Origin of the sequence: Marinifilum sp. RC60d5 (genome assembly GCF_052400665.1) — a bacterium.
Classification (GTDB): domain Bacteria; phylum Bacteroidota; class Bacteroidia; order Bacteroidales; family Marinifilaceae; genus JBQTGK01.
On sequence record NZ_JBQTGK010000002.1, the window covers coordinates 446,551 to 561,893 of the forward strand.

101 protein-coding genes and 1 pseudogene (1 of these 102 running past the window's edge) are annotated in these 115,343 nt (G+C 34.0%); 70 read left to right on the forward strand and 32 right to left on the reverse strand.

All coding sequences use genetic code 11. The features are described from left to right. Nucleotides 1-178: 178 nt before the first annotated feature. The 28 genes and pseudogenes from ACT3CE_RS05875 to ACT3CE_RS06010 all read left to right on the forward strand — a co-directional run bounded on the left by ACT3CE_RS05875 (nucleotide 179) and on the right by ACT3CE_RS06010 (nucleotide 31,382). Nucleotides 179-484 (forward strand): GIY-YIG nuclease family protein, encoded by a 306-nt coding sequence (locus tag ACT3CE_RS05875; RefSeq protein WP_444708831.1) that lies wholly within the window; start codon nucleotides 179-181, stop codon nucleotides 482-484. A 193-nt stretch (nucleotides 485-677) separates the two neighbouring features. Next, the gene (locus tag ACT3CE_RS05880) at nucleotides 678-1,880 is read left to right on the forward strand and encodes a Wzz/FepE/Etk N-terminal domain-containing protein (RefSeq protein ID WP_444708832.1); all 1,203 of its coding nucleotides are present in this window, start codon (nucleotides 678-680) and stop codon (nucleotides 1,878-1,880) included. A 185-nt stretch (nucleotides 1,881-2,065) separates the two neighbouring features. Continuing rightward, nucleotides 2,066-2,164 (forward strand): GxxExxY protein, encoded by a 99-nt coding sequence (locus tag ACT3CE_RS05885; protein ID WP_444709171.1) that lies wholly within the window; start codon nucleotides 2,066-2,068, stop codon nucleotides 2,162-2,164. An 88-nt stretch (nucleotides 2,165-2,252) separates the two neighbouring features. Continuing rightward, complete coding sequence (locus ACT3CE_RS05890; protein ID WP_444708833.1) at nucleotides 2,253-3,530, forward strand: nucleotide sugar dehydrogenase; 1,278 nt, start codon at nucleotides 2,253-2,255, stop codon at nucleotides 3,528-3,530. Nucleotides 3,531-3,557: 27 nt separating this feature from the next. Continuing rightward, nucleotides 3,558-4,601: an SDR family oxidoreductase gene (locus ACT3CE_RS05895; RefSeq protein WP_444708834.1), complete on the forward strand. Its 1,044-nt coding sequence runs from the start codon at nucleotides 3,558-3,560 to the stop codon at nucleotides 4,599-4,601. Nucleotides 4,602-4,614: 13 nt separating this feature from the next. Next, nucleotides 4,615-5,625: an ATP-grasp domain-containing protein gene (locus tag ACT3CE_RS05900; protein ID WP_444708835.1), complete on the forward strand. Its 1,011-nt coding sequence runs from the start codon at nucleotides 4,615-4,617 to the stop codon at nucleotides 5,623-5,625. 13 nt (nucleotides 5,626-5,638) lie between these two features. Next, nucleotides 5,639-6,799, forward strand: a complete 1,161-nt coding sequence (locus ACT3CE_RS05905) for a hypothetical protein (protein WP_444708836.1) — start codon at nucleotides 5,639-5,641, stop codon at nucleotides 6,797-6,799. A 2-nt stretch (nucleotides 6,800-6,801) separates the two neighbouring features. Further along, entirely contained in the window at nucleotides 6,802-8,244 is a 1,443-nt protein-coding gene (locus tag ACT3CE_RS05910) for a lipopolysaccharide biosynthesis protein (protein WP_444708837.1), read from the forward strand. A 2-nt stretch (nucleotides 8,245-8,246) separates the two neighbouring features. Further along, nucleotides 8,247-9,398, forward strand: a complete 1,152-nt coding sequence (locus ACT3CE_RS05915; RefSeq protein ID WP_444708838.1) for an ATP-grasp domain-containing protein — start codon at nucleotides 8,247-8,249, stop codon at nucleotides 9,396-9,398. Nucleotides 9,399-9,555: 157 nt separating this feature from the next. Continuing rightward, on the forward strand, nucleotides 9,556-11,004 hold the full coding sequence (locus tag ACT3CE_RS05920) for an MBOAT family O-acyltransferase (RefSeq protein ID WP_444708839.1): 1,449 nt from the start codon (nucleotides 9,556-9,558) through the stop codon (nucleotides 11,002-11,004). Between the two features lie 110 nt (nucleotides 11,005-11,114). Further along, nucleotides 11,115-12,005, forward strand: a complete 891-nt coding sequence (locus ACT3CE_RS05925; RefSeq protein WP_444708840.1) for a hypothetical protein — start codon at nucleotides 11,115-11,117, stop codon at nucleotides 12,003-12,005. 382 nt (nucleotides 12,006-12,387) lie between these two features. Beyond that, nucleotides 12,388-13,509 (forward strand): hypothetical protein, encoded by a 1,122-nt coding sequence (locus tag ACT3CE_RS05930; protein ID WP_444708841.1) that lies wholly within the window; start codon nucleotides 12,388-12,390, stop codon nucleotides 13,507-13,509. A gap of 14 nt (nucleotides 13,510-13,523) precedes the next feature. Continuing rightward, nucleotides 13,524-14,828 (forward strand): hypothetical protein, encoded by a 1,305-nt coding sequence (locus tag ACT3CE_RS05935; RefSeq protein WP_444708842.1) that lies wholly within the window; start codon nucleotides 13,524-13,526, stop codon nucleotides 14,826-14,828. Between the two features lie 4 nt (nucleotides 14,829-14,832). Next, nucleotides 14,833-15,924, forward strand: coding sequence for a glycosyltransferase (locus tag ACT3CE_RS05940; protein WP_444708843.1), 1,092 nt, complete (start codon nucleotides 14,833-14,835; stop codon nucleotides 15,922-15,924). 162 nt (nucleotides 15,925-16,086) lie between these two features. Beyond that, nucleotides 16,087-16,389, forward strand: coding sequence for a hypothetical protein (locus ACT3CE_RS05945; RefSeq protein ID WP_444708844.1), 303 nt, complete (start codon nucleotides 16,087-16,089; stop codon nucleotides 16,387-16,389). 17 nt (nucleotides 16,390-16,406) lie between these two features. After that, nucleotides 16,407-17,522 carry a glycosyltransferase family 4 protein gene (locus tag ACT3CE_RS05950; protein ID WP_444708845.1) on the forward strand — a complete coding sequence of 372 codons (1,116 nt, stop codon included), beginning with the start codon at nucleotides 16,407-16,409 and terminating at the stop codon, nucleotides 17,520-17,522. 145 nt (nucleotides 17,523-17,667) lie between these two features. Next, the gene (locus tag ACT3CE_RS05955; protein WP_444708846.1) at nucleotides 17,668-18,408 is read left to right on the forward strand and encodes a glycosyltransferase family 2 protein; all 741 of its coding nucleotides are present in this window, start codon (nucleotides 17,668-17,670) and stop codon (nucleotides 18,406-18,408) included. A 2-nt stretch (nucleotides 18,409-18,410) separates the two neighbouring features. Beyond that, nucleotides 18,411-19,373, forward strand: a complete 963-nt coding sequence (locus ACT3CE_RS05960; protein WP_444708847.1) for an NAD-dependent epimerase/dehydratase family protein — start codon at nucleotides 18,411-18,413, stop codon at nucleotides 19,371-19,373. 4 nt (nucleotides 19,374-19,377) lie between these two features. Continuing rightward, entirely contained in the window at nucleotides 19,378-20,538 is a 1,161-nt protein-coding gene (gene gmd, locus ACT3CE_RS05965) for a GDP-mannose 4,6-dehydratase (protein WP_444708848.1), read from the forward strand. 229 nt (nucleotides 20,539-20,767) lie between these two features. Further along, entirely contained in the window at nucleotides 20,768-21,916 is a 1,149-nt protein-coding gene (locus ACT3CE_RS05970; protein ID WP_444708849.1) for an adenylyltransferase/cytidyltransferase family protein, read from the forward strand. Nucleotides 21,917-22,509: 593 nt separating this feature from the next. Beyond that, complete coding sequence (locus ACT3CE_RS05975; RefSeq protein WP_444708850.1) at nucleotides 22,510-23,652, forward strand: GDP-L-fucose synthase family protein; 1,143 nt, start codon at nucleotides 22,510-22,512, stop codon at nucleotides 23,650-23,652. Nucleotides 23,653-23,938: 286 nt separating this feature from the next. Further along, the gene (locus tag ACT3CE_RS05980; RefSeq protein ID WP_444708851.1) at nucleotides 23,939-25,105 is read left to right on the forward strand and encodes a mannose-1-phosphate guanylyltransferase; all 1,167 of its coding nucleotides are present in this window, start codon (nucleotides 23,939-23,941) and stop codon (nucleotides 25,103-25,105) included. Between the two features lie 2 nt (nucleotides 25,106-25,107). Continuing rightward, the gene (locus tag ACT3CE_RS05985; RefSeq protein WP_444708852.1) at nucleotides 25,108-26,076 is read left to right on the forward strand and encodes an MraY family glycosyltransferase; all 969 of its coding nucleotides are present in this window, start codon (nucleotides 25,108-25,110) and stop codon (nucleotides 26,074-26,076) included. 54 nt (nucleotides 26,077-26,130) lie between these two features. Further along, the gene (locus ACT3CE_RS05990) at nucleotides 26,131-26,610 is read left to right on the forward strand and encodes a WbuC family cupin fold metalloprotein (protein ID WP_444708853.1); all 480 of its coding nucleotides are present in this window, start codon (nucleotides 26,131-26,133) and stop codon (nucleotides 26,608-26,610) included. 367 nt (nucleotides 26,611-26,977) lie between these two features. Further along, nucleotides 26,978-27,844, forward strand: a pseudogene (locus ACT3CE_RS05995) (mannose-1-phosphate guanylyltransferase); the annotation flags it as partial. A 33-nt stretch (nucleotides 27,845-27,877) separates the two neighbouring features. Then, the gene (locus ACT3CE_RS06000; RefSeq protein WP_444709172.1) at nucleotides 27,878-28,060 is read left to right on the forward strand and encodes a hypothetical protein; all 183 of its coding nucleotides are present in this window, start codon (nucleotides 27,878-27,880) and stop codon (nucleotides 28,058-28,060) included. Between the two features lie 910 nt (nucleotides 28,061-28,970). Continuing rightward, entirely contained in the window at nucleotides 28,971-29,708 is a 738-nt protein-coding gene (locus tag ACT3CE_RS06005) for a DUF6261 family protein (protein ID WP_444708854.1), read from the forward strand. 525 nt (nucleotides 29,709-30,233) lie between these two features. After that, on the forward strand, nucleotides 30,234-31,382 hold the full coding sequence (locus ACT3CE_RS06010) for a mannose-1-phosphate guanylyltransferase (RefSeq protein WP_444708855.1): 1,149 nt from the start codon (nucleotides 30,234-30,236) through the stop codon (nucleotides 31,380-31,382). 1,454 nt (nucleotides 31,383-32,836) lie between these two features. Here ACT3CE_RS06010 and ACT3CE_RS06015 read toward each other — a convergent pair. Next, the gene (locus ACT3CE_RS06015) at nucleotides 32,837-32,974 is read right to left on the reverse strand and encodes a hypothetical protein (RefSeq protein ID WP_444708856.1); all 138 of its coding nucleotides are present in this window, start codon (nucleotides 32,972-32,974) and stop codon (nucleotides 32,837-32,839) included. 1,963 nt (nucleotides 32,975-34,937) lie between these two features. On the opposite strand from ACT3CE_RS06015, the gene ACT3CE_RS06020 reads away from it, so the two are divergent. Further along, nucleotides 34,938-36,107 carry a hybrid sensor histidine kinase/response regulator gene (locus tag ACT3CE_RS06020; protein WP_444708857.1) on the forward strand — a complete coding sequence of 390 codons (1,170 nt, stop codon included), beginning with the start codon at nucleotides 34,938-34,940 and terminating at the stop codon, nucleotides 36,105-36,107. A 1,184-nt stretch (nucleotides 36,108-37,291) separates the two neighbouring features. Here the strand turns inward: ACT3CE_RS06020 and ACT3CE_RS06025 are convergent. Both ACT3CE_RS06025 and ACT3CE_RS06030 read right to left on the reverse strand, forming a co-directional pair. Next, on the reverse strand, nucleotides 37,292-37,891 hold the full coding sequence (locus tag ACT3CE_RS06025) for an HD domain-containing protein (RefSeq protein ID WP_444708858.1): 600 nt from the start codon (nucleotides 37,889-37,891) through the stop codon (nucleotides 37,292-37,294). A gap of 178 nt (nucleotides 37,892-38,069) precedes the next feature. Continuing rightward, nucleotides 38,070-38,732, reverse strand: coding sequence for a DUF2461 domain-containing protein (locus ACT3CE_RS06030; protein ID WP_444708859.1), 663 nt, complete (start codon nucleotides 38,730-38,732; stop codon nucleotides 38,070-38,072). A gap of 379 nt (nucleotides 38,733-39,111) precedes the next feature. Between ACT3CE_RS06030 and ACT3CE_RS06035 the strand changes: the two genes are divergently transcribed. From ACT3CE_RS06035 to ACT3CE_RS06055, 5 genes are all read left to right on the forward strand, one after another. Further along, on the forward strand, nucleotides 39,112-40,263 hold the full coding sequence (locus ACT3CE_RS06035; protein ID WP_444708860.1) for a hypothetical protein: 1,152 nt from the start codon (nucleotides 39,112-39,114) through the stop codon (nucleotides 40,261-40,263). Between the two features lie 71 nt (nucleotides 40,264-40,334). Continuing rightward, nucleotides 40,335-41,633, forward strand: coding sequence for a YaiO family outer membrane beta-barrel protein (locus tag ACT3CE_RS06040; RefSeq protein ID WP_444708861.1), 1,299 nt, complete (start codon nucleotides 40,335-40,337; stop codon nucleotides 41,631-41,633). A gap of 6 nt (nucleotides 41,634-41,639) precedes the next feature. Next, a complete protein-coding gene (locus tag ACT3CE_RS06045) occupies nucleotides 41,640-42,929 on the forward strand; it encodes a CotH kinase family protein (protein ID WP_444708862.1) in 1,290 nt (429 codons plus the stop codon). 1 nt (nucleotide 42,930) lies between these two features. Then, nucleotides 42,931-44,130 carry a HEAT repeat domain-containing protein gene (locus tag ACT3CE_RS06050; protein ID WP_444708863.1) on the forward strand — a complete coding sequence of 400 codons (1,200 nt, stop codon included), beginning with the start codon at nucleotides 42,931-42,933 and terminating at the stop codon, nucleotides 44,128-44,130. Then, the gene (locus tag ACT3CE_RS06055) at nucleotides 44,127-45,581 is read left to right on the forward strand and encodes a glycosyltransferase family 2 protein (RefSeq protein WP_444708864.1); all 1,455 of its coding nucleotides are present in this window, start codon (nucleotides 44,127-44,129) and stop codon (nucleotides 45,579-45,581) included. Before ACT3CE_RS06050 ends, ACT3CE_RS06055 begins: the two co-directional genes overlap by 4 nt. 134 nt (nucleotides 45,582-45,715) lie before the next feature. Here ACT3CE_RS06055 and ACT3CE_RS06060 read toward each other — a convergent pair whose 3' ends face one another. The 4 genes from ACT3CE_RS06060 to ACT3CE_RS06075 form a co-directional block, all read right to left on the reverse strand. Continuing rightward, complete coding sequence (locus tag ACT3CE_RS06060) at nucleotides 45,716-48,373, reverse strand: ABC transporter substrate-binding protein (RefSeq protein ID WP_444708865.1); 2,658 nt, start codon at nucleotides 48,371-48,373, stop codon at nucleotides 45,716-45,718. 136 nt (nucleotides 48,374-48,509) lie between these two features. Next, the gene (locus tag ACT3CE_RS06065) at nucleotides 48,510-49,091 is read right to left on the reverse strand and encodes a DUF3332 domain-containing protein (protein WP_444708866.1); all 582 of its coding nucleotides are present in this window, start codon (nucleotides 49,089-49,091) and stop codon (nucleotides 48,510-48,512) included. A gap of 218 nt (nucleotides 49,092-49,309) precedes the next feature. Continuing rightward, on the reverse strand, nucleotides 49,310-50,551 hold the full coding sequence (locus ACT3CE_RS06070; RefSeq protein ID WP_444708867.1) for an ammonium transporter: 1,242 nt from the start codon (nucleotides 50,549-50,551) through the stop codon (nucleotides 49,310-49,312). 42 nt (nucleotides 50,552-50,593) lie between these two features. Further along, the gene (locus ACT3CE_RS06075) at nucleotides 50,594-50,941 is read right to left on the reverse strand and encodes a P-II family nitrogen regulator (protein WP_444708868.1); all 348 of its coding nucleotides are present in this window, start codon (nucleotides 50,939-50,941) and stop codon (nucleotides 50,594-50,596) included. An 811-nt stretch (nucleotides 50,942-51,752) separates the two neighbouring features. Here ACT3CE_RS06075 and hisG point away from each other — a divergent pair. The 8 genes from hisG (at nucleotide 51,753) to hisIE (ending at nucleotide 59,254) form a co-directional block, all read left to right on the forward strand. Further along, nucleotides 51,753-52,613 carry an ATP phosphoribosyltransferase gene (hisG, locus tag ACT3CE_RS06080; RefSeq protein WP_444708869.1) on the forward strand — a complete coding sequence of 287 codons (861 nt, stop codon included), beginning with the start codon at nucleotides 51,753-51,755 and terminating at the stop codon, nucleotides 52,611-52,613. Nucleotides 52,614-52,677: 64 nt separating this feature from the next. Then, entirely contained in the window at nucleotides 52,678-53,970 is a 1,293-nt protein-coding gene (gene hisD / locus ACT3CE_RS06085; RefSeq protein ID WP_444708870.1) for a histidinol dehydrogenase, read from the forward strand. A 12-nt stretch (nucleotides 53,971-53,982) separates the two neighbouring features. Next, the gene (gene hisC, locus ACT3CE_RS06090; protein WP_444708871.1) at nucleotides 53,983-55,023 is read left to right on the forward strand and encodes a histidinol-phosphate transaminase; all 1,041 of its coding nucleotides are present in this window, start codon (nucleotides 53,983-53,985) and stop codon (nucleotides 55,021-55,023) included. Nucleotides 55,024-55,026: 3 nt separating this feature from the next. Beyond that, nucleotides 55,027-56,172, forward strand: coding sequence for a bifunctional histidinol-phosphatase/imidazoleglycerol-phosphate dehydratase HisB (gene hisB, locus ACT3CE_RS06095; protein WP_444708872.1), 1,146 nt, complete (start codon nucleotides 55,027-55,029; stop codon nucleotides 56,170-56,172). Nucleotides 56,173-56,250: 78 nt separating this feature from the next. Further along, nucleotides 56,251-56,841 (forward strand): imidazole glycerol phosphate synthase subunit HisH, encoded by a 591-nt coding sequence (gene hisH, locus ACT3CE_RS06100; protein ID WP_444708873.1) that lies wholly within the window; start codon nucleotides 56,251-56,253, stop codon nucleotides 56,839-56,841. A gap of 276 nt (nucleotides 56,842-57,117) precedes the next feature. Beyond that, nucleotides 57,118-57,849, forward strand: coding sequence for a 1-(5-phosphoribosyl)-5-[(5-phosphoribosylamino)methylideneamino]imidazole-4-carboxamide isomerase (gene hisA, locus ACT3CE_RS06105; protein ID WP_444708874.1), 732 nt, complete (start codon nucleotides 57,118-57,120; stop codon nucleotides 57,847-57,849). A 3-nt stretch (nucleotides 57,850-57,852) separates the two neighbouring features. Continuing rightward, entirely contained in the window at nucleotides 57,853-58,608 is a 756-nt protein-coding gene (gene hisF / locus ACT3CE_RS06110) for an imidazole glycerol phosphate synthase subunit HisF (RefSeq protein WP_444708875.1), read from the forward strand. Between the two features lie 25 nt (nucleotides 58,609-58,633). After that, nucleotides 58,634-59,254 carry a bifunctional phosphoribosyl-AMP cyclohydrolase/phosphoribosyl-ATP diphosphatase HisIE gene (gene hisIE / locus ACT3CE_RS06115; RefSeq protein WP_444708876.1) on the forward strand — a complete coding sequence of 207 codons (621 nt, stop codon included), beginning with the start codon at nucleotides 58,634-58,636 and terminating at the stop codon, nucleotides 59,252-59,254. A 53-nt stretch (nucleotides 59,255-59,307) separates the two neighbouring features. Here hisIE and ACT3CE_RS06120 read toward each other — a convergent pair whose 3' ends face one another. Then, complete coding sequence (locus ACT3CE_RS06120; protein WP_444708877.1) at nucleotides 59,308-59,826, reverse strand: nitroreductase family protein; 519 nt, start codon at nucleotides 59,824-59,826, stop codon at nucleotides 59,308-59,310. Between the two features lie 337 nt (nucleotides 59,827-60,163). Here ACT3CE_RS06120 and ACT3CE_RS06125 point away from each other — a divergent pair, with 337 nt between their 5' ends. Both ACT3CE_RS06125 and ACT3CE_RS06130 read left to right on the forward strand, forming a co-directional pair. After that, a complete protein-coding gene (locus tag ACT3CE_RS06125) occupies nucleotides 60,164-60,484 on the forward strand; it encodes a carbohydrate-binding family 9-like protein (RefSeq protein ID WP_444709173.1) in 321 nt (106 codons plus the stop codon). Between the two features lie 18 nt (nucleotides 60,485-60,502). Next, a complete protein-coding gene (locus ACT3CE_RS06130; RefSeq protein WP_444708878.1) occupies nucleotides 60,503-60,862 on the forward strand; it encodes a carbohydrate-binding family 9-like protein in 360 nt (119 codons plus the stop codon). Between the two features lie 102 nt (nucleotides 60,863-60,964). On the opposite strand, the gene ACT3CE_RS06135 is transcribed toward ACT3CE_RS06130, so the two are convergent. Further along, complete coding sequence (locus ACT3CE_RS06135; RefSeq protein ID WP_444708879.1) at nucleotides 60,965-61,798, reverse strand: mechanosensitive ion channel family protein; 834 nt, start codon at nucleotides 61,796-61,798, stop codon at nucleotides 60,965-60,967. A 221-nt stretch (nucleotides 61,799-62,019) separates the two neighbouring features. On the opposite strand from ACT3CE_RS06135, the gene ggt reads away from it, so the two are divergent. The 6 genes from ggt (at nucleotide 62,020) to ACT3CE_RS06165 (ending at nucleotide 69,593) form a co-directional block, all read left to right on the forward strand. Then, on the forward strand, nucleotides 62,020-63,717 hold the full coding sequence (gene ggt, locus ACT3CE_RS06140; RefSeq protein ID WP_444708880.1) for a gamma-glutamyltransferase: 1,698 nt from the start codon (nucleotides 62,020-62,022) through the stop codon (nucleotides 63,715-63,717). 385 nt (nucleotides 63,718-64,102) lie between these two features. Beyond that, a complete protein-coding gene (locus ACT3CE_RS06145) occupies nucleotides 64,103-64,579 on the forward strand; it encodes a GAF domain-containing protein (protein ID WP_444708881.1) in 477 nt (158 codons plus the stop codon). 5 nt (nucleotides 64,580-64,584) lie between these two features. Next, nucleotides 64,585-65,118: an NUDIX hydrolase gene (locus ACT3CE_RS06150; protein WP_444708882.1), complete on the forward strand. Its 534-nt coding sequence runs from the start codon at nucleotides 64,585-64,587 to the stop codon at nucleotides 65,116-65,118. Nucleotide 65,119: 1 nt separating this feature from the next. Then, complete coding sequence (locus ACT3CE_RS06155) at nucleotides 65,120-66,592, forward strand: capsule assembly Wzi family protein (protein ID WP_444708883.1); 1,473 nt, start codon at nucleotides 65,120-65,122, stop codon at nucleotides 66,590-66,592. A 24-nt stretch (nucleotides 66,593-66,616) separates the two neighbouring features. Continuing rightward, nucleotides 66,617-68,443 carry a CDP-glycerol glycerophosphotransferase family protein gene (locus ACT3CE_RS06160; protein ID WP_444708884.1) on the forward strand — a complete coding sequence of 609 codons (1,827 nt, stop codon included), beginning with the start codon at nucleotides 66,617-66,619 and terminating at the stop codon, nucleotides 68,441-68,443. Nucleotides 68,444-68,633: 190 nt separating this feature from the next. Further along, entirely contained in the window at nucleotides 68,634-69,593 is a 960-nt protein-coding gene (locus ACT3CE_RS06165; RefSeq protein WP_444708885.1) for a glycosyltransferase, read from the forward strand. A gap of 73 nt (nucleotides 69,594-69,666) precedes the next feature. Here the strand turns inward: ACT3CE_RS06165 and ACT3CE_RS06170 are convergent, their stop codons facing one another. The 3 genes from ACT3CE_RS06170 to map all read right to left on the reverse strand — a co-directional run bounded on the left by ACT3CE_RS06170 (nucleotide 69,667) and on the right by map (nucleotide 72,137). Next, nucleotides 69,667-70,470, reverse strand: coding sequence for a glycosyltransferase family 2 protein (locus ACT3CE_RS06170; RefSeq protein WP_444708886.1), 804 nt, complete (start codon nucleotides 70,468-70,470; stop codon nucleotides 69,667-69,669). Between the two features lie 65 nt (nucleotides 70,471-70,535). Next, nucleotides 70,536-71,237 (reverse strand): 2-C-methyl-D-erythritol 4-phosphate cytidylyltransferase, encoded by a 702-nt coding sequence (gene ispD / locus ACT3CE_RS06175; protein WP_444708887.1) that lies wholly within the window; start codon nucleotides 71,235-71,237, stop codon nucleotides 70,536-70,538. 120 nt (nucleotides 71,238-71,357) lie between these two features. Further along, nucleotides 71,358-72,137 (reverse strand): type I methionyl aminopeptidase, encoded by a 780-nt coding sequence (gene map / locus ACT3CE_RS06180; RefSeq protein WP_444708888.1) that lies wholly within the window; start codon nucleotides 72,135-72,137, stop codon nucleotides 71,358-71,360. Between the two features lie 252 nt (nucleotides 72,138-72,389). Between map and ACT3CE_RS06185 the strand changes: the two genes are divergently transcribed. Then, a complete protein-coding gene (locus ACT3CE_RS06185; RefSeq protein ID WP_444708889.1) occupies nucleotides 72,390-75,422 on the forward strand; it encodes a hypothetical protein in 3,033 nt (1,010 codons plus the stop codon). 178 nt (nucleotides 75,423-75,600) lie between these two features. On the opposite strand, the gene ACT3CE_RS06190 is transcribed toward ACT3CE_RS06185, so the two are convergent. Further along, on the reverse strand, nucleotides 75,601-76,479 hold the full coding sequence (locus tag ACT3CE_RS06190; RefSeq protein WP_444708890.1) for a metallophosphoesterase: 879 nt from the start codon (nucleotides 76,477-76,479) through the stop codon (nucleotides 75,601-75,603). A 648-nt stretch (nucleotides 76,480-77,127) separates the two neighbouring features. Here ACT3CE_RS06190 and ACT3CE_RS06195 point away from each other — a divergent pair. From ACT3CE_RS06195 to ACT3CE_RS06205, 3 genes are all read left to right on the forward strand, one after another. Further along, nucleotides 77,128-77,700: a nitroreductase family protein gene (locus ACT3CE_RS06195; protein WP_444708891.1), complete on the forward strand. Its 573-nt coding sequence runs from the start codon at nucleotides 77,128-77,130 to the stop codon at nucleotides 77,698-77,700. A gap of 52 nt (nucleotides 77,701-77,752) precedes the next feature. Next, the gene (locus ACT3CE_RS06200; protein WP_444708892.1) at nucleotides 77,753-78,469 is read left to right on the forward strand and encodes an SIMPL domain-containing protein; all 717 of its coding nucleotides are present in this window, start codon (nucleotides 77,753-77,755) and stop codon (nucleotides 78,467-78,469) included. A gap of 101 nt (nucleotides 78,470-78,570) precedes the next feature. Continuing rightward, nucleotides 78,571-79,518 carry an NAD(P)-dependent alcohol dehydrogenase gene (locus tag ACT3CE_RS06205; protein ID WP_444708893.1) on the forward strand — a complete coding sequence of 316 codons (948 nt, stop codon included), beginning with the start codon at nucleotides 78,571-78,573 and terminating at the stop codon, nucleotides 79,516-79,518. 89 nt (nucleotides 79,519-79,607) lie between these two features. On the opposite strand, the gene ACT3CE_RS06210 is transcribed toward ACT3CE_RS06205, so the two are convergent. Together ACT3CE_RS06210 and ACT3CE_RS06215 are read right to left on the reverse strand one after the other, a co-directional pair. Beyond that, nucleotides 79,608-80,204: a thioredoxin family protein gene (locus tag ACT3CE_RS06210; protein ID WP_444708894.1), complete on the reverse strand. Its 597-nt coding sequence runs from the start codon at nucleotides 80,202-80,204 to the stop codon at nucleotides 79,608-79,610. Between the two features lie 19 nt (nucleotides 80,205-80,223). Continuing rightward, nucleotides 80,224-80,706 carry a TlpA disulfide reductase family protein gene (locus tag ACT3CE_RS06215; protein WP_444708895.1) on the reverse strand — a complete coding sequence of 161 codons (483 nt, stop codon included), beginning with the start codon at nucleotides 80,704-80,706 and terminating at the stop codon, nucleotides 80,224-80,226. Nucleotides 80,707-81,175: 469 nt separating this feature from the next. Between ACT3CE_RS06215 and ACT3CE_RS06220 the strand changes: the two genes are divergently transcribed. After that, a complete protein-coding gene (locus ACT3CE_RS06220; protein WP_444708896.1) occupies nucleotides 81,176-82,015 on the forward strand; it encodes a prephenate dehydratase in 840 nt (279 codons plus the stop codon). Nucleotide 82,016: 1 nt separating this feature from the next. Here the strand turns inward: ACT3CE_RS06220 and ACT3CE_RS06225 are convergent, their stop codons facing one another. Together ACT3CE_RS06225 and ACT3CE_RS06230 are read right to left on the reverse strand one after the other, a co-directional pair. Beyond that, complete coding sequence (locus ACT3CE_RS06225) at nucleotides 82,017-82,280, reverse strand: 4a-hydroxytetrahydrobiopterin dehydratase (RefSeq protein WP_444708897.1); 264 nt, start codon at nucleotides 82,278-82,280, stop codon at nucleotides 82,017-82,019. A 129-nt stretch (nucleotides 82,281-82,409) separates the two neighbouring features. Then, nucleotides 82,410-83,378 carry a hypothetical protein gene (locus ACT3CE_RS06230; RefSeq protein ID WP_444708898.1) on the reverse strand — a complete coding sequence of 323 codons (969 nt, stop codon included), beginning with the start codon at nucleotides 83,376-83,378 and terminating at the stop codon, nucleotides 82,410-82,412. Nucleotides 83,379-83,709: 331 nt separating this feature from the next. Between ACT3CE_RS06230 and ACT3CE_RS06235 the strand changes: the two genes are divergently transcribed. Then, a complete protein-coding gene (locus tag ACT3CE_RS06235; RefSeq protein ID WP_444708899.1) occupies nucleotides 83,710-85,695 on the forward strand; it encodes a monovalent cation:proton antiporter family protein in 1,986 nt (661 codons plus the stop codon). Nucleotides 85,696-85,702: 7 nt separating this feature from the next. Here the strand turns inward: ACT3CE_RS06235 and ACT3CE_RS06240 are convergent, their stop codons facing one another. Together ACT3CE_RS06240 and ACT3CE_RS06245 are read right to left on the reverse strand one after the other, a co-directional pair. After that, entirely contained in the window at nucleotides 85,703-86,278 is a 576-nt protein-coding gene (locus tag ACT3CE_RS06240; protein ID WP_444708900.1) for a tetratricopeptide repeat protein, read from the reverse strand. 113 nt (nucleotides 86,279-86,391) lie between these two features. Then, entirely contained in the window at nucleotides 86,392-86,754 is a 363-nt protein-coding gene (locus ACT3CE_RS06245) for a hypothetical protein (RefSeq protein WP_444708901.1), read from the reverse strand. A gap of 182 nt (nucleotides 86,755-86,936) precedes the next feature. On the opposite strand from ACT3CE_RS06245, the gene ACT3CE_RS06250 reads away from it, so the two are divergent. The 4 genes from ACT3CE_RS06250 to ACT3CE_RS06265 all read left to right on the forward strand — a co-directional run bounded on the left by ACT3CE_RS06250 (nucleotide 86,937) and on the right by ACT3CE_RS06265 (nucleotide 90,759). Further along, nucleotides 86,937-88,205 carry a sensor histidine kinase gene (locus tag ACT3CE_RS06250; RefSeq protein WP_444708902.1) on the forward strand — a complete coding sequence of 423 codons (1,269 nt, stop codon included), beginning with the start codon at nucleotides 86,937-86,939 and terminating at the stop codon, nucleotides 88,203-88,205. A gap of 6 nt (nucleotides 88,206-88,211) precedes the next feature. Further along, nucleotides 88,212-88,910: a response regulator transcription factor gene (locus ACT3CE_RS06255; protein WP_444708903.1), complete on the forward strand. Its 699-nt coding sequence runs from the start codon at nucleotides 88,212-88,214 to the stop codon at nucleotides 88,908-88,910. Between the two features lie 74 nt (nucleotides 88,911-88,984). Further along, nucleotides 88,985-89,662, forward strand: a complete 678-nt coding sequence (locus ACT3CE_RS06260) for a YggS family pyridoxal phosphate-dependent enzyme (protein WP_444708904.1) — start codon at nucleotides 88,985-88,987, stop codon at nucleotides 89,660-89,662. A gap of 92 nt (nucleotides 89,663-89,754) precedes the next feature. Further along, entirely contained in the window at nucleotides 89,755-90,759 is a 1,005-nt protein-coding gene (locus ACT3CE_RS06265; RefSeq protein ID WP_444708905.1) for a dihydroorotate dehydrogenase-like protein, read from the forward strand. 39 nt (nucleotides 90,760-90,798) lie between these two features. Here ACT3CE_RS06265 and ACT3CE_RS06270 read toward each other — a convergent pair whose 3' ends face one another. After that, complete coding sequence (locus ACT3CE_RS06270) at nucleotides 90,799-91,320, reverse strand: hypothetical protein (RefSeq protein ID WP_444708906.1); 522 nt, start codon at nucleotides 91,318-91,320, stop codon at nucleotides 90,799-90,801. A 209-nt stretch (nucleotides 91,321-91,529) separates the two neighbouring features. Between ACT3CE_RS06270 and ACT3CE_RS06275 the strand changes: the two genes are divergently transcribed. Together ACT3CE_RS06275 and ACT3CE_RS06280 are read left to right on the forward strand one after the other, a co-directional pair. Next, nucleotides 91,530-92,381 carry a hypothetical protein gene (locus tag ACT3CE_RS06275; protein WP_444708907.1) on the forward strand — a complete coding sequence of 284 codons (852 nt, stop codon included), beginning with the start codon at nucleotides 91,530-91,532 and terminating at the stop codon, nucleotides 92,379-92,381. Nucleotides 92,382-92,408: 27 nt separating this feature from the next. Further along, nucleotides 92,409-92,843 carry a hypothetical protein gene (locus ACT3CE_RS06280; RefSeq protein ID WP_444708908.1) on the forward strand — a complete coding sequence of 145 codons (435 nt, stop codon included), beginning with the start codon at nucleotides 92,409-92,411 and terminating at the stop codon, nucleotides 92,841-92,843. Nucleotides 92,844-92,875: 32 nt separating this feature from the next. On the opposite strand, the gene uvrA is transcribed toward ACT3CE_RS06280, so the two are convergent. Beyond that, a complete protein-coding gene (gene uvrA, locus ACT3CE_RS06285) occupies nucleotides 92,876-95,659 on the reverse strand; it encodes an excinuclease ABC subunit UvrA (protein WP_444708909.1) in 2,784 nt (927 codons plus the stop codon). A 201-nt stretch (nucleotides 95,660-95,860) separates the two neighbouring features. Between uvrA and ACT3CE_RS06290 the strand changes: the two genes are divergently transcribed. The 4 genes from ACT3CE_RS06290 (at nucleotide 95,861) to ACT3CE_RS06305 (ending at nucleotide 97,960) form a co-directional block, all read left to right on the forward strand. Next, entirely contained in the window at nucleotides 95,861-96,451 is a 591-nt protein-coding gene (locus ACT3CE_RS06290; RefSeq protein WP_444708910.1) for an RNA polymerase sigma factor, read from the forward strand. Nucleotides 96,452-96,630: 179 nt separating this feature from the next. Further along, nucleotides 96,631-96,804: a hypothetical protein gene (locus ACT3CE_RS06295; RefSeq protein WP_444708911.1), complete on the forward strand. Its 174-nt coding sequence runs from the start codon at nucleotides 96,631-96,633 to the stop codon at nucleotides 96,802-96,804. Between the two features lie 102 nt (nucleotides 96,805-96,906). Then, entirely contained in the window at nucleotides 96,907-97,761 is an 855-nt protein-coding gene (locus tag ACT3CE_RS06300) for an SPFH domain-containing protein (RefSeq protein WP_444708912.1), read from the forward strand. Between the two features lie 10 nt (nucleotides 97,762-97,771). After that, nucleotides 97,772-97,960, forward strand: a complete 189-nt coding sequence (locus ACT3CE_RS06305; RefSeq protein WP_444708913.1) for an Arc family DNA-binding protein — start codon at nucleotides 97,772-97,774, stop codon at nucleotides 97,958-97,960. A gap of 10 nt (nucleotides 97,961-97,970) precedes the next feature. Here ACT3CE_RS06305 and ACT3CE_RS06310 read toward each other — a convergent pair whose 3' ends face one another. The 5 genes from ACT3CE_RS06310 to ACT3CE_RS06330 form a co-directional block, all read right to left on the reverse strand. After that, nucleotides 97,971-98,612, reverse strand: a complete 642-nt coding sequence (locus tag ACT3CE_RS06310; RefSeq protein WP_444708914.1) for a hypothetical protein — start codon at nucleotides 98,610-98,612, stop codon at nucleotides 97,971-97,973. Between the two features lie 124 nt (nucleotides 98,613-98,736). Next, a complete protein-coding gene (locus tag ACT3CE_RS06315) occupies nucleotides 98,737-99,939 on the reverse strand; it encodes a 6-phosphofructokinase (RefSeq protein WP_444708915.1) in 1,203 nt (400 codons plus the stop codon). Between the two features lie 128 nt (nucleotides 99,940-100,067). Further along, nucleotides 100,068-100,724 (reverse strand): DUF4159 domain-containing protein, encoded by a 657-nt coding sequence (locus ACT3CE_RS06320; protein WP_444708916.1) that lies wholly within the window; start codon nucleotides 100,722-100,724, stop codon nucleotides 100,068-100,070. A gap of 1 nt (nucleotide 100,725) precedes the next feature. Beyond that, a complete protein-coding gene (locus tag ACT3CE_RS06325) occupies nucleotides 100,726-101,427 on the reverse strand; it encodes a 16S rRNA (uracil(1498)-N(3))-methyltransferase (RefSeq protein ID WP_444708917.1) in 702 nt (233 codons plus the stop codon). Between the two features lie 73 nt (nucleotides 101,428-101,500). Further along, nucleotides 101,501-102,694, reverse strand: a complete 1,194-nt coding sequence (locus ACT3CE_RS06330) for a Pycsar system effector family protein (protein WP_444708918.1) — start codon at nucleotides 102,692-102,694, stop codon at nucleotides 101,501-101,503. A 169-nt stretch (nucleotides 102,695-102,863) separates the two neighbouring features. Between ACT3CE_RS06330 and ACT3CE_RS06335 the strand changes: the two genes are divergently transcribed. The 3 genes from ACT3CE_RS06335 to ACT3CE_RS06345 all read left to right on the forward strand — a co-directional run bounded on the left by ACT3CE_RS06335 (nucleotide 102,864) and on the right by ACT3CE_RS06345 (nucleotide 109,891). Then, nucleotides 102,864-103,796, forward strand: coding sequence for an SdiA-regulated domain-containing protein (locus tag ACT3CE_RS06335; protein ID WP_444708919.1), 933 nt, complete (start codon nucleotides 102,864-102,866; stop codon nucleotides 103,794-103,796). A gap of 34 nt (nucleotides 103,797-103,830) precedes the next feature. Beyond that, nucleotides 103,831-107,445 carry a BamA/TamA family outer membrane protein gene (locus tag ACT3CE_RS06340; protein ID WP_444708920.1) on the forward strand — a complete coding sequence of 1,205 codons (3,615 nt, stop codon included), beginning with the start codon at nucleotides 103,831-103,833 and terminating at the stop codon, nucleotides 107,443-107,445. A gap of 76 nt (nucleotides 107,446-107,521) precedes the next feature. Beyond that, complete coding sequence (locus ACT3CE_RS06345) at nucleotides 107,522-109,891, forward strand: DNA topoisomerase 3 (RefSeq protein ID WP_444708921.1); 2,370 nt, start codon at nucleotides 107,522-107,524, stop codon at nucleotides 109,889-109,891. 153 nt (nucleotides 109,892-110,044) lie between these two features. On the opposite strand, the gene ACT3CE_RS06350 is transcribed toward ACT3CE_RS06345, so the two are convergent. From ACT3CE_RS06350 to ACT3CE_RS06370, 5 genes are all read right to left on the reverse strand, one after another. After that, on the reverse strand, nucleotides 110,045-110,545 hold the full coding sequence (locus ACT3CE_RS06350; RefSeq protein WP_444708922.1) for a SixA phosphatase family protein: 501 nt from the start codon (nucleotides 110,543-110,545) through the stop codon (nucleotides 110,045-110,047). 16 nt (nucleotides 110,546-110,561) lie between these two features. Continuing rightward, on the reverse strand, nucleotides 110,562-112,673 hold the full coding sequence (gene ppk1 / locus ACT3CE_RS06355) for a polyphosphate kinase 1 (RefSeq protein WP_444708923.1): 2,112 nt from the start codon (nucleotides 112,671-112,673) through the stop codon (nucleotides 110,562-110,564). A 157-nt stretch (nucleotides 112,674-112,830) separates the two neighbouring features. Next, nucleotides 112,831-113,292, reverse strand: coding sequence for a hypothetical protein (locus ACT3CE_RS06360; RefSeq protein WP_444708924.1), 462 nt, complete (start codon nucleotides 113,290-113,292; stop codon nucleotides 112,831-112,833). 9 nt (nucleotides 113,293-113,301) lie between these two features. Next, nucleotides 113,302-113,751: a hypothetical protein gene (locus tag ACT3CE_RS06365; protein ID WP_444708925.1), complete on the reverse strand. Its 450-nt coding sequence runs from the start codon at nucleotides 113,749-113,751 to the stop codon at nucleotides 113,302-113,304. Nucleotides 113,752-113,773: 22 nt separating this feature from the next. Beyond that, nucleotides 113,774-114,019 carry a putative signal transducing protein gene (locus tag ACT3CE_RS06370; protein ID WP_444708926.1) on the reverse strand — a complete coding sequence of 82 codons (246 nt, stop codon included), beginning with the start codon at nucleotides 114,017-114,019 and terminating at the stop codon, nucleotides 113,774-113,776. Between the two features lie 166 nt (nucleotides 114,020-114,185). Here ACT3CE_RS06370 and ACT3CE_RS06375 point away from each other — a divergent pair, with 166 nt between their 5' ends. After that, nucleotides 114,186-114,383, forward strand: a complete 198-nt coding sequence (locus tag ACT3CE_RS06375) for a YwbE family protein (protein ID WP_444708927.1) — start codon at nucleotides 114,186-114,188, stop codon at nucleotides 114,381-114,383. A gap of 76 nt (nucleotides 114,384-114,459) precedes the next feature. Here ACT3CE_RS06375 and ACT3CE_RS06380 read toward each other — a convergent pair whose 3' ends face one another. Next, nucleotides 114,460-115,343, reverse strand: partial view of a hypothetical protein gene (locus tag ACT3CE_RS06380; protein ID WP_444708928.1) — the final stretch only. The gene runs 3,583 nt beyond the window's last position; the window shows 884 of its 4,467 coding nt (coding positions 3,584-4,467); its start codon lies beyond the right edge, outside the window; the stop codon is at nucleotides 114,460-114,462.

Consider the following 115,343-nt stretch of genomic DNA (forward strand, 5'->3'; position numbering starts at 1 on the left):
AAGGATCTCAAAATAAATACAGATGCTGTACCGAGTTTACGAGCTCACTGAAAGTAAACAAGTTCAGCATGACGAATATTATTTTAATTAAGAGTTTGAATTCAGAATTGAAGGATCTCAAAATAAATACAGATGCTGTACCGAGTTTACGAGCTCACTGAAAGTAAACAAGTTCAGCATGACGAATACTATTAAAATGAAAGGAGGATACATCTATATCATGACGAATAAAAATAGAACGACATTATATATAGGTGTGACATCCGATTTGAAACGACGGATAGCAGAGCACGATGAAGGAGTGGGATCAAAGTTTACAAGTAAATATAATTTGACAGACTTGGTTTACTTTGAAGAGTTTGATGATATTAGTGAGGCTATTGCCAGAGAAAAACAATTGAAAAATTGGAAGCGTGAATGGAAGACAAATTTAATTAAGAGCTTGAATCCAGAATTGAAGGATTTAAAAATGGAATTTAGATAAATGAAATAAGGAAAGGATTCAGAACTGATGCAGTCATCCAGAACTGACGCAGTCATCCTGAACTGACGAACGTCATCCTGAACTGACGCAGACATCCTGAACTCGTTTCAGGATCTCAGGATCTCAGGATCTCAAGGATAAATACAGATGCTGTACCGAGTTTACGAGCTCACTGAAAGTAAATAAGTTCAGAATGACCAGAAAGTTTAGCAGTCATCCCGAGGGAAGCAAAGCGACGAGGGATCTCAACAAAATAGTAAGAGAAAAGAAAATAGAAATAATGCAAGAAAACAAGAACATACAAACCCAAGCCGAAGATGAGATTGATTTGATTCAATTGGCCAAAACTTTATGGGAAGGCCGCCGCACAGTCATTAAGACCACCCTTATCTTTATGGGGCTGGGCCTATTCATTGCGATCTTCTCCGCAAAAGAATACACCGCTTCTACCACCATGGTGCCGCAATCGGCCGAGGGCGGATCCAAGTTGGGCGGTAGTCTGGGAGGACTGGCAGCCATGGCTGGTATCAACTTGGGTTCAATGGGTGGAGGCTCAGATATTCCCCCAACGCTATATCCTAAGATTGTAAACAGCATCCCTTTTCAAAAGGAGCTGATGAAAACATCTTTGAGTATTGAAGGGCAGAAGAAACAAGTAACATTTGCAGATTATTATCTGGAAATCAAAAAGCCAGGATTATTGGGAACTATCAAGAAATACACCATCGGCCTACCAGGTTTAATCCTAAAGGCTATCCGTGGTAATGGTAGTGACGCAATGCTTGCGCCTACAAGCAGCGATCTCATCTCTATTTCCCAGGATGAAAAAAAGCTAATCGAAATCTTATCAGCCCAACTCTCCATCGAATTCAATGACAAAGACGGCTACATCTCTCTATCTGCCCGTATGCCCGAAGCCAAAGCCGCAGCTCAGCTGGCACAAAAAGCACAGGTTCTCTTGCAGGAGGCCATCACCGACTTTAAAATACAGAAAGCAAAAGATCAATTGGTTTTTGTGGAAGAGCGTTATGCAGAAAAACAGAAAGAATCGGAAGCAGCTCAGGAAAAATTAGCTAACTTTCGCGACCGTAATAAAAATGTGAGTACTGCAAGAGCACAAACAGAATTAGAAAGCTTAACGGCAGAATACAATTTAGTTTACGGAGTGTATTCAGAGTTAGCCAAGCAACTGGAGACACAAAAAATTCAGGTGAAAGAAGATACGCCGGTGTTTACGGTAATTGAACCTGTATCCGTGCCCATAGAGAAATCGAAGCCCAAGCGTTCTATGATGTTGGTAATCTGGACTTTCCTGGGTGGAATTGTTGGGATAGGAATGGTGTTTGGAAAGGAGTTTCTGGGTTCGATTAAAGAACAGTGGAGTAAAGGAAAATGATTAGAACTGATGAACGTCATCCTGAACTTGTTTCAGGATCCCAGGATCTAAGGATTTAACGGATGTAAGATTTACAAATAAGTGAGCAGATGCTGAACCGAGCTTGCGAGCTCACTGAAAGTAAACAAGTTCAGCATGACGAATAATTAATTAGGTATTGAAAATAAACAGATTAACAACAAACAATCAACTATTTAAAAGTAACGAACTATCAGTTGGGATTATTAGTTAATTTTGGTGAACGTTCATTAAAATACAAACGATTCGTGAATTTAACGCACTGACCGCTCATTCGCGAAATTCGCGTAATCTGTTTCAATTTGTGTAATACAATTAGTAAAAAGAATTAAAACACATAGAATCAAGTTTAAAATGAAAGATATTAAAGTTGCCGTTATCGGATTAGGCTATGTAGGATTGCCTTTAGCAGTTGAGTTTGGTAAGAAATTTAAGACAGTTGGTTTTGATATTAATTTGGATCGAATCAAAGAGCTTGAAAATGGTCATGATCATACTTTAGAAATCTCTGATGCTTATTTGAAAGATGTAATTGATAATTCAAATGAGGATTTAGGAATTAGTTTTTCATCAGATTTGAAAGATTTGGAAGATTCAAATTTTTATGTAGTTACTGTTCCAACTCCAACGGATAAGAATAACAGACCAGTATTGACACCTTTGTATAAAGCCAGTGAAACTGTTGGTAATGTGCTAAAAAAAGGAGATGTTGTTGTTTATGAATCGACTGTTTATCCTGGAGTAACAGAAGATGAGTGTGTACCCGTTCTTGAAAAAGTATCTGGTTTAGTTTTTAATAAAGATTTTTTTGTAGGTTATTCTCCAGAACGGATTAATCCTGGAGATAAAAAACATACAGTAACTAAGATTTTAAAGGTTACTTCGGGTTCAACATCTGAAGTTGCTGATTTAGTTGATTCTGTTTATAATACCGTGATTGTTGCTGGTACTCATAAAGCTTCTTGTATAAAAGTTGCTGAGGCAGCTAAAGTGATTGAGAACTCTCAGCGGGATATTAATATTGCCTTTGTAAATGAATTAGCTAAAATTTTTGATTTATTAGATATAGATACAAGACAGGTTCTTGAAGCTGCAGGAACTAAATGGAATTTTTTGCCATTTGCTCCAGGTTTAGTTGGTGGACATTGTATTGGAGTTGATCCTTTTTATTTGGCTCAAAAAGCACAGGAAGTTGGATATAATCCTGAAATCATTTTAGCAGGAAGACGTTTGAATGATAGCATGGCTAAATATGTGGCAGAGCAGACTGTTAAGCTGATGATTAAGAAAGGTCAAAAGATTAAGGACTCAAATATCTTAATGTTAGGGATTACTTTTAAGGAAAATTGTCCGGATATACGAAATACTAAAGCTATTGATATATATAGTGAATTAAACGACTATGGTTGTCATGTTGATATCTATGATCCTTGGGCAGGTGTAGATGAAGTGAAAAAAGAATATAATGTAGAATTGACATCAGAATTGGAAAATAAATATGATGCAATTGTATTAGCAGTAGCTCATAAGGAATTTTTGAAATTAGATATGTCTGCTCTAAAAAGAGATACGTGTGTGATCTACGATGTGAAAGCTGTTCTTGATAAGGATAGTGTTGACGGTCGGCTTTAAAATGTAATTATTGAATAATAAGTTCAAATGATAGAAAATAGCAAAGTATTAGTGACTGGTGGAGCTGGCTTTATAGGTTCTAACCTGTGCGAAGCACTTCTTGGACAAAACAATAAGGTGGTTTGTCTTGATAATTTTATGACTGGTCACCGCCACAATATAGAACCCTACCTTAGTAACCCCAATTTTACTTTAGTTGAAGGGGATATTCGCAATTATGAGGATTGCCAAAAAGCAGTAGAAGGTGTGGATTATGTGTTACACCAGGCAGCCTTAGGCTCGGTGCCACGTTCTATTGTAGACCCAATGACTGCGACTGATGTCAATATTGGTGGTTTTGTTAAAATGTTATTTGCAGCTAAAGAGGCAAAAGTGAAACGTTTTGTATATGCTGCAAGTTCATCAACTTATGGTGATTCAAAAGCTCTACCTAAGGTAGAACATGAAATTGGTAATGCTCTTTCGCCTTACGCTATTACCAAGTATGTAGACGAATTGTATGCCAAAAACTTTAGTGATCTCTATGGTATCGAAACTATAGGCTTGCGCTACTTTAATGTATTTGGTCGCCGACAGGATCCCAATGGAGCTTATGCTGCAGTAATTCCCTTATTTGTTAAAAAGTTAATGGCTCATGAGTCGCCGGTAATCAATGGAGATGGTACTTTTAGCCGTGACTTTACTTATATTGAAAATGTGATTCAGGCTAACCAGCTTGCAGCTATTACGCCTACGAAAGAAATTAAGGAAAGAGCCAAAGACTATTATACAAAACACAAACAAAATGATACTTGGGTAGACACTGATAGTGTATTAGCTGAAGTTTTTAATGTTGCATTTGGTGAGCGTACCGATTTAAATGAATTAATTGATGCTTTAAGGACTAACCTTGCAGTATTCGATGCTGATATCGCAAAGGTTCAGATTATTCATGGTCCTACGCGAGCAGGTGATATACCTCACTCATTGGCTTCCATTGAAAAAGGGAAGACTTTGTTGGAATATGATCCTAAATTTTCAATAAAAGCTGGGATAAAAGAAGCCACTAAATGGTACTGGGAAAATTTATAAAGATATTATTGTTATGAAAATAGCTATACATCATAGATCCGGATCTTTTAGCGATCGTTGGATAAATTATTGTGAAGAGAAACAGATTGCTTATACAATTGTTGATGCCTATGATACTGACATTGTAGAAAAGGTGAAAGATTGTGACGCATTTATGTGGCATCACCATCATGCAGATTATCGCGATACATTATTTGCCAAGCAATTGTTGTACTCTCTTCAAATGGCAGGTAAAAAGGTTTTTCCTGATTTTAATACGGGCTGGCACTTTGACGATAAAGTTGGGCAAAAATATATGTTCGAAGCAATTGGTGCTCCATTAGTACCTTCTTTTGTGTTTTATACAAAAAGGGAGTCTTTAGAATGGATAGAACACACTTCTTTCCCTAAAGTATTTAAACTAAGAGGTGGGGCAGGTGCAGTAAATGTAAAACTTGTCCGCACAAAATTAGAAGCCATTAAACTTATCAATAGGGCATTTGGTAGGGGATTCCCACAATTTGACAAATGGAATAACTTAAAAGAAAGATGGACTAAATTCAAAGGTGGAAAAGATACTTTCTTGGCAGTCTGCAAAGGTATTGGACGATTATTTATTAATACTGAATTTGGAAAAATGCGTTCACCTGAAAAAGGCTATGTGTATTTTCAGGATTTCATACCAAACAACGGTTTTGATATACGTGTTGTTGTTGTCGGCGATAAGGCAGTTGCTTTACAAAGAAATATAAGAGAAAATGATTTTAGAGCTTCTGGTAGTGGGGACTTAGTTTTTCCTAATGAAAATATTGATAAGGATTTCATATCATTAGCATATAAACTCAATAAAAAGCTTGGTGCTCAATCAACAGCATTTGACTTTATTAAAGATTTAGATAATAATATTTATCTTGTTGAGATTAGTTATGGCTTTCCTATGCTGAATTTTTTAGATAAGGCAAGTGGTTACTGGGATGAAAATCTTAGTTGGAATGAAGGCAAGTTTATTCCACAGAATTGGATGGTGGATAATCTAATAAGATAAATAAAGAGGGGAAATGAAGTCATTTAAACACTATTTAGATGTTTTAAATTATAGGTATAATTATAGTTTAATGCTAAAAAAAGGGTGGCAAACGAATCGTAGGATTGTCGTGATTGAATCAGACGATTGGGGCAGTATTCGAATTCCATCTAAAGAAGCGAGGGACAGGCTTCAAAAGATGGAAGTGAAGTTAAATTTTGATATTGGCTATGATTATTGTGATTCTTTAGCAACTGAAACTGATTTGCTAAATTTGATGGATGTCTTAAATGGAGTGAAGGATTGTAATAACAATCCAGTTAGAGTAACTCTAAATTGTGTTATGGCGAATCCTGACTTTGATAAGATTCACAGAGATAGTTATCAAAACTATCATTATGAAATCATAACAGAAACTTTTAAGAGGTATAATAATTGTGTTAAATCTTTTGATTTGTGGAAGGAAGGGATGAGCAAGGGTTTATTTCGTCCTCAATTTCATGGACGGGAACATTTGAATGTGCAAATGTGGCTTAATTCTCTTCAAAAAGATCTAGGCAAAATGAGAATAGCATTTGGTGAAGATGTTTTTTTTCCTCAAGTTAGTTATGATGAAGATAATAGACAAAGTCATTTAAGAGCTTTTGATGTAAATAATGAAAATCAATATTCTTTTATAAAAACTAGTATCAGCGAAGGATTAGATATATTCGAATCATTGTTTGGTTTTAAATCTATTTCGATGATTGCTCCTAATTATACATGGGATAAAGAAATTGAAGAGTTTGCATTTGCGAAAGGTGTGCAATATATTCAAGGAGCTCCTTTTCAGAGATATTCATTATTAAAATCTGCTGTTACAAAGAAACAAGGTGAGTATCATTATATGGGAGAATCAAATGATTTTGGTCAAACCTATTTAGTCAGGAATTGTCTTTGGGAACCTACACAAAATAAAAAACTCAATATTGATTATTGTTTGAAGGGAATTGAAAAGGCTTTTAAACTTAAGAAGCCTGCGGTAATATGTGCTCATCGGTTGAATTTTATTGGAGCTATACAGCCTGAAAACAGAGATAATAATTTAAAGCAATTTTCTGAATTATTAAAAACAATTGTTAAGAAATGGCCTGATGTGGAGTTTATGAGTTCGGATGAACTGGGTGAGGTTATTATAAATAGCATAGAAAAATAAGAATGGCAAGTTTACGTAAAGAATCATTAAAGGGGCTTTTTTGGATGTCTTTGGGGAAGGTGGGGACAGGATTAACAAGTCTTTTGGTTACAATGGTTTTGGCTAGAATTCTGATTCCTGAAGACTTTGCTTTAATTGAATTGTTAATTATTTTCATTGCAGTTTCCAATGTTTTTATTGATAGTGGATTTAGCCAGGCAATCATTAGAGATGATAATCCTTCGCAAACGGATCTATCATCTGTCTTCTATTTAAATCTGGGCGTATCAATTGTTATTTATATTGGTTTATTTTTTACAGCACCTCTAATTGCTGATTTTTTTCATGCACCTCAATTGGTGACTTTATCGCGAGTGACATTTTTGGTAATTATATTTAATTCGTTAATTATTATTCAAAATGCAAAACTCGTTAGAGAATTCAAATTCCCAATAGTTTCAAAATGCGCTGTAATAGGTATGATAGGTGCTGGTGTGACTGCATTAATATTAGCTTTGTTAGGCTTTGGTGTATGGGCTTTAGCTGCCAATATGATTATACAACCTTTATTTAAAGCTATTGCATTATGGTATTTTGCCAAATGGAAACCATCTTTGGTTTTTAGTTTTCAACCTATAAAAAAATATTTTTCTTTTGGAGGATTTTTATTGATGCAAGGTCTACTCGATGCGATTGTAACTAATATTAGTTCAATGTTTATTGGTAAGATGTACACTAAAAAAGACCTAGGGTATTATTCCCAGGGAAGAAAATTAGATGGATATATTGTCTCCCCTTTTGTTAGTGTATTAGAGCAGGTTACATATCCCATCACTTCGAAGTTGAAAAATGATCAAGATAAGTTACGGGAAAGTTATATTGAGATTTTTCAAATTGTAATTTTCATCTTTTTACCAACATCTTTATTTGTAATATTTCATGGAGATTTAGTTGTTACATGTTTATTTGGTGATAAATGGATCGCTGCTGGGATATACTTATCCATTAGCAGTGTATTTGATATTTTTTTCCCTTTACAAAAGTTAGCGACGAATATTATAATGGTTAAAGGAAAGACAAAGATAATGTTTTATCTGGCGATTGTAAAACAGGTTGTTAGACTAATTACGGTTGTTGTATTAGCACAAGTTAGTGTATTAGCTTTAGCTGTTGGATTTACTGTCTCAGGAATATTTGGCGGTTCGCTTTATATTGGTTTTGCCTTTAAATTAATAAAGTACAATATTGTTGATTTTATAATAGATCAAAGCAAAACGATAATAATATCTTTTGCATCAATATTTATAGTTGTGTGGATCGGTACAAGTTTGGAATTCAATAAATATATCCTTCTAGTAATATGTGGATTGTTAATGATCTTTTGCTATCTGTCTTTGTCTATAGTTTTCAAAAGCAAAGGAATTAAAAGTGTTAAGAAAATAATTTTAAGTATCATGAAGAAATAGTTATGGTGAGAAATAAAGTTATTGTTTTGGGGTTTAATCATATAAATGCTCTTGGTATTGTAAGAAGTTTAGGAGAAGAGAGTATTAAACCGATTTGCGTTTTGTATGGATCTAAATCAGGAATGATTTTTAGTAGTAAATATCCTTCGATAGTAGTTCATGTTGATACTGTAGAAGAAGGTTTAAAGTTTATTCTTGATAACTTTTTAAATGAATGTCTAAAGCCAATAATAATATGTAGTAATGATGAAACAGCAAGCATTATAGATAAGAACTATTCGAAGCTCAAAAATGATTTCTATCTGCCGAACGCACAAATTGATGGTAGGATTACAGCATTAATGGATAAAATAATAATATCAGAAGTTGCAGAACAATTTGGATTTGTTTCACCTAAATCTGTCCTTATTGATAAAAATGATTCCATACCTGACGATATGGTATATCCATGTTTTACTAAGTCTATAATGACTATTAAAGGTGGAAAAAAAGATGTATTTTTATGTGGGAATAAAGTTGAATTAGCTGATGCTTTAAAAAAAGTAAGAAGCGATAAAATTCTATTGCAACAATATATTGATAAGAAAAATGAAATTTGTTTACAAGGATTATCAATTAATTCTGGAAAACAAATTTATATCCCTTTCATTGAAAAGTTTTTTCGTTTTACTAAAAACGAATTTGGAGGTTATGTTTATTTTGAGAAATTTGAAAACCAAAAAGAAGAATTTAGAAATAATGTGCATAAGTTAATTGAAGAAACGCAATATAGCGGATTATTCTCTGTTGAATTTTTAGTAGATAAAAGCAATAATCTATTTTTTACGGAAATTAATTTTAGACATGATGGTTTTAGTTACTTTACTACGACTGGAGGTGCTAACTTACCTTATATTTGGTGTAAATCACTTGTGAATAATAGCTTGGAGATTGAAGATGTATTATTAAAAGATTATTTTACCGGAATGAATGAGCTAACAGATTTTTTTCAATTTGTAAGAACAAAAAAAATATCTGTTCAAAAATGGATTAATCAGTGCATTAAAGCTGATAGTCATCTTCTTTATAATAAAAAGGATTTGGGGCCTCTTTTTCATACTTTGAAAAGTTTTATTGTTTTAGCTTTGAATAAGTATTTATTAAATCATAAATAAAGATTATATGAAACCAGTAATTGTTTTAGTAGGTACAACCATGGTAAGCATTTTATCATTGTGTAAAAGTGCTTATGAATGTGGTTTTATAGTGTATTAATATGCTATACATCATACTAATAAACCTAATTACGTACATTAAGAGAATAGAAAATAAATGCTTTTTAACTCAATAGATTTTGCAATATTTTTACCGATAGTATTTTTATTATATTGGTTTGTAACGAATAAAAACCTTAAACTTCAAAATTTTTTGGTTTTTTTTGCTAGTTATGTTTTTTATGGTTGGTGGGACTGGAGGTTTTTATCATTAATAATTTTCAGTACATTTGTTGATTATTCTGTTGGGCGAAAATTAGGAACAGAAGAAAATAAACTAAAAAGAAAAACATTATTATGGATAAGTATCTTGATTAACCTTGGTTTTCTTGGTTTTTTTAAATACTATAATTTTTTTCTTGAAAACTTTATAACAGCATTCTCATTTTTTGGGACTGAAATAAAGCCAAATTCGTTAAATATTATATTACCAGTAGGAATTAGTTTCTATACTTTCCAAACTTTGAGTTATACAATAGACGTCTATAAACAAAAACTCAAACCTACAAAAGACTTTATTGCATTTTCAGCATTTGTAAGTTTCTTTCCTCAATTAGTTGCAGGTCCAATTGAAAGAGCTACTAATTTATTACCTCAATTCCATAAAAAAAGAACTTTTGAATATGACAAAGCAGTTGATGGGCTAAGACAAATCTTGTGGGGATTTTTTAAAAAAATTGTAATTGCTGATAATTCTGCACGAGTTGCAAATGAAATATTTAGTAATTCGGCTGATTATTCAGGTAGTACGTTAGTTTTAGGGGCCCTATTTTTTACATTTCAAATTTATTGTGATTTTTCTGGATATTCAGATATAGCTATCGGAACATCAAGACTTTTTGGATTTGACTTGAAACAAAATTTTGCATTTCCATATTTTTCAAGAGATATTGCTGAATTTTGGAGACGTTGGCATATTTCGTTATCAACTTGGTTTAGAGATTATTTATACATTCCGATAGGTGGTAGTCGTGGCGGAATTTGGATGAAAATTAGAAATACATTTGTAATATTTATTGTTAGTGGATTTTGGCATGGTGCAAATTGGACATTTCTGGCTTGGGGATTTATAAATGCTTGTTATTTTCTACCAGTGATGCTTAAAAATAATAATCGTAATAATTTGGATATAGTTGCACAGGGAAAGATATTTCCTTCATTTAAAGAATTATACCAAATGGGAATTACTTTTGGATTAACTGTTTTGGCTTGGGTGTTTTTTAGAGCAGAAAATATTGGACATGCACAAAATTATTTATTAACTATTTTTTCAAAATCATTATTTACAATTCCACATTTCTCTGGAATGAGACATGCATTAGTAACTTTAATTATAATTCTTATTTTTATCATTATTGAATGGTGTGGAAGGAATGAAGAATATGCTATTGCAAGATTAGGTTTTAGGTGGAAAAGGCTATTTAGATATGCTTTCTATTATTCTATAATAATTGTGATAATATTATTTATGGGAGAAGAACAACAATTTATTTATTTTCAATTTTAGAGGTTCAAATGAAAAAATTCATATACAAAATAATGTTATTTTCTTTTCTACCATTAATTTTCATTTTATCAATTGATGGTTATCTCCGTAATATGGATAGTTTATACACTATGAAATATAATGGATTGTTAAATGCTAAAGATTCTATTCAAGTTTTATTTCTTGGAAATTCGCACGCCAATTATTCCGTTAATCCTTGTATGCTTGAGGATTTTATAGGGTATAATATAGCAAATGTTAGTCAACAGATATATTTTGATAAAAGATTAACTATCAAAGCGATAAATGAAGGAGTAAGAAATCTTAAATATGTTTTTATTAGTGTAGACTATCATTCACTTTTTACATCTTCTCAGGGGGTTAGGGATATATGGTCTTATTATGCAAATGGTATCAAATACAAAAATAAGGATTACATAAAGTCAACGGTATCTCCTTTTATTTGGGGCTATACACCTAAAGTATCTTTAAGTTTAATTAAAAAAAGAGTATTAAATACTCTTAAATATAGAAATGATTCAATTATCAATTTTAATGTCGAAAATGGAGTTAATATTACAGACCATTTATGTGGTGGTTTTATAGGACTTGAAGGTTTAAATAATTATTCATTTAATAATCTTTCTTACAAAAAAAAGGCTAGTAATTTCAAAGAAAATATAAATAAAAGTGAACGAGTTGAAGTAATTAAAGATTTAAATAGTTTTATTCTTTTTTTAAAAAATAAGAACATTGAGCCCGTTTTGTTTTCATCACCAACTTATAGAGAATACAATAAATATCTTGACAAAAAACAAATAAAACGAAATATTGAAGATATTGATAATATATGTCAAAAATATAATATTCAGTATTGGCGTTTTAACGAAGATTGTCGATTTTTAAAAAAAGATTTTTACAACCAAGATCATTTAAATAAAAAAGGTGCATCAAAATTTAGTATTATACTAAACAAGAAATTGAAAATGTATGATAAGTTACGAATGCACAATAATAAATAGAGTGTATTTTGCAGATAGTACTAAAATTGAAAATTATAGCAATAAATAAAGTAGAAAGTTTGGAGCATTTAATGCCAAACGCACCATATTTAAACCGTTATAAATTGTTTAATTTTTATATTACTAAATTTAGTAAGTCATATTTATGATATTAAAGACAAATAAATGAAAAAGAAAGTCACCAATAAGAATGATAGTTGTTTTGCCTTTTGTACTGTTAGTTGTATATCAAGTGATGTTAAAATTACCATTGAACTCTATAGTAATATTGTTATTTAGTAGTTATAGTAGGAGCTGTTGTCAATAAAGATATGTCAAGTGGGATGTTATTTGCTAGTATATCAGCAAAAATAGTTAAATACCTAGAATAATTTTAAAAAAAATGATGAAATCAGTAATTATTTTAGCAGGTACAACCATGGGAAGTGTTTTATCATTGTGCAAAAGTGCTCATAAATTGGGTGCAGAAGTATATCTGATATCTTTCAATGAGAAGTTTGCTAAATTATATAAAGCATCTAAGTTTGTAAATGAAGTATACTATGTGCAGTCTAGTGTATTGTTGACTTTTTGCAAACAATTAGTGTTGGAAAAGAATTTTTTAATTAAACCAATATTATATTCAACTACCGATCAACAATGTTTATTAATTAGCCAAAATAGAGGAGAATTTGAAAAAATATTTGATTTGTGTTTACCTTCAGATGAAATAGTAAAAGGATATAATAAAAAGGGGGATGCAGAACGTTTAGCAGAAAGACAGGGTATTCTAATACCTAAAAGTAAGCTTATTACTTGTTTGAAAGATACAGCTGACATTCTGAAAATCTTTTCATTTCCTATTGTTGTAAAACCTATTTCTTCAAATGTAAAAGTTGGTTATAAATTTAAAATTCTTGACAAAGAGTCGTTTGAATATATGTTCCACGACGAAACCATGTGTAACGGTACAGTTTTGTGTCAGGAATACATCCCTGGTGAAGATGAAGCACACAAATTTTATATCTTCTATAGAGATGAGAATGGTGACATTTTAGAGTGTATGGGAAACAAAACCATGCAAACTAATGGAATAATGACTATCGGTACTACAGAAAAAGATATCACACTATCTACTATTTGTAAGCATTTCTTAAAATCCATTGATTATGTAGGAGTTGGAGGTTTAGAGTTTAAAAAGTATGAAAATGCTTATTATTTTATTGAGATGAGTACCAGACCGGAAGGTTTTTTACCAATTGCTGATATGGCTGGAGTTTCATTATCTGAAGCTTCATACAAATGTATGAATAACTTGACTGTGGATTTTAATATTAAACAGAAAGAAAATATTCAATATTTTGTTTTATTAACTATTTTGGTAGAACGTTTGAAGAAATATAAGTTCTTATCTATGTTTAAATCGATATTTATATGTTTTTTATCCAAAAACATATATTGTGTTGAGCTTTTTATAGATTATCGTAGTTATTTGAAAAGTGTAAAATCATACAGATTTAGATAAAGGAAAGATTTTTTATGGATAGTTTCATTAACATTGTAGCCTCGTATATTGTTTATATTTTGGTAGGTGTCACTATATCACTCAATATATTTAAAAATGATGATGATAGAATAAAGGCAATGCAATTATTTTTCATCTCATTGAGTGTTTTTTCAGTTTACGTAGCTATAATTTATTGGGGCTATTTGACTAGAGGTTCTCGGTTTATTAGTTTAGATGAACAGCATTTTTTTGGTATTGCTCAGTCATTAGGAGAAAAGCCAAGCATTTCTTCTATTTATAAAGTTTGTTTTAAATATCGAATACATATTGAAAATGAAGGAGCTCATTTTTATAGAGGATTTCTTGCATATATTGCGAATAATTATCTCTGTGGTAATTCTCCTTTAATTCAATATATGAATTCGGCTTTTGTTGCATCTTTATGCTCTATATATTTATATAAAATTATTAAGCAATATATACCCACTAAAGAATCATTCAAATATGTTCTTGTTTATGTTGTTTGTTCGTATTTGATATTATCTGGCGGGAAAATAACAAGAGATGTACAAATTAATTTTTTATACATATGGGGATTATCAATTTTATTTAGTTCATTCTCAATAAGGAAGTTGATACTTCTAGTAGGTATTGTTCTTATTACCATACAATTTAGATTAGAGCATGGTTTGTTTATGGCTTTCATGCCTGTACTGTATATTTATGAAAAATCAAAGGAAAGAGAAAACTTTAAGTATGTGCGTAAATTTTTAATCGTTCTTATTTTGATTGTCGGTATATTTGTGGCTAGTGTAGTCATAGTATATATTCAAGCAATTATGTCAACTATGGAAGGATATGTTGAATTCACATCAGGACTAACAGAGCAGGGGGGACTTGCTAAATATTTATTGCGTTTACCTGTTGGTATAAAGCAATTAGTCATAGTGATATATTCACAAATTTCACCTTTCCCATCTTGGAATCAATTATTAGATTCTAATAATATTTTTGAATCAATTGATGGATTTATTGAAATGATATCTCCTTTTTTTTGGTTTATTGTTTGTTTTGGAACGGTTAAATATATTTGGGTAAAAGAATATCGAAAAAATATTCCTACCATGCTTCTTTATACAGGTATAGTATTTATTATTTTTTTATTTGCCAATACTTCGAATATGAATCCTAGAAGATTGGTTTGTATGTATCCTGTCCTTTATCTAATTTTTTCCTATGGCTATTATAATTATCCAACTTTTTTTAAAAACAATGTGATCATTTCGATATTTGCTTATTTAGGCTTATGTGTACTGTATTTATTTATTAAATATTAAAAGAATGAAAATATTATTTTTAATTGATAGTCTTGGTTCAGGTGGTGCACAGCGTCAAATGACAACTGTTGCCAGTTTACTAAATAAGATAGGCTATGAGGTTTCTTTTTTAGTATACTCTGAGGGGGATTTTTTCAAACAAAGTTTAAAAGATAATAGTATTCCTATTACAACTATTTCTTCTACTAATATAATCAAGAGAATATTTCGTATTCGTAAGTTTATTCGTTGTGGTAATTATGATGCTGTGATATCTTTTATGGATACACCTAATTTTTTAAATTGTTTTGCTGCTATTGGTGGCAAAAATTGGAATGTAATTACGAGTGAGAGAAGTTCTAAGGAATCTACTTTTAATACTAGAAAGAATAGAATTTTTAATTGGTTTCAGCGATATTCTGACTCCATAGTTTGTAACTCTGAGAATTCGCGAAAAATGTGGGTAAAATATTATCCTAAATTCAATAAAAAGTTACATGTAATTTATAATACGGTTATATTATCTAAGGTTACCTCTATATACACACCTTTGAGAAATGGTAAAATTCATATAGTTGTAGCTGCGAGTTATCAGGGCTTAAAAAATTCTATTGGTTTAATAAGTGCCCTAGCTTTATTGAATAGTGGGGAAAGAAAAAGGTTTTCTGTTGATTGGTATGGTAGAAAGAATGTTGATTCTATAGAGGGTATGGGGATTTATGATGATTCAATAGATTTAATTAAGAATAATAAATTAGGAAATATTATTTCTTTACACGGGCCTACTAACGATATTTATAATAAAATGCATGCGGCTGATTTTGTTGGATTATTTAGCACTGTTGAGGGGTTACCTAATACTATCTGTGAAAGTATGAGCTTTGGGAAACCAATTATCATGACAAGAGTATCAGATTACAATCAATTTATTGATGATTCTAATGGTGTGATTTGTGAGAAAACGACTCCTAATGCAATAGCTGTTGCATTACGAAAATTATTAAATTTAACAGCAGATGATATTTTAAAAATGGGTGAATGTTCACAAAGGAAATCTAAAGTTTTGTTTAATTCTGAAAAAATAATTGACCTTTGGGAAAATACAATCAATAAATAATATGAAACCATTTGCACAAATAATTATTCTGATAGGAAATATATATGATAGACTTCTAATGTATGTTTTTAGGAATTCCTTTCAACCAATAGATGAAAATGTTGGTATTTGGATAACATTCAAGTTTTGTTGCAACTATTAGTCATATTTACATAGGTAATAATGTTGCTTTTGCTCCAAATGTTACAATTAGAGGAGGGGGATCATCGTTATGATATAGTTGGCAAGTTTATTACTGATTATTTTGTAAAAGATAAAAGGCTCGAAGACGATAAGCCAGTTCATATTGGTGATGGTGTAACTGTGGCTGCAGGTGCAATTGTAAATATAGATGTAATACTCTATGCAATAGTTGGAGGATTGCCAGTAAAAAAAATAAAATATCGGACTGTACCAGAACAGATTATGCAACATGAACAACTAATTTATCCTAAGAGATTACATTTAGAGAAAATTGTACGGTAACAAATGATAAATAACAAATGATAAATAAAAAACTAAAAGTTTTACTTTGCACTCCACCACCTGGTGCATCTGGTGGTATCTCGCGTTGGACAGAACATATTTTGGCTTATTATAATAATTTTCAAGAAGATCAACTTGATTTGATTTTATTTCCTATGCCCCGAAAACATTTTATCGGTTATGTTTCAAAAATGAAAAGAATACGATTGGGGATTATTGATTATTTTCATATTTATGGCCAGTACAAGCAAGTTATCAAAAATGAAAAGCCTGATATTTCACACATTGTATCCAGTGGATCATTGAGTTTGCTTAAAGATTTATTATTGTTGAAAGCATCTAGACGCAAAGGCATCCGTACGATTGTGCATTTCCGTTTTGGACGTATTCCAGAATTGTGCATCAAACAAAATTGGGAATACAAGCTGTTGCGACAAGTGGTTGGCTTGGCAGATAAAATAGTGGTAATTGACAAGCAATCGTATATTGCCTTACAAAAAGGAGGCTTCACAAATGTTGTCCTATTGCCTAATCCGCTCGCACCTTTTGTAAACGAATACGTTGTCGCTCATAAAAATGCAATAAAAGAGGAACGAAAAATTATTTTTGTGGGACAGCTGTTGGAAACAAAGGGCATTTTTGAATTGGTGGAAGTATGTAAATCGATTTCTGGTATTCAGCTTAAAATGTTGGGGCATGTAAATGAAAACATGAAAGACCAAATATTTAATTGCCTTGATACTGGCGATAACAGTTGGCTTGAAATATGTGGTAATCAGCCCTACAACGTTGTTCTGCACGAAATGCTTACGGCCGGTGTATTTGTATTACCTACCTATACCGAGGGGTTTCCAAATGTAATTTTAGAAAGTATGGCCTGCGGATGCCCAATTATTACTACAAACGTTGGGGCTATTCCGGAAATGCTAGATATTAAAAATGGGGAAAACCATGGGATTTGCATTGAGCCAAAAAATAAAGAACAATTGAAAAAAGCAATCTTAAAAATGCTTAATAATCAGGATTATGCAATTAAATGTGGGCAAAATGCTCAAGAACGGGTAAATTATTTGTATTCGATGCCTATTGTGTGGAAAGAAATGTTGGATATATGGCAATCTGTAGTAGCCTAATTGTAATATTATTATTCAATAACATTATAAATAAAAAAATGTTTAAAAACAAAATTCTCCTAATTACCAGTGGTACTGGTTTTTTCGGAAACGCAATACCTAACTGTTTCCTTGTTACCATAATAAAAGAAAGGACTATTTCAGAATGAAAATATCAATTATTACAGTTACTTATAATAGTTCTGCAACTATAGAAGATTGTATTGCTTCAGTAAATAACCAAACATATTTGGATATTGAGCACATTATTATTGATGGTGCGTCAAAAGACGATACGGTTAATATAATCGAATCTTTACCCAATCGTGTAAGTAAAATTGTTTCTGAACCAGACAAAGGCATTTACGATGCCATGAACAAAGGTATTAATCTAGCGACGGGTGATATTGTAGGCATTTTAAATTCAGACGATTTATTTTATGATAATGATGTGCTTCAAAACTTAGTTGATGTGTTTGAATCTGAAGAAATTGATTGTGTATATGGAAATTTAGTGTTTTTTAATTCAGAAGGTAAGATAACTCGTAAATGGAAATCTAAGCCGTATGAACAGGGACTTTTTTCTAAGAGTTGGTCTCCTGCACACCCAACTTTTTATTGTAAAAAGGGATTGTATGATAAATATGGCTTATACAAAATTGATTATAAAATAGCAGCTGACGTAGAGTTAATGCTTCGGTTTTTAGAACTAAATAAAGTGAGATCTAGATTTACTGATAAATATATGGTTAGAATGCTTACCGGTGGTGTAAGTACACAAGGAATAAAAAGTACTATTATTATTACAAAGGAACTTAGGCGAGCCTTTAAAGAGAATCAGATACCTTTTAATTTAGTTAGATATCTTTTTTATAAGTTTTTAAAAATTAAAGAGTTTATATCTTAATTATGAAAATATTAATCACTGGAATTTCTGGTTTTGTAGGTCAAAATCTTGTTAAATATTTTTCTCCAAAAAATAATTATACACTTTTGGGTTTAGATATTGTTTTCGATAATATTGAAGGTGTCGAAAAGATTTATTCGTGGGATAATATAGGAGAAATTAAGGATATTGATGTTGTCATTCATTTGGCAGGTAAGGCTCACGATTTGAAGAATATTTGTGATGAAAAATCCTATTTCGATATTAACTATGGTTTGACGAAGAAAATATATAATTGGTATCAACATTCTTCGGCAACTCAATTTTTTATGATGAGCTCAGTTAAGGCTGTTGCTGACACTGTTAATGGTGAATTAACAGAAGAGGTTATTCCGAATCCAATTACAGCTTATGGAAAGTCAAAAATAAAAGCAGAGGACTATTTAAATTCAATTGTCTTACCTGAAAATAAGAATTTATATATTTTTAGACCAGCCATGATTCATGGTCCTGGTAATAAAGGAAATTTAAATTTACTTTATAATTTTGTATCAAAGGGGATTCCTTGGCCTTTAGCGTCTTTTGAGAATAAGCGTTCATTTGTATCAGTTGAAAATCTTTGTTTTATTTTCAAATCTTTTATTGACAATAATATTAGCTCTGGGACTTACAATATCGCTGATGAAAAATGGCTTTCAACGAACAAGCTTATTCAGATCATCTCAGAAGGGGTGGGACGTAAACCCCGCTTGTGGTATTTTCCAAAAGGCTTTGTCAATTTTTTGGCTAAATTTGGTGATGTTTTTCGTTTACCATTAAACACAGAGAGATTGAATAAATTGACTGAAAACTATATTGTTTCTACTAAGAAGTTACAACTTGTATTGTGTGCTTCTCTACCAATTGAAGCAGAAGTAGGTATTAAAAAAACAATAGATGGTTTTGTTATAAGATCTAATAAGGTTGATAAAAAATTAAAAAAATAAAATAATGTCAAAAAAAGTAGCATTAATTACGGGAGTTACCGGTCAGGACGGAGCTTACCTATCAGAATATTTATTGAAGCAAGGATATATAGTACATGGCTTGAAGCGTCGTTCTTCACTATTTAATACTGATCGTATTGATCATATCTATCAAGATCCACACGTAGAAGATAGAAATTTTATCCTTCATTATGGTGATTTAACGGATTCGATGAATATTACCCGTATCATTCAGGAAGTACAACCAGATGAGATTTACAATTTGGCTGCCATGTCGCATGTAGCTGTGAGTTTCGAAACACCTGAATATGTTGGGAATGCAGATGGTTTGGGAACCCTTCGTATTTTGGAGGCAGTTCGTTTGTTGGGCTTAACAGAAAAAACTCGTATTTATCAGGCCTCAACTTCCGAGTTGTATGGTTTGGTTCAGGAAGTTCCTCAAAAGGAAACGACACCTTTCTACCCACGCTCACCTTATGCGGTGGCTAAAATGTACGCCTACTGGATTACGGTGAATTACCGTGAGGCTTACAAAATGCATGCATCAAACGGAATTCTGTTTAATCATGAATCACCAATTCGTGGAGAAACTTTTGTAACCCGTAAGGTAACCCGTGCCATGAGCCGTATTGCTTTGGGTATGCAGGAGCAAACCTATATGGGAAATTTAAGTTCGAAACGAGATTGGGGACATGCGAAAGATTACATTCGTGCCATGCACGCCATTCTTCAGCAGGATGAGCCTTCGGATTACGTGATTGCTACGGGAATTACAACCAGTATTCGTGATTTTATTTTGTTAGCAGGTAAAGAAGTGGGTTTAAGCATTGAATTCCGAGGTGAAGGAGTAGAGGAAAAAGGACATTTGGTAGCTGTTGATGAAGCCTTGTTTACCGAAAGAGTAGGAGCACAGTATTTAGAGGCAATCAAAGCACGTGCAGCCAAAGAAGAACAAATCGTAGGAGTTGATCCTCAATATTTCCGTCCAACCGAAGTTGATTTGTTAATTGGTGATCCAACAAAATCGAATACTGTATTGGGTTGGAAACCAGAATACGATTTGGCCGGTTTGGTTGAAGACATGATGCAATCAGACATCAAATTGTTCAAGAAGGATGCTTACCTGAAAGCGGGTGGTTATCAGGTGATGAATTACTTTGAGTAATTCCTTATTGTCATTGCGAGGCTGAAGAATGAAGCCGTGGCAATCTCCCCGAATCGGGTAGTGTAATTAAAGGGAGACTCAATAATCAATAGATTAGCGCAGTCGCTTAGACTCCTTCGCAATGACAATCAAAGGCCGTCATTTCGAGGAGGAAGCATGACGACAAAGCAATCTCCCTGCAAAGAGAAATATGATAATGAATTGGGAAGCTCGAAAAAACAATTGAATAATGAAAAAAAAGGTATTTGTATCAGGCTGTTATGATATGCTTCACAGTGGTCATGTGGCCTTCTTTAAGGAGGCGGCTACTTATGGCGATTTGTATGTGGGCATTGGTTCCGATCAAACCATCAGGACGCTGAAAGGTCGGGAGACCATTAACAGTGAGCAGGAGCGCTTGTATATGGTGAAGTCGATTCGTTTTGTGACCGATGGATGGATCAATAGTGGATCGGATATGATGGATTTTGAGGAGGATGTTAGAAAATTTCGTCCCGATATTTTTCTGGTAAATGAGGATGGGAATTCCCCTTCTAAAGCCGCTTTGTGTCGGGAGCTGGGCATTGACTACATCGTACTGAATCGCATTCCTGAATCGGGATTACCTGCGCGCTCAACCACATCATTGCGAAATGATAGCAAGTGTCAGATTCCCTATCGCCTTGATTTGGCAGGAACCTGGATCGATCAGCCCTATGTTTCTAAATACCATCCAGGTTGGGCCATTACCATTTCTTTGGAGCCTATTGTGGAATACAACGAAAGAAGTGGCATGTCTACCTCTACACGGAATGCTGCAAAAAAATTATGGCCCTTTCAGTTGCCGGCCATGAAAGCTGAAAAGTTGGCCAAACTTCTTTTTCATTTTGAGAATGAACCAGGACGGGTAGAGGTTTCGGGCGCTCAGGATTCAATTGGCATTTGTATGCCAGGATTGAATCGTCATTATTACAATAAAAAGTATTGGCCAGAGAAAATCGAGTCGGTTCACGATGAGGAGACCCTGAAATGGCTGGAAGATCGTTTGTATATGGTGATGCTATGGCCCCGTAAAAACGGTTTGAATCTATTAAAGGATACACAGATCAATCCGGATACGGTATCAGAATTGGCCAATGCAGCGGCTACTTGTTGGGAATCCATATTGCAGAAGAATTTTGCAGCATTTTGTTCTCAGGTCAAGTCTTCTTTTGAAGCTCAGGTAAAAATGTTTCCACACATGCTGTCGAATGAAATTAAGGAAGTAATTGAATCCTATTCACATAAAGCAAAGGCATGGAAGTTGGCAGGAGCAGGAGGAGGTGGTTACCTCGTATTGGTATCGGAAGAAGAAATACCTGGAGCCATGAAGATTAAAATTCGCCGAAAAGAATCATAAGTTTCTATGATTTCCAATATGAGCTCGTGGTAGTTTGCCCGAATCCCGAAATGTTGGGACCAGCAAAGCTGGAGAAAGGAATAAAAGCAGGAGATGCTGAAACAAGTTCAGCATGACGAATGCTAGCGGTAGGATCCGCATCAGAGAAAAGAGCGTAAAGAAAATCTGAATGATTTCGCGTAAAGAAACCTGACTTGTTTGAGGAATGTGAGGCTCTGATTAATTAACAATTAAAAATGAATAAATAAGAATATAAAAGCCGAAACAGGGCAGCCTGACATGGACAAAGCAGGTGGGGCCCCATAGGAGCAGAAAGCGTTAAGAACAGAATTCCATGAGTGAGGAACGAGGGAATATTATTCTGTTTAGCTTTTAAACCGTGATGGGTCACCGATTGTTGCAGTCTTGAACTTTTTGCTTCGTTTTTGGTTCAAGCCAAAAATGAAGAGCCCCTCCGGCTCGAGGAGAATCTCGAAATGTCGGGACCAGTAAACTCGCGGTGTCCTCCTTCGCTGGCGATCCCGATTTATAGGGAGATCTCTCCGAAGGTCATGAAAAGTTCGCGTAGAGAGAATAAAAAAATAAAGAATGTAATGGAAAAGAATTCAAAAATATACGTTGCAGGTCATCGTGGTTTGGTAGGATCAGCCATTGTAAAGAACTTGCAAGCCAAAGGATATACCAATTTAGTTGCGCGTACCCATGCTGAGCTCGATTTACAGGATCAGCCGGCAGTACAAGCATTTTTTGATGCCGAGCAACCCGAGTACGTGGTGTTGGCAGCTGCTAAAGTAGGCGGTATCATGGCCAATAGTATCTATCGTGGGCAGTTTATCTACGAGAATTTGCAGATGCAGAACAATGTCATTCATCAGAGCTATTTACATGGTGTGAAGAAACTCTTATTTTTGGGATCGACTTGTATCTATCCGAAGATGGCTCCTCAGCCCATGTCTGAAGATTGTTTGTTGACCGATACCCTGGAGTACACCAATGAGCCTTATGCCATTGCCAAGATTGCAGGTTTAAAAATGTGTGAGGCTTATAATTTGCAGTATGGCACCAACTATATCTCGGTGATGCCAACCAATTTGTATGGACCCAACGACAATTTTAATTTGGAGACTTCCCATGTGTTGCCTGCTATGCTTCGTAAAATCCATCTGGCAAAATGCCTGGAAGAGAAGAATTGGGATGGTATTCGTGAAGACCTAAATCGTCGTCCTGTTGAGGGGGTTGATGGAAATGCAGAAGAAAAGGAAATTATAGAGCTGCTAAATAAGTACGGAGTACAGATGGTAACAGATTGCCACGAGCAGAGCTCTCGCAATGACATCCGTTTGGACTTATGGGGTTCGGGGAAACCAATGCGTGAATTCTTATGGTCGGAAGACATGGCAGATGCTTGTGTATTCCTATTGGAGAACAGAGATTTTGCAGATGTCATGGAAGAATCACATTCGTGTAATTCATCAAAATTAGCGGAATCTGCGTCGCACGAAGTGCGCAACACTCATATTAACATCGGAACCGGAAAAGAATTGAGTATTCGTCAATTGGCTGAAACCATACAGAAGGAAATTGGCTTCAAAGGAACCATCGAATTTGATACAACAAAACCTGATGGAACCATGCGTAAGCTAACGAATCCTTCAAAACTTCACGCTTTAGGCTGGAAACATAGCATTGAATTGGAAGAAGGAATTAAGTTGATGTATGGGCATTATTTGAAATAAAGTTTTAAAAGTCGAAGAGTTAAAAAGTCTAAAAAAATATTGATATGGCTGATGATAAAAAGTATGCTTTATTTAGCTGAAGACCTTAATTACATTATTAATGAAAAAGCTAAGGAGCCAAGAGAGAGAGCAAGTCATCTGTCAGCTGCGATTGCCAACTTGATGAAGTTCTTATGTAAAAAAGAGTAATTGACTTTTCGATTCTTGGACTCTACGCTTGTTTTGATATTTAGTCCATTTAAATAGTAGTGAAATTCGCTGTAATTAGCATCAAATTCGTAATTATATGAACAAAAACAACTATATAGTAATCATGGCCGGAGGGATAGGATCCCGTTTCTGGCCCATGAGCACCGAGGAGAAGCCCAAGCAGTTTCTGGATGTTCTGGGCATTGGGAAAACACTTTTACAGCAAACGGTGGCTCGTTTCAGAACGATTGCTCCTGCCGAAAACATTCTGATTGTCACCTCTGCCAAATACAAACAACTGGTAGCAGAGCAGTGTCCCGAATTGTTGGAATCGAATATTTTGCTGGAGCCCTGCATGCGAAATACTGCGCCCTGCATTGCTTATGCTTGTGCCAAGATAAAGGGCTTGTGCAAAGAGGCCAATATGGTGGTGGCTCCATCCGATCATCTGATTACAAAGGAAGAAGAGTTTATCCGGGTAATCGAAAACGGATTGGCTTTTACCGAAAAAGAAGATGTCTTGCTAACTCTGGGCATAGCGCCCCATAAAGCAGAAACGGGATATGGGTACATTCAGACAATTAATCAGGAAGAATTAAAAATTAAGAATGAGAGTGTTCATATTGGCTCGGAGGGCAATTCTTACGAGACCATGACCAATCATCCGCCGCAGGCTAAAGCAGAGGAGAAGCCTTTGCAGGTGCAGGCCTTTAAGGAGAAACCTGATTTGCAAACCGCTAAGGAGTATGTAGAGGATGGCAATTATTTTTGGAATGCCGGCATTTTTTTGTGGTCTTTAAGTAGTATTAGCAGGGCATTCGACAGGCACCTGCCTGATTTAAAGGAAATCTTCACCAAGGGAAAGCAGTATCTGAATACCGATAAGGAACAGGAATTTATCGATAGCATGTTTCCTTTTTGTCCGAGTATCTCCATCGATTATGGTATCATGGAAAAGGCAGATAACATTTTTGTGCAACCAGCAGATTTTGGCTGGTCCGATTTGGGAACCTGGGGATCACTTTGGGAAAAACGTGAGAAAAATGAAGCCGGTAATACTGTGGTAGGTGAAAAAGTGCAACTATTCGAAGCAGAGAATTGCATAGTAAACATGCCAAAAGATAAAAAAGTAGTAATTCAGGGGCTTCAGAATTACATTGTTGTAGAGGACAATGAGGTTTTATTGATCTGTAAGAAGGAAGAAGAACAGCGCATTAAAGAATTTCGGGCAGCAGTTATGAATTTATTAAAAATTAAATCTTAATAATGGTATATATTGTTACGTTAATTATTCTAATATTGATTATTCAAGGTTATTTTAAAATAGCTGATTGTTTCAATATTATTGACAAACCCAATCAAAGAAGCTCTCACACTTCCATAACACTTCGTGGGGGAGGCATTATTTTTTATTTTGGTGTTTTATCATTTTTCGTTTATTCTGGTTTTCAATATCCTTGGTTTTTTTTGGGATTAAGCTTAATTACATTAATTAGTTTTCTGGATGATATTTTGACTTTGTCTAATAAGTTACGTCTTTCATTTCACTTGTTATCCATGGGGATGTTATTTTATCAATTGGAATTGTTTGAGTTTCCATGGTATTGGATTGTTCTTGCTTTTATCTTATTCATTGGCATAACAAATGCTTATAACTTCATGGATGGAATCAATGGGATAACAGGCGCATATAGCTTAGCAGTTTTGGTTGGATTGTGGTTGATCAACAATTACTATCTGAATTTTATCAAGGACGATTTGATTTATTGTACTGGATTGAGTCTTTTGGTTTTTAATTTTTACAATTTCAGAAAAAAAGCCAAATGTTTCGCTGGAGATGTTGGATCAATTGGCATAGCATTTATTCTTCTTTTCATGATTGGGAAATTGTTATTAACAGAACCATCTCTTGTTCCGGTTCTATTATTGGGTGTTTATGGTGTAGATTCTATTCTGACCATCATACATCGCCTAATTTTGAAGGAAAATATTTTTCGGGCACATAGAAAACATTTGTACCAGATTTTAGCAAATGAGGCAAAAGTTCCTCATTTAATAGTGTCTACTATTTATGCCATCATTCAATTGGGTATGAATGGATTTGCTCTTTATCTATTGAAATCAGATTACTCTGTGATGACTGTTGGCTTATTTGTTATTAGTTTATTGCTTATTTTAGCTGTGAGCTATGTTCTCATCAAGCGAAAATATTTTCATTTGCATCAATTGGCATAAATAGTAGCTATAAAAAAATAATATAAGAAGTGGTTTTATTAAGAAGTTAGTTAGGTGAAATACATTAATTCAGATTTATTAGATCAAGTTAGCAAAAAGGCAATTGAGAATTCACGCAAGCGCATGAACTACAATTTTCATGCTAATGGAGCAGAGGTATTGCAAAGAATGTTGAATGCAATAGAGCCTGATACTTATTTACCACCACACAGACATCCTGAAAAAGTGGAGATTTTCTTATTATTAAGGGGGAAAGTAAAAACTTTATTTTTTAATGATAGTGGTGAAATTATTGAGGTAAGAGAGTTAAATCCAATTAATGGTGAATATGGAGTTGAAATTCCAGCAGGAATTTGGCATACCATTTTAGTTGAAGAATCAGGGTCAGTTATATATGAAATTAAGGAAGGTCCCTATGTTCCTAATGTTGGTGTTGAGTTTGCATCCTGGGCACCAGAGTCATCAAAAAAAGATATTTGTGAATCGTACCTTGCCAATTTGAGGAAGCGTATACTTAGTTTGTCGAAAAAATAAAACTTCGGCGTACCATTTCGTAGGAACCTTTTGTTCTTGCGAGGCCGAAGAAATATAAGAGCATAGGAAATTTAATTTGGTAGGATGCTTAAAATTTCTGGGGCTACTGTTTATTTAATCATGAAAAATAGTAAAGGCTTTGGATATAGAGATTTGGATTCCATTTCTGAAGTGTCTATTTCAACAACATCGGGAGTCTAACAGTCAAATAATCTATACAAATAATTAATATTTTGTGGATTTAACATTTAAGACTTTTCTATCTTTAAAATTTTTAGATATTTCAACTGTTTAGCCATTCGTGCAATGTGTTTTAAATAGGCGTCAAATTCGTAATTATATGAACAAAAACAACTATATAGTAATCATGGCCGGAGGGATAGGATCCCGTTTCTGGCCCATGAGTACAGAAGAGAAGCCCAAGCAGTTTCTGGATGTTTTAGGAATTGGCAAGAGTCTTTTGCAGCAAACAGTAGATAGATTTAAAACTGTAGCTCCTGCCGAAAACATTCTGATTGTCACCTCTGCCAAGTACAAGCAATTGGTATCATAACAATGTCCTGAACTGTTAGAGAGCAATATTCTGTTGGAGCCTTGCATGCGAAATACAGCACCCTGTATTGCTTATGCAGCCTACAAAATAAAAGGCTTAAATGCTGAGGCGAACATTGTAGTTGCTCCATCTGATCATTTGATTACCAATGAATCTGAATTCATTAGCATTATCGAAAATGGATTGGAATTCACAGCAAACAATGAGGCATTGCTAACATTGGGAATTCAAGCACATAGGCCTGAGACAGGATACGGCTATGTGCAGGCTTCGCCTGAGATCCTGGATCAAGTTCAGGATGACATAAATAGTGGTCGTCATGCTGAACTTGTTTCAGCATCTATTGCTAAAGTTGCAGCCTTCAAAGAAAAACCGAATTTGGAAACTGCCAAAGAATATTTGGCAGCAGGTAATTACTTCTGGAATTCAGGTATCTTTTTGTGGTCATTGCAATCTATTCTTTCTGCTTTTGAAAGTTATGTGCCGGAGGTAGCAGCAATTTTTCAAAAAGGAGAGAGTGTTTACAATACCGAAAAAGAACAAGCCTTTATTGATGAAATGTTTCCAGCATGTACCAACATCTCCATTGACTATGCCGTAATGGAAAAAGCAGATAATATTTTTGTTCAGCCTGCAGATTTCGGTTGGTCCGATTTAGGTACCTGGGGATCGCTTTGGGAAAAACGCGAACGTTGCGATCAAGGCAATACTGTGGTGGGCGAGAAGGTTCACTTGTTCGAAGCAGACAACTGCATCGTTAACATGCCCAAAGACAAGAAAGTTGTGATTCAAGGCTTACAGGACTATATTGTTGTGGAAGACAATGATGTCTTGTTGATCTGTAAAAAAGAAGAAGAGCAGCGCATTAAGGAGTTTAGAGCTGCGGTTCTCAATTAATTCACGCTTGTCATTGCGAGCTTGAGGAACGAAGCCGCGGCAATTCCTCAGCAGTCGATTGGTGGTTTAAGCATTTAAATTACTAATAAAGAAAAGCCTGAACGTCTTTACATGACTTTCAGGCTTTCTTTTTTCATTAAATGGGTAGCTTAAACCAAATGTTATGGATCGGCAAGAGTTCTTCTTTCATGAGTCAGCCGCGTGGTACTTTCTCGTCAGGTCCATAAGTAAAAACAGACAACAGTTTCCATTTTGATACCTGGGCATTTCGATTTTTTTGTGAACCATTAGGATTGCAAGCAAAAAGTCCTGGCCCAAAAATGCCTGCCAGCAACTAAAATCTTCTGTATCCCTTATTTTATAAGGCTTTTTTATAATTGAACATACTGAAACACTCTTCCCAAACTTTTTGGAGGGACTAAAACAGGGTGTTCTGCTGTCTCCAAATTTTTTGGAGAGGTAAATACAGTGTGTGTTACGATCTCTAAACTTTTTGGAGAGACCAATACAGTTTGTTATCGTGTTTCCAAATTATTTGGAGAGGCTAAAACAGTCTGTTATGTTGTCTAAAAATAATTTGAAGAGCACTATACAGTGTGTGATACCACCTCCAAATTGTTTGGAGTCTGTAATACGTAGTGTAAAAATAAGAAATTGAAAATGGCTTTCTCTATTTTGTGGGCCTGATCGATGTTTTTTACTCTTGTCATAACTAAATATTTTATGACTTCTTGTTTTACGAACAAAAAAAAAGCAGAATTGATAATCAGTACGTAAGGGCTTTTTTCGACTTGCTTTTTTATTTTCATAAAAAACATATCTAATTATTAGAATTTTCATCTTAAAAATTCTACATTTATTTTTCTGTTACAAAATGGTATCATTATTAATCATTAAAAAATAGAGAAATATGTTTACAAATATGGTTTATAGTTTACTTCGTACCAATGAATTATTGGGATACTGTAAGGAAATTAAAGTATTTCTTGCTTCGTTGGATTTAGAGGCATTGCCCATTAAAGATTCAGCAGAGAAATTAAGTGTTAAATTAGAGGCAGCTTTGGCGGCTTCGAATCGCAAGCGTGCAAGTGAGTACACCGAATGGTTGAATGAGAAAGATCAACGTCGTGATGATTCTTTTCTTGCTTTCCGTAATTTGATGAGTGCTTTTACGTATCGCAAGGACGAGAGTCTGGTTGCTGCTGCCGAAAAAATCATTCTCATTATCAAAGGTCATGGTTGGTCTTTGCAACGAGGAGGAAAAAAAGTGCAATCGGCAAAAATGGCCAGTTTAATCAAGGAATTGAGTTCGGAAGAAAACCAAGCCTTACTTACCAGCTTGTCTGCAAACGATTGGTACGCGGATATGGTGACCGATAATACGGCTTATGATGAGATGCTGGAGGAGAAAAGCAATCTCAGTAGCAATGAAACCGTGTACGATATGAGCACGGTTTACCAGGATTTACAAACAGCTTGTGAAGAATTGTTCGAAGCCGTTGAGGTTTTGAATCGAATCAGTCCGAATGAGATCTATACTCAGATTGCTACTTTCAGCAATGATTGTACGCAAAGGTATTTGGCTGCTGCACGTACCCGGAAAACCAAAAATGAGAATTCGGCAGTAGAAGAAACAGAGGCAGAATAAAAAGCTGAGGCTCCTGAAATTCTCCAGTTAACCGGCAAAAGTTTAAAATGGGAATTATGGGCCTCAGCTTACTAGCAAATGTAGCATCATTTTGTTAGTATTTATGATTCCTCGAAATTTTTAATTGAAAATACTATCATTTTTTAACAGAGTATCCTCCTTGTTACAAAAGGAGGATTTTTTTTGGCCCGGATTTGCATCTGCAAATTGCTAAAGAATGCCGGTATGAATGTCATTTCCGGAGGATTGGAAAGAAAATTGGTTTCTGAATTTAAACGGTTTTTGGATATGGCGAAAGCTTCTTCTGTTGAAGTGAGCAATATGCTTTATTTGTAAGAAGATTTGAACTATATTTGCGTAGGAAAAGCGGAGAAAAGAAGAAAAATATCTGCTAGTCGATCAGGTGTAATGAGCAATTTAATAAAGTTCTTACACATAATAGTATTCGACTTTTTGACTCCTGGACCTTTGGTCCATTTAAATAGTAGTGAAATGCGCTGTAACTAGCGTTAAATTTGTGATTATATGAACAAAAACAACTATATAGTAATCATGGCCGGAGGGATAGGATCCCGTTTCTGGCCCATGAGCACCGAGGAGAAGCCCAAGCAGTTTCTGGATGTTCTGGGCATTGGAAAAACACTTTTACAGCAAACGGTTGCTCGTTTTAGAACGATTGCTCCTGCCGAAAACATTCTGATTGTCACCTCTGCCAAATACAAACAATTGGTAGCAGAGCAGTGTCCCGAATTGTTGGAATCGAATATTTTGCTGGAGCCCTGCATGCGAAATACTGCGCCCTGCATTGCTTATGCTTGTGCCAAGATAAAGGGCTTGTGCAAAGAGGCCAATATGGTGGTGGCTCCATCCGATCATCTGATTACAAAGGAAGAAGAGTTTATCCGGGTAATCGAAAACGGATTGGCTTTTACCGAAAAAGAAGATGTCTTGCTAACCCTGGGCATAGCGCCCCATAAAGCAGAAACGGGATATGGGTACATTCAGACAATTAATCAGGAAGAATTAAAAATTAAGAATGAGAGTGTTCATATTGGCTCGGAGGGCAATTCTTACGAGACCATGACCAATCATCCGCCGCAGGCTAAAGCAGAGGAGAAGCCTTTGCAGGTGAAGGCCTTTAAGGAGAAACCTGATTTGCAAACCGCTAAGGAGTATGTAGAGGATGGCAACTATTTCTGGAATGCCGGTATTTTCTTGTGGTCTTTAAGTAGTATTAGCAGGGCATTCGACAGGCACCTACCTGATTTAAAGGAAATCTTCACCAAGGGAAAGCAGTATTTGAATACCGATAAGGAACAGGAATTTATCGATAGCATGTTTCCTTTTTGTCCGAGTATCTCCATCGATTATGGTATCATGGAAAAGGCAGATAACATTTTTGTGCAACCAGCAGATTTTGGCTGGTCCGATTTAGGAACCTGGGGATCACTTTGGGAAAAACGGGAGAAAAATGAAGCCGGTAATACTGTGGTAGGTGAAAAAGTGCAACTATTCGAAGCAGAGAATTGCATTGTAAACATGCCCAAAGATAAAAAAGTAGTAATTCAGGGGCTTCAGAATTACATTGTTGTAGAGGACAATGAGGTTTTGCTGATCTGCAAGAAGGAAGAAGAACAGCGCATTAAAGAATTTCGTGCTGCGGTGATAAAGTAAAAACCAAGTAGAAAGGAAGAAGCTCCAAGACCCAAGGATAAAGGACAAAGGTTAAAGGAAGAAGGATAAAGTAAAAAGTAGTTGCTAATTGTTGATTGCAGACCGTTGATTGCAGATTCCTACCCCAGAGGGGCAAAATATCTGTAGCCCGTGGTAGAATGAGTTAAACGAATGACACTGAAAAATTTCTGGCGGCTTTTTTTCGACATCGCCAAGGCAGGTGGGGATCCCATAGCTGAAGAAGGCGTTAAGAACAGAATTCATGAGTGAGGTACGAGCGAATATTATTCTGTTTAGCCTTTAAAGCGTGATGGGTCACCGATTGGCGCAGTCTTGATTTTTCTTCTCTTTTTATCAAGAAAAAGAGAAAGCCCCTCCGGCTAGAGGACGGGGAGAAAAGGAAGAAGGTTAAAGGAAGAAGCTCCAAGACCCAAGGTTAAAGGAATAAGTAGTTGCTAATTGTTAATTGCAGACCGTCGATTGCAGATTCCTACCCCAGAGGGGTAAAATATCAGTAGCTCGGGGAAGAATGAGTTAAACGAATGATACCCCGGGATTGAAGGATACATGTAAGATCGTCGCACAGAAATAGTCAAGTAAGGGCAGATAGTCCTTGCGACGAAATAGAAAACCAAAAAGCAAGAACCAAAATTCAAGCCCAAAAAACCAAAAATCAAAAACCAAGTTTCAAAGAACAAAGGGTAAAGTATAAAGGTTAAAGGAAGAAGGATAAAGTAGCTGCTAATCATTGGTTGTTAACCGTACACTACCCCAGAGGGGTAAAATATCTGTAGCCCGGGATTGAAGGATACATATAAGATCGTAGCACTTTTAATTAATAATGAGAAATATAATAATTTCTGGCGACTCAGGATCCGCATGATGAAAAATGGAAGTAGAATTGCAGCGATAACTTAGCAAGACCGGGAAGCAGAGAACTTGTTCGAAGATCGCGCGGCCGCGCTTAGTTATTGCAAAAATTCTGCTTGTATTTTTAATGCGCGGAAGATTTTTTGCTTACTTTTTCATCCGAAAAATGTAAGAGCCCGTCCGGCTAGAGGACAGGGAGAAAAGGATCAAGGATTAAAAAGTAAAATCCAAGCTCTAAAAATTAAAAATCTAAAAAGCAAGTTTTAAGGAAGAAGCTCCAAGACCCAAGGGTAAAGGACAAAGGTTAAAGTAAAAAGTAGCTGCTAATCATTGGTTGTTGGTTGGTACACTACCCCAGAGGGGTAAAATATCAGTAGCCCGAGGTAGAATGAGTGTAACGAATGACACTTTGGGATTGAAATTAGTGGGAATTCTTATTCAATGAAGCCGGCTTTTCAGAATGGTTTCGTAGCTAATATTACTGATCTGATTCCTTAGATTCATAAGTGTTTAGGTAATGAGGTATTTAAAAAAATAAAGCCTCAAAGATTATCTTTGAGGCTTTACTATTGTAGTTTTGGGCATTAAATACAAAAGTCCAATACAATGGCGGCATTTTCCTGATCACCCTTTTCCAGTAGCTCTTTGGCTATTTTAATCAATTGACTGTCTTCTGCACCGCCTTTGATAACATCCGCTATCTCTTTAGGTAAGTTTTCCATTGATACTAATTTTTGTAGTAGTGTATTAATTTTTTGTAAAAGTAAACAAAAAAAATTACATACTAATGTGTTAAAGCTGTCAACTTGTATTCTTAAGCCTTTAATAAGTTCTGTTTGTCTGTTAAAATGATGTATTCATGGAATAAATCTACTAATCAGTTTTTTGCAAACCTTTGCGAATGGAGAGCTTCAAGTTAAAAGGGAAAAGGATGAAGGATAAAGGATGAAGGATCAAACTCCAAGCTCCAAAAACCAAGTTTCAAAGGAAGAAGGTTAAAGGAAGAAGCTCCAAGACCCAAGGATAAAGGACAAAGGTTAAAGGAAGAAGGATCAAGGATCAAACTCCAAAACCAAAAAACCAAATAGTAAGGAAGAAGGGTAAAGGATCAAGCTCCAAAATCCAAGGATAAAGGACAAAGGTTAAAGGACAAAGTAAAAAGGAGTAAGGAAAAAGTAGTTGCTAATTGTTGATTGCAGGCTGTTGATTGTGGATTCCCTACCCCAGCGGGGCAAAATATCAGTAGCCCAGGGTAGAATGAGTGAAACGAATGACACCCTGGGATTGAAGGATACATGTAAAATCGTCGCACAGATTTGCTTGAGTAAAAGCAGATGGCTCTTGCGACGAAATAGAAAGCCAAAAACCAAGCTCCAAAAACCAAGTAGTAAGGAAGAAGGTTAAAGTAAAAAGGATAAAGTAAAAAGTAGCTGTTAATTGCTGATTGTAGATCCTTGCCCCAGAGGGGCAAAATATCAGTAGCCCGGGGTAGAATGAGTGAAACGAATGACACCCCGGGATGGAAGGGTACGTGTAAAATCGTCGCACAGATTTGTTTGAGTAAAAGCAGATGGCTCTTGCGACGAAATGGAAAGCCAAAAAACAAAAACCAAAATCCAAGCCCAAAAAACCAAAAATCAAAAACCAAGTTTCAAAGGAAGAAGCTCCAAGACCCAAGGATAAAGGACAAAGTAAAAAGGAATAAGGAAAAAGTAGTTGCTAATTGTTGATTGCAGGCTGTTGATTGCAGATTCCTACCCCAGAGGGGTAAAATATCAGTAGCCCAGGGTAGAATGAGTGAAACGAATGACACCCCGGGATGGAAGGGTACGTGTAAAATCGTCGCACAGATTTGCTTGAGTAAAAGCAGATGGCTCTTGCGACGAAATAGAAAGCCAAAAAACAAAAACCAAAATCCAAGCCCAAAAAACCAAAAATCAAAAACCAAGTTTCAAAGGAAGAAGCTCCAAGACCCAAGGATAAAGGACAAAGTAAAAAGGAATAAGGAAAAAGTCTTTGCTAATTGTTGATTGCAGATTCCTACCCCAGAGGGGTAAAATATTAGTAGCCCGGGGTAGAATGAGTGAAACGAATGACACCCCGGGATCGAAGGATGCGTGTAAAATCGTCGCACAGAAATAGTCAAGTAAGGGCAGATAGTTCTTGCGACGAAATGGAAAGCCAAAAAACAAAAACCAAAATCCAAGCCCAAAAAATCAAAAATCAAAAACCAAGTAGTAAGGAAGAAGGATAAAGTAAAAAGTAGTTGCTAATTGTTGATTGCAGGCTGTTGATTACAGATTCCTACCCCATAGGGGTAAAATATCAGTAGCCCAGGGTAGAATGAGTGAAACAAATGACACCCCGGGATTGAAGGATACGTGTAAGATCGTCGCACAGATTTGCTTGAGTAAAAGCAGATGGCTCTTGCGACGAAATAGAAAGCCAAAAACCAAAAACCAAGGATTAAGGAAAAAGGAAGACATCAACGACACAGATCGCTTGTTGTTGCTCACTACTCATTTAAAGAGAACCGTTTTTCTTTCAGGGAAATAATTTCCTCTTTTTTCTAAAACTTAGAATTTATATGTTATATTTAAGCCTTCATTATGATTTGGAATGATTTTGTTATCCCAATCATCTGAATTGTTACAAATTTAAACCTCTATAATAATTTTAGCGGCAATGAAAAAGAACCGTATCCTCATCGTTGATGATGTTCCTGATAATATTAAAGTTTTACAAGCTATACTTTCTGCTGCTTCGTATGAAACACATTATGCATTAAGTGGAAAAGATGCGATCATGCTTTGTGTAGAACATAGTTTTGATCTTATTCTTTTAGATATCATGATGCCTGAAATGGATGGATATGAGGTGTGTAAGTATCTGAAATCTAAAGATAAAACCAAGGATATTCCGGTGATTTTTCTGACTGCAAAAATTGATGAAGAGGCCATTATCAAGGGCTTTGAAACAGGAGCTCAGGATTATGTAACCAAACCATTCAATACCCAGGAATTAATTGCGCGGGTCAATACCCATCTCGATCTTAAACAAAAGAATGAAGCTCTCAAGTTTATGAACCTTCAGTTGGAGGAGCGTGTTGCTGAGAGAACAATGGAGTTGGCCGATTCGAATAAAAGTTTGGAAGAGGCCAATCATCAACTGTTAACCTTAGAGGATTCGAAAAATGATTTTCTGTCGCTTATGTCAACAGAACTGCGTGAGCCGCTAAATGGAATTGTTGGCTTTGCAGATATGCTGGAATATTCCATTAAGAATAAGACCCATCTGAGGTATGTGAAATTTATTAAGCAGGCATGTGAGAAGCTAATTGGAGTTTCAGATATTGCTTTGCTTTTGTCGGCTTTGCGTTTCGATCGTTATGAAATGAAAATACAGGGAATTCCTGCTCATGATATTGTTAAAGAGAGTGTTGATAAGTTGCGCCCCCTTATTTCCGAACGTAAAATCAAGCTAAAAATTAGTATTCCTAAAAATTTCATCATACGTGGGGATGAGCGTTTACTGGTAATTTGTATGGAGAAAATTCTTGAAAATGCCATTGGTAATGCGCCTTCTAAATCTGAAATTCTTGTGGGAGCCGAATTACAGGGTCAGAATGTAAAGATCTTTGTTCAGGATTCGGGAATTCATTTTGCTGAGGGAGAGGTGAATTATACTTTCCGCTTTTTTGAACTTAAGAAAGAGCAGGATACGCAGAATTTTAAACGTTTTACTCCAGGATTGGTCGTTGTGAAGTTGGTAATGGATTTACACAAAGCAAAAGTGGAGGTTGAGAACCGAAGCGAAGGCGGAGTGCAGGTTTCTTTTTTATTGCCTCAGTATTAGAACTTGAATAAATTTTGGTTCCAGATAAAATATAGTTAAGGTGCATTTATTGCACCTTTTTTTATTTTGGGTATCTGAAGGAAGAAGGTTAAATTATAAAGGTTAAAGTAAAAAGGATAAAGGAATAAGTCGCTGCTAATTGCTGACCGTTGATTGTAGATTCCTACCCCAGAGGGGTAAAATGTCTGTAGCCTAGGTTGGAATAAGTGAAACGAATGACACCCCGGGATTGAAGGATACATGTAAAATCGTCGCACAGATTTGTTTGAGTAAAAGCAGATGGCTCTTGCGACGAAATAGAAAGCCAAAATCCAAAATCCAAGCTCCAAAAACCAAGTAGTAAGGACAAAGGATAAAGTAAAAAGGATAAAGGAATAAGTCACTGCTAATTGCTGACCGTTGATTGTAGATTCCTGCCCCAGAGTGGCAAAATATCAGTAGCCCGGGGTAGAATGAGTGAAACGAATGACACCCTGGGATCGAAGGATACATGTAAGATCGTCGCACAGATTTGTTTGAGTGAAAGCAGATGGCTCTTGCGACGGAATAGAAAGCCAAAAAGCAAACAACAAAATCCAAGCCCAAAAAACCAAAAATCAAAAACCAAGTTTCAAAGGGAGAAGCTCCAAAACCAAAGGATAAAGGACAAAGGAAGAAGGATAAAGTAAAAAGTAGCTGCTAATCATTGGTTGTTGGCTGTTAACCGGTACACTACCCCAGCGGGGTAAAATATCAGTAGCCCGGGGTAGAATGAGTGAAACGAATGACACCCTGGGATTGAAGGATACGTGTAAAATCGTCGCACAGATTTGCTTGAGTAAAAGCAGATGGCTCTTGCGACGGAATAGAAAGCCAAAAAGCAAACAACAAAATCCAAGCCCAAAAAACCAAAAATCAAAAACCAAGTTTCAAAGGGAGAAGCTCCAAAACCAAAGGATAAAGGACAAAGGAAGAAGGATAAAGTAAAAAGTAGCGTTGTTGGCTGTTAACCGGTACACTGCCCCAGAGGGGCAAAATATCTGTAGCCCGGGATTGAAGGATACATGTAAGATCGTCGCACAGATTTGTTTGAGTAAAAGCAGATGGCTCTTGCGACGGAATAGAAAGCCAAAAAGCAAGGAAAAGATAATGTTTACTAGACACTATCCTGAAAAGTACATAAGTAAAGTCATTATGATTTTATGTTAGTTTTTGCAGCAATTTTTAAAATATTTTTTAAGGTTTTGTTCTTTTAAAAATTCAAGAATCTTTTTTCCGTAGCTGGTAAAATAGCAATGATGCTTTAGGAAATCCACATTTTGGTCGTACCAGTGACTATTGGGAATTTCCTGATCGGTTACCGATTCAATTTCTTTCTTCAGGTTCATGCATCGAAGTTCATAGTCTTCCGATCCCAAATGAAACATATCAGCATCACAAAGTACTTTTTGAATTTCATTTTTAGGATTAGGTGGGTAGTTGGTAGCTAAAATGCAATCGAAAACTTTCTTACTTCTGTCAGAGGGATATTTTATGTTCTTAAGGAATTTTTTTGCGATATCCACTCCCGCTTTTTCATGTCCAAAGTAAGTTGCCGAGTGACCCGAGTCGTGAAACCAGGCAGCAATAATTACAATCTCGCTTTCTATTTCGTTTAACTTACTATTACGAGCCAGTAGTTTACTTGCCTCAACAACTTCCTGTGTATGTTTAAGGTTATGATAATATAAGTGTTCGGGTAATTCACAAAGTAAATTACTTACAAAATTTTCTACCTGATTTATGTATTTATTATTGCTGTACATCTTATGCTTTTACTTTGGCTAAGTAAGTAATGTTTGCGATCATCAACAAAAGAATTTATTTAAAAGATGTTATCGAATGTTAATGCTTATCCTTTAACAGAATATATTAAAAACGGTATCTTATTAAAAATGTTATCCGTACTATAAAAAAATATTACTTGCGCTTCCGGCGATATGATTACAGATCGTTTACAATTTCGTTTAAAAATTGATTGAGAGGTCGAAGTGCTTTAAATGTATTTTCAATTTCGAAAGGAAATTGATCGGACGTAAGAAGATCATCATTAATGGGTTTTATCACCGCGTAATTTTTGTAGTTGAGTAAGCTTATCTCTTCAAAGTCTTTGGGGAATCCCCGTGGAGCGGTTTTTAGTTTTTCGCCATACAATTCATCGAAATGCATTTTAAATTCGGGCTTGTTAATAATACTTTTAAACTCTTTGCTGTTATGATATATTTCTGTTCTTATGGCTTTCAATACTTTGCTTTCGGGCATATAGCATCCTCCACCTAAAAAGCTTTGTTCCGGTTCAATGTGAATATAATATCCGCCAAATTTACTTTTTCGTCCCTGCTTTGCAATAAAAGCTCCAAAATTGGTTTTGTAGGGGCGTTTGTCACCAGAAAATCGTACATCTCTAAAAATTCTGAAAATACAATCTTTTGCCTGAACACCATTAATATCAGTATCGATTTGTTTAATTTGTTCGATGCTTAGATCAATAAAAAGCTGAAAATCTTTTTTTGCTCTATCATACTTCTTTTTATTGGCCTGAAACCATTCTCTATTGTTGTTCTCTCTCAATTCCAAAAGGAATTCGTAAACAGATGAATTAAGCATATTGTGTATTTAAAAAATGTGACAAGCTAAATTATTAATTTTATTCGTATTTTAAGCTTTATAGATGGTATAATGGTTTTATTTATTCTCTATTTTTTAGGCGAAGATTTATTGTTTTATTCGAAGTTGAAATTGTCCGATAATAGATAGAAAAAACAGAATTATAGTTGATTTTTCGGAAATTATTAAATGAATATATTATTTGTCAGGATGCCTTTTGGCAGAAAACAATAAATTGACTGAAATTGCCCTGTTTCAGTTAAATAAGAAAACGAGCTTTATATGGAGAAATTAAAATTATTTATCAAAAAAATAAATTTTATTTACAAGTATAAGCCTGTTATAAGTGAATAATAAGTAATTTAAAACAAAAAATCGGATGTGGAAGTTGTTAAAGTTATGTATATTTTTGTTTTTTCTGATTCCTGTGGTATCATGGGTAAGCTGGAAATTGAAAAAGGAAATTCCCATAAATGTTTTGGTGATTGATAAAACAACACCCGATGAGAGATTCTCTGAACATCTCTCTTTTTTTTGGATGATAAATCAGAATAAATGGGTAAAACGTAATGGTGAAGAGTATGATTATGCCACAGATTTTTTAGGCTTTTATCCGAAAAAGAATGGCGATTATACCATAAAAGATTTAAAAAATTCAGCTCCAAAAGATATTGCCGAAATGGCAGATACTTTAGATCTTGTATTTTTTGCAGATACTTATGGAATTTACAATTCCAATTGGAAAGATCATCCTGATTATGGAAAGGATACTATTTCTTTTGTTTATGGGGGAATGAAATCGGAAGAGCTCGAATTAATGAGGGAATTAAAGAGAAGAAAGAAAGCCATTATTGTGGAGTTTAACTTATTTGCTTCGCCAACTTCTGCTTTTGTTCGAAAACAAACAGAAGAATTGTTTGGTTTAAAATGGAGTGGTTGGGTAGGTCGACATTTTACCACTCTGGATACGCTTATAGATGCTGAAATTCCTAAGTGGGTACCCGAATTGTACCGAAAAAACTACAATAAGGAATATGATTTTAAGAGGGGAGGAATTGTACTAGTCGATAACAAAGAGCATATTATCATTCTGGAGAATGAAACTCATTTGAATGATCGGTTTCCGATTTTAAAAAGTACGCAAAATACTCAGGAAGAGTATAATGTGCCCGGGGAGATTTATTATCCGTTTTGGTTCGATATTAATACAAGTGATTCGAGAAATAAAATATTGGCAAATTTCGAGATTAATGTGAATGAAAAAGGAAAACAATTAATGGATTCGCTTAATGTGCCTTTGGAGTTTCCTGCAATATTTCATCATAATAAAGATTATGACTTTACCTATTTTGCTTGTGATTTTTCCGATAATCAAATGGGAATTTATTCTTCCTATTTCGATGGAGTTGAGAATATAAATGGAGCTTTTTATAGTGCGAATCAGGTAAAGGATAGAAAAATGTTTTTTTGGAAATACTATCGGCCATTTATGACCACATTAATGAATAGTATTCATACAAGAAGCAAGTAAATTGATATTCAGAATTAGAGAAGGGACGATTTGTTTGTCTCTATCTTGAATCTAAAATAGATCTAATAAATATGATAAGACTTTTACGCCTTTTTATAGTCACGATTTTTATTTTTTTGCAGGTAGGCTATCTGTTTGCTCAGGAGAATGTGTCTGGTGGCGAATTGAATCTGACTCAGGAATTTAAGCGTGCACAAAAATTAGCTTTTGAAGGGAACAGGGAAGAGGCCAGATTGATTTGTGCAGCAATTTTAAAGGAAAACCCTAAATATTACGACGCAAGAATCTTAACCGGTCGAACTTTGGCCTGGGATAAGAAGTACGAAGAGTCGAGAAAAGAATTGATAAGGGTACTAGAGGATGATGTTGATAACAGAGATGCAGTTTTAGCATTAATAGACCTGGAAAAATGGTCTGGAGACCTATCAAAAGCATTGTTTTATTGTGATTACGGACAGTCTTTTTATCCTCGGGAAGAGAAGTTTTTGATCCGGAAAATTAAGTTGCAACAGCAGGCGGGTCTCGAAAGTAAATCATTACAAACAATTAATGATTTGCTGGAAATAAATCCGGGAAGTGAAGAGGGAAATGAATTGTTTAAAAAACACACTTCGGCCTTTAGCAAGTATACCCTAAGTTTAAAGCATGATTTTGAGCATTTTTCGGAGCCTTATGTCCGCAGATGGCACATTACTTCCTTGCAATTAAGTAAGCGAAATTCCTGGGGGAGTTTAATGGGAAGAGTGAATTTAGGGGATTTAATTTCCGATGGTGAAGGATTCTGGTCTAAAGATGTGGCCAGGCAATTTGAAATTGATGCCTATCCCAGAACCACATCAACTGCTTATATGTATTTGAGTTATGGGTATTCTCCCGATAATTTATTTCCTCAACACAGGGCCGGAGCCGAATGGTATCAAAAATTACCCCGTAAATTTGAGGCCTCGGCAGGAATGAGGTTTATGAGGTTTAATGGGAGTAGTGGGGCTAAAAATGTGTTCATTTATACCGGATCGATAGGTAAGTATTACCGGAATTACTGGTTTTCGCTTCGGGGATATTTTACACCAAAAAATAGCGAGGTTTCAAGATCCTTTATTTTTACCACCCGAAGATATTTGAGAGATGCAAAACAATATGTGGGAATAGAGTTGGGAACAGGAACCTCTCCCGATGAAGCCCGTGGTAATGTTGCCGATTTTAGTACTTATAAATACGATAGCTGGAAAGTGAAATTTTCTTATCAGGATCAGTTGCTCGAGAAACGTCTTACTTACTTGTTGCGTGCAGGTTTCGAAAAGGAAGAATATCAGGTAAACGAGAAAAGAAATATATTCAGTTTTTCGCTTAAACTATCTTATGCTTTATAATTGCCTATGAGACTATTTTTACTTACAATACAAGTGCTTTTTTGTGTTTCTTCTGCTGTTTTTTCGCAAAGTAAAGAAGAGGCGAAGATAGGTGTGCCCGGCGATGATATTTTTTCTGCAGATACAGTACACGAGATACGAATTAATTTTTTGCAATGTTCGGTATGGGATTCTTTAGTCCAGATAAAGCAGCAGAGAGATTCTCTTCAAATAAAGAGGTATTTACAGGGAAATGTAGTCGTTAACGGGAAAACCTATTATTCCTGCGGGTTAAGATTCAAAGGGGAGTCATCTTATGATTATTATCCGGGGCTAAAAAAATCATTTAAAATTAATTTTGGGAAATTCTTAAAAAAACAGCGATGGAACGGCTTAAAAACCATTAATCTGAATAATGCTTTTAAGGATCCGACTTTTATGCGGGAAAAATTGTTTCTTGATTTTATGAGATTGGAAGGTCTCCCGGTGCCAAGATGTTCCTATGCAAATGTTTATTTAAATGATAAGTTATTGGGTTTATATGTTTTGGTAGAAGAGATCAATAAAGATTTTCTAACACGGAATTTTGGGAATAAAAAAGGTGGTTTTTTTAAGGGTGAGCCCAAAGCTTATTTAAAATACAAAGGAGATAGCATACTTAGCTATCAAGACAATTATAAAAACAAAAATAACTCCTTAGAAGGATATAGAGATCTAATTCATTTTATACGTACGATTCATGAGAAAGGCGATGTTTCCATGATTTTTAATGTGGAAGATTGCCTTAAAATTTTTGCTGTAACTTCATTGTTTGCCAATGTTGATGCTTACAATATGATGTACCGACATAATTATTATCTCTATAAGAATACCAATACTGGAAAAATAGAATGGATTCCTTATGATGCCAATTATGCATTTTGTGCTTTTAGTCCGCTTCTTAATTTAGAGGAGGCTGAAAATTTAAGTGTTTTTTACCGAATGGATAATAACGAAGCTCCTTTAATGGATTATCTGTTTGGAATAGCAAAATATAAAGAGTATTACATCGATTATCTTAAGAGATTGGTAAATCGCTCAGAGGTGGAAGCCTTTGTAGAAAATGAAGTTGACCGACTTTCCATTCTACTTCGCAAATATGTTTATTATGATACCAATAAAATGTATACCAATGCTGATTTTGAAGATAATTTAAGTAAGGTGATAGGTGATGTAAATGATCCTGGTGCTTTTATTCCCGGTTTAAAACCCTTTATTCAAAATCGGATTAAGGCAGTAAAAAAAGAGTTAAAACATAAAAAACAACAGAGAGACTAATATGTCTTTATTACTAGAAAATATTATCGATAATAATATACAGGAGTTCATAAGATATATTCCTGATACAGCCATTGCTATGCTCGATTATATGAGTGTAACAATAGATTATATAGAGGCATTCTTTAAATATGTATTCGATCGATTACCTTATAATCCGCTGAATCGAATGATTATTTATTTGATACTGACTTTTCTTTTGTTACTGGCCATTTTACTTCCGGTGATATTGCTTTCTAAATTGTATATTACTCATAAAAGGAATAGATACAATGACCTTTATATTAGGTATTCACAGTATATAATCGGTTTTTTAATTGGATCGCATACCTCAGAAGAGATTAAAGATCTTGAAGGTTTAAAGGCAAATAAAATTCACCGGAATGTGATGATTGATGTCTTAATGGCCATTGATAAGGCCGAGAATGGTGATGTGAGTAGAAGAATTAGAAAGCTTTATATGAAATTGGAGCTGGATAAAGATTCTATTAAAAAAATAAATAAAAGAGCCTGGAATAAAAAGATTGTGGGGATACGGGAGTTGAGTCACATGAGAGTAAAATCGGAAAATAAAAAGATCATTGAATTTCAGCAGAAGTCAAATGAGATTTTAAGAATTGAAACTCAAATTGGTCTCATAAAATTATTGCCATTTGTCCCTTTTGCATTTCTCGATTCTCAGGAAAAACCATTTACTGTGTGGGAGCAAATTAATGTATTCGATTTAATTCGTAAAAAAAGAATAGAAATTCCTGAGTTTGTTTTATGGCTTAACCATTGGAACGATTCGGTTGTTATGTTTTGTCTGGATATGATTCGCGTACTCAAACAAAAGGAAGCGGCCCCAAAAGTTATGGAATTGCTAAATCATGACAATGATTTGGTGAAAGGAAAAGTCATTAAAACATTGGTAGATCTGGAAAATAGGGAGGCCGTTGATAAGTTGAAGGAAATATTTATTCTCGAAGAGTTGCCAAATCAGATTAATATTATTCGCTCCATCGGACAATTGGGTATGGAAACAGAACTCGATTTTTTGGAGGAAAAGTTAAGTAGCAAAGAGTTTAAAATTAAAATGCAGGCCTGTAAATCTATGGTTATGATAGGGGATGCAGGAATTAACAGGTTAAAAGAATTGTGTAATGATGCTGAGGAAGAGTTGAAAGCGATTGTAAAGCATGTATTAGATCCTAGAATATGAATTATGATGAATTAATAAGGTTTATAAGTTATTTTCTGGATAAGATATTCATATCTTATGCATTTCTTTTGATATTTAGTTATACCACACTAAGTATAGTATCGGCTATTGCTTTAAATCATTATTTAAAGAAAAATAGTTTTGTAGATTATAGTGTAATTCTTGATTCTCCTCTGGCTCCATCTGTTTCGGTTCTTGTTCCTGCTTTTAACGAGGCGCGAACGATTGTAGATAATATTGAGTCGATTTACACCATTCATTACAATAACTTTGATGTTATTGTGATTAACGATGGAAGTACTGATACTACCTTTGAAGAGCTAAGAGAGGCTTTTAAACTCGAGAAAGTGAATTTTGCCATTAATATGGAGGTGAAAACCGCCGAAGTAAGGGGCGTTTATAAATCTACAATTGATACCTATTCCAATTTAATTGTTGTTGATAAAGAAAATGGTGGAAAAGCAGATGCCTTAAATGCTGGTATTAATATTTCTGATAAGGATTTGTTTATGGCCATTGATGCCGATTCGATTCTGGAGCCCGATGCGGTATTGAAATTGGTGAAACCATTTTTAGAGCGTACCGACAGAAGGGTGATTGCTGCAGGAGGAGTGGTGCGAATTGTGAACTCTTGTATTGTTGAGAATGGAAGGATACTTGAGGTTAGAGTTCCAGATAATATATTGGCAAGAATGCAGGTGTTAGAGTATACGCGTTCTTTTTTAATGGGGCGAATGGCATGGGCTAAACTTGATGGACTCATTATCATTTCGGGAGCCATGGGCATGTTCGATCGTAATGTGGTGGTTCAGAGTGGTGGCTATGCACACTCCATTGGTGAGGATATGGAGTTGGTGGTGAGGATTCGTCGTTACATGTCAGAACAAAGAGAAAAGTATAAGATTGAGTATATTCCCGATCCTTTGTGCTGGACCGAGGCGCCGGTTGATTTATCTACTTTTGGGCGGCAGCGAAGCAGATGGACACGGGGAACCATAGAAACGCTTACCGATCACTCAAAAATATTTCTTTCCTCGCGTTACGGATCTATGGGAATGCTGGGATATCCATTTTGGTTTTTATTTGAATGGTTGGCGCCCATTGTCGAGTTAATAGGAATTATTTATGCTATAATTCTTTATGTGACAGGAAATTTAAGTATTCATTTTATTCTGATTACCTTTCTTTTTGTATATACTTTTGCCTTGTTTTTTTCAACTTGTGCCATTCTTTACGAAGAGCTTACTTTTCACAGGTATGAGCGGAAAACTGATGTTTTCAGATTGTGGATTGCTGCAGTATTAGAACCTTTTTTACTGCATCCGATTTCTTTGTTCTTTTCTATAAAAGGGAACATTCAATATGCCATGGGAAATAGAAAATGGGGACGTATGGAGAGAAAAGGGTTTAGTCATAAAGGCAAAAAAAAATCTGACTCAGCTAAAGAGTAATTGCCTTTTGCTTTTTTGAAAATCCTGCAAATAAAGATTCAAAAAATTTAAGCATAAATAGATTTATAATACGATACCTACAGTCTATTGATTACCGATAAATTATCGTAAGATCAATTGATAAGCTTATTTATTTATTGGGGTGTATTTTTTTGTTTACTTAATGAGTGTGGAATTATGAATATGAATTTTGAGCCTGCCCCTTTTTCAGATTTTAAGTACATTTCACCATTTAGTAATTCAACAATGCCTTTGGATATTGGAAGACCAAGGCCAGCACCTCCAAATTGACGGGTGTAAACATCTTCGATCTGTCCAAATCGTTGAAAAATAAGATCCTGTTTTTCTTTGGGAATACCAATTCCACTGTCTTCCACAGAAAATTCAAGCAGTGAGTTGTTTAAATCAACGCTTACCTTTATAAAACCTTCTTTTGTGAATTTGAGGGCATTATTTATTAGGTTGATTAATACCTGTTTAATTTTTCCCAAATCAGAATGGATTTCATCAAATTGTTTTGGAACCTTATTAGTAAAGGAAATTTTAAGGTGAGTCTTTTTGTATTTTAATTTCTCCTGATTAAAAAAGATCTCTAAATCGGCAAAGAGTTTGGATATGGAGAATGGATTAATAATCAACTTTAATAGTTTGACCTCTAAATAGGAAATCTCAATTATATTATTGATAATTTCTAAAAGTTGTTTGCCATTCTGATCCAATATATCGATGTATTTGTTTTTCTTTTCAGGACTCAGATTCTCTTTCCCCAAAAGTTGACTAAAACCTAAAATACCATTCATAGGAGTTCTTATTTCGTGACTCATATTTGCTAAGAATGCCGATTTTAATCTGTCGCTTTCTTCGGCTTTTTTGAGTGCTATTTTAAGCTTGTGTTCAACTTTCTTAATGTGTGATATGTCTAAAACAAAACCTAGAAATTCATTGTTCTTGATCTTTACTGCACTAATATAGGCTGGAATTTTCCTTCCTTTAAGTGATTGAATGTATACTTCCCCCTGTGCTTTTCCATTTATCATTAGTCTATAGAGCAAGTTTTTGTTCTTCTTAATTTGTTTGGGAGGGAAGAAATCTTTAATAGAATAGTCCGATTTTAAAGGTGTTTCCAGGTCCAGAAGTTTAGCAAAAGCAGGATTTGAAAAGGTAATTTTTGTGTTTTCGTTAAAAATAAGCATCCCGCTTGGCGACTCATTAATATAAGTTCTTAGCTTATATTCGCTCGAGGCCAGGGCTTTTTCAGTAGCAAGCCTTTGTGTAATATCGTTCATCAGCCATATTTCTTTGTTGTCGAAACAGTAGCCGTGGAATTCTACATTTAATTTTTTACCGCTCTTAGTAAGTATGGTTGTAATGCCTGGAATTCTGAAACTGTTTTTTTTACAGGATTGATAAAATTCTAAATTTTCTTTTTCCTTTTTTGGGTATAAGATACGAAACCAACTTTCAAGGTCTGGAAGCTCTTTGTTGGTATATTCTGTAATTTCAAAGGCCTTTTTATTTGTAAATAGCCTGTTCCCTTCTATCAGAATTGCTCCCGATGGCAGGTTTTCAATCATTTCTCTAAATCGTTTTTCTGATTTTTTCAGAGCTTCTTCAGTGGATTTTCTCTCAATAATTTCTTTTTCCAGTTCCTTGTTTTTTAGGTTTAAGTTCAAGGTTTGTTTTGCTACTTCGATTTTAAGTTTTTTTGTAAAGAAGAAAAGATATAAAGTATAAAAAGCAATAATACTTGCAAGTAACATACTTGCTAAAAGTGTCCATTTTAACCAAAGAGGTGCTTTTGTTTTTTCGGTTTTGTAAATGAAATTTTCAAGATTGTAATTGGGTGATATCATACCCATTTCTGCACAAATCTTCGCAATATGATCTAACCTTCCAGGGTTAATATGTCCTATTTCGATATATTCATTCAGGATTAGTTTTTTTATTTCCTGGGCTTCAAATTCGAGGTGCTTTTTGCTTTTATCTACCTTATAAGTTGTTATTATGATATCAATAATTTCATCGGTATTGTTTAGTGCATATTCCCATCCTTTTTTGCTGGCTCTTAAAAAGGCATCTACTCTTTTCGGATGATTGTTTACTTCTTTTTTGGAAGTAAAAATTCCATCTCCATAAAAATCAATACCATAGGTTTGAGGATGTATAATGGAATAGGCGATATTTTGTTCGTTTAACAAATAGGGTTCGTTGGTAGAATAGGCATTTAGGACATCGGTTTTTTTGTTGATCAGATCATTGATGTCATAACTGCTATTTAGTCTTGTAAAGTCATTAGAGTGAATGCCTTCCTTAAAAAAGATTGCCAGTAGCTCGGGATCTCGAAACTCGTCGAGAAGCATAATTCGTTTGTTAATAAGATCGTGTGCCGAATGAATATTTGATTCTTTCAGACTTAAAAATATGGAAGGAGAACGTTGAAATATTGCAGATAAAAGTACAATGGGTTTGTTGTTTACGTAGGCTAGTAGAATATCATTTGAAGAAATGCCATAGTCTGCCTTTCCCATTAGTACCTGATTGATAGTATTTATAGTGTCGCCTTCGAGTAGCTCTACCTCCAGTCCTTCCTCCTTAAAAAAACCTTTATGAATGGCAGCATAGTATCCGGCAAATTGAAATTGATGTGTGTATTTTAATTGGAGTTTAATTTTTTCATATTCTACTGCCTTGTTTGCTTGTTTGCTATAGCAATTATAGGATATCAATGTAAAAGCAAAAAATATAAGTGTAAACAGAAGAAAAGGAGGGTGGTATTTTCGGGTTTTATTCATGGTCTACGGCGATTATGGGCTAGTACTAAAGATACGTTTATCGCAGTCAGGAAAAAAATTTTTTAAGTGAAAACCTAAAAAATACCCCAAAAGCTATAAGGAACTTTTGGGGTATAGTAAGAATTATTTTGTTTTTTTATTTTAATGCCCAGTTTAATGGTGTTGTTTCGATTTGCTGTTTTATTTCTGCCAGATTATAACTTTGTGGGTTAACAGAAATAGCATCACCATTTGGTTTATAGATTTTAATTAGATTTGCTTCTTCCTGAATGCATACTAATTTTTGTAAATCTTTGTCTCCATCTTTTAAGCTCCAGCTTTCTGATGCAGGATCGAAAATCAAATCCGCATATCTTCCTTTATCAGGACCTTGAAGCTGTTCAATGTGAAATTTGTTTTTAGTAGCAGTGATGCGGTATTTTTTACCATCTTTTTTTACAATTTGTACGTCTTTATCGCCTTCTTTCATAGCAATTGGATTGTCGCCAGTCCAAAATTCAATTGTGTTAAGAACTACTCCATCAACAAATACGGCTACCTCGTAAACCGGTATAACGATAAAAGCAAAAAATACCAGGGCATTTATAAACTTATCCCCAACAGTACTGTTCCACTCATGTAAATTTTTAGTTAGGCGAAACGGGCCGTAACATCCTGTTTGTCCAATGCTAAGAACAAAAAACAGGCAAGCCAATAGAAAAACATTTACTTTTTTCATGATAATCAATTTTGAATTAAATATTGTGTGTAATTATTCTCAGAAACATTAAAGAAACGTTTTTGCATCTTTTTTATTATCCTTATGAAAATAAAAGAAGCAATAAGAAAGGTGAAAATTACGAAGTATTTGGTAATAAATTAAGTTTATATAAAAAAAAGTGGCGAAAGATGTAAATCTATCAGCCACTTTTTGAGAAACGAGTATAGTTAAAAGTGTTAGTGGTATGCTTTTTCTCCGTGTTCGTATATATCCAATCCTTCTTCTTCAATTCGCGCTGGAACTCGAAGACCGATTGTTACTTTTAAGATTTTAAATAGGATATAGGAAGTTCCCAGTGCCCAAGCTGCAACAGCTAGAACTCCTAAAACCTGTATGCCAAGTAAGCTGAAGCCACCGCCATAGAATAGACCTCCTTCTTTAGCAAAAAATCCTACTAAGATGGTACCCAGTGCACCATTTACACCATGAACGGTAATTGCACCAACCGGATCATCGATTCTTAGAACTTTATCGATAAATTCTACTGCAAAAACTAATGTTGTTCCGGCCAAAAGACCAATCAAAATAGCTGCTTCGGGCGATACAATGTCACATCCGGCAGTAATGGCTACAAGTCCGGCAAGAGAACCATTTAAAGTTAAAGATAATGTAGGACGTTTGTATCGCATCCAGCTTATTCCTAAGGCTGCTAAAGTACCAGCTGCGGCCGATAAATTGGTAGTTAAGAAAATATGAGCAATGGCTGTTGTGTTTTCAGTTCCATTTGCTGCCAATTGCGAACCTGCATTAAATCCGAACCATCCGAACCATAGAATGAATACTCCTAATGCTGCGAAAGTAAGGTTATGACCAGGTATTGCATTGGCTTTTCCATTGTATTTTCCAATTCTTGGACCTATAAGAACGGCTCCTACTAATCCCATCCATGCTCCTACAGAGTGAACAACAGTTGAACCTGCAAAATCGTGAAATCCAAGTTCACTTAGCCATCCGCCTCCCCAAATCCAGTGTCCTGATATAGGGTAAATAACTGCTGTTGTAATAATACTAAAGAATAAATAAGCTTTAAATTCTGTTCGTTCTGCTACTGCTCCCGATACAATGGTCGCTGCTGTTGCAGCAAATACGGTTTGAAACATCAGGAAAGATAGGTCAATTTCCGGGGCAACGTCCTCCATAAATGGCAACTTTCCGATTAATCCTCCAATATCGGTTCCAAACATTAATGCATATCCTACAAGAAAGAATGTGATGGATCCAACAGCAAAATCCAATACGTTTTTCATTAGGATATTGGCTGTATTTTTAGATCTTGTAAAGCCTGCTTCTGCCATAGCAAAGCCGGGTTGCATAAACATTACAAGTGCTGTGGAAATTAAGACCCAGATAATGTCTATTGAGTGTCCTGTTGTTGTTAGTGTGCTGTTTAGTGTATCTAAAGTAAGTGTATGATCCATAATTGGTAAATTTAAAATTCGTGAGAAACTAAGTTTAGGCTTTTACTCTTCATCATATAATGAACGGTCACCTGAATCGCCAGTACGTATTCTATAGGCATCCTGAACATCATAAATAAATATTCTTCCATCGCCTATTTCTCCGGTGAAAGCATTTTCACGAATGCTTACAATACAGCTGTCAACATATTTATCACGTACAATAAAAGAGATATATGTTCTTTCAATGCTACTTGTGTCATAGGTTACTCCACGGTATACTCTTTCTTCTACCGATTTTCCTACGCCTCTTACCTCCCAGAACGTTAAATAATCAATGCCGATTTCGTGTAGGCCTTTTTTTACGTCTTCGAATTTTGTTTTGCGAATAATTGCTTCGATCTTTTTCATAAACTAATAGGTTTTGTAGTTATAGAAACTATATTTTTTGATTTTTTTTTCTTTGGTAAAAACACCAGGGCTTCCCGGATTAAGAAACCCTGGGTTTTGTTTAGACCAAGCGTAAATTCGACCGTTGTCGAAAAATTAAAGACTGAAATTGCATTTCTGCTATTTTAAAATTGGGAATAATGCCTTTTTGAGAATTGTTGAAATTAATTTGCATTAGCTTAGTTTTTATATTAGCAATTAATAGTCTTTTTAATTTCTTACCCCCTTATTCTGTGGGGGTGTTGTATTTTAAATGCATTTTTAAAGAGTGTGACCCCTTATTTTTACATGCTGACAGCGTAAAAGTATAAAAAAATATCAACTAACAATGAAAAATAGGGGGTCTTGTTAAAAAAAAGTGCTTTTTTTTTCATTGTATCGTTTTCGAAAAGGGGGTGTGTTGAAAAAAAAGAACTTTTCGGAGTGTATAGCCTTAAAAATACATATCGATGTGCTAAAAGTTGTGGAGATAGGAATTAGGTTCCCTTATGCATAAGGGGTGTTTTCGGTATTTATTGATTTTTTTAAAAAATTCCATTGCAAATTTGCTTGCTTAAAATATAATGCTAATCTTTGTCACACAATAAAAACGTAAAAATGAATTTAGTAGCACTACATCATCATCATCATTATACTTACCAAAAGGTGAGCTGAAGATGTTGTGCCATATTCTAATTAAGATATTAACTAACATTACAAATGCCCGCCTGATTTAGGTGGGCATTTTTTTATGCCCAATTCTAAATTCGGTCGGGACCAAAATTTAAAAACCATGGGCGAAAAATTAAAAATCGCAGTACAAAAATCAGGACGATTAAAAGAAGATTCTCTTAAAATTCTTAAAGAATGCGGAATTTCAATTGATAACGGAAAAGACCAGCTAAAGGCAAGTGCATTTAATTTTCCTTTGGAAGTATTGTACTTAAGAAATTCGGATATCCCTCAATATATAGAAGATGGAGTAGCAGATATCGCTATTATTGGAGAGAATGTTGTAATTGAAAAGCAGAAGGAACTTGATGTACTTCAGAAATTAGGATTCTCAAAATGTAGATTGGCAATGGCTGTTCCTAAAGATGTTGAATATACCGGATTGGAATATTTTAATGGAAAGAGATTGGCAACTTCTTATCCAAACTCGTTGAGACAGTTTTTATCTGCAAATAATCTGGATTGTGATATTCACGAGATTTCTGGTTCGGTAGAAATAGCTCCTAATATTGGCTTGGCCGATGGTATTTGTGATTTGGTGAGCTCGGGAAGTACACTTTTTAAAAATGGATTAACCGAAGTGGAAGAGATTCTTGTGTCCGAAGCTTGTCTGGTTGCCAATAAAAATATTAATGATTTAAAAAGTGCTATTCTGGATCGCCTGCTTTTTAGAATGAAGTCGGTATTGGCAGCAAAAAATAACAAGTATATTTTATTAAATGCTCCCAATGATAAGATTGATGATATTATTAAGGTGCTTCCGGGAATGAATAGTCCTACAATTATGCCATTAGCGAAAGAGGGATGGAGTTCTTTACACTCTGTAATTACTGAAAACGATTTTTGGGGAGTTATCGATCAATTGAAATTGAATGGAGCAGAAGGTATCTTAATTATACCGATTCAAAAAATGGTACTCTAAGATCTATCAGTAAATTAATTTTTATTCAAAAAGACAAACGGATACAAGCGAAATACATAGAATCATGCAAGTAATAAATTACCCTTCGAAAAAAGACTGGCAGCAAATTTTAACCCGTCCAACAATTGATATGGATGAGTTGGAGGAGGTCGTAAATCAGATATTTAAAGAAATAAAGGCCGATGGAGACAAGGCTCTATTAAAATATACCTGGTTTTACGATAGAATTAAAATTAATGAATTGGAAGTGAGTGCTGAAGAAATTAATGCTTCGGAACAAGAAATCAGCAAAGAGCTAAAAGAAGCAATGGCTATTGCTGCTGGAAATATTGAAAAATTTCATGGGGCTCAATTTCCAAAATCAGAGAGCATAGAAACTACATCGGGAGTGAGTTGTTGGAGAAAGGCAACGCCAATCGAAAAGGTAGGTTTATATATTCCCGGAGGAAGTGCTCCTTTATTTTCTACAGTTTTAATGTTGGGAATTCCTGCTAAACTTGCAGGTTGTAGCGAAATTGTTTTGTGTACTCCTCCGGGTAAGAATGGGAAAATTGATCCCGCAATTTTATATGCTAGTAAATTGGTGGGTATCGATCGTGTATTTCGTGTTGGAGGAATTCAGGCCATTGGTGCCATGGCTTTTGGGACCGAAACAATTCCCAATGTGTTTAAAATATTCGGACCAGGAAATCAGTTTGTAACAGCCGCAAAACAAAGGGTAAATAAAGTTGGAGTTGCCATTGATATGCCGGCAGGTCCTTCGGAGGTTCTGGTTTTGGCCGATGGAAGTGCAGAACCTGCTTTTGTGGCTGCCGATTTACTTTCTCAGGCCGAGCATGGTGCCGATAGTCAGGTTATTCTTCTTACCTGGGATAAGAATTTGGTCGATAAGGTACTTGCAGAAGTAGAGGTTCAATTGTCGGCTCTTTCGAGAAAAGGAGTAGCTGAACTGGCCCTTAATAATTCGAAAATTATTTTGGTAGAATCAATGGAGGAAGCTCTTGATATGTCTAATGAATACGGACCTGAGCACCTTATTGTATCGGTGAAGAATGAAAGTGAAGTGATCAATTTAATTCAGAATGCTGGTTCGGTGTTTTTAGGTAATTATACTCCTGAAAGTGCTGGAGATTATGCTTCGGGAACAAATCATACTCTTCCAACAAATGGATATGCAAAAGCTTATTCGGGAGTTAGTTTGGAGTCTTTTATGAAAAGTATTTCTTTTCAGAAGATTACTGAGAAAGGATTGTTGGAGCTGGGACCTGCTATTGAGACCATGGCTAAAGCTGAACAGTTGGATGCGCACTGTAATGCGGTAAGTATTCGTTTGCAAAAAATAAAAGAAGAAAAATAAAATATGATGTCGATGTTTAATTTACAGAATTTTGTGCGTGAAAACGTAAAAAAACTGATGCCATATTCTTCTGCCCGGGATGAGTTTTCGGGAGTTGGCTCTGTTTTTTTAGATGCCAATGAGAATCCTAACGAAAATGGAGTTAACCGCTATCCAGATCCTTTACAAAAGGATTTGAAGAAAAAAATAGGAGAGATTAAAGGTGTAAATTCGGATCATCTGATTCTGGGGAATGGAAGCGATGAAATTATAGATCTTTTATTTAGGGCATTTTGTGAGCCTAATGAAGATAATGTGGTGATTTGTACTCCTACTTATGGAATGTATGAAGTTGCTGCGGGTGTAAATGCGATTCAAATAAAAGCTGTTCAACTCGATGAGAATTTTCAGCCTGATGTGAATGCAGTTTTACAAGCTGCGAATGCAAATTCGAAAATGCTCTTTTTGTGTTCTCCTAATAATCCAAGTGGGAATCTTCTTGAAGAATCGAAAGTGGAGCAATTGCTAAAAGAGTTTAATGGAATTGTAATTGTCGATGAGGCCTACGTAGATTTTGCTCCTGGCAAAAGTCTGGCAGATAAAATTGCTGATTATCCGAATCTTGTTATTTTACAGACTTTATCCAAGGCATGGGGAATGGCCGGAATTAGATTGGGAATTGGATTGGCTTCTACTGAGATTATTGAGATTTTAAATAGAATTAAGCCTCCGTATAATGTAAATAGTCTTACTCAGCAGAAAGCTTTTGAGATGATGAATAGGGAGATATTCACAAATCAGTTAAACGAAATTCTTTTAGAAAGAGAAGAGCTGTCGAAAATTCTTGCTGATTTATCTTTTGTGGAAAAGCTTTATTCAAGCGATGCGAATTTTATTCTTGTTAAAGTGAAGGATGCAAAAGATCTGTATTATTATTTAATGAAAAGAGGAATAATTATCCGCGACAGGTCTAAAATTAAAGGTCTGGAACAATGTGTGAGAATTAGTATTGGAACCAAAAGTGAAAATGAGGTGCTTTGTAAAGCTCTTCAGGCTTACGATTCAAATCTTTAAAATATGACAGCAAAGAAAAAAATACTTTTTATTGATAGAGATGGTACTTTAATTCTCGAACCTCCTGTTGATTATCAGGTAGATAGTCTTGAGAAGCTGGAGTTTTATCCTGGTGTATTCAGTAATCTTTCAAAAATTGCAGAACAATTAGATTATGAATTGGTGATGGTAACCAATCAGGATGGATTGGGAACCGAAGCTTACCCTGAAGATACTTTTTGGCCTGCGCATAATAAGATGATGAAGACATTTTTGGGCGAAGGAATTGAGTTTGCTGAGGTGTGTATAGATAAAACTTTTCCGGAAGAAAATGCTCCTACCCGAAAACCAGCAACCGGACTGTTGACTAAATATTTTTCGGATGAATATGATTTGGAAAATTCTTTTGTGATTGGCGATAGGTGGACAGATGTTGAGTTGGCAAGAAATATAAAGGCCAGAGCAATTTTTATCACGGCAAGTGGAAATATTGGAGATGATGAATTGTCGGAATCCAAAAAAGAGCTGGAAGCTTGTATTGCCTTAAAAACAGAAAGCTGGACCAAAATTTATGAGTTTTTAAGATTAGATCAAAGAACGGCTCAAGTTGTAAGAAATACCAGAGAAACTCAAATTGCTATTGATTTGGATTTAGATGGAGAAGGAAAAGGAGAGTTTGATACGGGAATTGGTTTTTTTGATCACATGCTCGATCAAATTGCCAAACATGCAGGTATCGACTTGAATATAAAGGTAAGTGGAGATCTGGAAGTAGATGAACATCATACAATTGAAGATACTGCAATTGCTTTAGGAGAAGCTTTTAATAAGGCTTTGGGAAATAAGCTGGGATTAGATCGTTATGGTTTTTCCTTGCCAATGGATGATTGTTTTGCTCAGGCTGCCATTGATTTTGGTGGAAGAAACTGGTTGGTTTGGGAGGCAGATTTTAAGCGAGAGATGATTGGAGGAATGCCAACTGAGATGTTCTTTCACTTTTTTAAATCGTTTACTGATGGAGCACAATGTAATTTGAATATTAAAGCCGAAGGAAGCAATGAGCACCATAAAATAGAAGGAATTTTTAAGGCATTGGCCAGAGCAATCAGAATGGCTGTCAGGCGTGACGTGAATTGTTTGCAACTGCCGTCTACCAAGGGGAAATTATAGTTTTATAAATTATCAATGAGTTATCTACTTTAGGATAATAATCCTGATTCCAGATGCTCATATCTTGATTCTGAAAGAATGAAAAATCAAAATATTGTAATTATCGATTATGATGCTGGTAATATTCAGTCGGTAAAATATGCCTTCGAAAGACTTGGGATTACTCCTCTTGTTTCTAATGACGAGCAGGTGATTCGAAATGCCGATAAGGTCATTTTTCCCGGAGTTGGAGAAGCAGCCTGGGCGATGAATTCTCTAAGAAAAAATGGCCTGGATAAATTAATTCCGGAACTAAAACAGCCTGTTTTAGGTATTTGTTTGGGTATGCAGTTAATGTGTGAGAGCTCGGAAGAGGGGAATACGGAGGCTTTAGGGATATTTCCTGTTCAGGTAAAGCGTTTTACCAATGAGCTAAAAGTGCCACAAATGGGATGGAATCAGCTTAAAGATATGAGGGCTGAGCTTTTTAAGGGAATAGAAAGTGGTGAGTATGCTTATTTTGTTCATTCCTATTATGTTCCGGTTTTTGAGGGAACCGCGGCCAAATGTGAATATATTCTTCCATTTAGTGCGGCTCTTCAAAAGGATAATTTTTATGCTTGTCAGTTTCATCCCGAAAAGTCGGGAGAATTGGGCGTAAAAATTCTCAGGAATTTTGTGGAGTTGTAGAGTTCTTTTTTGTGCATTTCATACTTTGTTTTGAAATTGTAAGAAGTGATTTACAAGTGAATTGAGTGTATTGTTAGCGCTGGATTCGTAAATCAGATGCGATTTGGATGGTTTGTTGTTAGGGAATGACAATTAGTATCTGATCGACTTGATTTTTTTGCTTGCTTTGCTTATTCAAGAAGAAAAGTAAGTGTTTATCCGGATAGAGGATGAAATATTGCTCAAAAGAATTCTAATCAAAATTGTTAACATTTGATTCGTATTAATATCAAAAAAATGTCAAAAATTAAAATAATACCAGCTATTGATACTATACAAGGTCGTTGTGTACGTTTAACCAAAGGTGATTATGATACCGAGAAAGTTTACAGCGAGGATCCTTTGCAGATAGCAAAAGGATTTGAGAATTTGGGGATTACCCGTTTGCACCTTGTGGATTTGGAAGGAGCAAAATCGGGGCATATTTGTAATGCCGAGGTTTTGAAGCGTGTTTCTTCAGGAACGAATTTGAAAATTGATTTTGGTGGCGGTGTAAAATCCGATGAGGATATTCAATTGGCTTTTGAGTCGGGAGCTACTCAGGTAACAGGAGGAAGTATCGCGGTATCGAATCCGGAGATGTTCGAATCCTGGTTAGAAAAGTATGGAGCTGAAAAAATTATTCTGGGTGCCGATGTGAGAAATGAAATGGTTTCTATTTCGGGTTGGCAGGAAGATTCCGATTATCACTTGTATAAGTTTTTGGAGAAATATCAGAAACAAGGAGTGAAGAGAGTTATTTGTACAGATATATCGAAAGACGGAATGTTACAGGGACCTGCAGTAGAATTGTATCAGGGAATTATGCAGGAGTTTTCTGCTCTTGAGCTGGTTGCCAGTGGAGGTGTTGGCGACATTAAGGATGTTCGTATTTTAAACGAAATAGCTTGCTGGGGTGTAATTATTGGAAAAGCAATTTACGAAGAACGCATTGATATGAACCAGCTGGTGAACGAATTTATAAAGTAGCCTATGTTATCGAAAAGAATAATACCTTGTTTGGATGTAAAAGACGGAAGAACAGTTAAAGGAGTGAATTTTGTTAATTTAAGGGATGCAGGTGACGCAGTTGAATTGGCTGCTTTTTATGCAGAACAGGGAGCCGATGAACTGGTGTTTTTGGATATTACTGCGACACACGAAAAACGAAAGACACTGCTTGATTTGGTTCAAAAAGTAGCTAAAGAATTAAATATCCCTTTTACAGTTGGGGGTGGAATTTCAAGTCCCGAGGATGTTGGTGTATTGCTGAATGCAGGAGCCGATAAGGTTTCTATTAACTCATCGGCAGTTCGAAATCCGAAGTTAATAGCCGATTTAGCCTCTCGTTTTGGAAGTCAGTGTGTTGTTTTGGCGGTTGATGCCAAATGTGTTGATGGAAAATGGGAAGTTTACCTTAATGGAGGAAGACTTGCAACAGGAATCGATTTGTTTGAATGGATACTTAAAGCTGAAAAATTGGGGGCTGGAGAAATTCTGTTTACCTCCATGAATCATGATGGTACCAAAAATGGATTTGCAAACGAGACTCTGGCAAAAATATCCGAAATGGTGAATATTCCGGTTATTGCCTCGGGAGGAGCCGGTAATATGGAACATTTTGCAGATACTTTTATTGATGGAAAAGCGGATGCTGCATTGGCTGCCAGTGTTTTTCATTTTAAGGAAATTGAAATTCCTGAGCTGAAAAAATATCTGAAAAATAAAGGAATACCTACAAGAATTTAAATAAACCACATTAAATAATAAACAAATGAATTTTAAAGATCTAGCGAATAAAATCGATTTTGAAAAAGGAGAAGGACTTGTTCCTGCAATTATACAAGATGTAAAAACTCAAAAGGTTTTAATGTTGGGATATATGAATAAAGAATCCTACGAAAAGACAATTGAAACAGGGAAGGTAACTTTTTACAGTCGCTCGAAGAAAAGATTGTGGACCAAAGGCGAAGAGAGTGGTAATTTTATTTTTCTTAAAGATTTGAGCTTGGACTGCGATAATGATACTTTATTGATTAAAGTTGATCCGGTAGGTCCAGTTTGTCATAAAGGAACTGATACCTGTTGGGCAGAGGAGAATAATGCAAGTTCTATCGACTTTTTATTGCAGTTGCAGCAAGTGATTGAAGAGAGAAAGAAAAATTTATCAGAGAAATCGTATACCGCAAGTTTATTTAAGAAAGGGATTAATAAAATTGCTCAAAAGGTGGGAGAAGAAGCGGTAGAATTGGTGATTGAGGCCAAAGATGAGGATAAAGAGCTTTTTATGGGTGAGGCTGCCGATTTAATGTTTCACTATTTGGTTTTATTATCGGCAAAAGAATATAAACTGGAAGAGGTTGTTGCTTTGTTAAATAAGAGACATGCCTTGTAGGTATTTTACAAAAAAAGAAAAACGGAAGTTCATTGACTTCCGTTTTTTTTCGTTTAAAATTTATTGAAATGAATTTTTTCCCTTTTTAGAAAAGATTCGTTTCGGGCTTCTTTTTCAGCATCTTTATTGCCAAGGGCAATGATTGCAAGAACGCGGTGAGAGTCTGGAATTTCCAGTAAATTCTTAACATATTGTTCCGCTCCCATCAAATCGTTATGTGGGCGCTCCCGAATTTGAATCCAGCATGCACCCAGCTTTTCATTTTCAGCCTGCAAAAGCATGTATCCAGCAGCGATAGAGCAGTCTTCAATCCACACATCGCTCTCGTCCTGATTACCTGTAATTACAATAGATGTTGGTGCATGTTTCAGAAAGCTTGCTCCCATAGGCTTGCTTTCCGATAACTTCAGGTTGAGGTCTGCATCATCGCAAACAATAAAATCAAAAGGGTATTTACTTTTCGAGGAGGGAGCCAATAGTCCGGCTTGTAATATGCGGTCGAGTTTATCTTTATCAATTTGGTTTTCGGCGTATCGTCTTACGCTTCTTCTTTTAAATAGTATGTCGAGCATGATATTTTATTTATAATTTGGCCTTAAAAGTATAATATTACCAGCACTTATTAAATTTTTTATTTAGAACTAAACCTGTTTAGTTGTGATGTTCATAAGCTATTGTACTTTTTTTATCTTAATCCAGAAACAGATATACATCTGTTGATGCAGAAAATAATGCCTAGTTTAGCCTTTATTTATTGATGAAAATCTGATGTGAAATGAAGAAAATATTTGTTTTGTGTATCGTAATTTTCTGTTATGCGAATTTATTTGCTCAAAATTATCCGGAATCGTATATGTGTTGTAGATCATCAGTTACTATTAATATTGATGGGATTTTAAGTCAGAAGGAATAGAAAATGTAGAGTGGACAAATTATTTTATCGATATAGAAGGAGATAAAAAGCCGAAGCCTGAATTAAATACAAGAGTGAAAATGCTTTGGGATGAAGATTATTTTTATGTGGCTGCAGACTTGGAAAAGCCTCATATTTGGGCAAATTTAAAACAACGTAATACCGTAATTTTTTACGATAATGATTTTGAAGCTTTTATTGATCCTCAGGGTGATAATCACAGATACTATGAATACGAAATGAATGCCTTGAATACCATTTGGGATTTATTGCTTGCAAAGCCAAATCGAGATGGAGCAACTGCCATTAATGCCTGAGATATAAAAGGATTAAAATTGGCAGTTAAAATTTATGGTTCTTTAAATAATCCTGACGATACAGATAAAAAATGGACCTTGGAAATCGCTTTTCCCTGGAAGATTCTAAAAGAGTGCTCCTTTGAAGGCAGAAAGCCAAAGGATGGGGAGCAGTGGAGAGTGAATTTTTCAAGGGTGAATTGGGATGTGGAAATTCGCAAGGGCAAGTATGGTAAGAAAATAAATCCAAAAACCGGGAAACATTATCCAGAGCACAATTGGGTGTGGTCTCCTCAGGGAGTTATTGCAATGCATCAGCCCGAAACCTGGGGCTACGTTCAATTTTCGGATACGGTAGTAAAAGGACAAAAGGAAAATCTGGAAAAATATGGTACATAAATCAGGAAAGTAGAATTTAGGCAAAATAAGGAATGTCTAATTCATAGGGTAAAAAGGCATTGATAATGAATGCTTTTTAATGGAAATGAAAGTTCGGTTTATTTAATGGTTTTTTATGTGTACATCTCTTTGTGGAAAAGGGATGGAGATATTGTTATTAGCAAATTCCTTATTGATGGCAAATCGTAAATCACTTTTAATGTATTCTACCATAAAGCTTTTATTCGTCCAAAAAAACAATTTAAAATCAAGGGAAGAGTCCCCAAAATTAATGAACCTTACAAAAGGTTCTCTTATTTGTGAAATGTCGGGATGTTGCTTTGCCACATTTAATAGCACTTTTTCAACAAGTTCGGTATCAGAACCGTATGCAACCCCAATTTGTACATTAAAACGGGTTATTTTATCGTTGTGACTCCAGTTAATAACGTTGTCACTAATTAATTTAGAATTCGGAATAATCATGATTATATTGTCGCGAGTTAGAATTTTAGAGGTTCTGAGACCAATTTCTTCTACTTTACCAATGATATCATTTTGCAGTTCAATGATATCATTTACTTTAAGATTTCTTTCAAAGAGCAGGATAATACCAGAAGCAATATCATGAAAGATTTGTTGGATACCTAATCCGATACCTACAAGTAATGCGGCAGAACTTGCTATTAAAAGTGTTAATTTTATTCCTATCGTATCAAGGCAAAAAGCGATAAAAGTAACCCAGGTGATGTATTTTACAATTAGATATATAGAATTTCCACTGCCTTGATCTATTTTTTCTTCTTTGACTAATCTTGCGAAAATTTTTTTAACAATTCTTAAAAGCAGAATAGTTATAAATAGTAATGCAATTATTATTAGCAAATGGTAAATACTAATATTAATCGATTTAGATGAGATAATTGGTTGGTTAAAAAATTGATTTAAGTTATCCATAGCTGTGAATTTATATTGTAAAAGGATAAAACCATTTCTATTTGTGAAAATAAAACATTTTTATTTAAGAGGTACATGTTTTTTTAAATAGATGATTGATATTTATTGCTTTTTCATGAGATTATCCATTTAAGAATTAATTTGTGATTCAGTTGATGTTTTTTAGCAGATGATATTGCTTAGTATTATCTTTAAGTGCTTAACCAAAATAAACGATCCAAATGAATAAGTTTTTTTCTATTTCATTGCTTATCTGTATAATGATTTTTCATTTATCCTGCAATGGGGAACCGGTAAAAACAGGGAACAAAAATGGAATGATTGTTACCGCGCATTTTATGGCTTCCGAAATAGGAAAAGATATACTGCAGCAAGGGGGGAATGCCTACGATGCAGCCGTGGCAGTTCAGTTTGCACTGGCGGTAGTGTATCCGAGAGCCGGAAATATTGGTGGTGGAGGATTTGCAGTTATCCGCACTAAAAAAGGAGAATATAATACCCTCGATTTTCGAGAGAAAGCACCTCTTGCTGCATGCGAGAAAATGTATCTGGATAGCCTGGGTAATGTACTTTCCGGATTAAGTCAGAATGGAGATTTGGCTGTAGGAGTTCCTGGTTCTGTAGATGGAATGTGCGAGCTTCATAAAAAATATGGGCGTCTGAATTGGAATAAACTTTTACTGCCGGCTATTAATTTGGCTGAAAAGGGAGTGGTGTTAACCGAATTAGAAGCCGAGAAATTAAATGCGTATCAGGATAGGATATTGGCTCAAAATCCTACTAAAGAGAAATGTCCATACCTTAAGAGGACTGGTTTTTCTAAGGGTGATACACTTGTCTATTCAGATCTAGCTGAAACATTAAAAAGAATACAAATCCATAAGCGAAACGGATTTTATGCTGGAAAAACTGCACATCTGATTGTAGATGAAATTAAGCGTGGAAAGGGAATTCTTAGTTTAAAAGATTTGGAGACTTACCATTCGGTTTGGCGACCAGCCTTAGTTGGAGATTATAGAGATTGTCGGATTATTTCAATGCCTCCGCCTTCAAGTGGAGGAATTGCACTTTTGCAGTTGTTAAAAGGTGCGGAGAAATTTAATCTTGGGCAGTACAAATTTTCTTCTCAGGAGCACTTACATCTAATTACAGAATTAGAACGACGAGTATATGCCGATAGGGCTACCTATTTGGGAGATCCAGATTTTTATGATGTTCCAATGGTAAAACTATTAAGTAAAGAGTATTTGGATAACAGATTTGCAGATATTTGTTTCAATAAAAAATCTGATTCGCAGGAGATAAAAGCTGGCGAGGTGAATTGGATAGAAAGTTTTGAAACTACACATTTCTCTATTGTTGATAAAGAAGGAAATGCCATTGCTATAACCACAACACTAAATGGAAACTACGGAAGTAAAGTGGTGGTTGATGGTGCAGGATTCTTTCTGAACAATGAGATGGATGATTTTAGTATCAAGCCAGGTGTGCCCAATCAATTCGGCTTAGTTGGAGGACAAGCAAATTCGATTCGTCCCGAAAAAAGAATGTTAAGTAGTATGACTCCTACTATTGTCGAAAAAAATGGAAGATTGTTTATGGTTTTAGGTTCTCCAGGTGGTTCAACCATAATTACTTCGGTTTTTCAGAACATTATAAATACTATTGAGTTCGGAATGGATCCGCAGCAATGTGTTAATGCCCCGAGAATTCATTCGCAATGGTTGCCTGATGAAATATATGCAGAACCTAAAGCCATAAGCAGCAAAGTTAGAGAGCAAATGACTAATTTTGGACACATCATAAAGATTCAAAAGAAAATTGGAATGATGGCGAATATTTTTATTAATGAACAAGATGGATTAATCGGAGCTGCTGATACTTTGAGGCATAAAGACAGTCGGTCTATTGGCTACTGAAAAATAAAAAGAGACACTCTTAAAATCAGGAATGTCTCTTTCTCTCGATATGTAAGGTTTGGGTTAGCTTATTCTGGAATAGGTATTTTTATACATTCAATAGTATTTGAAATTGATGGCTTACTGCGACTAAATTAATAAGTATTTGGTAATATTTAAGGGGATTTATCTGATAAGAGGATAGTTTACTATTAATCTAAATAGTTTAGTAGTAATTCTATAGAATGAAAATACGGTACACAGAAAGGGCTTCATAAAACTAAAATAAGAATTCCTGTAAAAATAAGCTTACTCTATTGCGAAACAAAGCTCATTCTTTTAGCTTTGTTTTCTGTAAATATTTAAAGAGTTTGCAGATTGTTTAACTGAATAATAAAGAATTTGTATGAAAAAGGATAGTAAAAGAAAAAAATATCAAAGATTAAATAAGCAACTTCAGGGGATTTTAGGAACTACTGATAATGTAAAATCACGCTTAGCAACCATTGAAGCTATTTTGCATCATAAAATGCAATATTATTTCTGGACAGGGGTTTATATGTTGAGAGATGGTGATTTATTGGTAGAATCATATCAGGGACCGGTAGCATGTCAAAAATTAAAGAAAGATGTTGGGGTTTGCTGGGCAGCCATTAATCAGAACAAAACATTGGTTATTCCTAATGTAGAGGAGTTTCCGGGACATATTGCCTGTAATTCGGCTACAAATTCTGAGATTGTAGTGCCTTTAAGAAATAAAGAAGGAGAAGTAATCGGATGTTTCGATGTTGATTCAAGAGAATTGGAATCTTTCGATGAGGTTGATGCTGAAGAATTGGAAAAAATTCTTGATTTAGTATACTCTGTTCCGGTAAATAAGTAATTTAAATGAGTCCCACTTTTCCCGAGAAAGTAATTCGCTTTTGTCCCAAATGCGGAAGTCCCAAATTCCTATATAAAGAGGATAATTCCTTTTTGTGCAGTCGATGTCAGTTTCATTTGTATATAAATGCATCAGCTGCAGTTGCTGCCTTAATAGTAAATAAAGAAGGAGAGCTTTTGTTAACCCGAAGAGCTGTTGATCCTGATAAGGGAATGCTCGATTTACCAGGTGGCTTTGTGGATGTTATGGAAACTGCTGAGTATGCAGTAAAAAGAGAAATCAAAGAAGAACTCGATTTAGAGATAAAGGAAATGAACTATTTTATGTCATATCCTAATGAATATATTTTTGGTGGAATATCTGTTTTTACAATCGATTTGGCTTACATTTGCCAAATCGATTCTTTCAATGGAATAACGGCCATGGATGATATTTCGGCATTTGAATTCTATAAGCCTGAATGTATTCCTTTTGAAGAAATAGGATCGGTTTCGATGAAAGAGATTGTAAAGGTTTTTGTAAAAAAAGTTAATCATTAAAATGAACAAAAAATACACTTGCTTACTGATCGCGTTATGCGTATCAGCTAATATTCTGTTTGGACAAAAGAAAAAGGTGAATTATGAGGCTGAAATGTCGGCTCAGGTTTCATCGAAAAGTATGCTTCCTTTTTGGATGGTAAGTAATAAGTATGGCATTGTTCCGGATGAGAATAGTGGGCTTGTTAATTTTAAAATTTATAGTACTCCTGCTTTAAATAAGAAAGGTATTGATTTTAATTATGGTACCTCTTTGGTAGGTAGTCAGGGAGACGATACCGACTTTTTTATTGATGAATTATATGTATCAGCAGTCTGGAAGAAGTTGAGTGTTGACCTAGGAATGCAGCACAAAGAAGTTAAATTTGATGGTTTATCTGCTACAAATGGAGATATGCTTTATTCCGGTAATGCCAGAATGTATCCAGAATTAAATTTCCAATTAAAAGATTTTGTTCCAGTTCCATTTACCAATAAGTGGTTGTGGGTAAAAGGAAGTTTTTCGAATGGTATTATGTATGACGATAGGTATGTGGACAATACAAATGTTCATCATAAAAATGCATTTTTAAGAATAGGTAAAGAGAAAGGTTTATCTTTTACCATTGGTTTAGATCATTACGTTCAATGGGGTGGTACTTCACCTGTTTGGGGAGATTTAGGTGGCTTTGATGCTTTTATGGATGCTGTTCTTGTTAGAGGAGGTGATGTATTGGTCGATGAAAATGGTAATGAGGCAATATATGAGAGCTATAATAAATCGGGTAATCATATTGGACAAAATAGTTTTGATTTTGCGTATTGTTCTTCTGAAATAGAGTCTGTTTTAAGTTTTAAAAATATTTATGAGGATAAATCGGGGGATTTTAAGCATCTTAACAAAATAAAAGATTGGAATCTAACATTCTTCCTTAAGCTTAAAAAATCAAAATTGATTTCATCTTTTATTTATGAATTTTATTATACGAAAGATCAGGGCGGTTATATTATAAGACCAGATCATCCTATTGAACCAGTAATTCGTTTTGATAATTATTTTTCAAATGGAATATTTCGCTCTGGCTGGACAAGCCATCAGCGTACAATAGGACTACCTTTGTTTACTCCTTCTGTTAGTAATGGTTTGGCAAGTGGAATTAGTAATAATGCAATTGTAGCTCATCATTTTGGTATTACAGGTACTGTTGGTAAGTTTAAATACAGAACTCTATTAACTTTCTCAGATAATTATGGTAGAGCCTTACTTGTTAATGATGGACAGGGTAATCAGGAAGAGAATTACTCCAAGAGTTATACTTACCCCGATGGACTTTCCCAGCAATCTTATTTAATGGAGGTGATATTTCCTCAATGGGAAAAATTTCCTTTTGAACTTTCAGCAAGTTTAGCTATTGATAATGGGAAATACCTAGATGATAATGTAGGTTTTCAATTTAAACTAGTAAAAAAAGGATTCTTGTCCGGGAAGAAGTAAATTAATGCTTAATAGTTTTAATAGATGGTTTTAACATATTATGTTGTAAAATTTCCATATAAATTAATTTGGAATGTTCTTAATTTACTAAAAAAAAGGACCGAGATTGTATTTTATTGTGCCAATGAATTGGATTTGGAAATTTTTAAGAATGTTCAAAGTCAACTTCGACCAATTCCTATTGTTGCCAAGAATCATAAGTTACAAAAGAAATTACTCGAAAAAGGAATAAAGGCCCGTGTTATGCCAGTATTTCCAAAGGGAGTAATTATGTGCAGACAAGCATGTTATTTGTTTCCAGAATCGAAAATTATTAAAATTGGAATAAATCATGGAGCCTATCATTTTAAGCCATTTGCCAATGTAAAAGGGCATAATATGTTTAATCAGTTCCATTTTACCAGTTCCAGAGAGGTTGAGGAAGCCAGAGCAATTGGAATTACATCGGGTGTTGGACTAGGTTTTCCCAAAATGGATGATGCTTTTAATGGAACTTATTCAAAAGAGGTATTGGATGAGTTAAAGGATGAATTAAATCTGGATAAGAACAAAAAGACAATTCTATTTTCAGCAACCTGGGATAAATCACAAATGTCGGCAGTTCATAAATGGTATACTAAATTATCCGATTATACTAAGAATTATAATGTGTTGGTAACATTACATATTTGGACTTCAGAGAAATTCAAAAATGCTATAAAAAATACTCCGGGAGTAAAATATATTGAATTGCAAAATATTACACCCTATATAATGATTTCTGATATTTGTGTTGGGGATACAAGTTCTATTTTATCGGAAATGTGTGCCTTATATAAACCAATTGTAACTTTTAAGACTCCAGTAGTAAAAAAATCGGTTCATGAAGTGCGTGAAATTATTAGTTCAATAAGTTTTCAGATAGAAGAGCTTGACGAGTTAGAGGAAATGCTTGAATTTGCCTATAAGAATGTTCAGCAAAAGAGAGTAGATCAGGAAATGGCTAATAAAAGAATGTTTGAAACTTTGGATGGGCGAGCTGGAGAACGTGTTGCAAATAAAATAAAGGAAGTTTTGCCTGAACTTGGTAAGGGGGAGAAAAGGACGATGTCTGAAGGAACAATGCGATATATAGTAAATAAGGATTATTCGATTCTAACTGATTTTATTAAAAATTTATCTGACACTTTTGAACAAGAAGGGAATTGTATTTATAAAGGGCGTAATACGATTAAAACATTTAATTGCGAAGGGCTGATAATTAATGTTAAATCTTTTAAAATTCCACACTTCATAAATAAAGTTGCTTATGCTTGGCTAAGAGGTTCCAAAGCTAAACATTCTTACCAGTATGGAATGGAAATTTTAAAAAGGGGAGCAAATACGCCTGAACCTGTTGCTGTTGTTGAGCTTTTGAAAAATGGATTATTTAACAGGAGTTATTATGTATCTATTCATCATAAATATGATTTTACAATACGTGATTTAATTGGTTTTGAGTTTCCAGATAAACAGAATATACTTAAGCAATTTGCAGTATTTACCTACGAGAAGCTTCATAAGAATGGGATCCACCATTTAGATTATTCAAGAGGTAATATTTTAATTACTAAAAAAGGAGAAGGTAAGTACGATTTTTCAGTAGTTGATATTAATCGTCTTCGCTTCGAGGAAATGGATTATTTAAAAGGATTAAAAAACTTTTCTCAGATATGGGCAAGCGAAGAGGAACTTGAAATTGTTGCCAGAGAGTATGCTCGAATAAATGACAGAAATGAGGAAGAAGCAATAAAGTTATTAATTCAATTTGATAGAGAGCATAAGGCAAAAATATATAGGAAAAAACAATGGAAATCGTTTTTAAGGAAATAAAAATAGTTGAAGGAGTTGTATTTAGATATTTTTGTAGGGTATAGTGATAATAGGAAGTAATCATGTGTTAAAGAATAAATGAGATTGTAGAATATCAAAATATCATTTTAGAGACAATTACAGATTATAAATATTACAAAAAGAAATTAAACCGCTTAAGTGGTTTTATAATTGGGAAAAAATTATAAATATGAATGTACTATTAGTTACAGATTTAAAAATACCGGCGAAACATTATGGTGGCATTGAGCGAATCATATGGTGGTTAGGTGAAGAGTTAATAAACAAAGGTCATCAAGTGAGCTTTATGGCAGCCGAAGGATCTACTTGTAGTTTTGCTAAAATGTATACATATGATTCTAAAAAAACAATTAGCGATCAACTTCCACAAGATATCGATTTAGTACATTTTCATTTTCCAATTAGTGAGGAACTGTCTATTCCATATATGGTAACTTTACATGGTAATAGTAAGCCAAACGAGAGGTATGATATTAATACGGTATTTATATCAAAAAATCATGCAGAAAGACATGGTAGTTCTGAATTTGTATATAATGGTTTAGATTTTAATGAATATGGTCCGGTTGACTGGAATGCAAAGCGGGATCATATGCTTTTTCTTGGTAAAGCGAATAGAAGTAAGAAAAATTTGAAAGGTTGTATAAAAATAGCAAAAGCACTAAATGAAAAATTAGCTGTAGTTGGTGGTCGAGGTTTACCATTTTCAAAAACTGTAAAATATAAAGGATTTCTTGGAGGTCTAGAAAAAAGTAGGGTAATTAATGAATCTAAAGCCTTACTATTTCCTGTGATTTGGCATGAGCCTTATGGTTTGGCAATTGTTGAAAGTTTGTACTTTGGAGCTCCGGTATTTGGTAGTACCTATGGTTCTTTACCGGAACTAATAACTCCAGAAGTTGGAATTACTTCTAATTCGTATAATGAATTGATAGAGGCTGCAAAGAATTATGAATCATATAATAGAAAGTATTGTCATGAATATGTTTGTGATAATTTTTCATCACAAAAAATGTGTGATGATTATCTGAATATGTATGAAAGAGTGTTAAATGGTGAAAAGTTGAATGAAAAAGAACCTATTCATCAAATGGATGTTGATATAAGACACTATCCTTTATTTGACTAAAAATGTTATGAATCCCGTCAATAAAAAAGGTTGAATTTTATAATTCAACCTTTTTTTTATTGATATCTATTAGTTAGATATATTGTTTTATGCCTTTTTCACAATAGGATAAATCTTGATTCTTGCAATCATAATACATCTTTTTATTTTTTTGTGAACTAGCTCTGGAACTTTTGGGATGCCATAAGTGATATTGTAATGCCATAAGAAGCAAAGTTCTCTTTTTTACTCCTGAGTTCATAAGGCGTTCTACCATTTCGATATCCTCATATCCCCAACCAACAAAATCTTCATTATATCCGTTGATTTTAATCATATCATTTTTCCAGTAGGCCATGTGACATCCAACATTACCTTTTCTTGAGGTGTTATTTCTTTTGTTTTTGAATAAACCAGATAAAAAGGGAAGTCTAAAAAATCTTTTTCTTTTTTTTATATTGAATATATTTAACTTAATATTCGTAGGCTCATTAATTAATTTTGCAGTTTTCGATTTTAATACAAAACAACGATTTCCACAAACGAATTGTTTTGGTTGAATAACAGTTAAGTGGTCTTCAATAAATTTAGGATGAAGCATCACATCACCATCTAATTGTAAAATATAATCAGAACTAACTTTAGCAATTGCCTTATTTAAAATTTTGCATCTTTGGAATCCATCATCTTCTTGCCATATATGTTCAATTTTACAAACTAGTTTATTTCTATAAGAATCAATAACTTTTTTTGTTTCATTTGTTGAACCATCATCACCAATAACAATTTCATTTGGCATAACAGTTTGTTGCATTATGCTACGAAATACAAGATCAAGAAATTTTGGACTATTATAGGTGGTAATAAGTAGTGATATTGTGATATTATTTTTTATCATTTTATTGAGATTTGATGCGATTTGCAATAGTTGTAATATTGTGAATGCAAATATATAATGAACTATTAATTATATTCCTTTTTCAATAAACTTTCCCCCAGTTCCAAATCCCCTTTAAAAGTAATTTTGATATTTTTTTCTTCTCCCTCCACAATAAAAATTTCTTCGGAAGGTAGGTAGTTAAGAACCACTCCACAATCGTCGCTTGCAATAAAATTAGGATCTTTTAGTGCGTTTTGGTAAGCCAATTTTATGATAGAATAGGCAAATGCCTGTGGGGTTTGCGCGCGTCTTAAATTTTGTCTTGGCGGAACCGATTCAATTGAATTATTTTTATTTAAGCAAAAAATTGTGTCGCTACTAGGAATTGCAACAGCCACCGATTTTCCATTTTGTAGCTCAGAAATCACATCAGAAATAATTCTGTTTGAAACAAATGGGCGAACTGCATCATGAAAAATAAGATAAACATTTTGATTATTTTCATAAGCTTTAATGGCCGCCATGCTAGAGTCGCTTCGTTCTTTTCCTCCGCTTAGTATGTGTTTTACTTTAGGAATATGATTAGATGTAATTAACTGGTTAATATCTATATGGTAATCAGCATTAATCACAACACAGATTTCATCAATTTGAGGATGATTTGCGAAAGCCTCAATACTATGCTGAATAATTGGTTTATTGCCAATCGATAAAAATTGCTTAGGAAGATTACTGCCCATGCGTTTACCGCTACCGCCAGCTAAAATAACAGCTACATTTTTCATTCTATTAGTTTTAATAATTTGCTAAAATAGTATAAATAATATTGTAGGAATAGAAAAAAAGAACCGTTTCAAAAGTAAATTCGAAACGGTTTATGTTTTAACAGCTGTTAAGTCAGAATTTTATCTGAAGATTTCGTAATCACCAACATCTGATAAAATTTCATATCCATCTTTGGTTACCAAAATTGTGTGTTCGAACTGTGCAGATAGTTTATTATCTATGGTTCTGGCAGTCCATCCATCATTTTCGTCAACTACGGCACGAGCTTTTCCCAGATTAATCATTGGTTCTATAGTAAAGATCATTCCTTCTTTCATTTTAGGGCCCGAGTTGCGAGGTGAAATATGCTCAACCTGAGGTTCTTCATGAAAATCGATACCTACACCATGCCCGCAAAATTCGTATACGACACTGTATTTTCGGGCTTTGGCAAATCTTCCTATCATAAAACCAATGTTTCCAAAATAATTTCCTGCTCTTACTTGCTCAATTCCCAGGTATAGTGCATGTTCAGTGTCTTCAACTAATTTCATGGCTTTATCGCCAACATCACCAATGGTGAACATTGTGCTGGTATCACCATAATATCCGTCTAAGATAGTTGTCACATCAATGTTTAAAATATCACCTTCCTTAAGAATTGTTTTTTCATCAGGAATACCATGGCAAATCACATCGTTTAAGGAAATGCAGCACGATTTTGGAAATCCATGATAATTTAAAGGTGCAGGAATTGCACCATTATCTCTAATGTATTTTTCTATTAATGTATCAAGATATAGAGTAGAAACGCCTTCTTTAACGTAGTTACTGATATATTTTAAAGTGTTTCCGGCTAATTGAGAGCTTTTTCGTATTCCTTCAATTTGTTCCGGCGTTTTGATAATAATTTTACTCATAATAACTTTCTATTCAGAAACAATTTTAATTGAGATGCAAAGGTCAACATTGAAAATGAATTTTGCAAACCAAATTAGACCTAATAAAAAAGGAAAGAATAAAGTGTAATGTTAAAAGCAATTGTAGTTTTAAACTACGATTTTATCTTACAAGTTAGCTTGATAAGATTCGTGGAAGGAAATCTTTAATTAATCTTGTTTTGGGTAGATTTGTTTAATATTTTAGATGGATAATTAAGTACGATACAATCTATGATTAAAAAAGGGTTTCTTACAATTTGTTTTTTTTTAATTCTAGTATCAGGATATTCGCAATATTTTGATACTGGTCAGGATCCTGCTTTCATTAATTGGAAACAGATTAATACCCGTCAGTTTCAAATAATTTTCCCTCAGGAATCAGAAGACAAGGCCAGATTTGTAGCTGCTATTTTCGAGGATCTATTAAATAAAGGAGGAAAAAACCTTAAACGAAAACCTAAGAAATTTTCGGTAATCCTGCATACTCATAGCGCTACTTCGAACGGAATGGTGGCCTGGGCCCCTAAACGCATGGAAATGTATGCCACCTCGCCACAAGATAATAATGCCCAATTGTGGCTTGCTCATTTGGCTACACATGAGTATCGGCATGTTGTTCAGCTCGATAAACTTGAGCAGGGTTTTACGCGAGTGTTAAATCATATTTTTGGTCAGCAGGCAACAGCAGCTGTTGTAGGTTTGTATATTCCACCCTGGTTTTTAGAGGGAGATGCTGTTTGTACAGAGACATCATTAAGCCTTTCGGGCAGAGGTCGAATGCCTTATTTTGAGCAGGAATTGAGGGCTCAATTGCTGGAGAAAGGTTTCTTTTCTTACGATAAGGCAGTAAATGGTTCCTATAAAAATTTTGTTGCCGACCGTTATAAGTTAGGTTATTATCTGGTGGGATCAGCAAGGGTGAATTATGGCGATAAATTGTGGGAGAATGCATTAAATAAAACCGCAAGAAGACCTTTTGGGATAACAAGTTTTGCTGATGGAATAAAAGATGTTGTTGAAACAAAACGAGATAGTATTTACGGATTAGTATCCGAAAAGCAAAAAGAGTTAGCACAGCAAGATGTAATAATAGAGGAGGTAGACTGGGAAGAGGTAAAAGAGAAAAATTCTTATGCCGATGGTAAGCTAATGCTTTATTTTGATGCCATGGAAGATTTGCTGGTGGAGTGGAAATTAAAAGATATCGCTACCCATAAATCGGAATATAGATTGATAAGTAAAAGGGCCGAATGTTATACGAATAAGAGATTTCCGAAACAAACAGAAGCCGGGGATATAATTTATTTGAAACAAGGTTTGTCGGATGGGCTCTATTTTGAGAAACTTATACCTGATGGGAGTGTTGAGAAATTGTTTACTCCAGGAAATTTATCTAATCTTGCTTACGATTATTGTAAGGGAAATTTGCTGTGGGCTGAATCGAAAGAACATCTGCGCTGGGAAAAGGGCGACAAGAGTATTTTGATTATTTATAATATCCTAGAAAGAAAAAGAAAAGTTATTTGTCATGATAATTCTTTATTTGCGCCGGCTTTTAATCTCAGTGGAGATAAGATTATTGCCATAGAATCGGATAATAAAGGCGATAACAAATTGGTGGTTTTGAATGCCGGTTCGGGGCTGATAACGAAAAGTATACCTGCTGGGAAACAGGAATATTTTCAGAATCCGAAGTTTATCGATGAAAATAATGTAGTATTAATTGTATTGGATAACAAGGGAAAGCATTTGGTAAAAATAAACCTTAAAAACAAGGAGAGAACACTTCTCTTTAGTTCTGCTTATGCCGATATGTCTTATCCTGTAGTTGCGGGAGACTGGGTATATTTTAACGCTACATTTACAGGTATCGATAATTTATTTGCTTTCGATCTTAAAACGAGTAAAATATTTCAGGTAACATCATCGCGATTTGGTGCCAGAGATGCTTTTCCTGCTAAGAATGATAGCCTGTATTATTCCGATTATACCTCAGATGGATATTTGTTGGTTTCTACTAAAATTGATTCTTCCAAATGGAAAGAGTGGAAAGGTGAGTTCTACAAATATCCTCTGGCAGAAAAACTATCGGCCCAGTTGGGAGAAAAATTGAAGCCAGATACTACGAAGCTTACTCGGTATCAGGTTAAAAACTATTCTAGGCTAGGTCATTTATTTAATTTTCATTCCTGGGCACCAGTATTTATCGATGGAATAGATGCTAATGCGGATATAGGAATTTCATTGGCAAGTCAAAATAAGCTAAGTACATTAATGACTACGATAGGTTATAAGCGAGAAGAAGGATTTACTAATGGTCAGTTTTATGCAAATTTGTCCTACCGGGGATGGTTTCCGATTATTGATTCCAAATTAACTGTTGGCGATAAGAGTAGTGAATATGCAAGTTTGGCAGATCGAATTTCGCCACAGCAAATTGATACTGTTCTGGTAAATACCGATTGGCGACAATGGGAGTGGGAGAACAGCATAAGCTTTCCTTTCAATATTTCCTCGGGTCAGTATTCCAGTAAAATTATTCCGAAAGTAAGCTATAATATTGCACGATTTGCTAATTTAAATACAACAGCCCTGGCAACAACACAATCTAATACATTGGGTTTAGGTAAATATAATTTTAATGATAAGTCCTTTACTCAGGAGATTATGGAGTATCAGCTGTTTGCCTATAATATTGCAAAAATGGCTCCCCGCGATGTTCAGTATCAGTGGGCACAAATAGCCGAATTTAATTACAGAAATACCCCTTTTGGTGATCGTGAACTGGGAAATACCTGGTCGGCCGAAGCTTATTTGTATTTTCCGGGTTTGGTAAAGCACCATGGTTTTAAGTTGTATGGTGGATACCAATATCAATCTTTAAATAATTCGCGATTTTCAAATTCTATTAAGAGTCCGAGAGGAATGTTTAATTTATATGGAAAACATATAGTTACTGCGGGGGCCGATTATGCTTTGCCACTCTTTTATCCCGATTGGAATTTAGGGCCATTGGCTTATTTTAAGCGTGTAAAATTGAATACTTTTGTAGATTTTGGATATCAGCAAAGAAGCTTTGAAAGTGATGAGGGAATATTCCAAATTAATGATAATTACCTATCGGGAGGAGTTGAGCTAAGAACAGATTTACATGCCTTGCGTTTTTCTGCTCCTGTTGATGTGGGGGTTCGTATTGGCTATGAGAATCAAAGCAATAGTATGTTTGCCGATTTTCTGATATCTTTTAGTTTATCTTCTTATTAATTTTAGCGTTTTATCTACAATTATAAAAGCCATAAATTCTTATCGAATTTATGGCCTTTAAGTAATCTTAAAATATTATTTTAGGCTTCTTGTTTTTTTGCGTTCATATAACGAAGGCAAATCCAGAATATTCCGGCAATAGCAATGTGTTATTTTGTAATTAATAAAAGATATTATTTTATGTCAGTTCCACAACAGTAATTTCTGGTGGCATACCTATTCTACCGGGAAAACCAATATATCCAAAACCTCTGTTTACATACAGATATTGTTTTCCTTCCTGATATAATCCGCCCCAGCGAGGATATTTGTATTGAACCGGACTCCATTTTATGCCTGCACGTTCAATTCCAAACTGCATTCCGTGAGTGTGGCCCGCAAAGGTTAAATCAATATCCGAGGTTTTTATTACCTCTTCGTCCCAATGCGATGGATCGTGACTCATTAATATCTTAAAAGGCTGATGAAGCCCTTTTGTTGCCTTTTTTAAATCGCCATGCTGAGGGAAAGGAGGTTTACCCCAGTTTTCGACTCCTACCAATGCAATATCTTCACCATGAATGCTAATATTTTCTGTTTCGTTTAATAACAAGCGAAAGCCCATTTTTTTATGAAAATGTTTTATGGCAGCAAGGTTTTTAGCTTTATCTTCAGCAGAGTTCCAGTAAGAGTAGTCTCCATAATCATGATTTCCCAGAACTGAAAATTTTCCAATTTTGGCTTTCATTTTTGATAATACAGGTGCCCATCCATCTGTTTCTTCTGCGAAATTATTTACCAAATCGCCGGTAAAAAGTATTAAATCTGCTTCTTGTTCATTTATTAATTCAACAGCTTTTTCAATTTTTTCATAATTTTTATTGAAACTGCCCAAGTGCATATCCGATATTTGAACAATTTTTAATCCTTTAAATGATTTCGGTAAGTTTGTGAATTTGATTTTTTCACGCATTACCCTAAAATTAAATTTACCTTTGGTTACTCCATAAAGTATCGATGCAAAAGGGATTGCTGCTAATATCAAACCCATTTGGTATAAAAATTCGGATCTCTCCATTTTGTTTTTCGAATTTAATTGTGGTACACTTTTATTCTTTCTCTCACTGAACCATCTTATGGTTCTCAACATCGCCCCTTGTATATCTTTTATTAAGACGAAAAGTATAAATACAAATTTTGGAATATAAAACAATGAAAAACCAGCTACCAGGTATCCGGCGTAAATGTAAGATTCTGATTGTTTTACGTGTTTTATGCCAAAAATAAACAGGCAAAATGCACTAAATATAAACATTGAAATTCCCCAGAATAATATCTTTAACGATTGTCTTGCAAATGCATATTTAATCTTTGCAATCAGAGGTTTTATGCCACGATAGGAATAAATATCCACTATCAGCATAAATAGTAGCAGAGGGATTAATAAAAAAACACTGGCTTTCATTTATTACTAATTCGGTTAATTGATTTTAATCAGTCCAAATATATAGAATAAAATACTAGTAAGTCCTTAATAATTGTTAAAAAAAAGCTATATTCAGACATCTGAAAATCAACTGGGCAATGATACGATGAAGTAGTCTAATGGTTTCAAACTAGAATTGAATATTTATTTGGATCTAATCATAAAAAAGAATTTAAAAGATTTAAAATTTGACTGTTAATAGAGATGTAAACTATATTTCACTACAAAATATTTTAAGCTATGTCAGAACATGTTCATAAATTAATTGAGAATCGGTGGAGTCCCAGAGCCTTTGCAGGCAAAGGTATTGAAAAAGAGAAAATTAAGCAGTTGTTTTTAGCGGCTTCTTACGCTCCTTCCTGTTTTAATGAACAACCATGGCGTTTTATTTATGGCACAAAAGATTATCCGGAGAGATATGAGCAGCTTTTATCTTGCTTAGTTGAGTTTAATCAGATGTGGGTAAAAACTGCCCCCATGATTATTTTGGCATTGTCTGCAAAGAATTTTGCAAGAAATAAGAAAGAAAATACCTATGCACGTTATGATCTGGGGCTAGCCATTGGAAATATGTCTTTGCAAGCAACAAGCATGGGTTTATATGTGCATCAAATGGCAGGTTTTTCGCCCGATAAAGCCAGGGAGATTTTCGAGGTGCCCGGTAATTATGATATTGTAAGTATGCTCGCTGTTGGTTACCTTGGCGATCCACTTCAGCTTCCGGAAAGTCTGCAGGAATTAGAATCATCGGAGAGAGACCGAAAAGAATTAAACACCCTTTTATTCGATGGTGATTGGAGTGTATTAGAATAGGTAAATTTTAAGATTGTTAATGAGTAATTTGTTTAAGTAATAAACCTAGATCATGAAAAAAACTGTATTTGTATTCCTTTTTGTTTGTATGTGTACTGGTTTTCTTTCGGCACAACTATTGCCCGCAAAGCTTCATGTGAAGGGAGAGAGTAAAATATTTCAAATGCCGGATATTCTAAATATTTCCATTACAATTAGCAATAAAAATTTGGAATATACGGATTGTATTGAGGATAATTTTGAAGCTGTAAATAAGCTAAAAAAAGCTTTAAAAATAGCAGCAATAGAGAGTTTAGAGATTCATGATATTGGACAAAGAGTGAATGAAGAGAAAACCTATTCGGGAGGTAAATCTGTCTCTGATGGATTTCGCGCAAGCTATAATATTAAATTACAGCTAAATTCTAAAGCCAAAATAATTCATGAGTGTTTAGAGGTTTTAAAAATTTCTGGTGTAAATATGAATTATCAGGCGGCTTATGGTTTAAGTCCCGAATTAATTAAATCAATAGAACATAAATTAATTGAAGAGGCTGTTGCCGATGCCAAAATAAAAGCAGAAGTAATTGCTGAGACCTCGGAAAATAAACTATTGCAAATTACAAATATAAATTACGGAGTTTCAGGTTTTGTGAGTGGTCCCAAGCAGTATATGACCGAAATACGAACAGCTAAAATAGGACGAACAAATAATCAGTCTTTTATGAATCCGGACCCAATAGAGCTGAGTGATAGTGTTGAAATTACTTATGCGATTGTACCTAATTAGATGGCTAAACTTTAGGGCAATTGCTTGAATTTAATATCAACTTGTTGTAACTTGATTAGAGAATTAAGGAATAATATGTATTAATTTGAAAATCATCCGTTATGAAAGCTGTTGTTATGCGAAAATATGGTGCTCCGGATGTGTTGGAGTTAATTAATCTGGACAGACCCATAATAAACAATAATCAGGTACTTGTTGAGGTATATGCTTCGTCGATAAATCCAATAGATTGGAAGATGAGGAAAGGAATGCTTAAGCTATTTATGCGTAAAAAGTTACCCTGTGTTTTGGGAGGTGATATTGCAGGTAGAATTCTTGAGGTAGGAAAAAATGTTCAGTTTTTCAGAGTTGGTGACGAGGTTTTTGGGAAAGTAGATATTCTAAAGAATGGTGCTTATGCTGAATATGTAGCTACAACAGCCGATCATTTGGCATTAAAACCACAGAAAATGAGTTTTGAACAAGCAGCAACACTTCCATTGGCTGGTTTAACAGCTCTTCAGGCTTTACGTGATATGGGAAAAATTAAGAAAGGAAAGAATGTTCTCATAAATGGATGTTCGGGTGGCGTTGGATCTTTTGCAGTACAAATAGCAAAAGCTTTTGGCAGTAATGTGGTTGGAGTCTGTAGTCCTCGGAATTTTGAATACGCAAAAGAATTAGGTGCCGATCGGTTGATTAATTATCAGAGTGAAAGTATTACAGATGAGCATAAGGAGTTTGATATTCTCTTTGATGTAATAGGGAATTTGGAGTTTGGAAAGATTAAGCATATTCTGCACCGAGGAGGTGTTTATATTACAACTTTACCTTCTTTTAATATCCTGATTTTGGGATCGATTTATAATATTATAAATTCTCGAAAAATGAAGAAGATATTTGTTCAGGAGAACAAGAAAGATTTAGAATTACTTGCCGATTTTGTAGATGCAGGTTTAATAAAAACTCATATTGATAAATCTTATGATATTGCTAATGTTGCAGAGGCACATCAATACAGCGAATCGGGCAGAGTAGTGGGAAAATTATCATTAAAAATAGCTGAATAAAGAAAAATCTTTAAATAAGAAATAATTAGAATAGTAAACCCTGGAAATAATTTTATTTACAGGGCTTATTCTATTAAATTTATGATTATTTATTTGCTTTTAATTCCGCAGCCAATTGCTTTAGTAGATGTAATTGCAGGTTTTTTATTTTGTAATAAAGCATCAATAGCATCATTAACATAACGAACAGTAACCTGCGATTCATCTTTGTAGTTGTTATCAATAGCTCCAATATATTCTACGGTATATTTTTCCTTATTCTTACTAAGAATAAAAACATGAGGGGTTTTGGTAGCTCCATATTTTCTATAAACTTCTTGTGTTTCGTCAATTACATAAGGAAATGTAAAGCCTTTTTCTTTCGATCTCTTAATCATATTTTCAAACGAATCACTTGGATATAATTCAGGATCGTTAGGATTAATAGCAATAACAGGGTATCCTTTGGTTTTGTATTTTTTATCAATTTCAATAATTCTATCTTCATAAGCAACAGAATACGGACAATGGTTACAGGTGAAAATTACAATAAAACCTTTAGCCTCTTTGTAGTCGGCCATTGAAACTTTTTTTCCGTCAATGTTTTTTAAATTGAAATCGGAGGCTGTATCACCTACCTTATAAGTCTGTGCCTGAATGGTAATAACGGATAGCAATAAGACTGCTAATGATAATAGCTTTTTCATTTTTTTAATTTTAAATTGATTAATTACTTATTTGATCGATGGTATTGGCAAGCTGGGAATAGGTAATTTTGCCGGCAAAGAATTTTTCCTTGTCTTTTTTATAGACTACTGTTGCAGGCAGTGCACCATCCCATTTTTTATTTACCTTACCAATCCAGCTGTTTGCGTCAGGATCGTCTAGAATGAGAACTTCGGCATTAATTCCTTTTTTTTCAAGGAATTTTACCAATCGTTTTTCTACATTCGATCCAAAATCCAGACTAATCAGTAATACTTTAACTTTTCTATTCTCGTATCCTTTTCTGATATGTTCAAATTCAGGAAGTTCTTCTACGCAAGGTTTACACCACATGGCCCAGAAGTTAATCACATAAGTTGTGTCGTTGCTGATATTAAATTTTGGTTCAAGTTCATCGAAATTAAGTGTTTTTATATCTTGAGAATACAAGGAACTAAAAGTTAAAATGGCAAGCGTTAGGAGAACGAATCGTTTTGTAATCATTGTGTTTTATATTAAAAGACTAATTAGTATTAAATATACTACAATTGATCGAAATAGAGATGCTTATACTGTTATTGATTTGTTAAATGAGTTTTTTGATTTATATGTAGTAATTTACTGAGGTAGCAAATTTGACAAGAAGCTTGATTATTAAAATATTTTTTTACCTTTGGTCTATAAAGAATTAAAAAATGACAAATTATACTTATACGAAACGATTTTTCTTTTTTAGCAGTAGGTGTTAGAAAAGGTTTTGTATGTGATAAAATATTTACTGAGCCTTTTTTAAGGCTCTTTTTTTTTAATATTATGCAGACTGTATTTTTCCATAGTTTCTTTTTTAGCTTTTTCTTTTTTGGTAACGAGAGAGACAGGATTCTTACAGTGTAAATTATAAAAACACATAAATGAGTCCTGTTTTAAACAGGACTTTTTTTTTGATCAAAATCTAACAATAACCAAAATAACCATGGACAAAAGAAGAATTGTTATTCAAGGAGTAGAAGGCTGTTTTCATCATATTGCGGCAAATGCATATTATGGAGAAGATGTTGAAATAATTCCCGCAGAGAATTTCGCCAAATTAATTGATCTGATAAACGATGAGGCAGTTTGCGACGGAGGAATTATGGCCATTGAAAATTCAATTGCCGGTAGCATATTGCAAAATTATGGATTGCTACAAGATTCGGGTCTGGTAATAGAAGGGGAAATTTATTTGCGAATCAAACAAAATTTAATGGCATTGCCAGGACAAAAGATTGAGGATTTAAAAGAGGTTCATTCACATCCTATGGCAATAAATCAGTGTAGAGCATTTTTTAGAGATTATCCGAATATTAGATTGGTGGAAACCGAAGATACCGCAATTAGTGCACGAAATATTCGTGAAAACGAGTGGAAAGGTATTGGTGCAATTGCCGGCGATTTACCAGCCGATTTGTATGACTTGGAAATTTTAGCAGAGCAGATTGAAAGTATTAAAAATAATCAGACTCGATTTTTTATTTTAAAACGCAAAAAAGACGTTGTTCCCAATGGTGGTTTTACCAAGGCATCGCTCTATTTTAGTACCAGTCACGAGCCTGGTAGCTTATCTTATATTCTCGATTGCTTTTCGAAGGCAAATATAAATCTATCCAAAATTCAGTCTTTGCCAATCCCTGGAATTAACTGGGAGTATTTCTTTCATGTCGATTTGGAATTTGAATTTCCCAGTCAGTTTAAAACAGTCATGAATAAAATATCAGAAACAGCAAAGGAGATGACTATATTAGGAACTTATAATCAGGGGATCGTAATAAGATAAATCATGCTTGAGATTCGTATATTCGATCAATTTGTTTGGCTAGTAGAATATCTTTGTTAGTTATTCTTCTTTTGGAGTAAGTGGTTAAAGTAATTCTAACATTTTTGTACTTATAGAGTTTAATATCAGGGTGGTGATTTGCTTTTTCGGCTTCCGAAGCAACAGAATTAATAAAATGTATGGATTGAGAAAATCCTTGAAAAATATAGTTTTTCATTAGTTTACTATCTATTTCACTCCAACCTTGTTCTAATAAAATATTCATACCTTAATTTTTTGATGTACCCTAAAGTTAAGGAAAGAAAACAGGAATGTAAATACTAAAAAAGGGCAGCAGTAAATATTGCCCTTTTAAAAAATATACGGTTACCATAGAGGTTTGGTTGATGAAATATTATAATTCTATTTTTCGATCTAACTCTTCACCTAAAATTTGTGCTCCGCTGTATAGTACCGATCTTTCTTCTGCTTCCATAAACAAGTCGAAGGGAATAGTAATATTGTAGGCTGATTGTACGATTGAGGCTATGTCATCTTTTGCACTTAAATGGTTGCGCCAGTTAACTCCGCTTTCATCTAAAAGATAGGCATATACAGGCCCGGAATAGTATGCAAAGCAATTTACAAAGGATGGTGATTTCCATAAACACTCAAGCTTTGAATGCAGATATTTTTTGAATGATTCTTTATGTCGGCAGATTTTATTTGCCGTATATTCGGCCATTCCTTCATGAATTTCAAATCGATTTTCACATCTCTTACAATTAGAGAATATCGCTCTTCTGTACTTTCTAAAACAAATGGCGTCAGTAATTGCCTGTTTTCTATTTTTACCTGCCGAATTAAGTGCTAAGTCAAGTGCTTTCCATTCAAGTTTTAACCAAACTCTTGCTTCCATCTCTTTCATGTGTTGATTTTTGTATGGAACAGGATTTAAATCTAGCTTAGGCTGCAAACAATGAAATGCTTCATGTAAAATAATACACTGTCTCTCAATTTTATTTTTAGGAAGGGGAAGAGGAATTAAGGCCCAATTTTGCTTATCGATTTTTACAGGTCCTTTTTTTATTGATATTGTTTCAGGGAGCAAACCTTTAAAAAAACCATTTTCTTTTGTCAGATTTAAAGCTGAAGAATTTCTATTGGCATAAATTGTTTTGTTTTTTTCATCAACTAATAGAATTGGAACCTCTAAACTATGTCCCCAAAGTAAGCCATTATCTTTAGAAGATACTTGCGATGTTTCTTTAAAAATAGTTCTAATTTCATTAGGAGAATAAATTTGACAGGCTCCCCATTGAATACCTAGACTAAATAAAAGTAGTGCAAGTTGTAGTTTTAGAAAATAGCGTAAAGTTTTCATACTTGCTATTATTAATCGTTTTAAAGCTATTTGCATGTGTGATGTCAATCACAAAAAAGAAGAATGATATTAGTTTCAATGTTTTATAACCATGATTTATGCCATGTATTGTTAAGTTCAGGTACTTAGTGATTTATGTATTTTTAAGATACTTAGGGGTATTAATTTATTGTAGATAATCGTACACTGGGTGTTTGTCTTTGAACACAATACATGGTTTTAGTATAGACCTGAAAATTGCATGAATTAAGATTATTCTGTATCTTAAAATATATTCATTGTTAGATATGATGTACTAAATGTGTTTTTTATATTCCATAAAAGATATTGCATGAATGAATCTTTAGAAATGGTAATGATACTTGCTGGTTTTATAATTGTTTCTGTTGCTGCCAGCAGAATAGCTAAGTATTTTCCAAAAGTAAAGTTGCCGGTAATAACTGGCTTACTTTTTATTGGGATTGTATCAGGTCCGTTTGTTTTAGATTTAGTGCCCAGGGAGGCCATACCCAAATTGTCTTTCGTAAATGAGATTTCTTTGTCGTTTATTGCATTTGCAGCAGGTGCGGAATTATATCTTAAAGAATTACAGGGGCGAATGAAAAGTATTCGATGGATGACCATTGGACAATTGGTTTTTACATTCGGAATAAGTATCGCTGTTGTTCTTCTGATTTCTGAACGCATTCAATTTATGGCAAATATGTCCTTTGAATATCAAATGGCAATAGCATTATTAATGGGGACGGTATTTGTTACGCGTTCGCCAGCTTCTGCCATAGCGGTAATTAACGAATTGCGTGCCAAAGGTCCTTTTACTCAAACCGCAATAGGTGTTACAGTAATTAAAGATGTTTTGGTTATTATTCTTTTTACCATTTGTTTTGCTGTAGCTGATGTGTTAATTACAGGTGTTCCGTTTGATATATGGTTGGTAATTATTTTAGTTGGAGAATTGTGTTTATCTGTTTTGCTGGGTTTTGTTTTGGGGCAGTTTATGATTTTAATTTTAGCCTTAAAAATAACAACTCATGTAAAAGCAGTTGTTCTTATTCTTTCAGGATATAGTATTTATTTTCTTGCATCCTTAGTACATAATAAGAGTTTACTCTGGTTTGGCTTCGATATTTACATAGAGCCTTTATTGATCTGTATTTTAGGGAGTTTTGTGGTGGTTAATTTTGGAAATAGCAGAAGAGAGTTTACTCGTATTATAGAAATGGTAGTACCTTTTATATATGTTTTGTTTTATACTTTAACAGGAGCTTCTATAAAATTAAATGTATTACCTAATGTATGGGATGTTGCCCTTTTATTTTTTATTATCAGACTTATAAGTATTGCAATTGGGGCTTATATTGGTGGGGCTTTGGGGGGGAATTCAAATCGGTACAATAGAGTGTTTTGGATGCCTTTTGTGACTCAGGCAGGTGTTGCAATTGGATTGGTATCGGTAATTGCAGCAAAATATCCAAGCTGGGGAAGTGAATTTTCTACTATTTTAATTGCAGTAATTGTTCTTAACGAAATCGTAGGACCGCCATTGTTTAAATGGTCTGTTCTTTATGTGGGTGAAAGTCATAAACAGAGAATTCTGCAGCATGAGAATAAAGTTAAAAATGCAATTATTTTTGGTTTAGAAGGGCAGTCATTGGCTCTTGCCCGCCAACTTATCGATCATGAGTGGAATGTAAAATTAGTTACCCGGGATAAAGTTAAAGCAAGTCGGGAATATAAAGGAGTTCAAGTTGTTCATATTAATGACATTTCATTGGAAGAGTTGAATGAAATTAAAGCACAGAAAGCAGATGCCTTGGTATTGTTGAACGAGGATGAAGATAATTTAAAAGTTTGTGAACTAGCTTATGAACATTTGGGTACCAGAGATATTGTTGTAAGAGTACAGGAGAGAAGTTATGTTAGAAAATTTCATGAGCTGGGAGCTCTTATTGTTGAGCCATCCACGGTTATGGTTAGCTTGTTAGATCATTTGGTTCGTTCACCGCTCGCAACTTCATTGCTTTTGGGAATGGAAGAGAATCAAGATACAATAGATTTGGAAATGCAAAATCTAGAATTGCATGATGTTGCGATTCGAGATTTGCAAATTCCTACCGATCTTATTATAATGGCTACCAAGCGCAATCAAAGTACCTTAATATCTACTGGCTTTACGCGATTGCGATTAGGTGATGTTTTAACTGTTGTTGGATCGGTAGAAAGTATTGAAAAGCTTCGATTAAAAATGAGTAATTCCAATAATGCCGATCCAGGTAAACCAATATCATTTAAAAGAAATTTATCTGATTCTGAATAATGTAGAATTACCAAGTTAGAAAAACAGTAGTCCAAAAGGCTAGAGGAACAACAGAATTCCATATTACTTCTTCGCGATGTCTGGCTCTTTTTATTCTTTCGTTTTCTGCAGTAAGTTTAAGTTGGTAAAGTGTTTGTCTGTTTTTATCTGCAATAAGCTCTCTTTCTTGTCGGATATTATTGAGATATAGAATAACTTCCTGACTTTTTGAGGGATTCGATTTCATGACCAGTAATAAATCCTGCTCCGACTCATCTAAACGGTTTACATGATAATAAGCCATTCCTCTCTGAAGCCGAGCCTCTGTGAGATATGGTTTTTTGTTTAATACATGTGTAAAATCGCTAATGGCGTTGTCATATTGTTTGACTTGCATTTTTGCATATCCGCGATCAAGAAAAATAGTCGGGTAATAAGGCATAATGTTTATTGCAGTATCCAAATAAGAAATTGCAGATTGATACTTACCTTCTAAAATTAGCATTCTTCCTTTGTCATGATAATTCATATAGCGTTCAATATTCTGTGCTTGAAGAGCTGAACATAGAAATAAGCCAAGTAGAAATATTATTTGTTTTTTCATTTTGTGAATTATTTACCTATTAAACTCAAATAATTGCACATAAATTGTACCAAATTGCATAAAAAAACCTCTAGAATTACTTCCAGAGGTTTTAATATTTATAAAAAGCAGGTTTATGATTTTTTACAACATTCTTTTTTACAATTTGCATCGCACTTTTTAGCAGTTGCTTTGCTTGTACAATCTTTTTTACAATCTGTACTGCATTTAGAATCTGCTTTTGCTGTTTTACTGCATTTTTTTGAAGAACAACAGGCTTTTTTATCTGCCTTAGCTTCTTTTGAACAGCATGCTTTTTTATCAGCCTTAGCTTCTTTAGAGCAACAGGTTTTTTCTTTCTTTTTGTCAGTTTTTTTCTGATCTTGTTTTTGAGTTAACTCTACATCGTTGCTATTAACTGTAATTACTGGCGAACTAGCAATTGTTACTGAACTGACTGCAAAAACAAGTAAAAGGCTAAATAATAATTTTTTCATGATATTTTAATTTAAAATGTTAATTAATCTGTTTTAGTGTTAATTGAATTGTGGTATAAAGAAAATAAAAGATCTTAAAGTCTGCTGTTAATGAATTGTTAATGCACACAAAGATTTTAAAAAATAAGCTACCTTTGGGTTGTTAATAATCCTATAAAACATAGTAGTTCAGCTTTTAGCAAATGAATATTTTTTTAAAAAAAGTTAAAGATTGTGCAGGTATTTACCGAACACAAATATTTGTAATTGTATCGGTAGTAATTTTAGTTTTATTACTCTTAATTCAAATTAGATGGATTAACAGAGCCAGAAGTTTGAATGACGAGCAATTTAACCACAGGGTTGGTATGGCTTTGCATGAGTCGGTTGATGAATTTATGAAAGACCGACAAAGTTGTGAAACAATGAGCGCCTATATGCACAAAAAAAAGTTTGATGCAGACGATAGTGCTCAGTTAGAGTCTGAGGTAAACCGTTTGGATTCGATCATTAGAGAACAATTTAGAAATTATCAAATTCAATCGCCCTATAATATCGAAGTATTAACAACAGCCGATGAGCAGCCTAGAAGCAAATGTTTTTACTATAGTTTAAGAAAAGCTCTTAGTCATGATAAAGCTGTGCTAAATGTATATTTTCAGAAACGGGAACAGAACCTTATGGATAGCATGGGAAGTATGTTTTTAAGTTCTATACTATTAATATTGATATTGTTTGCGTTTTTTGGAATAACTGTGTTTACATTAATTAAGGATAAAAAAATATTGGGTAGAACAACTGATTTAATAAATAATATTGCCCATGAGTTTAAAACTCCTATGGCAACTATTGCATTGGCGGGAAAAATGCTGGGTCGCGAAAAGGTTTATTCAGAAAGCAAACAGGTGGTTCATTATGCCAACATGATTTCACTAGAAAATAAGCGATTAACAAAACAAATAGATCAGTTATTAAAATTATCGTGCATAGAACGAGGTGAGTTAAATCTAAATTTAAATTCATTTTATATGCATTCAGTTATAGGGGAGTGTTTAGAAGCTTTGTTGGTTCGAATAGATGAGAGGAAGGGGCGAATAACTTTAGAAACCAATGCTACTAACGATTTAATAAAGGGTGATCCCGAATTAATTCAAAATGTAATGATTAATTTACTGGACAATGCTTTAAAATATTCGAAGGAAAAACCTGAAATTAGAATTGAAACAAAAAATTTAAATGGTAATCTTCTTCTAAGCGTATCCGATAAGGGAATAGGAATGGCAAAAGATGAGCAAAAACATATTTTCGACCGATATTATCGTGCTCCAACGGGAGATAGACACGATGTAAAAGGTTTTGGCATTGGATTATCATATTCAAGAATGATCGTTGATGCTCATAAAGGCTCCATAAATGTTTGGAGTAAACGAAATATTGGAAGTATATTTACTGTTATTCTACCTCAAGCATAATTTATAATGAGTACAAGTTTAGAAAAAAATATTCTTTTGGTCGAGGACGATATAAACCTTGGCAAAATATTAAAAGACTTCCTCGAAATGGAAGGATTTTTAATTACCCTTGCCCGAGATGGGGAAGAAGGATTTGAAGAATTTACTAAATCAGGTTTTAACTTATGTCTTTTAGATGTAATGCTACCAAAAATGGATGGTTTTTCGTTAGGTCAGAAGATTAGAAAAATAAATCAGGATATCCCTATTATTTTTTTAACGGCAAAATCGCTAAAAGAGGATAAGTTAAAAGGATTTGATTTGGGAGGAGATGATTACATCACCAAACCTTTTGATGAGGAAGAATTGGTGCGAAGAATTAAAGCAGTATTAAGACGTTCGAATTTGGAAAAGTCTGCGGTCGAAATGCAATTTAAGCTGGGTAATTTTGAGTACAATCATATTAATCTAACTTTAACTATTCAAGGGAAAGAATCTCGAATAACACAAAAAGAAGGAGAGGTTTTGTATTTACTTTTGCAAAGTAAAAATAATGTTCTTCGAAGAGAGGATATTTTGGTTAAAGTTTGGGGCGAGAATGATTACTTTATGGGACGAAGCCTTGATGTTTTTATCACTAAATTACGAAAACATTTAAAACCAGATCCGCAAGTTAAAATTGAGAATGTTCATGGTGTAGGTTTTATTCTTTCAGACGACAATTAATTGTTTATTTTGGTATCGTATAAAGCCGAAAAATTGTAATTTTGAGTTTTTCAATATAAAAATACAATATTGGCATGAGTATATCTCAGAGAATAAACGAAATACAGGAATCTATTCCTCAACATGTAAAATTGGTTGCTGTTTCAAAAACCAAGCCCAATAAAGATATAATGGAAGCTTATGAGGGTGGATATAGAATTTTTGGGGAGAATAAGCCTCAGGAATTAGTGCAAAAATATACAGACTTACCCAAAGATATTCAATGGCATTTTATTGGTCATTTACAGACAAATAAAGTTAAATATATTGCTCCTTTTGTAAGTTTAATTCATGCTGTTGATAGTATTAAATTGTTAAAAGAAATTAATAAGCAGGCTAAAAAAAATAATAGAACTATTGATTGCTTGTTGCAATTTCATATCGCCGCAGAGCAAACTAAATTTGGTTTAACTCTCGAAGAAGCTCAGGAAATAGTAAATTCTGATGATTTTAAATTACTGGAGAACATTCAAATTACTGGTGTAATGGGAATGGCCACTTTTACTCCTGACAAAACCCAGGTAAAAAAGGAATTTACCAATCTAAAATCTATTTTCGAGGAGCTAAAACTTAAGAATTTTCCACTAAGTACTTGTTTTAAGGAAATATCCATGGGAATGTCGGGTGATTATAAAATTGCTATTGAAACAGGAAGTACTATGATTAGAGTAGGGAGTACTATTTTTGGTGCTCGTGAATTATTTAAGAAGTAATAATTGAAACTAATTATAGACAATAGTGATTCTATATTTAAATCATTATATTTGCTTGTCAACGTTTGAAATACTATAAAATTTAAAATACTATGATAAATCTTGAAACCACTTATATGGGATTAAAATTAAAAAATCCCGTAATTGTTAGTAGTTCAGGTCTTACTAATTCGGTAAGAAAAATTAAAATAATTGAAGAAAAAGGAGCCGGAGCTGTTGTTCTTAAATCATTGTTCGAAGAGCAAATTACTAACGAAGCACATCACCTTATCGGTAAAGATTCTGTTAATGTAGATTATCCTGAAGCGGAAGATTATATTAAAAACTATGTGAAAGGCAATTCGGTATCAAATTATCTTACTTTAATAAAGGAAGCAAAAGAGGCGGTTTCTATTCCTGTTATTGCTAGTATTAATTGTGTTTCCTCTTCGGATTGGACCCATTTTGCGAAAGAAATTGAAAAAGCTGGTGCTGATGCAATAGAATTAAATGTATTTATTGTGCCCAACGACAGAAATACAAGCTCGACTGATTATGAGCAGCTCTATTTCGATATTTTTACTGCCGTTAAAAAGGAAGTAAGCATACCTGTATCGATGAAATTAGGAATTTATTTTACTAATTTATTATCGGTAGCAAATCGATTGAATGCTGAAGGAGCCGATTCTTTAGTTTTATTCAATAGATTTTACGAGCCTGATATTAATATAGAAGATATGAAAATTACAAGTGCTGAAGTGTTAAGTTCGGCTAGTGATATTCGTAGATCTCTTCGCTGGGTTGGAATGTTATCTGATAAAATTAAAGGAATTGATATTGCTGCTTCAACAGGTATTCATAGTGGAGAAGCTGCTATTAAACAATTACTTGCAGGAGCAAATGCAGTTCAAATTTGTTCTACTGTGTATGAGCATGGTTTCGATCAAATTACTAAAATTTTAGAAGAAATTTCTGCCTGGATGAGCAAGAAAGAATTCAAAAAAGTAGACGATTTCAGGGGAAAATTGAGTTATGGAAATATTCCAGATTCAGCTTTGTATGAAAGAGCACAATTCATGAAATATTTTTCGAACAATTCGAAAGATGTTATAATGTAAAAATAGAAAAGGCTGAATCGAAGGATTCAGCCTTTTTTTTTAAAATTGATCCAGGATGTGAATACACTCATGAATCATTCCTTTTACTTCTTCAGCTGCAGTTGGTATTGCATCTTTTAATTTATCTTGTTGAAGGATTTTAAAGTCTTCTTCTATTTTACCTGTGAAATTTTCGATCACCGTAAATGCCTCAAAAGCAATTTCAAAATCCGATTGAATTAGGATATCCACAAAAACATCGGCGAAAGGTGAAAAGTCTATGCTTGATTGCCAGCAAACTTCAATAAGCATTTTCCTAATTGGAAGGTACTTCTCATTTTTAATGGCATTAACAAAAGTTAAAGCTGCTTTTTTGTCTTTAATATCTCCTAAAAATTTTAGCAGAATATCTTTAATTTCTTCATTTGGCTGATTTAATAATAAATCAAAAACAATCTCGAGATCTTCTAGTTTTCCCTCTTCTCTTAACTGACTTATGCTTTTAGCTACAATTTTAATGTCATTAGATTGAAGATCGGATATAAGTTTTTTATGCTGTTCTTTTTTTTGTTGTTCACTCATGGCTCATTTGTTTAATACGAAGCACAAAATTAATAAAATATACCAACACGCATGCACACTTAATAAAATAGAGAATTTAAGATTTATTGAACCAGTTATTTTTAAGATACTACACTTATGACTTATAATCTTTGAGGAAAAAGAATATTTATTAGAGAAAAAAATTGTAATTTAACTACTATCCTTAATTTTTAAAGATTAAAGTTTTTATGAGAAAGGTATTGTCTATTGTTTGTATTTTGTTCTTCTTAAGCTCTTGTAATTGGTCGTCATCGAAAAAAAAAGATGATAAAAATTTGTTGGAAACAACTGATTTACAATTGAAGAAAGAGAATTCAGAAAAAATTAAAAGAGTTTTTCATATTCTTCCCAGTCCTATTGAAATATCCCTTATAATTACTAAATCGGGAGTTCATTTTCGTGGTGATTTGATGAATAGTACTGATAATTTGTCTGGATATTCTACCAGTATTTCCAGATCAACTGCACTTGGGGTGTATTGTGCCGATTTAAGTTATGCAGCTCTTAATGAGCAATATCAAATTTCGATTGAATACATTAATGTGGCAAGAAATCTTGCAGAATCGTTAGGTGTATTGCAAACTGTTGAGCAGGGAAAAATAACAATGCTGGAAAACAATTTGATGAATAAAAAATTAATTGTCGATATTATCTCCGAGATTTACATGGAATCAAGCGAGCAGCTTCGTGAACAGGAAAGATATACTTTAGCTTCCTTAATGCTAATTGGTGGATGGATTGAAAGTTTATATCTGGCAACTCAAAGTGTAGATATTGATGAGGTGAGACAGCAAATTGTTGTACAAAAGATATTGGACCAAAGATTGTCTTTACAGAGTATTAAAAATGTGTTAGGCGAAAATAAAGATGATTTGGCTATTGCTCCAATATATAAGGATTTTCTCGAACTTGAAATGTTTTTTAAAAAATCAATAAAATCTTCTAATAAAGATTTGGATTTTTACGATAAATACGATAAAGAAGGTTTTCAGAGTTTGGTAATTAAAATAGAAGAGGTACGAGAATATATGATTAACTAATTGGTATTAAAAATACATGCATTTTATATGAGATATTATCTTTTACTTGTAGTAATTTTTTTGGTATTCGGTTTAAACTTGGGGTATTCGCAATGCAGACATTTCGCAAGAACGAATTGTAAGCCTCGATTAGAGAATTTTATTCACGATGGAAATTATAATGCAGTTGTTCTTAATTTAGGTGAAGAAGTAGAGCTGCACAAGGTGTTTTTTGGGAATCAAAAATATAGGATTGTGCTTTGTCCTGAAGAGCATTTACCAGCTGTTCATTTTAAAATTATGAGTATAGATCAGCAAATTATTTACGATAATAAGTCCGACGCTTATTCCGATACTTACGATTTCGAATTGGACGAATCTGCAACACTTATAATATCGATTAAATTTGTACAAGAAAATGGGGAAGAGTTCGACAGAAGCATAAGCGGATGTGTGGCGATGCTTTTTGGTTTAGAAATGTAAAAAAGGATTTCCGAAGAAACCCTTTTTAAATGTTATAATTTTTCTTTAAGGTATTTACCAGTAAAAGATTCTTTGCATAAGATTGCTTCCTCGGGAGTTCCTTCAAAAATAACTTCACCTCCCTTATTTCCACCCTCGGGTCCTAAATCAATTAACCAATCAGCACTTTTAATAATTTCCATATTGTGTTCAATAATAATAAGTGTATGGCCTCTGGAAATTAAAGCGTTAAAAGCATCCATTAGTTTATTGATATCATGAAAATGTAAGCCTGTTGTTGGTTCATCGAAAATAAATAAACAAGGTTCTGCTTTTTCTTTAGCTAAAAAGGAGGCAAGTTTTACACGCTGACTTTCACCACCACTTAAAGTACTCGACGATTGACCTAGTTTTACATATCCCAAACCAACATCAACAAGAGGTTGAAGGCGCTGAACAATTTTCTTTTCGGTATTTCCTTTCGAGGAGCTAAAGAATTCGGTAGCTTCATTAACAGTCATTTGTAAAATATCATGAATGTTTTTTTCTTTGAAGCGTACATCTAGTATTTCATCTTTAAACCGTCTGCCTTTGCAGCTTTCACACTGTAGGTAGATATCGGCCATAAATTGCATTTCTACTTTAATAATTCCTTCTCCCTGGCATTCGTCGCATCTGCCGCCATCAATATTAAAAGAGAAGTGGGATGGTTTAAATCCACTGTACTGAGCCGCTTTTTGATCGGCAAATAGTTTCCGTATTTCGTCGTAAGCTTTAAGATAAGTAACAGGGTTCGATCGCGATGATTTTCCAATAGGATTTTGATCGACAAATTCGATATTTTTAATCAAATTAAGATCTCCCTTTATGGCATCGAAATGTCCACTTTTATCAGAATAACCGCCGTAATGTTTTTTTAGTGCCGGATATAAAATCGTTTTTACCAATGATGATTTTCCCGAACCACTTACTCCGGTAATTACGCTCATTATATTTAGCGGAAACTTTATATTTAAGCCTTTAAGGTTATTTTCTCGCGCACCGATTATTTCTATATAATTATTCCATTTTTTTCTTTTTTCAGGAATTGGAATAATTTTTTGTCCCGAAATATATTGAGATGTTAAGCTTTTGTTTGATTTTTTAAGTTGATCTAAAGATCCTTCAAAAACAACTTCTCCACCTAATCTGCCGGCATACGGACCAATATCAATAACATGATCGGCTGCAAGAATAATATCTTCATCGTGTTCAACTACAATTACTGTATTTCCTAAATCGCGAAGTTGTTTTAATACTTTAATTAAAAGATCGGTATCTCTGGAGTGTAAGCCTATGCTTGGTTCATCGAGAATGTAAAGAGAACCAACCAGGCTACTACCCAACGAAGTTGCCAGGTTAATACGTTGCGATTCGCCACCAGATAAACTGCTGGATAGTCGATTTAAGGTTAAGTAACCCAAGCCAACATCCGATAAGAATTGCAATCTGTTTTTGATATCTACCAGTAAGCGTTTTGCGATTTGAGCCTCTGTTTCGCTTAATTCGATTTTCAAAAAGAAATTGTTTAATTCACTGATGGGCATAAGTACCAAATCCTGAATGTTTTTATTCTGAATTTTAACATAGCCAGCTTCTTTTTTTAAGCGGGTTCCTCGGCAATCTGGACAGGTTGTTTTTCCTCTGTATCTGGAAAGCATAACTCTGTACTGAATCTTATATTGCTTTGCTTCAAGATATTTGAAAAAATCATTTAAGCCTTTAAAATGTTTGTTTCCAGTCCATAGAAGTAGCTTTTGTTCTTCGCTAAGTTCGAAATAGGGACGATGAATTGGAAAGTCGAATTTATCGGCAGCATAGATTAATTTATTTTTCCATTCCTGCATTTTTTCACCTTTCCAGCAAACAATAGCATCGTCGTAAATACTCATTGTTTTATTGGGAATTACCAGATCTTCATCAATCCCTATAATTTTACCAAAACCTTCACATTTTGGGCATGCGCCTATCGGGTTATTAAAACTGAAAGTATGCATTGTTGGTTCTTCGAAAACAATACCATCGGCTTCAAATTTGTTGGAAAATTGATAGCTTACATCTCTAAAAGAAATGATACATTCTCCTTTTCCTTCATAAAATGCAGTTTGTAAGGAATCGGCAATTCTATTGCGTGTATCTTCATTATCTGATACTCGAATACGATCAATAACGATATTAATCGAAGCATCTGTATCTATAAGCTCTGGAGATTCCAGTATATCAAATATTTTTTGAATTTTACCTTCGATTTCAATTCTTGAAAATCCTTGTTGCGATAAAACTTCCAGTTGTTCAATTTTACTTCGATTGCCATTAATCATTTTTGCCAAAATCATTATGGGCAGATCTTTTTTCTGCTTTAGAATGAATTTAACAACATCGGTAATGGTGTGTCTTTTAACTAATGCATTTGAAATTGGCGAATAGGTTTTTCCGATACGTGCAAAAAGAAGCTTTAAATAATCATAAATTTCGGTTGACGTTCCAACGGTTGATCTTGGGTTGCGTGTATTTACTTTCTGTTCAATTGCAATAGCAGGAGGAATTCCCTTTATAAAATCTACTTCAGGTTTATCAATTCTACCCAAAAATTGTCTGGCATAAGCCGACAAACTTTCTACATAACGTCTTTGTCCTTCGGCATATAAAGTGTTGAATGCCAAAGATGACTTTCCTGATCCCGATAGACCGGTAATAACAATGAATTTATTACGTGGAATTTTTAAATCAATGTTTTTAAGGTTGTGAACCCGAGCACCTTTTATATGAATGTAATCTTCCTTTATTTTTTTAGTCATCTTAAAATTTTCTCCGTATCAGTTGTTGGATTAATCTTATAAAATTGAATCCTCAAAGTTATTTAACTTCTAAAGATTTTCAAATCTCAGGAAAAATTAGTTTCTTGCATATAGTTATTCAGATTTATAAACCACAATAAATAAAATATTGCTTATCGACTAGATTTTACACTGTTTTATAAATAATAAATAGTTGTGAATTTGAGAAAAAATAATCCTTCCGATTATGATCTCGTTAAGCAGTATGTGAATGGTAATCAAGATAGTATTGATGTTTTAATTTTAAGACACAAAGACAGAGTATATACCTACATCTATCTGATTGTTAAAAATCACCAGCTTACCGAAGATTTATTTCAGGATACCTTTATTAAGGTAATCCGATCGTTGCGTTTGGGTAAATATAAGGATAACGGAAAATTCCTCGCCTGGGTATTGCGCATTGCACACAATTTAATTATTGATCACTTTAGAAAAGAGAAGCAAAACAATACTTTTTCTAAAGATGATTATGAATTGGATATTTTCAATTCTAGTAAATTTTGTGATCAGAATTGCGAAGACGATCTTATTCGTGGGCAGATACATGATGATATTAGAAGTTTAGTTGAAGAATTACCTCCCGATCAGCGCGAAGTAGTTATTCTTAGGCATTATAAAGATTTAAGTTTTAAAGAAATTGCCGATCAGACAAATGTTAGTATTAATACTGCACTTGGCCGCATGAGATATGCTTTAATAAACATGCGAAAATCAATTGAGGATCGAAATATGAGTTTAACTATTCAATAGTTGAATGTTTTATTTTTACTAAGCCGGAAAATTTTTTTCGGCTTTTCTTGTTTTAAAATACTAAAACAGAATTGTAGGCGTTTTAAGTTAAAATAACAAAGATAAAAGTGCCTATGAATGAAATTTATACTCTACTACAAAATGATGGTTTACACTCAATTGATGAAATGATATGTCTCATGGAAAAAGTCAATGACCTTACTGTTTTTGATTCTAGTGAACTGAATAGTTATTTGGATAGTTTTAAATTAAAACCATCTGATGAGTCTATTAAAAGTTTAAAATTATTTAGTCAATCGTCGTGTAATGTTAATCTTAAAATCCCTGATATTAGGGAAGTGTTAATGAATTAATAATTAATCGGAACATATTTGTTTCGATTTTTTTGTGCATAATCAGATTGATTCAGAAAAATATTGTATATTGATATCAAAATGATATTAAAATAAAATAATATGAGACAAGAAAAATCTTTTTCAGGACTTTCCGGATTTCTAATGGTATTTGTAGTCCTTTTATTTTTGCTAGGTGGAATATTTGGCTTGGTTTTAATGAAAAACCCTGTTTTTGCAGTACTGCTAGTTCTCTTTGTGCTTTGTTTACCTGGTTTTACAGTTGTTAATCCGAACGAATCGGCTGTCTTGGTTTTATTTGGCGCCTATAAAGGAACCTTATTATACAATGGTTTTTTCTGGGTGAATCCTTTATTTGTTAAAAAGAAGATATCTTTACGAGCTAGAAATATTGATAGTGATCCAATTAAAGTGAATGATAAAATTGGTAATCCTATTATGATTGGTGTTGTTTTGGTTTGGAGAGTAAAAGATACATACAAAGCGGCTTTCGATGTAAATGATTATGAGCATTTTGTTTCTATTCAGTCCGAAGCTGCTATTCGGAATATGGCGGGTTCTTATCCTTACGATAACTTTGAAGATGAACAGGCCGAAATAACGCTTCGTTCGGGAGGGAATGAGGTTAGTGAATTATTGGAGAGTGAATTAACTGATAGGTTGGCCATTGCAGGAATAGAAGTTATGGAAGCTAGAATTAATTATTTGGCTTATGCTTCGGAAATTGCAGGAGCAATGCTGCGACGCCAACAGGCTACTGCAGTAGTTGCAGCTCGATTTAAGATTGTTGAAGGAGCTGTAAGTATGGTCGATATGGCACTTGATCAACTTGCCGAAAAAAATATTGTTGACCTCGACGAAGAGAAGAAAGCTACTATGGTAAGTAATTTAATGGTTGTTCTTTGTTCGGATAAAGATGCTACTCCGGTATTAAATACTGGTAGTTTGTATCAATAATAAAATTAATATGACTAAAAAGAAATCATTTGTTCTGCGTCTTAATCCTGAGATGCATAAAAAGTTGGAAAAATGGGCTGTTGATGAATTTCGAAGCACCAATGGACAGATCGAGTGGATTCTGAACAAAGCTCTGAAAGAAGCTGGTAGGTTAGCAAAGAAAGATAATGGAGAGAAAATTATATCTTCAAAAGAATAAAAAAAGCCCTTTACAAGGGCTTTTTTAATGATTTTATCATGATATCTTCGTTTTGCTTTTTTCCAGCTTCGAATCCCATTTTTTCCATATACTTAAAGTCTTTAGATACGCAGTAAACAGAATCAACTTGATATGTTCCTAATATCTTATTAAGTTTTTTGTAGAGATAATTACCAACTTTAAAATCGCGATACTGAGGTAAGGCATAATCCAAATCAATTCTGAATTCATTATTTTCCTGGGTACCAATAAAAATTCCTGCAATAGACATATCTCTTAAAATAAATAGGCTCAGTTGATTTTTTTTCTGTTGAAAATCTGGGAAAAAGGTTGTGATATCTTTAGCATGAAATTCTAACAAATGTTTTAGCAGTTCATCATCTTTTTTTATTTCGATAATTTTAAAATCTTCTATTCTGGAATACATCTTACGCAGGTTATACAAATTGGCACAAACAATTAAAAAATTCATGATACCAACAGGTAAAGCACCAATCAAAAATCCGTAAGCAGAAAATAAGACAGCACCAGCTAAATTGTACCATCTTAGTTTAACAATAGATGTCATTGTTAAGGATACCAATACCAAAACAGAGGCTGCATATCCTATCCATTCCAAAAGGGGAATGCCTAAAAAATTAAATTCCAACATAAAGGTTCGATTTAATAGTTAAAAATTAAAAGAGAGAAATAAAAAATGGTATGGAATGCTTATTAAAAAGTAGAAGCCTTTCGATATCGAAAGGCTTCCCAAATGTACAGAATTTTTTTTGATATTACAGACCAGTCATTAAAAACAATGGTTGAAGTTCAAAACTATTATATTTAGGTCGTAATCTGTCTACATTGTAGTAGCGATCTACATCAACAAGTTTTTTTGTGCTGGTAACTATATCGATAGGTGCATTATCGTATCTACCATTTCGAAGGGTAATTAATCGTCCATGTATGCCTTTAATAATTAAATCTAAGGCAAGGTTTCCAAATGCCATTGGTACAATTGAATCGATGGCATCGGGATCGCCGCAACGAACCATATATCCTAATTTTTGATTGATTACATTAATGGGCTTGGAGTTATTGAATTTTGGTGATATTATTTTCATTTGTTCAGAAACTCTTTCGCCTATTCCTCCGAGTTTTTTATGACCATAATCATCCATCACAGTATCCTGAAAGATCATTTGCTCGCCTGAAAAAGCAGCACCTTCTGAAATAAGTACTACCGAATATCGGCTAGGATTAGAGAAGCGATCCTGAATCATTAATTCAGTTAAGCGCTCAACGTCAAAATCGTACTCTGGAATTAAGCAGCGGTTTGCTGCTCCGGCTAGGGTTGGCAGTATGGCTGTAAAACCTGCGTATCGGCCAAAAACCTCTAAAACCAATAATCTTTCATGCGATCCTGCCGATGTTCTTAAACTGTGCGTTAAGGATATTGTTCTGGTGATACATGTACTAAAACCTATACAATAGTCGGTTCCCGGAACATCATTATCCATTGTTTTAGGAATGGCAATAACTTTAAAACCCTCCTGATACAGACGAACTCCGTAACTTAGGGTGTCATCACCGCCAATGGGAATTAGAAAATCAATATTTAGAAAATCCAGATTGGCAAGTACCTCCTCGGTTAAGTCGTTAATATCTTGATCGTACTTTTCTTTTAGGTGAGTTGGAACTCTTTCCCGTGAGGTTTTTGATGGGTTTACTCTTGAAGTATGAAGGAATGTTCCTCCGGTTCTTCCAACTTTATTAACAATTTCTTCTGTAAGGATCTCATAATTTTCAGAATTGTCAGCTTTTTTATCTCTTACAATATCAATAAGACCTCTCCATCCTTTACGGATACCGATTACCTGGTATCCTTCTCTAATGGCTCTAATGGTGACAGCGCGAATTGCAGGGTTTAATCCTGGAACATCGCCACCACCAGTTAGTATGCCGATTATTCCTCTACTTGAATTTGATGTTTTCATGGCAATAAACTTTAGTGATTAGTAAGAATGTAAAATCACTATAAGTTATCATTTTGATAAGAAAAATTCAAATAGATTTGGAAATATTATGGTAATTGTATCCTGTTGATACCCAATTAAGAACAATTCTAATTACTAAAGCTATAAGAAAGAATATTAGCTCCCATTTCCAGTGCTTTTCTGTGTTTTAGTTCACTGTCGTTATGAACGGCTGTATCTTCCCAACCGTCTCCTAAGTCAGTTTCGTAGGTATAGAAACATACCAATCTTCCTTTATGAAAAATACCAAATCCTTGTGGAGCCTTACCGTCATGTTCGTGTATTTTGGGTAATCCATTGGGGAAATTATATACCTGATGATAAATTGGATGTGAGTAGGGTAGTTCTACTAATTCCTGATTGGGAAATACCTTTTTAATTTCTCTTCTAAAATATGCGTTTAAGCCATAATTGTCATCAACATGCAGAAAACCTCCTCCTGTTAAATATTTTCGAAGGTTTATTACTTCCTGATTGTTTAAAACGATATTTCCATGACCTGTAAGATGAACCAACGGGAATGAGAATAATTCAGGGCTTCCAACTTCTACTGTGGAAGCTTCAGTTTGTATCGTTGCAATCTTATTATCGTTACAAAATTTGATAAGGTTAGGCAGTGAACCTGGATTTGCATACCAATCTCCACCTCCATTGTATTTTAGCAGGCCTATTCTAACGGTAGAGGATTGAGTATAGCTAGCCACAGAATAAAACAAGAGAAGGAATATAAGTATGCATTTTTGCATTTTAGTAGTTTGAAAGATTAACAATATTGCAAGCTACAACACCTGCCGTTTCCGTTCTTAAGCGACTATCGCCAAGAGAAATTTCCTTAAATCCATTTGCTTTTGCCAGCTCTACTTCTTTCTGGCTAAAATCACCTTCGGGGCCAATTAAGATTAGGCATTTTGATTTGGCCTGACAAAGTTGTTTTAGATGCGTTTTTTCTCCAGGATAGCAGTGAGCAATATATTTATCTCCATCGAATTTTGAACTTACCAAATCAGAAAACTTTGTAAGTTTATTTAATACAGGATGGTATGCTTTTAGCGATTGTTTTACTGCCGAAGTAACAACTTTAAATAAGCGCTCATGTTTAACTACTTTTCGTTCCGAATGGGTACACAATAAAGGCGTAAATTCACTAATTCCTATTTCAGTACATTTTTCGAGGAACCATTCTGTTCTATCTATATTTTTGGTTGGAGCAATTGCAATGTGTAAATCGTAATCTAGCTTTCCAAATTCGGTATGCGTTTCTATGCATTCTACTGTGCACCTTTTGGGGTGTGCATCTATAATCTTGGCTTTGTAAAGATTACCTTTTCCATCTATTAAGTGAATAGTATCGTCAACTTGCAGGCGTAAAACACGAATACAATGTTTCGATTCAACTTCGTTAAGCTGGTAGTATTGATTTTGAATATCGGGAGTATAAAATAAATTCATTTATGGGAATCGTTATTTTTTTGCTGCAAATTTAGTTTTTGTATTTTTATTCTGTCGAATTATTAGTAATAATTTACCAAATAAGTGGTTGATAAATGGCTGCAAGTATAAAAGTAAATACCGATAATATTAATCCATACATAAATATAGTGTAGGAAATTCTTAAATATTTATATTTTTTTCCCAGTACTTTTCCTAAGAAATATTGATCTCGAATAAGACTATCATACAATTCATCGTAATCGGTCATCATCCCTTTTAATGCTTTAGAATAATCATATAATTCCATGCTATGAAAGTTTCCGAAAAACAGGAGGTTTACACGTTTTTTCTTAACGTCTTCTTCAGAAAATTTTCCAGAGGTAACAATTGGTCTGGTTGCCATTACCGAGTATGTGATAGTGAATAGACAAACAATTAATAGTATTATACATGGAATAATAAAATGCGGAACATCCATTATATTTTTGAAAATGAAAAAGATAGCTGATATGATAATTGAATTAACCGAAATCATTAAATTGGCTTTTTTATCGGCAATAGAGCTAAGGTTAATCTGGTTTCTTGCTGTAACTTTAAACATGGTTTCGATGCCACGTTGTGGTGCCTTTAATTTTATATTTTGTCGCTCGAGTTTACCAATGGTTTCGTTTAGTTTTTTTATTTCTTTTTGCTGATAACTTCCAACTTTTTCTACTACTTTTTGATAGTTAGCCTCCTTTTTTTTAGCAAATACTTTTTTACCGTATTTTGTTTTGTACTGATGATCCTGCAGGAATTTTAATGTTTGTTCCCAATAAGCTTTGGCTGGAATTTCATGTTGGTACAAATTACTTTTTTCTTCGCGAAGTTTTTCTGAACTTTTTAAATAACTTTTAGATGCGAAATGATGCAGATCTGCATCGCATAAGGCATTGCATATAAGGCTGTCAGAAGATGGATGAGGTACTTTCGTGTTTAAAATTGCTTGTTCTACCTGATAAATCTTCTCGCTAGGATACTCATTCTTCTGTAAAAACTTTCTTGCTTTAGCTGCACTGATTTCTTCGTGTTTTGTAAAGTCTTCGTAATATCCTGAATCATGAAACCATGCTGCTAGAATTAGAATCTCTGTCTCTTCTTCGGATAGCTTAATTTCTGAAGCTATTTTAATTGCATGCTTAACGACTTTTTGGGTATGTTCTAAATTGTGATATGTGAAAATAGGCTTATAAGCTTCTTCAATTAAGTTGGTAACATATTTTTCAGCTTCCTGGATAATACTCATGATTATATTTTTTCGGTAAGGATCTATTAAAATTTTAATGATTAAATATAATCATTAAAGCGGAAATCAATTTATTTATATGGAAGAAATGGCTGTCTAAGCCTTTTTTATTGGGAAATGAGGCTTATTTATGTAATTTTATGGTCCAAATTAAATTTTATTCCACCTTATGAAAAAAATAATCAGAGCTACTGTTTTTTTTATCATATTCGCGTTTTTTTTAGAAGCATGTGCAAAGCAAAAGGAAGATGATAAGATGATTTATCTGTTTGATAATTATTCTGATTTTCCGTATGATATTTATGAGCCAACAAAAGTTTTTAAGCTAAAAGATCAGTTGCGGGAGATTTCAGGACTTACTTATTACGACGACAAATCATTGCTTTGCATAAATGATGAAAAAGGGATTGTATACAAATATCACCTAAAGAAAAAAAAGATTACTAAAAAATATGAGTTCGATAAAGCTGGTGATTACGAAGGAATCGAAAGGATTGGTTCTTTTGTGTATGTTCTGCGTTCAGATGGAAATATTTTTGAAGTAGAGCATTTAAAAGACAAAAAGATTAGTTCTGCTAAGTTGCCTACTTTTCTTAATGCAGGAAATAACACCGAAGGTTTAGCTTACGATCCGGGAAGTAATTCTTTATTAATTGCCTGTAAGGGAAATCCCGCAAAAAAAAATAAGTATATAGGTAAAAGAGCCATTTATAAATATTCTTTAGATAAGCATGAACTGGCACATAAACCTGTGTATTTAATAGATCAGGATGAGATACGTAGACTTCTTGAGTTTAATGGATATGCACGCTTGTCTGTTAGGTTTATGGAAAGTATTAATCCATCGCAAGGTGATTTAACATTTCAACCTTCAGCAATTGCTACTCATCCTATTACAAAAAATATTTATGTTTTAGGTTCTGTTGGAAAATTATTGCTTGTTCTTCATCCAAATGGAAAAATTTTATCAATTGTAAAATTAAAAAGAAAGATATTTCGACAGCCCGAAGGAATCTGTTTTTCGCCCGATGGCACAATGTTTATTTCCAATGAAGGAAAGGGAAGTAAGGGTAATATTTTACAATTTAAATATAAAAACTAGTATCCATAAGTTTTATAGGATAAACATAATGTGTATGAGAAAAATATTTTTGTTTTTGGGATTACTGATAAATGTAGTTTGTGTTTGTGCTCAGAATAATTTTATTTCTGATGCTCCAGATGGAAAATTATTAGATCATAGTATTTTTTTTATCGGAGATTTGGGAGAAGATGATATTGTGAAGTCTAATCTGGCTATGCTACAAGAGCAGATGAGTGAGGCAAACACAAAAGCGACGCTCGTTTTTTTAGGCAATTCAATTGGTAAAAATTATGCCCACGAGGATATTGATGAGATAAATGAAGGAGACAAAAATTTAATTGACTTACTAGATTTAGCTAAAAACTGTAAAGGTGAGGTAATTTTTCTACCCGGCGAAAAAGAATGGAACCAGGGTCATAAGCATGGTTGGGAAGCTATTATGAATCTCGAAACCTATGTTGAAGATTATATTGGTAAAGGAGATGTGTTTTTACCTTCGGGAGGATGTCCCGGACCGGTTGAAATAAATTTGACCGATGAAATTGTGCTTTTAGTTGTTGACTCGCAATGGTGGTTGCATGCTGAAGATAAACCTGAAGCAGAATGTGGACTCGAGAATCCTTCTGATTTTTTAATTCTGATCAGTGATGCCTTAAAGAGAAATAAAAATAAGAAAATTGTTTTTGCTTCTCATCATCCAATGTATAGCGCAGGAAAACATGGGGGAAATTTCCCGTTTCCCGGACCGGTGGAGTTGTATAGAAAAGTTATTGGTACTCAACAAGATTTTGCATATCCATATTATAAACAAATGAGGTATATGGGGAGAAAATTGTTTAAGGGTACGGATAACATTATTACTGTTGGATCTCATGATAATAGTCTTCAGTTTACAGAGAAAAATTCTTCGTTCTTTGTAGTTTCTGGTTCGGGAAGTAAAACCGATTATGTTTCTAATAAAAAAATGGATTTTGCTGCCCGTGAAATTGGATTTTCGCGATTGAATTTTTATTCGAATGATGAGGTTTGGATAGAGATGTGGTCAGTTGGAAAGAATGGAGAACAGGATCCGAGAGCAATATTTAGAAAGAAATTATATACCAAAAAAGTGCTCTCGGAGGAAGATTTAGCTAAAAAATATGAATCTCTTGATTTTTCAGACAGTACCATAACAATAGCGGCAAGTAATCTATACGATACCGATAGTAAAAGCAAAAGGCAAATTATGGGAAATAATTACCGAGAAGATTGGTCTACCCCCATAAAAGTACCTGTTTTTGATATCGCAAAAGAAAAAGGAGGCTTGCGTATTTTAAAGCGCGGAGGCGGACAACAAACCCGATCATTGCGTTTGCAGGCCAAAAATGGTAAGCAGTATGTACTTCGATCGGTAGAGAAATATACCGAAAAGGCTATTCCAGACATATTAAGAGGAACTTTTGCCGCAAAAATTGTTCAGGATGGAATTTCAGAATCATATCCTTATGCAGCAATAGCAGTTCCTAAATTAGCCGAAGCGATTGGTGTTTATCATGCCAATCCTAAAATTGTTTATGTACCCGACGATCCTCGTTTTGGAATTTATCAGGAAGATTTTAAAAATGAGCTTTATTTGTTTGAGGAAAGACCCAAAGGAAACATGGAAGATGAGGATAGTTTTGGAAATACTACCGAAGTGATAGGTACCGATAAATTAATAGAAAAAAGATTTAAAAATAGTGAGCTTCAGATAGACGAGACAGCAGTTCTAAAAGCCCGATTATTTGATGTTTTTCTTAACGATTGGGATAGGCATGACGATCAGTGGAGATGGGCTATCTTTAAAAAAGATGGTAAAGAAATTGCTCGCCCAATACCCAGAGATCGCGACCAGGTATTTTTCTATAGCGATGGAAAATTACCCTGGCTAATACGCAGAAAATGGGCAATGCCGAAATTTCAGGTATTCGATTCTATTGCCGAAAATGTGGTTGGACTAGGGGTTAATGCCAGATATTTTGACCGGAATTTCTTGCAGTCGAAAAATAAGGAAGACTGGCTGCAAATGGCAGAAGAATTAAAATTTAAATTGAGCGACGAAATTATCGAAAATGCAATTAAAGATTTACCGCCAGAAGTTTATGAAATATCCGGAAAGGAAATAGAAGCTAAGTTAAAAGCGAGAAGAGAACAATTACCCGCACTGGCAAATGATTTTTATAACTTTTTAGCCAAACAAGTTGATGTGGTTGGGACAAACGAAAATGAAGATTTTTCGGCTAAATGGGATAAGGAAGGTAATCTTAAAGTTAAGGTTCACCGATTGAGCAAGAAAGGCAATAAAAAAGAAAAATTATTTGAACGTAAATTTATAAATGGCGAAACCGATGAGGTAAGAATTTATGGTTTAAGTGGCAAGGATGAGTTTGATGTTAAAGGTAAAAATGTAAGAGGTGTTGTATTAAAAGTTGTTGGGGGAAAAGGAAAAGACAAATATAAAGTTGAAAAAACAAAACGAGCGAATCTTACTATTTACGATAAATCGAAAACTAAAATAAAAGGTGATGGTGCTTTTAAGAATCGTTTGTCTAAAAATTCTAATGTAAATGTGTACGACAGAAAATCGTTTAAATATGATATTATTAGTCCGGCAGCGAATTTAAATTTTGTTAGTGATGATGGATTAATATTTGGTGCAGGATTTAATATTAAAAAACAAAACTTTAGAAAAGAACCTTATGGCTCATTACACAAGTTTATTTTTAACTATTCTTTTATGTATCCCTCGATAGAATTTAAGTATTCTGGCGAAATAACAGGTATTATTGGTAATCTCGATTTGTTGGGAACTTTTAATTATAATACACCTAATTTTCAGGGATATTATTACGGATTAGGAAATGAAACGGTAAATCCTCATTTGGATGATAATGAGTACAACAGAATTCGAATGGGACGAGTAGAAATATATCCAAAATTAAGAAAGAAAATAAGTGTAAACCAAAGTGTTTCTTTTGGTCCTTTTTATGAGCAGTTAGAGCTTAAGGCTACTCCCGGTCGTTTTATTACTGATTTTACCAATATGGCCAATAATTTAGATTTTAATACTGATTTTGCTACCAGAAGATATTTGGGTGTAGGTTTTCATCATAAATTAGATACCCGGGATAATAAAACAATACCCAGTCGTGGAATTTACTGGTTAAGCAGCTGGAAATTTTATAGAGGATTAGGACAAAATGATCATAATTTTCAGAAAATGGAAAGTGATTTGCGCTTGTATACAAGTCTTGGGCGGCCACAGAGAAGCATATTAGCGGTGCGTCTTGGTGCAGCTCACAATACAAGTGGTTATTCGTTTTATCAGGCCAATAAATTGGGATTAAAATCGAACTTAAGAGGATATCGTCAGGATAGATTTGCAGGTGATGATATCGTATATCAGAATACTGATTTTAGATTTAGATTGGCTAAATTTAAATCGTATTTTCTAGGAGGAGAAATGGGAGTTTTAGCTTTTAATGATTTTGGTCGGGTATGGCTAAATGGCGAGAGCTCAAATGAATGGCATCATGGATATGGAGGTGGACTTTGGATTTCACCTTTTAAACTAATGGTAATAACTGCCAATTATGGAATGTCGGAAGAAGAGAATATCTTCTCTCTGGAGTTTAAATATATGTTTTAATAGAGGAATTAATTGAACACAATAAGTTAAATTTCTATTTTTGACTTATAAATAAGATAAGGAAAACTATTAGCGAATGAAAGTTTGTATTGCCGAGAAACCAAGTGTAGCAAGAGAGATTGCTTTAATTATAGGTGCAAAGTCGAAAAAAGACGGTTATTTTGAAGGAAATGGATATCAGGTATCCTGGACTTTTGGACACTTGTGTACTCTTAAAGAACCTCACGAGTACAATTTGAACTGGAAATATTGGCATTTAAACGATCTTCCTATTATTCCTCCTCGTTTTAGTATTCGTGTAATTCCTGATAAAGGAGTGCAAAAGCAATTCGATGTTCTGGAGAAATTAATTGCCGGAGCCGATGAGGTTATAAATTGTGGTGATGCAGGAATAGAAGGAGAAGTTATTCAACGCTGGGTGCTGCACAAAGCAAAGTGTAAGGTACCAATAAAACGACTTTGGATTTCTTCTTTAACAGAGGAAGCCATTCGCGAAGGATTTCAGAATTTGAGAGATGGCAGCGAATTTGATAAATTATATGCCGCAGGATCTTCACGTTCTATTGGCGACTGGCTTTTAGGGATTAATGCCACCCGATTGTATACTTTAAAATATTCGAATGGGAAATCGGTTCTGTCTATCGGACGGGTACAAACACCTACTTTGGCTTTAATTGTTAATCGCCAAAAAGAAATAGAAAATTTTAAACCACAAACCTATTGGGAGCTAAAAACGGTTTATCGCGAGGTTAGTTTTGCAGCAACCAGAGGTCGATTCGACAATAAAGAGGAAGGAATTTCCTTTTTAGAAAAAATAAAACCCGAGCCATTTGAAATTGTATCAGTAGAAAAAAAGAGTGGGAAAGAACAGCCACCACGTTTGTATGATTTAACATCATTACAAGTAGATTGCAACCGAAAATTTAGTTTTTCTGCCGAAGATACTTTGCGAATTATTCAGAGTTTATATGAGAAAAAGTTAACAACTTATCCAAGGGTTGATACAACTTATCTTACCAATGATATTTATAAAAAAGTACCAGGAATACTAAAAAAATTAACTCCTTATAAAGATTTTGCAGAACCTTTACTGAAAGATAAGATAAGAAAATCGAAGAAAGTATTCGACGATAAAAAGGTGACTGATCACCATGCTATTATTCCTACAGGAGTAAATCCTTCGGGAATTAATTACGATGAGAAGCAGGTTTACGATTTGGTAACAAGGCGTTTCCTTTCTGTATTTTATCCCGATTGCAAGGTGAGTAATACCACGGTAATGGGTAAAGTTACTGATATAGATTTTAAAGCGACAGGAAAACAGATTCTTGATCCGGGGTGGCGTGTTTTGTATGCCAAAGATAGTAATGTAGGCGAAGGAGTAATATTGCCGGCTTTCGAAAAAGGAGAGAGAGGGGAGCATTCGCCCGATTTTGCCGAAAAACAAACTCAGGCGCCAAAATATTATTCCGAGGCAAGTTTGCTTAGGGCAATGGAAACAGCTGGTAAACAGGTTGATGATGATGAGCTTCGTGATTTAATGAAGGAGAATGGAATTGGTCGTCCGTCAACTCGTGCAAATATTATCGAGACTTTGTTTAAGCGCCGATATATTCGTAAAGAAAAGAAAAGACTTGTTGCTACTGTTACTGGTGTTCAATTGATTGATACCATACAAAATGAATTGCTAAAATCGGCAGAGTTAACTGGGCAATGGGAGAAAAAACTAAAAGATATTGAGCTGGGCAATTACGAAGTAAATCAGTTTATGGCCGAGCTAAAGAATATGGTTGTTGGTATAGTATGGGATGTGAAATCCAGAAAAAATATTAGCCAGATAGAGGTCATTGACGAAGAAAAAGAGAAGGAAAAAAAGAAAGCAGAAGCCAAATCCAAAAAGAAAAAACCAACTACTGCCGATCTTTCTTGTCCAAAATGTAAGGAAGGAAAAATTGTGAAAGGGAAAAGTGCTTTTGGTTGTACAAACTATAAAAATGGTTGTGATATTCGAATACCTTTCGAATTTGCAGGAAAAAAACTTACCGATAAACAGGTTGAAGCACTTGTATTAAAAGGTAAAACTCCCAAAATTAAAGGTTTTGTTATTGATGGTGTGAAGAAAAATGGTAATGTGGTTCTTAATCCTGATTTTACGCTGAGTTTATTAGAAGAAGAGAAGGAAGTATGGACGTGTCCTAAGTGTAAAACAGGAAACTTACTGAAAGGAAAAGCTGCCTATGGATGTTCTAACTACAAGAATGGTTGTAAGTTCATAGTTCCTTTTGTGTTTATGGATAAGAAACTTAGCGAAGCACAAATTAAATCTCTGGTAACACAACAAAAAACAGGATTAATTAAAGGTTTTACCGATCCGCAAAGCAAAGAGAAGGTAAATGGTAAGCTTATTCTGAATAACGAAGGACAAATTATTTTTGGAAGACAGTAATCTGCTTAATAGGAATACAATAAGCAATTATTAGTTGATGTAAAACAAAAATTCAGTTAATAAAATAAATTACTCGAATTCTATTTTACAGAATTGAATTTTCGCCCAGCCAGTTGCGAACTAATAATTATTTATAAAGCCTATGTTCTGCTATTATCCTTTGTGTTTTTTTGGAAATTCGTACAATGAGATTTTTCCAGTTCTGGCTTCAATTTCGTTCCATTTATCTACATTAAATTCGATATCAATAACTGTACAGGTGGGTACATAATCGTAGAATTCTCGGCTTAAATTAAAGGCCAAATATTCAATACTTGGATTGTGCCCGACAACCATAATGCAATCCTTGTTTTCGCCGTATTTATCTAACATTCCCAAAAAATCATGAGTAGTAAAGCCATCGTACAATTTATCTAACTGTATGATTTTTTCGTTCGGATAGTTTAAATTTTCAGCAAACAAATTAGCTGTTTGAATGGCTCTGTTGGCCGTACTTGAAATTATGAGGTCGGGTATTGCATTTTTTAACAATAATTTTTTAGCAATTAAATTAGAATCGTTAATTCCACGATCTTTTAAATTTCGTTGAAAATCAGTGATATCATATCTAATGACTTCTGTTTTTGCATGTCGTACCAAAAAAAGACGTTTCATACTTAGGCTTTTTTTATTAATCATTTTTCTTGTTTACAGAATTTTTTTCTTTGTGCAATGCTTCTTTATTTTTCAGATATTCCATAATCTCCATTTGCGATCTTACTAATGGTTCATTTTCTTTTCTTAAAATAGGAATATTATTCAAATTAGCATCTAAAATTCGTGCGCTGTAGTTATCTGCCAATTGAATTTTTAGAATGTGAATTAGTTCTTTTTTTAGTGAAGTATTCTGAATTGGGAAAGCACATTCTATTCTGCGATGAAGGTTGCGGTTCATCCAATCGGCCGATGAAAGATACAGCTGATTTTCACCTTTATTATAAAAGTAGAAAGCTCTGGCATGTTCTAAAAACTGATCGACAATACGTATTACTCTAATATTTTTAGAATATTTTTGATTAGGTTTAAGACAACAAATACCTCTTAAAATTAGATCTATTTTAACGCCTTTTTCGCTGGCTTCGTACAGTTTCTGAATCATTTCCCGTTCTTGCATACCATTCATCTTAAGAATAATATGACCTCTGCTTCCATTTTTTACATTCTCAATTTCTCTATCTATTAATCTAATTAATTCACTTTTAAGATTAAAATGCCCAATTAGTAATTTCTTAAATGTGTAACCAGGGGTTTTATTTTCCAGATAGTCGAATAATTGTGTTAAATCATCAATAATTTCTTCATCAGCAGTAAAAAAACCATGGTCGGCATAAATTTTAGCAGTTTTCTCATTAAAATTTCCCGTACTTAAAAAGGCATAATCTTTTTTGTCTCCTTTTCGTTTTATTAAAGCAATTTTAGCATGAACTTTTAAACCAGGAATACTATAAATAATTTTAACACCAGCTTTTCGCATCTCACGAGCCGATCGGAGATTTGTTTCTTCGTCGAAACGAGCTTTCACCTCAACAAAAACAGTTACTTTTTTTCCATTTCGAGCTGCATTAATTAATGCATTCACAACAGCCGAATTATCGGCAACCCGATATTGAGTTGCTTTAATTTCTTCAACTTTAGGGTCTAAAGCGGCTTCGTTTAAAAATCGAATTACGTAGGCGTATGATTGATACGGGAAATGTAGAATTCTATCTTTTTTACGTATGGTTTTAAAAATAGATTTCGATCCTCCCTTTAGTTCATCAACACTTATTGGATGATAAGCTTCTATTTCTAATTCGGGATGTTTAGGGTTTGGGAAAGCGAAAAAATCCTGAAAATTATGATATTTTCCACCCTTTACAATATCGTTAGGTGTTAAATCGAATGAGTCTTTTAAAAATTTAAGAAAGCCTTTAGGAATCGATTCATCGTAAAGAAAACGGGAAGGAGTACCTGTTTCGCGTTTTTTTAAACTGCGCTCAATCATTTCGATTAAATCGCCAGAGTATTCATCCTCAATTAGTAAATCGGCATCTCTACTTAATTTAAAACTATAACTCGAATCAATTTTATATCCTGGAAAAAGAATTTTCATTCTTAACTTAATAATATCATCCAAAAACATAATGTAATGTTTGCCATTTGTTTCGGGTAATTCTATAAATCGGGGAAAGTGATGACAAGGCACTTTTATAATTGCATATCTTGCTCTGGGTTTTTTATGAGTATTCTCGTCTTCTTTTTTGTTTTTTCGTTTGTATAATTTAACGGCCAAATAAATGGCATTATTTTGTAAAAATGGTTGTACCTGTTTTTTTAAAAGCAGCATAGGCTGAGCATGAGGCAGAACATTTTCCAGAAAAAAATCTTTTACAAACTGATGGTGTTCATCGCTTAATTTTTCATTTTGTAAAAGAATTATATTATTCTCTTTTAACTCAGGAATAATCTGATTTCTAAAAATATCTCCAAATTGATTTTGCTGACGGTCGACTTCTGTATTAATATTTTTTAATATAATATCAGGATTCTCTCTCAGATTTTTTTTGTCTTCGGGGGGTAATTCAGTAAAACGTTTGTAGGTACCAACGCGCACACGATAAAATTCGTCGAGGTTCGATGAGTAAATGGCTAGAAATTTTATGCGTTCGTATAGTGGTAATTCCTTATTTGTAGCTACCTCTAACACCCTTTTGTTAAAAGATAACCAGCTTAAATCGCGGTTAAGAAACTGATATTTTGACATATATTGATATTACTAAGAAGAATAATTCTAATACCCTAAAATAGTTAATTTTTTGCTTCTTTTGATTATCAATAGTAGACTGATATTGGAAATTTTTAGCTGAACTTAAAACTTATTTTTTAAAATTACTTTTTTGCTTTATGCAAAGCAAGACTGTTTATTCATACATTAACTCTACTTCCGATTTCTTAAGAAATGCAATTAGTTTGTCTGTTTTCCAGTCTTGTTTACATTTAAATTTTTGTTGGGTACTATTTTGTAGTTTAAAAGTAAAGTTAATGCTGAAGTATGTTTTTGTAATACAAACTGATTTTAGATTTTCGGGTTTAAATTCTACATTATTCATTTTTTTTGCTGTAGGATATTTAATAATAGTAATCATAATATAAAAAATACATATAAAAACTGATAAGGGATAAATAATCTGATCAAATAAATCTGTACTATTATAATGTGAGTGCCAGGATAAAGCATTTGTTAAGCATAAAAATCCAAAAACTACAATATTTAGCCAAAATAAACCTGTATCATTTCTAAAACTTATTTTACAATCGTCGAATAGTAATTCTCCTCCAAACACTGATCTGCCTTTTAAACTTGTAATTAATGTATTTTTCATGTGTTCAATTTATTTCGTAACTAGTTTAACTTTGTGATTTTTTAAAAATGCAAGCAGCTTATCGCTTTTTATATTATTTCGGCACTTAAATTTTTGTTGAGAATTGTTGTGCAGTTTAAAAGTGAAAATTATGTTTTTCTTAATAGGAGTAATTTTAACCAACTTAATTGATTTGGGTTTAATTATTTTTTTATGCATTTTTTTTGCCGCGATATATTTTTTACGAAAAAAAGCAATATAAAATATTCCAAATAGAAGCATTACAGCATATAATATCAAAAAAAATACATCTTTATCAAGATGATGCATATAAATGTTAACTGTATAGCCAATGATCATAATACTTACGCATGCAATGCCAAATGCTATTAGTAAAGGATCGTTTCTAAAGGTAATTGTATAATCGTCGAATAGTAATTCACCACTAAAATTGGGGCGTCCTTTTAATCTTGTAATCACGCTGTGTTTTTAAATGAAGGGTTTAGTTGCTTTTATTTTGTTCAAACTCTTTAACTATTGGAGTGGCTTTTTCCAAGTCCGCATCTGCGATTAATAATTTTACAGCCCCAACACCTCCTGCCGAATAGTGAGGAGCTATGCTGCCAATAAATTCATCTTTAACAAAACTTTTAATATTGTAGTCTTCTAATATTGTTTTCAGCATTTCTACTTCCCAGGAGCTCCCGGCGTAAATTTCTACTGGTTTGATTTGGTTCTGATCGTTCATATAATAATTTTATGCTTACTTGTAAAAGTATAAAAAATATTAAATATTATTATTGTTAGAGAATATATTTAAGCCGAACAAAATTAATATCAATAATAAAGCAAAGAATGGGATAATTTCTAAAAAGCAATTACATTTGTAGGTTGTGATTATTAAAACCAAAATTATGAACGAAGGAACAAGAAGAGAAAATATTAAATCAGGATTAAAAGTAAAAATTGTTTTAAAAGCCGACCAGCGCAGTGGTAAACTAACCGAAGGGATAGTGAAAGACTTGCTAACCAACTCGTCTGTTCATCCACATGGAATTAAAGTACGTTTACAGGATGGTCAGGTTGGACGTGTTCAGGAGATTATCGAATAGTTTATTCAAACATATTTATAGTACAACAAAGCCACATATTTAATGTGGCTTTGTTTTGCATTAATTTGTGTATTATTTACAGATTAAAGCGTTTTAAGAATTTAGTTTTTTTCGAACGTGGTGTAATAATATACGAATACGGGTTCTTTTTAAGAGGATCTTTAAATTGTCTTTTATCCTCCTTAGTTTCGGTAATAATGGTGTTGAATTCATTATTCGACGATCGTACAAACATAACACCATGATAGTATTCAAAGAAAAACCAAGTTGATTTATCTATTTCCAGATACATTGTTAAGCGGTTTCCACTTCTTTTTTTATCTAATTCGACTTTACCTTTTATGCTTTTATTAATTTGCTTGCCATTAATGTTCCCAATGCCAATATTACCAATCGATTGGTATGCTTTGCGTTCTTTATCCCATATAAAATCGATATTATTAAAGTAAATTGTATGTTGTAACTCTTTAGGTAAGCTTTTATAAATGCCATTAATATCTCGTTCGAGCATTGCTTTTTCGGCTTTTTTAGCTCCCATTAATTCGGCAATTTTTCGAGTATAAACCTCTTTATTTTGATTAGTATATGGTAAACTGGCTTCTAAAAATGTGTTTTCCATAATTTTCATTGCCTGATCGTTAAAAAAGAAATCAATACCCATAATTAAGTCTAGTGTTACAATATCGCTCGACAAATCATGATCGATATTACCTGCTGCAATCTGTTTTATTTGTCCAAGTTCTACTCCCAGGTTAATTTTACCTTCACCTTTTATGTTACAATTATTTTGATAATATGTGATAATGTTTCCAGTGGTATCCGGATTATTTAATTTCTCTTTTTCGGCAATCTGATAAGCCTGTAGTTTATGGTTATAAGTCAAAAAACCTTTGGCCTCCAGTAATACATTATCAGTATAAAAAATTCTTCGTGATAAGAAGGAAGTGTATATATGAATAG

Excerpts from the sequence above, each read along its gene's own strand:
- ACT3CE_RS05905 (WP_444708836.1), top strand. The coding sequence starts at position 5,639 with ATGAAGTCATTTAAACACTATTTAGATGTTTTAAATTATAGGTATAAT.
- ACT3CE_RS06045 (WP_444708862.1), top strand. The coding sequence starts at position 41,640 with ATGAGACTATTTTTACTTACAATACAAGTGCTTTTTTGTGTTTCTTCT.
- ACT3CE_RS05945 (WP_444708844.1), top strand. The coding sequence starts at position 16,087 with ATGTTGCTTTTGCTCCAAATGTTACAATTAGAGGAGGGGGATCATCGT.
- ACT3CE_RS06360 (WP_444708924.1), bottom strand. The coding sequence starts at position 113,292 with ATGAAAAATACATTAATTACAAGTTTAAAAGGCAGATCAGTGTTTGGA.
- ACT3CE_RS06010 (WP_444708855.1), top strand. The coding sequence starts at position 30,234 with ATGAACAAAAACAACTATATAGTAATCATGGCCGGAGGGATAGGATCC.
- ACT3CE_RS06205 (WP_444708893.1), top strand. The coding sequence starts at position 78,571 with ATGAAAGCTGTTGTTATGCGAAAATATGGTGCTCCGGATGTGTTGGAG.
- ACT3CE_RS06245 (WP_444708901.1), bottom strand. The coding sequence starts at position 86,754 with ATGAAAAAATTATTATTTAGCCTTTTACTTGTTTTTGCAGTCAGTTCA.
- ACT3CE_RS06270 (WP_444708906.1), bottom strand. The coding sequence starts at position 91,320 with ATGAGTGAACAACAAAAAAAAGAACAGCATAAAAAACTTATATCCGAT.
- ACT3CE_RS05985 (WP_444708852.1), top strand. The coding sequence starts at position 25,108 with ATGGTATATATTGTTACGTTAATTATTCTAATATTGATTATTCAAGGT.
- ACT3CE_RS06215 (WP_444708895.1), bottom strand. The coding sequence starts at position 80,706 with ATGATTACAAAACGATTCGTTCTCCTAACGCTTGCCATTTTAACTTTT.
- ACT3CE_RS06015 (WP_444708856.1), bottom strand. The coding sequence starts at position 32,974 with ATGGAAAACTTACCTAAAGAGATAGCGGATGTTATCAAAGGCGGTGCA.
- ACT3CE_RS05910 (WP_444708837.1), top strand. The coding sequence starts at position 6,802 with ATGGCAAGTTTACGTAAAGAATCATTAAAGGGGCTTTTTTGGATGTCT.
- ACT3CE_RS06255 (WP_444708903.1), top strand. The coding sequence starts at position 88,212 with ATGAGTACAAGTTTAGAAAAAAATATTCTTTTGGTCGAGGACGATATA.
- hisD (WP_444708870.1), top strand. The coding sequence starts at position 52,678 with ATGCAAGTAATAAATTACCCTTCGAAAAAAGACTGGCAGCAAATTTTA.
- ACT3CE_RS06060 (WP_444708865.1), bottom strand. The coding sequence starts at position 48,373 with ATGAATAAAACCCGAAAATACCACCCTCCTTTTCTTCTGTTTACACTT.
- hisH (WP_444708873.1), top strand. The coding sequence starts at position 56,251 with ATGAAAAATCAAAATATTGTAATTATCGATTATGATGCTGGTAATATT.
- ACT3CE_RS06070 (WP_444708867.1), bottom strand. The coding sequence starts at position 50,551 with ATGGATCATACACTTACTTTAGATACACTAAACAGCACACTAACAACA.
- ACT3CE_RS06065 (WP_444708866.1), bottom strand. The coding sequence starts at position 49,091 with ATGAAAAAAGTAAATGTTTTTCTATTGGCTTGCCTGTTTTTTGTTCTT.
- ACT3CE_RS05935 (WP_444708842.1), top strand. The coding sequence starts at position 13,524 with ATGGATAGTTTCATTAACATTGTAGCCTCGTATATTGTTTATATTTTG.
- ACT3CE_RS06075 (WP_444708868.1), bottom strand. The coding sequence starts at position 50,941 with ATGAAAAAGATCGAAGCAATTATTCGCAAAACAAAATTCGAAGACGTA.
- ACT3CE_RS05955 (WP_444708846.1), top strand. The coding sequence starts at position 17,668 with ATGAAAATATCAATTATTACAGTTACTTATAATAGTTCTGCAACTATA.
- ACT3CE_RS06235 (WP_444708899.1), top strand. The coding sequence starts at position 83,710 with ATGAATGAATCTTTAGAAATGGTAATGATACTTGCTGGTTTTATAATT.
- ACT3CE_RS06370 (WP_444708926.1), bottom strand. The coding sequence starts at position 114,019 with ATGAACGATCAGAACCAAATCAAACCAGTAGAAATTTACGCCGGGAGC.
- ACT3CE_RS06200 (WP_444708892.1), top strand. The coding sequence starts at position 77,753 with ATGAAAAAAACTGTATTTGTATTCCTTTTTGTTTGTATGTGTACTGGT.
- hisIE (WP_444708876.1), top strand. The coding sequence starts at position 58,634 with ATGAATTTTAAAGATCTAGCGAATAAAATCGATTTTGAAAAAGGAGAA.
- ACT3CE_RS06155 (WP_444708883.1), top strand. The coding sequence starts at position 65,120 with ATGAACAAAAAATACACTTGCTTACTGATCGCGTTATGCGTATCAGCT.
- ACT3CE_RS06185 (WP_444708889.1), top strand. The coding sequence starts at position 72,390 with ATGATTAAAAAAGGGTTTCTTACAATTTGTTTTTTTTTAATTCTAGTA.
- ppk1 (WP_444708923.1), bottom strand. The coding sequence starts at position 112,673 with ATGTCAAAATATCAGTTTCTTAACCGCGATTTAAGCTGGTTATCTTTT.
- ACT3CE_RS05975 (WP_444708850.1), top strand. The coding sequence starts at position 22,510 with ATGGAAAAGAATTCAAAAATATACGTTGCAGGTCATCGTGGTTTGGTA.
- ACT3CE_RS06030 (WP_444708859.1), bottom strand. The coding sequence starts at position 38,732 with ATGCTTAATTCATCTGTTTACGAATTCCTTTTGGAATTGAGAGAGAAC.
- ACT3CE_RS06190 (WP_444708890.1), bottom strand. The coding sequence starts at position 76,479 with ATGGAGAGATCCGAATTTTTATACCAAATGGGTTTGATATTAGCAGCA.
- ACT3CE_RS05930 (WP_444708841.1), top strand. The coding sequence starts at position 12,388 with ATGATGAAATCAGTAATTATTTTAGCAGGTACAACCATGGGAAGTGTT.
- hisA (WP_444708874.1), top strand. The coding sequence starts at position 57,118 with ATGTCAAAAATTAAAATAATACCAGCTATTGATACTATACAAGGTCGT.
- ACT3CE_RS06050 (WP_444708863.1), top strand. The coding sequence starts at position 42,931 with ATGTCTTTATTACTAGAAAATATTATCGATAATAATATACAGGAGTTC.
- ACT3CE_RS06350 (WP_444708922.1), bottom strand. The coding sequence starts at position 110,545 with ATGAAACGTCTTTTTTTGGTACGACATGCAAAAACAGAAGTCATTAGA.
- ACT3CE_RS06315 (WP_444708915.1), bottom strand. The coding sequence starts at position 99,939 with ATGAAAACATCAAATTCAAGTAGAGGAATAATCGGCATACTAACTGGT.
- ACT3CE_RS06330 (WP_444708918.1), bottom strand. The coding sequence starts at position 102,694 with ATGAGTATTATCCAGGAAGCTGAAAAATATGTTACCAACTTAATTGAA.
- ACT3CE_RS06280 (WP_444708908.1), top strand. The coding sequence starts at position 92,409 with ATGAGATATTATCTTTTACTTGTAGTAATTTTTTTGGTATTCGGTTTA.
- gmd (WP_444708848.1), top strand. The coding sequence starts at position 19,378 with ATGTCAAAAAAAGTAGCATTAATTACGGGAGTTACCGGTCAGGACGGA.
- ACT3CE_RS05900 (WP_444708835.1), top strand. The coding sequence starts at position 4,615 with ATGAAAATAGCTATACATCATAGATCCGGATCTTTTAGCGATCGTTGG.
- ACT3CE_RS06325 (WP_444708917.1), bottom strand. The coding sequence starts at position 101,427 with ATGAATTTATTTTATACTCCCGATATTCAAAATCAATACTACCAGCTT.
- ACT3CE_RS06035 (WP_444708860.1), top strand. The coding sequence starts at position 39,112 with ATGTGGAAGTTGTTAAAGTTATGTATATTTTTGTTTTTTCTGATTCCT.
- hisB (WP_444708872.1), top strand. The coding sequence starts at position 55,027 with ATGACAGCAAAGAAAAAAATACTTTTTATTGATAGAGATGGTACTTTA.
- ACT3CE_RS05895 (WP_444708834.1), top strand. The coding sequence starts at position 3,558 with ATGATAGAAAATAGCAAAGTATTAGTGACTGGTGGAGCTGGCTTTATA.
- ACT3CE_RS06165 (WP_444708885.1), top strand. The coding sequence starts at position 68,634 with ATGAATGTACTATTAGTTACAGATTTAAAAATACCGGCGAAACATTAT.
- ACT3CE_RS05875 (WP_444708831.1), top strand. The coding sequence starts at position 179 with ATGACGAATACTATTAAAATGAAAGGAGGATACATCTATATCATGACG.
- ACT3CE_RS06310 (WP_444708914.1), bottom strand. The coding sequence starts at position 98,612 with ATGTTGGAATTTAATTTTTTAGGCATTCCCCTTTTGGAATGGATAGGA.
- hisC (WP_444708871.1), top strand. The coding sequence starts at position 53,983 with ATGTTTAATTTACAGAATTTTGTGCGTGAAAACGTAAAAAAACTGATG.
- ACT3CE_RS06265 (WP_444708905.1), top strand. The coding sequence starts at position 89,755 with ATGATAAATCTTGAAACCACTTATATGGGATTAAAATTAAAAAATCCC.
- ACT3CE_RS05960 (WP_444708847.1), top strand. The coding sequence starts at position 18,411 with ATGAAAATATTAATCACTGGAATTTCTGGTTTTGTAGGTCAAAATCTT.
- ACT3CE_RS06240 (WP_444708900.1), bottom strand. The coding sequence starts at position 86,278 with ATGAAAAAACAAATAATATTTCTACTTGGCTTATTTCTATGTTCAGCT.
- ACT3CE_RS06170 (WP_444708886.1), bottom strand. The coding sequence starts at position 70,470 with ATGATAAAAAATAATATCACAATATCACTACTTATTACCACCTATAAT.
- ACT3CE_RS06340 (WP_444708920.1), top strand. The coding sequence starts at position 103,831 with ATGAGAAAAATATTTTTGTTTTTGGGATTACTGATAAATGTAGTTTGT.
- ACT3CE_RS05915 (WP_444708838.1), top strand. The coding sequence starts at position 8,247 with ATGGTGAGAAATAAAGTTATTGTTTTGGGGTTTAATCATATAAATGCT.
- ggt (WP_444708880.1), top strand. The coding sequence starts at position 62,020 with ATGAATAAGTTTTTTTCTATTTCATTGCTTATCTGTATAATGATTTTT.
- ACT3CE_RS06195 (WP_444708891.1), top strand. The coding sequence starts at position 77,128 with ATGTCAGAACATGTTCATAAATTAATTGAGAATCGGTGGAGTCCCAGA.
- ACT3CE_RS05940 (WP_444708843.1), top strand. The coding sequence starts at position 14,833 with ATGAAAATATTATTTTTAATTGATAGTCTTGGTTCAGGTGGTGCACAG.
- ACT3CE_RS06040 (WP_444708861.1), top strand. The coding sequence starts at position 40,335 with ATGATAAGACTTTTACGCCTTTTTATAGTCACGATTTTTATTTTTTTG.
- ACT3CE_RS05950 (WP_444708845.1), top strand. The coding sequence starts at position 16,407 with ATGATAAATAAAAAACTAAAAGTTTTACTTTGCACTCCACCACCTGGT.
- ACT3CE_RS06210 (WP_444708894.1), bottom strand. The coding sequence starts at position 80,204 with ATGAAAAAGCTATTATCATTAGCAGTCTTATTGCTATCCGTTATTACC.
- ACT3CE_RS05980 (WP_444708851.1), top strand. The coding sequence starts at position 23,939 with ATGAACAAAAACAACTATATAGTAATCATGGCCGGAGGGATAGGATCC.
- ACT3CE_RS06275 (WP_444708907.1), top strand. The coding sequence starts at position 91,530 with ATGAGAAAGGTATTGTCTATTGTTTGTATTTTGTTCTTCTTAAGCTCT.
- ACT3CE_RS06160 (WP_444708884.1), top strand. The coding sequence starts at position 66,617 with ATGGTTTTAACATATTATGTTGTAAAATTTCCATATAAATTAATTTGG.
- ACT3CE_RS05890 (WP_444708833.1), top strand. The coding sequence starts at position 2,253 with ATGAAAGATATTAAAGTTGCCGTTATCGGATTAGGCTATGTAGGATTG.
- ACT3CE_RS06335 (WP_444708919.1), top strand. The coding sequence starts at position 102,864 with ATGAAAAAAATAATCAGAGCTACTGTTTTTTTTATCATATTCGCGTTT.
- ACT3CE_RS06345 (WP_444708921.1), top strand. The coding sequence starts at position 107,522 with ATGAAAGTTTGTATTGCCGAGAAACCAAGTGTAGCAAGAGAGATTGCT.
- ACT3CE_RS06225 (WP_444708897.1), bottom strand. The coding sequence starts at position 82,280 with ATGAATATTTTATTAGAACAAGGTTGGAGTGAAATAGATAGTAAACTA.
- ispD (WP_444708887.1), bottom strand. The coding sequence starts at position 71,237 with ATGAAAAATGTAGCTGTTATTTTAGCTGGCGGTAGCGGTAAACGCATG.
- ACT3CE_RS06005 (WP_444708854.1), top strand. The coding sequence starts at position 28,971 with ATGTTTACAAATATGGTTTATAGTTTACTTCGTACCAATGAATTATTG.
- ACT3CE_RS06320 (WP_444708916.1), bottom strand. The coding sequence starts at position 100,724 with ATGCAAAAATGCATACTTATATTCCTTCTCTTGTTTTATTCTGTGGCT.
- map (WP_444708888.1), bottom strand. The coding sequence starts at position 72,137 with ATGAGTAAAATTATTATCAAAACGCCGGAACAAATTGAAGGAATACGA.
- ACT3CE_RS05880 (WP_444708832.1), top strand. The coding sequence starts at position 678 with ATGACCAGAAAGTTTAGCAGTCATCCCGAGGGAAGCAAAGCGACGAGG.
- ACT3CE_RS06260 (WP_444708904.1), top strand. The coding sequence starts at position 88,985 with ATGAGTATATCTCAGAGAATAAACGAAATACAGGAATCTATTCCTCAA.
- ACT3CE_RS06375 (WP_444708927.1), top strand. The coding sequence starts at position 114,186 with ATGAACGAAGGAACAAGAAGAGAAAATATTAAATCAGGATTAAAAGTA.
- ACT3CE_RS06305 (WP_444708913.1), top strand. The coding sequence starts at position 97,772 with ATGACTAAAAAGAAATCATTTGTTCTGCGTCTTAATCCTGAGATGCAT.
- ACT3CE_RS06230 (WP_444708898.1), bottom strand. The coding sequence starts at position 83,378 with ATGAAAACTTTACGCTATTTTCTAAAACTACAACTTGCACTACTTTTA.
- ACT3CE_RS05970 (WP_444708849.1), top strand. The coding sequence starts at position 20,768 with ATGAAAAAAAAGGTATTTGTATCAGGCTGTTATGATATGCTTCACAGT.
- ACT3CE_RS06020 (WP_444708857.1), top strand. The coding sequence starts at position 34,938 with ATGAAAAAGAACCGTATCCTCATCGTTGATGATGTTCCTGATAATATT.
- ACT3CE_RS06145 (WP_444708881.1), top strand. The coding sequence starts at position 64,103 with ATGAAAAAGGATAGTAAAAGAAAAAAATATCAAAGATTAAATAAGCAA.
- ACT3CE_RS06055 (WP_444708864.1), top strand. The coding sequence starts at position 44,127 with ATGAATTATGATGAATTAATAAGGTTTATAAGTTATTTTCTGGATAAG.
- hisG (WP_444708869.1), top strand. The coding sequence starts at position 51,753 with ATGGGCGAAAAATTAAAAATCGCAGTACAAAAATCAGGACGATTAAAA.
- ACT3CE_RS06135 (WP_444708879.1), bottom strand. The coding sequence starts at position 61,798 with ATGGATAACTTAAATCAATTTTTTAACCAACCAATTATCTCATCTAAA.
- ACT3CE_RS06150 (WP_444708882.1), top strand. The coding sequence starts at position 64,585 with ATGAGTCCCACTTTTCCCGAGAAAGTAATTCGCTTTTGTCCCAAATGC.
- uvrA (WP_444708909.1), bottom strand. The coding sequence starts at position 95,659 with ATGACTAAAAAAATAAAGGAAGATTACATTCATATAAAAGGTGCTCGG.
- ACT3CE_RS06295 (WP_444708911.1), top strand. The coding sequence starts at position 96,631 with ATGGAAAAAGTCAATGACCTTACTGTTTTTGATTCTAGTGAACTGAAT.
- ACT3CE_RS06120 (WP_444708877.1), bottom strand. The coding sequence starts at position 59,826 with ATGCTCGACATACTATTTAAAAGAAGAAGCGTAAGACGATACGCCGAA.
- hisF (WP_444708875.1), top strand. The coding sequence starts at position 57,853 with ATGTTATCGAAAAGAATAATACCTTGTTTGGATGTAAAAGACGGAAGA.
- ACT3CE_RS06220 (WP_444708896.1), top strand. The coding sequence starts at position 81,176 with ATGGACAAAAGAAGAATTGTTATTCAAGGAGTAGAAGGCTGTTTTCAT.
- ACT3CE_RS05925 (WP_444708840.1), top strand. The coding sequence starts at position 11,115 with ATGAAATATAATGGATTGTTAAATGCTAAAGATTCTATTCAAGTTTTA.
- ACT3CE_RS05920 (WP_444708839.1), top strand. The coding sequence starts at position 9,556 with ATGCTTTTTAACTCAATAGATTTTGCAATATTTTTACCGATAGTATTT.
- ACT3CE_RS06025 (WP_444708858.1), bottom strand. The coding sequence starts at position 37,891 with ATGTACAGCAATAATAAATACATAAATCAGGTAGAAAATTTTGTAAGT.
- ACT3CE_RS06250 (WP_444708902.1), top strand. The coding sequence starts at position 86,937 with ATGAATATTTTTTTAAAAAAAGTTAAAGATTGTGCAGGTATTTACCGA.
- ACT3CE_RS06300 (WP_444708912.1), top strand. The coding sequence starts at position 96,907 with ATGAGACAAGAAAAATCTTTTTCAGGACTTTCCGGATTTCTAATGGTA.